Raw genomic sequence first — 115,343 nt, 5'->3', positions numbered from 1 at the left:
CCGATGATCAACCCGTACCAGAAGATTCCATTTATGCATCTAATTGGCACTTGAGTGCCGCGAGGGCATCAAGTGTTGTACAGTTCTTCACAGAGGAATTGAAAAAACGAAGGTCAATAGAGAGATTAGCCGATATCAGAGCAGGCAGATTTGATCCAGAATATTTTTATGATCAACAGAGGTTCTATCCTATAGGAATGGGAGATTGGTCGATAAGAAAAGAGATAGAAGCTTTGCAAAAGAATATAGACAATGAAAAACAACTCGCCGCAATGAAATACCAACAAAATCAAATCGACCAGAGGACATATAATCAAACCATCGCAGAATTGAACAATCAATATTCATCACAGTTAATAAAGCTCAGAAACGAATACAGAAGAATTGATATACTTATAAAGAGAGAAAGGGCAAAGTAGGTGGTTGTATGGCAGATGAAGAAAAAAAGAAAAAAGGTCTGAGCGGTCTGTTAATGATGATACTTATTCCAGCAGTTGTTGCTGTAGGCGCAACAGTAGCAACGATAATGCTTTTGGGCACGAACTTGACCCCCAGGGAACAACAAACTACCACTGTGACCACCCCAACGGAAATAAAGGCAGTTGTCATACAATCTGGAACATACACCACATTCATGCTCAAAGGTGGTAAAGAGGTAGCGGTGATAGATTCACTGAGCTTTACAGTTGCAAGTGATTCGTGTAGAGCTGCTATAGCAGGCAAAAACGATGAAATAATGGATGGGCTAATGTTGATTTTCCTCAGCAAAGAAAAATCTGAACTTAACACAGCTGCCGGGATTGAGCTTTTGAAAAAACAAATAAGGGCTATGGTAAACGAAATCACAGGTTTTACCGGAGAAAGAGAAAGACTCGGTGTTGTGGGAGTTTATCTTTATATCAAAGCCATCAGTTCTGTTGAGTGAGAGGTGATGGCGTGACTGACGTTCTCAGTCAAGAAGAAATAGACAGGCTTTTGCAGGCAGTGAGTTCTGGTGAAGTATCGATAGAAGAGATCAAAAAAGAAGAAGAAAAGAAAATAAAACCCTACGATTTTAGAAGGCCGAGCAAGTTTTCTAAGGAACATATCAGGGTCTTTGATATGATTCACGAAAATTTCGCAAGGTCTGTTTCTACATATCTTTCGGGAAGGGTTCGGACTTTCACAAATATCAACCTCGCGAGTATAGATCAAATATCGTATGAAGAATTCATAAGATCTCTTCCAACACCATCCTTCATAGTGGTATTCACAGCACCAGAATTTGTTGGCAACGCCATTATCGAGATGAACCTTGAAGTGTTCTATACCATATTGGATCTGATTCTCGGTGGTCCTGGTATTCCACATGTAAAACGTACACCATCAGATATAGAAATTTCGATAATGAGGAAAGAGATCATCAATATATTGACGAATCTCGCACAAGCCTGGAGCGAAGTTTATCATTTCGTTCCAAGTATAGAGAGTATTGAAAACAATCCACAATTTGTGCAAATAGCTCCACCAAACGAGATGGTACTCTTGGTATCTTTGTTTGTTAACATAGGTAAGACTGAAGGATTTTTGAATGTGTGTTGGCCTTCTTCATTAACGGAACCGTTCATGGATAGATTGACTTCACGAAGCTGGTTCATCACAAAACGTGAACAAGTCTCCGAAAGGATGCTTGAAGATTTGAAACAGAATATCAAAACGATGAATATTGGTTTGTCTGCGATCCTCGGTGAGACTACACTGACTGTGAAGGAAATACTGGATCTTGAAGTGGGTGATGTGATAAGGTTGAGAACTCATAAAGACGATGAGATCACAGTTGAAGTCCATGGGAAGACGAAGTTTATGGCTCAACCCGGTGTCTTCAAAGGCCATAAGGCTGTGAAGATCACCAGGATCTTGAAGCCGGAGGTGGAAGAAGATGAACAGTGATTTTCTTACACAAGATGAATTGAATGAGCTTTTAAAAGGTTTGAGTGAAGATCTAAACGACGAAGATAAGAAAATAATAACTGAAATCTCTGATATGATAATGAATTCATCTACTGTAGCACTTGGAATAGTAATCGGGAGAGAGGTGAAGATTTCTTTAAAAGAGATATCGAGTAGAGCTTTGAAAGACTTGCTCGATTCAATGGAAGAAGATATGGTTAGTGCTGAAGTAGAATTTGCAGATGGAATAAAAGGCGATATCTTGTTTTTATTTCCACAATCATTAGGAGCTCGCATTGCGGATATGATGATGGGTGGTTCGGGTGAACCTGAGAGTTTTGAGCTTGATGAAGTCAGGATTAGCGCGATAACTGAAACAATGAATCAAATGATGGGAGCTGCTACCACCTCACTCTCCGAGAAAACCAAAAAGAAGATATCAATTGCCAATATGAAAGTCAATCTTCTGAAGAAAGGTTCTCAGGCGTCTTTAGTCTTCAACCCCGTGCAGATATTGGTGTGTGTCACTTACAACCTTGATCTTGAAAATGGTAAATCTTCGACGATGGCAATTCTCTCACCAATTTTATTTTTCAAAGATATCTACAACGTTATACATCCTCAAAAAAGTGAACCAACCAAGGCAAAGAAAGAAGAGACCAAGGTTAAAGTACAACCAGTTCAGTTTCAGGAGTTCGCAAAGCAGGAGGGGACCACTGTGACACCCCCATCGGAATTTTCAGGAAAATTAGAGTTACTCTTAGACGTGCCACTAAAGGTTGTGGTTGAACTTGGACGTGCCAAGATGACACTAAAACAAATTCTCGAGATGAATATCGGATCACTCATAGAACTTGATAAACTCACCGGTGAGCCGGTTGATATACTGGTTAATGGTAGACTCATAGCGAGAGGAGAAGTAGTAGTAGTTGATGAGAATTTCGGTGTTAGAATAACAGAGATAGTCAGTCCAAAACAGAGAATATATTCCATAAGGGAGACGAATGGTGTTTGATGAGAAAAGCAATTATATTTTCGATACTGCTTTTTACGTTTTTAGCTTTAGCGAATCCAATCTTAGATCTTGTAGAAAACATAGCTGGTGCCAGGGACATTTTTATTGAATTCGAACTTGTCATGCATGTGAAAAACCAAGAACAGTTCCAAGAGTCTTCGATTTGTGGGGATCTTGCCATAAGAAATCTCGAGGATTTTTATCTATTGATAAGAGAACCATCGGTCATTTCTCAATTGTCTTTCGCGTATATCTCCAGAACTAAGCGACTTTACTCTTCATTTCCAGGCTATCTGGACATGGAGAATATTGAAATGTCTATCACCGATTTTATGGGAATTTTTCAAAGTATCCTGAGGATAATACAAACTCCCATTGTAATAACGAAATTTGAAGGCGATACTGTGACGATTAATCCATCCACCCTCATCACCGGCAAGTCTACCGATCCTGTTGTCTTCAAGATAAAAATAAAAGACGGTCTAATCCAGGAACTCATATTGACCAATAGGAATGAGAGTGAGTATATAAAGATAAAAATTAACAAAATATCTCTTAACGCTGATGTAGATAAATACTTTCATTTTGTCCGCTGAAACATCAAATTTTCAAGTCCCCAAGAAAACAGCTCCGGAAATCCCCGTGTTGAGAAGTTCTCGTCTGACAATATCTCTGCGTAAGTAATAGTGCCATCAAGAAGGCGTTGAATCTTTGTGAGATATCTCTTCATTTGATCCAAACAGCCTTTGTCCATGAATTCACCATGACCAGGTATGATCCAATCTGCTCTGTATTTTTTCAAATTCTCCAAGGCATTTAACCATTCTTCTAAATCGCTGTCTTGAACGATTTCAGCATGAAAGCCGTTGAAAACAAGATCTCCAGTTATCAGGATCTTCTCTTGCTCAAGGTATACCACCGAGGAATCTGGAGTATGACCACCAACTCGTTTGATCAGAACCTGATTTTGCCAGTATTCATTTTCAAAGGTGATCGAGGCTGGTACCAATTTACTCAGTGTTGGAAGATTTTTCAAGTATTGCTCATCCATCAACATCATCTTTTCACGTGTGAGATTTGAAGAGATTATTTGCATATCTTCAAAAATAAAGTTGCCAAAGGTGTGATCTGGATGATAATGTGTGTTCACCAAAAAGAGAATGTCTTTTTTCAGCGCTTTTTCCACAAATTCACGAATTTTTTGTGCCTTCTCTGGAAATAACGATGTATCAACTATGATTGCACCCTTGGACTGTAGTACTATAACAACATTTGCAGATCCTTCACTCCCTATGACAAAAACCCTATCATTAATCTTCTGAATCATCCAAATCCTCCCATTTGGTATAATTTCAATGTATCATTCTTTGGAGAGGGATGTTTTTCCTTGAAAAATGCCTTAGTTTTTGGATACTATGGATACGACAATCTTGGAGATGAACTGCTTTGTCAGGCAACGATTGATTTACTCAAAAGAGCTCGTTTTGACAAAGTTTATCTCCTTGTTCCTAAGCACAAGATAGAGGATTACAAGCAAAAATATGTCTGTCCTATAAACAGGTTTGATCCAATTTCTATTATAAATGCCATCTTACATTCAAATTGTGTAATATGTGGCGGAGGCGGAATATTTCAAGATCAAACGAGTTTGCGGAGTTTCATCTATTATTCTTCAATAGTGATATTATCGATATTTTTTAGAAGACCTGTGATATTACTCGCAAACAGTCTTGGTCCTGTCAAGAGAAGGTTTTCAAGAAAAGTACTCAGATATATTCTCTCGCGCAAGAAGGTTTTTCTCATAGCCAGAGATGGTATTAGCGCAAGATATGCTAAAAGATTCAGCAAAAATGTTTATGAAGGAACAGATTTGGCTATAATGACACTTGAAAAGATTTCACAAGATCGTCAAAAAAAATTACAGGCAACTTTTTGTTTAAAAGCACCAATAAAATTCCCTGAGATACTGAATTTTCTCAAATACATGGGGTTTGAAAAATTCATTCTGGCACCACTCAGCCCACAAGATCAGAAGATATCCCAGAGCTTGTTGAGAGAATATCCTGAACTTGAATTATCTACCAATCCAATCAACGACATAGCATCTTCTTCAATAGTGATCTCGCAGAGAATGCATGGCTGCCTTATTTCAGCGTACTTTGGAGTACCATTTGTCGCCGTGAACAACTCAAAAGCAACAAGATTCATGAGAAAGTATTTACCGAGTTACGCCGGATACACCAATGAAGATCCAAGTGATATAATCATGGCTATCACAAAATTGGCTGGAAAATCTTTGAACATCAAAGAAAGATTACTATCTGACTCGCGAAAGATGGAAGAGGATTTTATGAAATTGTTAAAACCTCTTTGTCGTTAATTGGGTACTTGAAAAATACAGATTGGTATGCTATCATCAAAATGCACTGTCGTCTGGACGACCCGCTAGCTCAGCCGGAAGAGCACCTGACTTTTAATCAGGGGGTCCCGGGTTCGAGTCCCGGGCGGGTCACCAGAGCGAGAGTGGCGGAACTGGCAGACGCGCTGGACTTAGAATCCAGTGAACGATGAGTTCGTGTGGGTTCAAGTCCCACCTCTCGCACCAGATTGCGGGCGTAGCTCAGCGGTAGAGCGTCTGCTTGCCAAGCAGAAGGTCGCGGGTTCGAAACCCGTCGCCCGCTCCAAAAGATATCCCCCCAAGCTTTGGGGGGTTTTTTCTCAGTGAGGTGTAATATGTTAGATTCTATAAAAGTCAAAGGGGCACGTGTACATAATCTGAAGAATATCTCCGTCGAAATCCCAAAAAACAAGATAACGGTCGTTACTGGCTTGTCTGGTTCTGGAAAATCAACTCTTGCGATGGACACAATCTATGCCGAAGGTCAAAGGAGATACCTTGAATCTTTATCGACTTATGCACGACAATTTCTCGGGGAATTGAAAAAACCAGACGTTGATTATATTGAGGGGCTCTCTCCCGCAATTGCAATCGATCAAAAAAGTGTCTCGCATAATCCACGTTCCACCGTTGGTACAACTACTGAAATCTATGATTATCTGAGAGTGCTTTTTTCAAAAATAGGAGAACCACATTGTCCATCGTGTGGCAGACACGTAGAAAAAAAGGATGTAGATCAGATTGTAAAAGATCTGTTTACAAAATTCCAACCTTCAGCGAGGTTGTATATACTCTCTCCTGTGATCACAGACAAAAAAGGTACCTTCAAAAAAGAGTTTTCTGCTTATCTCTCAAAGGGTTTTGTGAGAGCTGAGGTTGATGGCCAGATTGTGAGATTGGAAGAAATAGAAGAACTCGATAAAAATAAGAGGCATACCATAAAATTGGTTATCGATAGACTTGAATTGAATGAAAATGAAAGACACAGGATCGCTGATGATATTGAAATAGCCTTCAGAGAGAGTTCTGGTTTTGTTCAAATAAGAAATATCGACTCTAACGAAGAACTAACCTTCAGTCAGCATATGATGTGCCCAGTTTGCAACATAGGTCTTCCTGAGATAAATCCAAAGCTCTTTTCCTTCAACAATCCATACGGGGCATGTCCAAACTGTCATGGGCTTGGTTATAATCTTCAAGTCGATCCACAGTTGGTTATTGATGAAAGATTGAGTATCGATCAAGGTGCGATTGTGCCATATCACAGCGATGGATATTATCTCTCGTACATAAAACGTTTAGTACATGCCCTTGGTGGTTCTACAGATACACCTTTTGCCGAACTACCACAACATATTCAAGAAGCCATTTTATATGGTTATGGTGACTTCGAAGGGATTATAAACAACTTAGAGCGAAGATACAGAGAAACAGAATCAGAAGAGATAAAAGAATGGATCGAGCGAAAATTCATTGTACAAAGGACATGTCCAGTTTGTGGTGGAAAGAAACTCAAACCTGAAGCCTTGGCAGTCACAATAAAAGGTATGAACATAATCGATTTTACACAAATGACGATAGAAAAGGCACACGAATTCATCTTAAATCTTCAAGCATCCTTCACCGATAGAGAACAGAAGATCGTGGGAGAATTAGTGGAAGAGATTAAAAAGCGTTTTAGATTTATGCTGGATGTTGGACTTGGCTATCTGACACTTTCAAGGACTGTAAATACCCTTTCAGGTGGCGAGGCGCAGAGGATCAGGCTTGCCACACAGATAGGTTCCGGTCTCACAGGAGTAACTTATGTACTTGATGAACCAACTATTGGCTTGCATCAAAGGGATAATATCAGACTGATAAACACACTGAAAAAACTGAGAGATTTGGGTAATACCGTTATCGTGGTTGAGCATGATGAAGAAGTTATAAAGAGTGCCGATTACATAGTGGATCTTGGACCTTTGGGTGGCGAAAATGGTGGCCAAGTTGTCTATTCGGGACCAACAGGTAGGCTGATAAATAACCCTAATGGTTCTCTAACAGGGCAGTATTTGGCTGGTTTGAAAAAAATAGATTATCCAAGATCACGTCGTGTAGGAAACGGCAAGAAACTCACAATCGTTGGTGCGAAACACAACAACTTGAAGGATATAACTGTGAAGATTCCACTTGGCACGTTTGTGTGCGTAACAGGTGTTTCCGGTTCGGGAAAATCGTCACTGATAATTGACACGCTCTATCCAGTGTTAATGAATGAAATTTATAAAACGAGATTACCAGTCGGTGCACATGAAAAGATCGAGGGCATAGAAAATGTTGACAAAGTGATTGCTATAGATCAATCGCCAATAGGACGAACGCCAAGAAGTAATCCAGCAACGTATACAAAGGTTTTTGACGATATTAGAGAGCTCTTTGCCATGACTGCCGAAGCAAAAGCAAGAGGTTATGATAAAAGCAGATTCAGTTTCAATTTAAAAGGTGGAAGATGTGAAGCCTGTCAAGGTCATGGATTTGTGAAAATCGAGATGCTATTTCTACCAGATGTATATGTTGAATGCGAGGTTTGCAAAGGTAGGAGATACAACGAAGAAACACTGCAAGTGAGATATAAGGGGAAGAATATACACGAAGTCCTTGAGATGTCTGTCGATGAAGCTTTAGAATTCTTCAAGAATGTTCCACATGTTTTTCGTACCTTGAGTTTACTCTCAGAGGTGGGGCTTGGTTATATAAAACTCGGCCAACCAGCCACAACACTTTCCGGTGGAGAATCTCAAAGGGTGAAACTTGCTTCGGAATTGAAGAAAATCGCCACAGGTAAAACGTTGTATATTCTCGATGAACCCACAGTGGGATTACATTTTGAAGATGTCAGGAAATTGATTGGTGTACTTCACAGATTAGTCGATAAAGGAAACACCGTTATAGTTATCGAGCACAATTTGGACGTCATAAAAAATGCCGATTATGTTATCGATCTTGGTCCAGAAGGTGGAGATGAAGGTGGTTACATAGTCGCTTGTGGAACACCAGAAGAAGTAGCAATGGTAGAATCTTCTCATACAGGTAGGTTTCTTGCCAAAGTTTTAGAGTGACGAGGTGGAAAGATGAGAAAATCACTCACAATTCTTTTTTTGTTCAGTTGTTTAGCAGTTTTTTCGTACAACTTTTATTTTGCCAATATCCACGCACATACAAATTTTTCAGATGGTCAGGGTACACCGACTCAGGCATATGAATATGCCAAAGATTATGTCGATGTTCAAGGTGTTACAGACCATGCTTATTACTTCAGACAGACTATCAATGGGATGGACAAATTACTCTTGACTGAATCGATAGCACGACAAAGTACAAAAGACGGGGAATTCGTAGCACTGTGGGGTTTTGAGTGGACGGGTGGCGTTGGGCATATAAATGTCTATGGAACGAGAAATTGGACAGATCGAAATGAATCTGATTTGAAGAATCTTTACAAATGGATTGTTCAAAATAAAGCACTTGCACAATTCAATCATCCCGGTGTGACATATGGTAATTTTTACGATTTTGATTATGACCTTGAAGCAGATCAATACATAAATCTCATTGAAGTAGGTAATGGTAATACCACTAACAGAACAATAACCAAAGAGATGTATTTGAATTATAAACTGGCACTTGATAAAGGCTGGCATGTGGGAGCCACAGCCAATCAGGATAATCATCGACCAAACTGGGGCTCTGCGAACGATACCAGGACTGTCATCCTTGCAGATTCACTCACATATGAATCAATCATGGATGCTCTGAAGAATAGACGAGTATATGCCAGTGAAGACAAAGATGCAAAAGTGATCTTCAAATGCAATGATCAATGGATGGGATCTATTCTCAAAGATGCAACTCAATTACTTTTCGAGATTCAATTGCAAGACGATGAACCCTTTTATGAAGTAACATTGGTCTCGCAGAGCGGAGATGTAAAAACCTGGAGAATAAATTCAAATGAATTCAAAATGCAGTATACCTGTGAACCTTCAGATGGTTATGAATGGTATTTCTTGTACGTGATTCAGAGAGATTGGGATGAAATCATCACCGCTCCAATTTGGATTCAACGTGGCGATGTCTACGTAGTAAACCTCAGGGCAAATCCACAGCAAAATGGAGTTGAAGTTTATTTTGATCTGATAAACAGTTCCTACGAATCCACCCAATGTGATCTACAAGTTTATGTGGCAAATCAGTCTCAAACTTTGCAGGTTTCTACAGACCCACGGACGAAGAAGGAACTCAGGTTTTCGTTTAAAGATATACCTGTTGGAGTTCAAAACATAACAATTACACTGAATGGACACAAAGCACAGACAGCCTTGGTAGAGATCAAAGAGAATTTCATAACAATAGACCAGTCTCATGAAAACAAATATCAAGATTTCTGGAAATCTGTAGAAGAATATCTCAAAGAAAATGGTTTTCAAGTTAGATATAGTTCGACATACTTGAAGAAAGTTCCAATCACACCTTGTCTTTTCTTGGCTCTACCCAAAAAAGGTGGTTTTCCTGAATCAATGGCTTTGAATGATTTTGAGATCGATAATCTTGTTTTGTACTATCAAAGTGGTGGTAAGATAGTTTTTGTTGCTTTACCCGATTCGATAGTTGAAGAAAGTTACAACAGACTCTTAGAAAAGCTTTTGAGTGGAGCTAAGTTCGTACAAAAAGACAGGATTCTACTCCAGGTGAATGATCTACTTTTTGACAGATATATCAAAGATTCAATCTTTTTCATATCTTGTGAGAATCCAGATGAGTTGTTGAAATTTGTTGGAGGAAGGTTATGAAGATATTTGCGCTTGATAGTTCGTCAGAAAAATTGGTGATGTGCTACGCTGATGATCAAGATATTTTCACTCTTACTTACAAAGGCACAGAAAGACATGCGAGTAAACTCGCACCTGTTGTGAAAAGTTTTCTTGATTGTGTGAATAAATCTATTGAAAACATAGATTATTTCGGATGCGGCGTAGGACCAGGAAGTTTAACTGGTTTGAGGATAGGAATAGCGTTTATTCAAGGTATGGCTTGCTCTCTTTCAAAGTTTGTTATTCCAGTTGTTTCATTGGAGCTCATTGCGAGTAATTTTTGTTATCATCGTGGCGAAATAGTCATCGTCAAAAGAGCAAGAGAAGGTTATGTGTACCTTGCATGTTACAAAAAAGATGAACAAATACTAAGCCCCACGGTTATGGAAATCCAAACCGTAAAGGAATTTCTCAGAAATCTCAGAGATCCCATTATCGCTGGTGATGCAAAACACTACTTTGAAGATTTCGGGGTTGTTTGTTCTGATGAACTTGAAGATATAAAAGGAGAAATTCTTGCCGCGAAGGTTCTGACAAAGGCAAGAGAAAAAATGATTATTCAACCGCATGAACTTGAGCCGTTGTATCTGCAAAAATCCATAGCTGAGATGAATTTTGAGAAAAGACAAAGTTGAATGTTATTTCTTTTTCCTCTTTTTTCTTTGAAGATTTTTGCCTTCAGCTAATTCTTTGGCTTTTTTCAAAGCTTTGATAACTTGATCATTTACAGAACCACGTTGATAGGTACCAGAACGAGTCATCTTGCCAGCTTTCTTATCGGTTAAGATCTCAATGGCTTCGTCTATATATTCAATTGCCCAGATATGGAACAATCCCTTTTGTATATCGTTCAGAACATCTTCTTTTAGTATTAGGTTCTTTAAATTCGCCTTCGGTATAATTACTCCCTGATTTCCCGTTAAACCTCTCAATTTGCAAGCTCTATGGAAACCCTCCACTTTTTCAGTGACACCACCAACTGGCTGCACTTCTCCATGCTGGTTCATAGAGCCAGTTACAGCGATTTCCTGATTGACCGGTATCTTGGCTATGGCACTTATGAGCGCGACAACTTCGGCTACAGATGCGCTATCTCCCTCAACTACGCCGTACACTTGCTCAAAACTCAGCGAAGCACTTATAGACAGAGGAACATATTGAGCATAACGTTCACCAAAAAAGCCTTCTATTGTCAAAACAGCCTTACTGTGAACCTTACCACTCAAATCGGCCTCTCTTTGTATATCAACGATACCTGGCTTACCGAGATGAACTTTAGCTGTTATCTTCGCAGGTATTCCAAAACTATGATCTGCAAGATCGAGAACCGTTAATCCGTTGACTTGTCCAATCTTTCTCCCAGTCGTCTCGATCATGAGATCGTATGATTTTATTTGAGAATCGTACTTGATCTGCATCAGATTGACTCTTTCTTCCATTTGCTCTATAGCCTTTTTCACATCTTCTTCGCGAACGACTTTTTCATTACGCTGAGATGCTATATTGCATGATTCTCTTATTAAACCACTTATTTCTCCAAAACGTACTGAAAGCTTTCTTCTGTCTGATGCAAGCCTTGAAGAATACCAGAGAACTCTTTCAACAGCCTTCCTGTCCAGATGTGACAGCTGATATCTGCAACAAGTTGACGATATAAAACCAAGATATTTCTTTATATTCTCTTCATTGGCATCGAGTTCCCAATCGAACTCGCTTTTTACTCTGAACAATTTTCTTACGTCTTCATCGTAGGTATACATCAAATAATAAAGTCTTGGAGAAGCAATCAGAAAGATTTTAATATTCAATGGTATTGGTTGTGGTCTGAGAGAAACTATATTCGAAAATCCAAGGGCGCTTTCCAGATTCTCAATGCTGATCTCTTCTGAAAGTAACGCCCTTTTGAGGTACTCCCATGCGTACGGGCTTCTGAGCAGACTTTCTGCCTCGAGTATCAAAAAACCCCCATTTGCCTTATGTAACGCACCTGCCTTTATAAATGTGAAATCCGTGAACAACATTCCACCTCTACTGTAATATTCAACCTTTCCAGCCAAATTGGAATAGGTCGGATTTCTTTCATAAACCACCGGTGCGCCAACTGTGTGTGAATTATCTACTATCAAATTCACTGAATATCTCTTTTTATAAAGCTGCCTCAATTCACTTTCTTCACTTCTCAGATCGCTTAAGTTGCTCAGTATATCATTTTCAACATCTGTTAAGTATTGGACCACATCGTAATTCGATTCGTACTGCTTTCTCATTTCATCAAAGAGTGCTCCGATTGTAAAAAGAGCGGCATATTTGTCCAGTTCTTTGAGTTTTTCTTTATATTCTCTGTCGAGTTTTCTCGACTTGTACAGAGTACCCTCGATGATGTGCTTGATCTTCCTACTATTTTCGTTGAAGGTTTGTTTTACATCTTCTGGCAGAGACTCAAACATCTCCTGCGTGACGGGTTTGCCATCATAAATGGGGACACTCATGACACCAGTTGGGGTGAGTTGAACTGAAAATCCAAGTTCTTTGGCTTTCTGTTGCAATTCTTCCCAAAGTTGAGTTTTTCTGCTCATATATTCGTCTTCCAATTCTGATTTCTTAGCTGCATAGTCTTCACTCTCAAATATTTTTTCAATAGATTCGATCACTTCCTCAGATAATTTTTGCATGTCTGATTTGAATTGTGAACCTTTTCCAGGATCAAGCGAGATCGCCTTTGGTTCCGAGGGATTTGAAAAATTGTAAACATATACCCAATCCTTTGGCACAGGCATTTTCATGGCTTCTTTCTCAAGGAACGAAGTTACAAAACTCCTTCTACCTGTTCCAGGTATACCAACTACGAAGACATTGAATCCCTTTTCATTTATTTTCAAAGCCTCTTCGACAGCCTTTTTTGCCTTCTCTTGGCCTATGAAACCTTCTGTGGGTTCAAGTTCAGCACTTGTGGAAAAATCTGGCAGGTATGGACACTTATAAATAAGATCCTTATAACCCACCTTCATCTTTTTCACTCCTAACTATCAAATATTAAGATGAACATCCACTGCAACCCGAACAACTACCTGATGAACATGAAGAACCTGTATTGCTCTTTATCTGTATCCTTGGCAATTGTTTCACCATTTTCTTTCCACATTCGGGACATTTTGGGTCTTCATCCTTCATGCTCATGAGCATCTTGTACTCTTTTTTGCATTCTTCACAGTAATAACGATAAATCGGCATAGTTCACCTCCTCAGTCGACCGTTATTGTTTTTGACAAATTCCTTGGAAGATCTGGATTTTTCCCATTTTTGACCGAAAGATGATAAGCAAGAAGCTGTAATGGAACCACAGCCAAAAAAGGCGATAGATACCAAGGACAATCTGGGTATTCAATTACTCTTGTCGCGTTTGAAAAAATTTCCTCAGATTTGTTACTCAAAACTATTGCAGATCCTTTTCGGCAAGTCACCTCGTTTATGTGAGATATGATCATGCTTGCTTGTGAACTATGCGTGATGAAAAATACTGGATAATTTTCACAAACCGACGATAGTGAACCATGTTTGAACTCCGATGAGAAAAGTCCTTCTACGTGATTATACAAAACTTCTTTGATCTTCAAGGCGCCCTCAAGTGCGATCCCATGTGTTATGCCATATCCAAGCATATAAGAGCTCGCGAAATCTATTTCTGAATTGATCAAATCCTGTATCTGAGTCTCGCTCACTTGCAAAGTTTTTTTCACAAGATCTGGGAGTACTTTCACGTCTCTCAGATATTGATCGTCAAAGCTCATCTTAGCAGCAAGATAGTAGAAAGTCACGAGTTGGTTCATAAAGGTCTTAGTTGCAGGAACGGAAATCTCGAGTTCGCAACATAAAGGTATATTCAAAAGACTTCTCATCATGACTGTCGAACCCATAACATTTACGATCGACAAAATAGTAGTTCTTCCTTCAATATTGTTGAGCACATTGATCACATCTTTCGTCTCGCCACTTTGTGAAACGAGTATGACAACGTCTTCTTGCTTGACAGAATCTGCGTAATTCTCAATGAACCTTCCAGCTTCACACGGTATTGCGACTTTCTTTGCCAATTTATTGAATAGATAACTCCCAACAAGTGCTGCGTGATATGAACTACCGGCTCCCACTAAGAATATGTGTCTTGCCCTTACCAAAAGATTGACATATCGAGTCAGATCCATATCGAATTTTAAAAATTCAAGTAGTGCGGAAATTCTTTCTGGTTGTTCATAGATTTCTTTCAACATATAATGTTCATAACCAAGTTTTGAGGTTGCTTCAGACGATATATCCATTATCTGTGGTTCTCTTTCTATCAATTCTCCTGTTTTGATGCTTCGAATGCTGAAGTTGTTCCATGTGAATTCAACATATTCGCCATCTCTTAAAGGAACTATTCTCCTTGTTAGAGGAATAATCGAAGGTAGATCTGATGAAATACATATAAAATCCTTACCAACTCCTAAATACAATGATGACCCACGTTTGATACAGTACATCTTGTCGTCATCGGTGCGCGTAAAGACACAAGCAAAATCGCCTTTTAGTAGTTCTGATGCTTTTTGAATCGCTATGTTCATTTCTTTGTATTGATCATGGAACTTCTCTATCGCATGGACGACTATCTCACCATCGTTCTCGCTCCTTATCGTGTGTCCTTCTTCGATGAACATCTTTCTAAGCTGAACGGTGTTCACTATATTGCCATTGTGAGCTCCTACCATGTCTTTGTCACAATCATAATGAGGTTGTGCGTTTTTTTGAGAAGGTACGCCAAAGGTGGCCCATCTCAACTGAGCTATACCTTTGAATCCCTTCAACTCTTTGAAATTCAGCCTTTCACTTACCTCATCTACTATACCAACGTCTTTGCGAAGTTCTATTTCTCCTTCTTTGGTAATTGCAGAGACTCCCACAGAGTCATAACCTCTATAGATCAATCTTCGTGCGGCATCGGTGAGTATTTCACCAAGATCTTTTCTTTGCTCTTTGTAAATGATTCCAAAGACTCCACACACATTTTTCCCTCCATACACAATAGCGTTCACAAAATATAGTATACTGTTTTTTGTCAATTTTTCGGAGGTCATTATGAGCAAAAAAAGCGTCGGGTTTGGAAAAGTTTTGAGAAAGTATTTCAACAAACCAATATTTGTGAAGTTTTTATTGAAAGCAGGACTTAGTTTGGAACTCTCAAGAAGAAAGATGGTCGCCTTTGTAAGGAATGATTTCACGACCTGGATGGATTATTTTGCACTGGACGGCGTCTGTAGAGCTGTGAATGGTAATAAGACAGCCTGGGTGAACATGTTTTTCCCGGTGGAAATTGTGTTTGCTTTCGGTTTGAACTGTGTCTCGGCTGAAGGACTTTCTGGTATGTTTGCTTCCATGTTTTTGGAAGATTTAGCCATTCAAAAAGCCGAGTCATTTGGAATTTCAAGAAATTTGTGTACTTTTCATAGGACAGGTATTGGTATATCTATGCTTGAGATCTTACCTAAACCAGTCTTTGTTGGAACAACAAATGTCTTGTGTGATGGAAACATTCCGACCTTCACAACTTATTCTTCTGTGAATTCAGTTCCACTGTACGTAATTGATGTACCAAGAGAAGACAATCAAGAAAACCAATCATATTTAACTGAGCAGCTTGAAGCTCTCATCTATAAACTCGAAAATCAACTAAAAAAGAAATTTAACTACTCAGCACTCCAAGAGATTCTCAGGAAAGAAAAACAATCACTCGATATAATTAGAGAAGCCTACTTAGAGTTGTGCGAAAATCCTATCTCTATGGAACTCTATCAACATGTGAATGTTCTGTATGCTTTTCATCTAAGACCGAATCAATTGCTGAAGGCGGCAAAAACTCTGTCAAAGCAGAGAAAATCTTTCGAAGATGACAAAAAAACAAGATTGCTATGGCTTCATTTAGTCCCTTATTATGACAATGAACTGTACAATATTTTTGGAAAAAATTCCAAATTCATGATCGTCACAAGTGAATTCGAATGGGACTGGCTTTATTGGAATCCAGATCCACAAAAACCTTTGGAGTCTTTATCGCAAAAACTCCTGAAAAATCCTGAGATAGGTGATCTTTCAAAAAGAACAAATTTCGTTACAAAATTGGCAAGAGACTTCAAGGTCCAAGGTGTAATTCATTTTAACCATTGGGGATGCAAACAATCATCGGGATCAGTTATCCTACTCAAGGAAAAATTTGAACAACTCGGTATACCATTTCTATCATTGGATGGTGATTGTGTTGATCATACCAATCAGTCTGCCGCTCAGTATAAAACACGAATAGAAGCGTTTTTGGAGATGATAAAATGATCGTATACAACTGCCCGATGGTTCCTTTCGAGTTCTTCAAAGCACTTGGTGTACCGTTTAAGAGAATCAAGAATCTTGGTTGCGAATTCAACGAGCTCAATTCCAACATCTGTTCCTTTTGTAGAAAATCTGTTCTTTCAGTTGACAAAGACGACATCGTCGTTTGGATTGACTCATGCGATTCGGCGAGAAGAACCGCAGACTTCCTAAAACAGACTAACAAGGTTTTTGAATTGCATATTCCCACCGTTTCAGATCAGCAGGCAGTTTTGAGATTATCGAAAGACTTGAAGGCATTGTGGCAATCTTTAAAATCTATTTTTGGTGACGTGAGCGATGAGAGACTTTTTCGAGCACAAAAAAATTTTGAAGAACAGATGAAGCTACTTGAAAGGGCTCTATCAGGTGATTCAAAAGAGATTAAGGAACTTTACGAAAAGATGACTGGCGAGAGATGGATAGGTTCCACACAATCCAAAGGTAAGTCGATTCTGGTTTTGGGCGCACCCATAGATCAAAATCTGGTCCAGATAATCGAAGAAAATGGTGGTAATGTGATCAATGCAACCTGTTCGGGGGTTTATTCAATAATTTCAAATACCTTGAACAGTGATGATGTTTTTAGAAATATCGCATATCGAATTTTAAATAGAAAAATAATGTGCATGAGATCTGCTCCCCAAAGAGATCTTTCAGATCTAATAGATAAAATAAAACCATCTGCTATAGTCCTTCATACGATCAAATTCTGTGATTTCTACAACTTTGACGAGAGAGAGATACGAAAGACTAAGATACCTTTTGTCGTCATAGAGAATGATTTAACAGCTCTCTCAAACGCTCAAATTAAAACAAGAATCCAGGCACTGATGGAACTTTTGACACACAGGGAGAATGCTTTCAAGAGAGAATTCGATTTATTTGTTGGTATCGACAGTGGTTCAACCACTACTAAAATTTCTGTCATAAACACAGAGGAAAAGTTATTGTACAAGAATATTGTTAAAACAGGGGCTTATCCTGTTGCCACAGCAAAAAAGTTATTCGAAGAAGTTATTGAAAAATTCAAGGTACCTCGTGAGAAGATCTACCTTGTTTGTACTGGTTATGGTAGGGCAACACTTGATTTTGCACACGAACAGATAACCGAAATCACCTGTCATGCAAGAGGTGTTCATTTTCTCATACCCGAGGTTAGAACGATAATAGATATAGGAGGACAGGATAGTAAAGTTATAAAAGTCGAAAATGGTCAAGTCGTTGAGTTTGTCATGAATGACAAATGCGCTGCAGGTACTGGCAGATTTCTTGAAGTCATGGCAAATGTCCTTGATGTACCTCTGCAGAAGATAGGAAAGTTGTCACTGGAATACACTAAAGAAATCGATATCAGCAGTGTTTGTACTGTATTTGCAGAATCAGAAGTGGTCTCGCTCAGAGCATCTGGACATAAAAGAGAGGATATACTCTATGCAATTCACAAAGCAATTGCCAGGAGAATAAGCGCCATGTATGAAAGAGTGAAAGGCACTCAGCCGGTGATCTTGACTGGCGGTGTAGCACTGAACGAAGGAGTGAAAAAAGCCCTTGAGAGAATTCTTGGTATTCAAATTCAGATTCCACCAGAACCAGTCTTAACAGGTGCATTGGGAGCGGCAGTCATTGGACATCAGAAAAATTCGCAATGAATTTGTACTTTCCTTCTTTGAAGTGAACACCAAAAACACAAGAACCTGTACCCGACATCATCGCGGTTATCGGATTTTGTTTCCAAGCCAAATCGATATTTTTTTTCACTTCTGAATATTCGGCACAAACAATATCTTGAAAGACGTTGTAAGAATAAAACCGTATTGTTTCCACATCCATAGACCTGTAAGCTTCATACAATTTTTCAACTGGTTTTGGTCCCTTATCAAACATATCTTTGGTGATTTTTTGATACATCGCTTTTGTTGAAATACTAATCTCAGGACAGTAAAGGTTTACCGTGTAATTTGTTATAGGTTCAAGAGGTGTTATCTTTTCTCCCTTTCCTTCGACAATAGCTGTGCCACCTTCTAAAAAGAATGGTACATCAGATCCAACTTTCGTAGCGATTTGAAAGATCATATCTTTTGGTATATCGAGTACTTTTGAGAGAAATCTGAGAGTCGCAGCAGCGTCTGAGCTGCCACCTCCAAGGCCCGAACCGATCGGTATGTTTTTGAACAATTTTACTTCAAGACCAAAATCTATTTTGTAGTATTGACAAACTATTTTGAAAGCCTTCTCAATTAAATTTGTATCTTCGATTTTCACATTAGAATATATCCTGATTTGACTTGGTTCATCTACTATGCGAAATTCGATCAAATCAAACAAACCTATCGTTTGAAACAATCCCACTATGTCATGATAGCCATCGGCTCTTTTTGAAAGTATATCCAGGTAAAGATTCACTTTTGCATAAGCTCTTTCAGTTTCAATATAGTTAAGTATGACCATCCCTCCAAATTTTTCTCGATCCCGGTGAATTCATCGAGTGATTTCCAGGTATAGTCAAACATGTCTGGTTCATTCAATCCTTCGAAAAGTACCTGAGCAGTGTAGAGAAGACCAACATGAACACGACTGACCGATGAGGCAACATCGTTTATCAATCCGATATAATGAAGATCTATTATCCGAACCTTGACTTCTTCATTTATCTCCCTTTGCATACCGTTCATGAAGGCTTGCCAGGGTTGTAATCCATCCTCAAATCTTACATGACCTCCAACACCGACTGAGTATTTATTGTGAAGTCTTTTCTCACCTTGTCTCTCCGTTCTGCGTAAGAGTAATATTTTTTCGTCATTTTTCATGACTACGTATGGTATCACTTGTCTGAAACTTTCATCGTATTCTGCAAAATCTCTTAAGATGAACCTACCTTTGCTTTCGATTATCTCTCTAATCTTCTCTAAGCTTACTTCAATCACACCAGTCTGTTTGTCAACCAGTTTATCAATTTCGTAGGTTGGAACGACTAAAACTCTTTCATGCAAAGTAAATCCCCCTTTATACATTTTTAGAAGCATTGAGTTTGTTGTAGCAATCTCTACAGACTGCGATGTACTTTTCTTTTCCTCCAACATCGATTTCCGCATCGTCTTGAACTAATTTATAGGTCAAGGTTGCATTGTATTCACCACACACATTACAAACAGCTCTTTTTTTGATGATTTCATTTGCAAGAGCCATTAAAAGCGTGGTTGTCTCGAAAGGGTTTTGTTTAAAAGTCATATCCAAACCTGCACAGAACACGTTAATATTTTTATCGAGAAACTCTCGCACAACCTTGACAAGATCTTTGTCGAAAAATTGTACTTCATCGACGAAAACAGCATCAACGGGATATTCTACATACTTGGGCATATCCTGAGCCCTTTCAAGAGCAACAGCCTCCACCTCAAGTCCCGCATGAGTTTTCACAACACTTATTCCGTATCTGCTGTCAAGTGATGGTTTGAAAACAACTGTCTTTTTCTTGCCAAGTCTGTAGATTTCTACATAAGATAAAAGCTCTGTGGTTTTTCCCGAATACATAGGACCAACTATTAAGGTGAGTTTCCCCGCCATGATCAACCCTCCTGCAGAAGTTTGTTAACTGCGTCAATTTTCTCTTGATCAAAGACATGGAGATAAACACTCGTTGTTGACAAGTTCGAATGACCCAATAGATCTTGAACGACCCTGATATTAACCCCACGTTGAAGAAGATGTGTTGCAAAAGAATGTCTAAGGGTATGCGGGTGTATTTTCTTGTTTATACCACACTGTTTGGCATACTTTTTTATTATCCTAAAGACAGTACTTGGATGTATCTTGACCTTCTCACCAAACAGGTAATCTGTCAAAGATTTCCCGTTTTTTTGAACATAACTTTCGATCTTCAGGATCAGTTGGTTGTTCAACGGTACGATTCTATCCTTCTTCCCTTTACCCATGTTAATCCTCAAACAAGCAGGTGAAAAAGATATATCTTCTAATCTAAGGTTACACAATTCGCTGACTCTAAGCCCACAAAAATAAAGCAACGACAGAATAAGATGATCTCGTTCATTTTTTGCGGAGCTTTCGAGTAATTTTTGTACATCGTTTGACGTTAAAAAATCTGGTAACCTTCTGTGTGTTTTTGGATTTCTTATACCCTGCCATGGATTAGCACTACAGATACCTCTTATCACAAGATAATTGAAAAAACTTCTCAAAGAACAGATTTTTCTTGCCAAAGAACTCGAAGCCAATTTTTTGTTTACAGACTTTGAAAGGACTTTTATGTATTCCTCAGCGACTTCCCTTGACAGGTCTTTCAAATTTAGACCTCTTTGAGCAAGAAAATCTATGAACTGTTTTGCGTCCCCCAAATAAGCTGTGACGGTATGGTCAGATAATCTTCTTATATGTGAAAGATAATCTGAAAATTCTCTGAGAATTTGTTGCACCATTTCACCAACTTATGTAATACATCAAGATCACGTATAAGTTTACCAGAGAGAGTATTAGTAGAGTCATTGGCATTGTCTTTCTGACAAAATAACCAAAAGACACTACATTGTTACTGTATTTCTTGAGTAGTGCAATTCCCACTATGTTCACCGCAGCTCCAATTGTCGTACCATTCGCACCAAGAGAAACGCCCAGAGAAAGTGCCCACCACACAGTCGGGCTGACACCCATCTGAACCAAAGATTGAACAACAGGTATCATTACCGTAGTAGTAGGAACCGCACTGAGAAACATCGAAGCAAAACCAGAAAGCCATATCAGAACTGTGAGAAGTAGATAAGGTGAATGAACGGCAGCCACAACTTTTGTTATGTAATCTATAATTCCAGTTTCTTTCATTGCATAGGTTATCATGAACAATCCTATCAAGAAGAACAGGGTGTCCCATTCTATTTCCTTAGTAGCCTCTTCAAATGATTTTCCGAATATCAAAAGAGAAACTGTAGCACCTGCCATAGATATCAATGCCATCTCGTAATCGAGAAATTTATGGAGGGAAAAGCCAACTATTACAGCAAGAAAAACGCACAAAAGTGCCACAGCTCTTTTTTTATCGATGATAGCCGCTTTTGGATCTGTTGCCGCAAGTTGTTTCAGTTTGTCTTCCATACCTTTGTCGGCTGGGACTTTTCTGAACCATAGCATTATCAACAAAATGAGTATGAGAACACATATAGGTGCCAGATGAACAATGAAGCTGGTAAAACTCAACTTACTTGCCGAACCGATTATTATGTTTGGAGGATCACCAATCATCGTGGCAGCCCCACCAATGTTCGATGCAACAATTGCGCTGATCATCAAATAAGTCGCATCGATGCCGACGGCATCTGATATAAAAAACAATATAGGGGCAAAAATCAAGACGGTTGTTACATTATCCAGAAAAGCTGAAAGTAGTGCCACAGTGATGACAATTATTGACAGAGTCTTTCTTATATTTCCATTGCCCCACTTCACTGCCATTACAGCAACAAATTGGAAAAAACCAGCAGCCTTCAAAAGACCAACTATTATCATCATTCCTGCGAGTAATCCTATTGTATTGAAGTCGATAAACTTTGGAAGATTCTCGATAGTCATACTATCTACGATCTTTGTAAAACTCACGGATAATCCCATGAGAAAGACCATGACAGAGGTCTTGAACTTGTTACTGAGTATGAAATAATAAGTCAAGCAAAAAACCGCGAGCATGAATATTTGATTGAACACAGAGATCACCCTTTCAGAACATGTAGAATTCAGCGAATTGACCTGCGTAGATTCCTTCAACCTGTGAAGGAACTCTCACGACACCATCAGCGATAGATATGTTTGAAACGTGTCCAGTTTCGCTGAAGATTGGCTCTGCTGAAATATTGCCATTTTCAAATCTCAATTTCACTCTTACAAAATGCTCACGTCCTTGTATAGAAGGTACATTCTTGGTTAACTTTACTAACCCGACGGGTTTAGGTATGAATTCTTCTTCACCTTCAATTTTTCTCAAAACAGGTAACAGAAAAAATCTGCTACTCACAAAAAACGAAACAGGATTTCCCGGTAGCCCCAAAACAGGTTTTTGTCCAACCAATGCCAAGATAGTTGGCTTACCTGGTTGAACCATGACACCATGATAGATAACCCCGGGCTTGCCAAGTTTTTCAATTGCTTTCGCAGTGTGATCACGAGTACCTATGGAACTACCACCGGCTATTACGATAACATCATAGTCATCAAGACAATCTCTGAGCATATCGTACAAACTATCTTCATCATCTCTCACATGCCCTATCCTTTCACTGATGAATCCCAAAGTCTTTAACCATGAAACGAGCGTATATGTATTACTGTCTCTAACTTGCGCAAAAGAAGGTGTTTCCCATGGTTCTATTATTTCATCTCCTGTAGATATCACTGCGACCTTCGCACGTTCATAAACATCGATTTGTGTAATTCCAAGTTGTAGGAGTAACTGTACATCGTTTATTCGTATTCTTTTATTTTTCTTCAATATTACCTCACCGATCTTTACATCCTCATCGTGCCTTATTAAATTTTCACCGGTGGCAACTGGTTTCATGACTTCAATTAAATCATCAAAGATTTGAGTGTGTTCGACCATCACAACAGCGTCTGCACCCTTAGGCAGAGCACCTCCAGTTGGTATCCAGGCTGCTTCACCAGGTTTTAACGTATTTCTTGGTATCTCACCGATTCTGATCTCAAATGCTACTTTTAATAAAACAGGTAAGTTCATAGATGCCCCTTTTGTATCCGATGATCTTATGGCATAACCATCAACCAATGATTTGTCAAAACCTGGAAGGTTTTCCGGTGAAATGATATCTCTTGCACATACATATCCTGGGGCATTAACTGTCTTGATAACTTCAATTCTGTTTATGGGTTCGATCTTCAAAATATAATTTTCATAGACTTCTTGAATTGTGGCAAATCTGAGAAATTCAATGTTCATGATTTTTCACCATTCTCCTGTTTCGCACAATCGATTGTTGATCCTTTTATTTTTTCTATGGCATGAGGTATCGCGGGTAAAATTACATTTAGATTCTCCTGTACGGCCTTTGGGCTACCTGGGAGATTGATTATCAGTGTCCGACCTTTCACGCCAGCAACGGCTCGTGACAACATTCCAAAAGGCGTGTATTTCAAAGACTCGTTCATCATCGCCATCTCTATTCCATACAATCTTTTTTCTACAACCGATAAAGTTGCATCTGGTGTAACGTCTCTTGGTGAGACACCTGTTCCACCGGTCGTGATTATAAGATCAAAATTTCTTTCACATAGATCTATAAGCTTATTTCTTATCGTTTCAAACTCATCGGGTAAGATTTCATAGTGTTCAACAACCGCATTTATATTTTGAAGGATTTCGATGACCTTCTTGCCACTCTGATCTTCTCTTTGGCCAGCGAATCCTTTATCACTCAGAGTTATTACAGCCGCTCGGATCAAAGTCATCACCTCTGATAATTTTACCTACATTTGAAAAATCATACCCCTGCCATGTCAACGCATTGTTGCGAAAATCTTCTGAAAGTATCAAATTCATTATTAATTCAAATCGGCTATCTTGGGTAAACTGGGGTAAAATTAACAAATCATATTCTTCCCAAAACAATGGAATGAAGTCTAAATCCATGATCTGTGCAGCAGATGCTACACCAAGCCCAACATCTGCCAGACCTTTTTTTATCTTCAATGAAAGATTTATGTGTGTGAACTCTTCATCATCGTATCCGTTTATTTGTGATCCATCTATGCCAAGTTTTGAAAGATGATAATCAAGCAAGATTCTGGTGCCAGAAGCCTTTTGCCTGTTGACAAATCTCACATCTTTTCGTGTTAAATCTGTGAGATCTCTTATTCGTTTTGGGTTTGATTTTTGTACAATCAAGCCTTGATTGCGTTTTATGAATTTCACCAACACAAAATCTTTCAAATATTTTTTCAAATATGGAAGGTTGTATTCACCAGAGTCAAGATCCAAAAGATGTATTCCACCAATATGGGCATAGCTTTTGGCTATTGCCATCAAGCCACCCATGCTACCAACATTTGTTATACTCAGGTTCAATCTGAAATCTTTCTCTTTGATCAAGTCTGCCAGAATAGATATGAGTGGATCGTTACTTCCTATAAAAAGTATGTTTCTGTCGACTTCTTCAATAGATTTACAGGTTTTCACAAATATCTTTTGACCCTCGTCTAATACCTCTATTCCTTTCGGTATAACAATCGTTCCGTCCATTTTTGCGAGTGATTCCATCGTTGCAGCTCCTCTTTTGAGTGGAACAAATACATATCTGTCTTTTACTTTTGAAAGATTGACTCTTATGACTTCATCTTCGGAAATAGAGGAAAAAAGTCTACGAGTTGAGATAGCTTCTACAAAAGTTTCATTACTCGGCATAGTTCTGTATTTTTCGAGAATTATGGGCTTGACGATTTCCTCAAGAACCACGAAACAAGAACCAGGATACCCAGGAAGTCCAACAACAGGTTTTCCATCCACTATTGCCAAAATCGTTGGTTTTCCTGGTCTTATATTCAATCCATGTGCTACGACTTCACCCAAATTATTCAAAACATGATAAGAGTAATCAAAACTACCTGCCGAAGAGCCGGCATTTATCAAGACCATGTCGTAAGACAAGCACACTTGCGAAAGGATTGATAATATCGATTCATATTTGTCCTCTACTATCTTGTGTACTTCTACAGTCACATCCAATTCTTTCAAATAATTTGCTATGAGTGTTGAATTTGTCTCTGGAATGAGCCCTTCATAAATTGCATCTTCCGGTGGGACTATTTCATTTCCTGTCGGAATGATTATCAATTTCATTTTCTTTATGACTTCTACTTCAAAGACACCTGCAGCCAATAACAAGGAGAGATCATAAGCTTTAAGTCGATGATAACGTGTGAAAATCATATCTTTTTCGCACAGGTCTTCTCCCACCAAGCGTATGTTGTGAAATGGTGGTACAGGCTCAAAGATCTGGACATGGTCATCATCAATTATGTGAATATTCTCGATCATTATCACCGCATCAAAAGGTGGTTCAAGGAGATTGCCAGTGTTCACAAATTTGAATTGGCCCTTTGAAAGCGTCTTTGGATTAGTTTTAGTGGCTCCAACTGTATCTTGGCTCTGTACAAATATCCCATCCATGGCAGCACTGTTATAGATTGGCACACTTCTGTTTGCATAAACTGGTTTTGCAAGAACCCTACCAAGCGCTTCAATCGTTGGCAAAATTTCTGTTTTCGGGATGAAAAATCCCTTCTCGTAAAGTTTTTCCTTGTATTGTTTGAGTGCCTCAGTTACATCGAGTTTTTTTAGGTATATTTTTCTTTCCAAAACCATGTACCCCCATGCATCAATTCTACACTAAAACAAGATTCCTTGTGACAAGGGGGGTACAGGAAGATATTCTTAAAAAAGTAAGACATCCGTCCTACTTTAATCTTCTCTTGTTCTTGCAGATTCAAGAGCCCTCTCAACTGCCTTGGCCCATTGGTTGGAACTCACTGTTGCGCCTGTGTAAGCGTCAATTTGATAGCTTTGTTTTTCCACGATTCTCTTGGCAAATTCTTGTTTGGCTTCGTGGTATGGAAAATATGGATAGTCAGATGTTTTAAGTGTGAACATTTGCCTGTTGGCTTCATCATAAACTGGTTTTCCATCTTTTAACTGTGGAGTGACTTCTTCAAGAATCACATTGACTATTTTGTCGTTTTCTATAGTTACCCAGGCTAACCCCCAACCGTAATTTGTCGAATCTGATTTCCCCATAAAAGTACCATCGAAATATCTTGATGAGGCAGATTCATTCTTTGCCCTTTCAAGTGCGAATTTGACTGCTTCTATTATTTTTTTCGATGAACTGGTTGCACCGGTAAAAACGTCAACTTCCCAGGAATTCTTTTCCACGAAATTTTTTGCCATCTGTTTGTGCATCTCTTCAAGCATAGGAAATCTCAAACCATAAACGTTATAAAGTTTCTCTACACCAAGACCATCGAATTCTTTGATTTTAACATCAACTATCTTCCCATCTTTCAGAGTAACCAAAACCCACGCATAACCATAACGATCTGCTTGAGAAGCTGCTTGAAATGTTCCATCTCTGTAGATTTTCGGTGTGCTATTGGCAGCAATCAGAAAAAGAGCGCCAACGACAACGATACCATAAATGGTATAAATGAACAACTTCTTAAACACTGAATCCACCTCCAAAACAATGGAATTGTCTTACATAACTTCACATTACAAGTAGTCCTCTCATTTTTTATTTTCACGTGATTCAGCTTGTATGTCAAGTTAAAATTTGAATTTGCTTTTATAATTCTTTATTATGGAAAAAATATATAATAATATCTGATGAAAATCATGAAGCCGGCATATCTTCAATTGGGTTCTGAAGAGCTTAAGAAGCGCGTGGATATATTGTACAAAAAGATGAAGAGTTGTGATATATGTCCAAGAAAATGTCGCGTGAACAGACTAAGTGGTCAAATTGGTGCCTGTAGGGTTACCAATCTGCCTTCAGTTGCAAGTTATGGTCCTCATTTTGGTGAAGAAAGTTTTCTCGTTGGCCAGAATGGTTCTGGCACAATCTTTTTCAATGGATGTAACTTATCGTGTATCTACTGCCAGAATTGGACAATAAGCCAAGTTCATACTGATGAAGAAATAACAATAGAACAACTTGCTAATATCATGCTAAAGATTCAAACTATTGGTTGTCATAATTTGAATTTGGTGACTCCAACTCACCAAATTGCGATGATAATTCATGCATTATCAATTGCGATCAAAGATGGGTTAAACATACCAATTGTCTACAACTGTGGTGGATATGAATCAGTTGAAACTTTGCAGCTTTTAAATGGAGTAGTAGATATCTATATGCCTGATTTCAAATATGGAGATGATGCCTTGGCTCTGAAATACTCTGGTGTTCACGATTATGTCAAGATAGCAACAGATGCACTAAAGGAAATGTACAAACAAGTTGGCGGATTGAAAATAGAAAACACAATAACAATGCGTGGTGTTTTTGTAAGGCATCTTGTTCTACCAAACGACATATCAAGAACCGAGAAGGTATTTGAGATAATCTCATCTATAAGCACAGAAATACCAGTCAACGTGATGAATCAATATCACCCGACCTATAAAGCATATAATTGTCCCGAGTTATCAAGAAGGATTTCTCAAGCTGAATATATGAAAGCAATTGAGATGGCAAAAAGATATGGATTGACAATTATCAACTGAAAAATTAACGAAAAACGCCGGCATCAGCCGGCGTACTCGAGGGGGTGGGGGGTTACTGGAGGTATGCTCTTAACGTTTCTTCAAAATCATCGTCCAAGATTATACCGAGTCTAAAACCTGTACCTTGTGCACGATCAAAAAACCTGTTCATCTTCTCTTGCATAGGCATCTGTTGATAAAATCTTCCTGGAATCTGATCTTTCCAAGGTCTTGCAGGTATTTGTTGTAACTGTTTCTGCTGAGATTGACCTGCATAGTCCTTCATTTTGTTGAAGTAATAATTTCTCAGATTTTCGAGTTGTGATACCTTTAAAATATCTGCAATCTTTTCTTCTGCATCTTGAAGTATCTGTGCATGTTTTTGATTAAGTGCTCGTCTTTGATCGGCAAGTTCGTTGAGTGTCATGTCTTTAGATTTTTCAAGTAGAGCTTTGTATTCTTGTTCAAGGTTGCTGAGTTGTTGTTTTGTTTCTGTAATTACATCCAACAACTGTTTTGCTTGCTCTTTCGAAAGATTGAGTACTTTGATGAGCTCAGTGTAGGCAAGTTGCTTGTTGATCTGCCTCATATTTCCATAACCTTTGCCGAAAACTCCTGCAAAACTCAGTGCTGCTACCAAGACTAAACCCAGAACTAATACTGCCACTTTCTTCACTCGAATCACCTCCGTGATTTTTCCTTTCACTATAATTGTCTGATTTTGAAAAATATATGTTCTACTTTTTAAGAAAACTCTAATAAAACTCCATTTTGCAAATAAGAACTGAACAGGGATTAAAATCTTCTCAAGGAGGTATACAGATGATCAAAGAGTATGAAGTATTCGAAACCATGAGATTCATATCATCTTTTCACAGAGCAAGGGGGAGTGAAGAATACAAAAGTCTCGTGCACAAGATAGTAGAAATGTTGATCCAATGGGGTATTGATAGAAAAAACATCGATGTACTTGAATACCCCACAGGTGGTGTGAAGTATGGTAATTTTGAATCAACGATGGTTTGGGATTTAAAAGATGCTGAATTGTGGCTTGAAAATCCCAGGATTTTTATAAATTCTTTCAAGGCTTGTAAAACCTGCGTTCTCTTTGGGAGTAATTCAACAAATGGTTGGCTATCGCTGAAATTGGTCGATGAAAACTATCAAGGAGATCTATCAAATAAAGCCGTGCTCATCAGTGAAAACCCTTCAAAGGCTTTCAAAAAATATGTCAAGACACTGGGAGCAAAGTGCCTTCTTGTCTATTACATGAGATCTCAAGATGAATCGATAGGTAGAATACCTGAAAAAATGCCCAATACTGTGAATTATCTTTCTTTGCCCCATACTTTTGAAGATAGCAAATATGGAGCCTTTGGTTTTTCACTTACCTTTAATCAATTCAAACTACTCAAGGAATTTGCCAACAAAGGATATACAGTTAGAATGTTCATAGATAGCGAATTGAAAACAGGCACATTACAAGTCCTTCGTGTGAGATTTTCCAAAAACACCAAAAAGAAGATCGGTATAGTGGCACATCTATGCCATCCGAATCCTGGAGCGAATGATAATGCATCAGGGTCGGCTTTGGCGCTGCATCTTTGTAAAGAATTGAATAATTTGCAACTCGATGTTGATGTAGACGTGTTGCTTTTACCAGAATTCTATGGAAGCCTTCCATATGCAGTTCAAAATAACTACGATTGCGTTATAAATTTGGATATGGTTGGAGAAGATCAACTAAAAACCGGAGCTACTTTGTTACTTCATGAGACTCCTTTTCTATTGCCCGGCTATTATGATGAGCTTTTATACGAATCTTTAATGATGTGCGCCCCAATTAGCTCAGAATCTTACAACAAGAGATTCTTCAGAATTAAATTTAAAAGTGGATCAGACCATGTCGTCTTCGAGAATTTTGGTGCTCCATCACCATTCATTGGTCAATGGCCTGATAGATATTATCACACCAGCGAAGACACGCCAGATAAGTGTGATCCAGGTATGTTCAAATGGATCGGTGAAGCTGTGCTACGCACCTTAAAACTCTCGCACGATATACCAAAACATATAAAAGAATTGTCTGATTCCAAAGTAAGGGCCTTCCTATTGAATGTAGAAAATCGTCCCGGAGCAGGTTTGATCAAAGCAATGATCGAAAGAAAGAATCACATCTCCTTGGTTGAACCCAAAAAGAAAATACAACCCACTAAAGAGGGACCACTTGGTTATGAATGGCTGGATAAAATTGGTGATCTTTCTGACAAAAGATACATAATTGATTTAGGAGAAATATTAAATATTGGTGCAAGATATTTGAATGACTATGATGCGTGCGTAACATTCGCTTCAAATTATTTGTGCATTGATGAAAAAGAAGTAGCAGATGTACTTGATCTACTGATAAAAAATGATTTCATAGAACATGATACTTGAAGATCAGTTTTATCTTCTTGTCAGTACAATATATATTTTTAGCCTTTAGTATGAACACTTGACTATCCAAGTGAATTTATGTTAAAGTTTATTTGGTATTGTTGAAAAAACGTGAACAAATCATACTTAAGGGGGTGTGTCTATGAGAAAATTTCTGTTGATTTTCGCGTTACTCGTAACAACGGTTTTTGTTTTCGCACAGACTCCGAAAAAAGGTGGCGTGTTGTACGATTACTGGACGGCAGATCGTATGATCTTTGATCCACAGGAAGATACCTACCTGCAAACATATGCGATGGCTCGCTTACTCTTCAGTACGTTGGTCAGGTACAAGGGTGAAACACTTGAACTTGAACCAGAGTTGCTTGTAAAGATGCCAGAGGTTTCACAAGATGGTCTTGTCTACACATTTGAATTGAAAAAAGGAATCAAATTTCACGATGGAAAGACCGAACTCACAAGCGATGACGTCAAATTCACAATCGAGAGGATGCTCAGTCCAAAAGGTAGAGGCGCAAGTAAATGGCTCTTTGAACCAATACTTGGTGCTGCTGCATTTATGAAAGGTGAATCGACATCTCTTGAAGGTTTTAAGAAAATCGATAACTACAAATTTCAAATCATACTTGAAAAACCTTATGCCCCATTTTTACAGAATCTTGCCGTTCCAGCGGCGAGCATATTCTCTGAAAAACTTGTAATGGCTGCAGGGGACAGTTGGAAACTTAAACCAGTTGGAACAGGACCATTCAGATTGAAATCGCACACTCCTAATACAGAGATTGTCTTTGAAAGAAATCCATATTATTTTGAAGCAGGTTTACCTTACTTAGACGGTGTAGTTTACAGAATCATACCAGATTCAACGGTAGCACTGATGGAATTTGAAGCAGGTACCTTGGATGTTGTAACTATACCTGTACTCGAGTATGAAAGGATAAAGAAAACCGGAAAATACAACATCATCGAAAAAGAAGCCCTCAATACTTATTACTTTATTATGAATCTGAGCGATCCAAAGTGGTCAAATCCATTACTTAGAAAAGCAATGGCACTTGCAATTAACAAACAAGAAATGGCTCAATCGCTCTATGGGCCACGCGCAACCGTTGCAAAGAGTTTTGTTACACCCGGTATACCTGGAGCGTATCAACTTGGAGAAGGACCTGCGTATGATTACAATCCTGAAGAGGCCAAAAAAATCGTTGCACAGCTCGGAAATATAGGCAAGGTAACGGCGTGGCAATCTGGTGGAGATACATTGAGTGATGCCAACATAATCATTCAAGCAATGGCAAAGGAAGTTGGAATCGATCTTGAAATAATACCTGTAGAAAGAGCTGCTTATCGCCAAGCAAGGAATGAAGGAAAGATACCGGCAACATATGCCAACTGGTGGGCTGATATTCCAGATCCAGATAATTACATAGGAGTTTTCTTTGGAAAGGGTAATCAAATGTCTTCTGGTTATAACAATAAAGAAATTCAAGAGATGATAGAAAAGGCACGCATAGAAGTAGATCCTCAAAAAAGAGAACAGATGTACAAACAAATTGAATACAAAATAATCAGAGAAGATATTGCTGTGATACCTCTGTTCCATTTGAAGTACTTACTCGCCACACAGAAAAATGTACATGGGGTCATTGCTCATCCAACTGGTATAACTCTGTATTTATATGCTTATAAACAATGAAAAATAGGTGGGGACATTCCCCCACCTTTTATAACAGGAGGCTACAAGGTGATTCAGTACATAGTTAGGCGCCTTATTTTCTCGATTCCAGTAGTCATTGGAGTTACTTTGATAACCTTTATACTTTTGAATGTCGTTCCTGGTGATCCTGTACTTGAAATGGTAGGCAAATATGCAGATCCCCAGACTGTGAATCAGATAAGAGAGCAATTGGGATTGAATGACCCGTTAGTGATCCAATACTTGAGATTTGTATTCAATGCCGCTCGTGGAGATCTTGGAAAATCTTTTAAAACGGGATTACCTGTTTCAAAAATGATCGCCGATGCATTCCCCACCACCCTCAAACTTGCACTTTCTGCATACCTTGTGGCGATTATCCTTGGAGTTTCAGTTGGTATCATCTCGGCTGTTAAGCAATATTCGTTTTTCGATCACTCTATGATGATAGTTGCACTCGCTGGCATAAGTGCGCCTGTTTTCTGGGTAGCAGTTATTGCGCAGTTGATCTTTGGTCTCAAATTAGGTTGGTTCCCCATATCTGGTTATTACAGTGTGAAACACATGATATTGCCTGCTATTGTTCTTGGGACAAGGTTCGCGGCATCAATTGCACGCTATACAAGAAGTGCCCTATTAGATGTTATTCGGCAAGATTATATCAGAACTGCTCGAGCAAAGGGGTTGAGCGAAAGAGCGGTGATATTCATTCATGCTCTGAAAAACGCGATGATACCGGTTGTTACAATACTTGGTATGCAATTGAGTGGTTTATTGACAGGATCCATACTCACCGAAAGTGTCTTTGCGATACCTGGTCTTGGAAGGCTTTCTGTTTGGGCTTTGTCGGAAAGGGATTATCCACTTGTGCAAGGAGTAGTGTTGTTCACGGCAGTTATTTATATACTTGGCAATCTCATTGTCGATATCTCCTATGCATTCTTGAATCCAAGGATTCGCCTACAGTAGGGGGTAATAGGAGTGGCTGAAAAGAAATCCGTCTCGATATACAAAGATGCATATAAAAGATTGAAAAGGAACAAGCCAGCGATCTTTGGCCTTGTGTTTATAATAATAATTGTGTTTGTCGCTATCTTTGCACCACTTCTTGCTCCTGCTGACCCAAACAAAATAGATCTACAGAACCGTTTAAAACCAAGTGGTTCACCTTCGAGAATATGTAAGAATGGGGTTTACTTGCTTGGCTCAGATGAATATGGAAGAGATATTCTCTCACGATTGTTGTATGGTGCCAGAGTATCTTTAATGATAGGTGTTGTCACACAATTGATTACAACTATCATAGGTGTTATCATAGGTGCCTTGGCTGGTTATTATGGTGGGGCAATCGATATGATTATGATGAGAGTTGCTGATATGTTGTTCGCCTTCCCAGATTTGTTGTTCTACATAGGCATGATGTTCGCTCTTGGACCTGGTATCGTGAACATGTTTATTGCCCTATCGGTAATAGGCTGGGCCGGAAAGGCTCGATTGGTTAGGAGTCAAGTAATTGCTCTGAAAGAAACTGAGTTTGTCGAAGCAGCAAAGGCTCAAGGGTTATCGGATTTTAGAATTATCACCAAGCATATCCTTCCCAACTGCATGGGGCCGATTATAGTTTCTGTCTCTATAGGTATCCCTGGTTCTATCTTGGCAGAAGCAGGTCTTTCATTTTTGGGGCTTGGGATACTTCCACCAACGGCAAGTTGGGGTAACATGATAAGATCTGCGAGTTCTTATTTGAGAATCCAACCATGGTACGCTGTTTGGCCTGGTCTTGTGCTCATGCTGACAACCTTTGCTTTTAATCTTTTGGGCGATGGTCTACGCGATGCACTTGATCCCAGACTCAAACAGTAAGTTTGGGGTGGATGAAGATGATTAAAAAATCAATTCTCTTGTTTTTATTCACAGCAATATTCGTTTTTGGGAGTGATGGAACAATGGAGTTATTAGAAAGGGCAAATCAAGCAATATCAAATTTCAAAACTGTAGAAAAAATTGACACACGAGAAACAGTTTTTGCTATTCGAGTTGATATTTTAGATTCAAAAATAACCTTGATTGGTGAAATGAGCGATATCGATTTGAAAGATAAACTCATTTCAGAACTGAATGGTATTCTGAAAGTACCCATAGAAGACAGAATAACAATTCTCCCACAAAGTTCTCTTGGCGAGAAAATCTTTGCCGTGGTGAAAATTCCAGTGGCAAATCTGATGGATGGTCCAAGAAAGACATCGCAAAAGAATGCCGTAACACAAGCGAGAATGGGTGAAATAGTAAAGCTTTTAAAGCAAAATGGCGATTGGTATCTTGTTCAAATGGAAGATTCATATCTTGGTTGGATCGATGGTCAAAACTTGTGGATTATAGACAGTGCAGCTTTAAGTGAGTATCTTTCTAACAGATTTGCTCTGGTGATAAGCAAATTCGCCAACATCTACAGTGAAATGAACAAGACACAGTTACAGGGGAAGATTGTACAAGGCACGGCTCTACCATGTTTGAAAATCGATGACCAATGGGCGCTGGTGCAATTGCCTGGGAGAGAAAGGGTTTATATAGAAACTTCAGATCTTGAAGTTTTCAATTCGCGCAAAGAAGTTTTCTCATCTAAGAAAGACGCTGACTACATTATAAGTGTTGCTAAACAACATCTTGGTTTACCCTATCTGTGGGCTGGTACTACGTCTCTTGGTTTTGATTGTTCGGGCTTTACCCAGTTTTGTTTCAAGATGGCTGGATATTTTTTGAGAAGGGACGCAGACATGCAATTTGAACAAGGTGAAGTAGTTGAAAACAGAAATGACTTGCAGCCAGGAGATCTGGTGTTCTTTCAGACATATAAACCAGGCCCATCGCACGTGGGCATATACATAGGTGATATGAAATACATACATTCAGGAAGCAACGGCGTGGCGATCAACAGTTTTGATCCAGCCAGTCCTGATTACTCACAGAGCCTTGATCAAAAATACATAGGTGCTCGAAGAATACTCTCGCGGTGGTGAGTAAATGAATCAAAAGATTCTTGAGATTGAAGATCTTTCTGTAAAATTTTTTACGAGTGATGGAATAGTCAATGCAGTTGATCACGTGACTTTTTCGATAGAAAAAGAAGAAGTTCTTGGTTTGGTTGGTGAATCTGGTTGTGGTAAATCCGTAACGTCACTTGCAATTATGAGATTGTTGCCCATACCACCGGCTAAGATCACATCTGGCAAGATCATTTTCAATGGAGAGAATTTACTCGAAAAATCAGAGTCTGAGATGAGACAAATTAGGGGTAATGTGGTATCGATGATCTTTCAAGAACCAATGACATCGCTCAATCCAGTTATAACGATCGGAAAACAAATAGCCGAGGCAATTGTCGTGCATCAAAATATCAGTAGAGAAGAAGCAAAGAAAAGAGCCATTGAAATGCTTAAAGTAGTTGGTATCCCAAACCCAGAGAAGCGCTACGACGATTATCCACATCAAATGTCTGGTGGAATGCGCCAAAGAGTTATGATTGCAATGGCTCTGTCGTGCAATCCAAAGTTGTTGATAGCAGATGAACCCACAACAGCCCTTGATGTAACAGTACAAGCACAGATATTGGATCTGATGACTCAATTGAAAGAAAAGTTCGGAATGAGTCTTCTTTTGATCACTCATGATCTTGGTGTAATTGCCGAGATGTGTGACAGAGTTCTTGTGATGTATGCAGGTCAAATAGTTGAAGAAGCTTCCTGTATGGATCTCTTTGACAATCCATTGCACCCATATACAGTAGGCTTACTCAAATCTATACCGAGGCTTGAACCAGGAAAGCAACCACTTCACACCATAGAAGGTAATGTACCCAATGCAATAGAACTCCCTTCTGGATGTAGATTTCATCCAAGATGTAGTGAAGCTATAGAAATCTGTACTCAAAAAACACCAGCGTTGATAACTATTAATTCGAACAGGAAAGTCAGATGCTTTCTAAGAGGTTCCACTTTAGAGGAGTGAAAGGATGAACGTTGAGATAGTTGAAGTAAAAGATCTTATTAAGTATTTTCCAATAAAAGGTGGAATTTTTCAAAAAACTATCGCAAATGTAAAGGCGGTTGATGGAGTTAGTTTTTATATAGAAAAAGGTGAAACCTTTGGGCTTGTTGGAGAAAGTGGTTGTGGTAAAACCACTGTGGGTAGATGTATCTTGAGGTTGATAGAACCAACAAGCGGTAAGGTCATTTTCAATGGAGTAGACATCACAAATATGAGTGAAAGAGAATTGAGAAAACTTCGTCCAAAGATGCAAATTGTCTTTCAAGATCCATATAGTTCACTGAATCCAAGACTGACAATAAAAGATATCATAGGTGAAGCAATGGTTTATCATAATATCATCAATTCAAAGGGTCTTGAAAAAAGAGTGAAAGAATTGCTCGATATGGTTGGATTATCACCAGAGCACATCAATAGATATCCACATGAGTTTTCTGGGGGACAAAGGCAGAGAATCTGTATTGCGAGAGCTCTCTCGACTCAACCCGACCTGATAGTTTGTGATGAAGCAGTTTCGGCATTGGATGTTTCGATACAAAGTCAAATACTGAAGTTGCTCGAAAATCTGCAGCAAAAACTCAATGTAGCATACCTGTTTATATCTCATGCACTCAATGTTGTCAAATACATATCTCACAGAATCGGTGTCATGTATCTTGGAAAAATAGTTGAATTGGCTGAAAGTGAAGAACTCTATTCCAATCCATTGCATCCGTACACAAAAGCATTGATCTCGGCTGTACCTGTGCCCGATCCAAAGGTTAAACGACAAAAGATCGTTCTAAGAGGAGATGTGCCAAGTCCCATAAACCCACCACAAGGTTGCAGATTTGTAGCAAGATGTCCATATGCTATGGATATATGTGCTCAGGCAGAACCAAAGCTCAAAGAGGTGGCACCAAAACACTTTGTAGCTTGCCATCTTTATGAGAAACGATGAAAACATCTAAAGAAATTATTCCAAAAATCAAAATAACTGTTCAAAAGCCATTGACAGTAAACTCTCAAAAGTTAGTCTCAACAAAGTTCTGTTACAGCGATGAATAGTGAAACAAAATGAGTTTTCTATACCAAAGTATCATCAGAAAGGCAAAAACAAGAAATTGTTACAAACAAAAAATCGTATACTATATAATGGAAGGCGCCAACCAGGATCCTGGGAAAATACCCCCATCGTATATTGGGATAGGTCTAATCTCTTGGGTCTGAATTTTGCTGGTATAACATAAGGATTTCTAATTGTTTATGGTTGAAGTATTATAGAAAGGCTTTTTCAATCTAAATGTTCATCATGATCTTAAATGAGATTTTGATAAAGATAAAAACCTACCTGTTAAGTGATCTTTTGTCTTTCTTTTTGCAATATACATCTATTCACAGTCTCATCCTTATTCAAAAAGTACTTGACTTTGTTTTATCTTGGGTGTAATATAACAGGCAAAGAGGTGTAATACTTTGAGAAGATTTTCTATTAGCTCTGTAGTTAATGAAGTTGTCAATAATCAATGGTGGTGGTACTGCCCCAATTCGGTGGGGTAGTACCACTTTTGTTTTATTACACCGAATTGGGGCTCTCTTAACAAAGAGAGCCCCTTTTTTATTTGAAACCATCAGGAGGTGGATTTTATGAGAATCAGGGTGGATTTGAAAGTTGACCAGATTCCAAGGCATTGGTATAATGTGTTGGCTGATTTACCTTTTAAACTCGATCCTCCCTTGGATCCGAGAACAAAACAACCTATGTCACCAGATGCACTTTCTGCAATTTTTCCAATGCCATTGATCGAGCAAGAAGTTACTGACAAACGTGAAATTCCAATTCCAGAACCAGTTCTTGAAGAATATGCCGTCTTTAGACCAACACCTTTGTTCAGAGCGACTTACCTTGAAGAATTTCTACAGACCCCAGCGAGAATTTATTACAAGTATGAAGGTGCGAGTCCCACAGGTAGCCATAAAACAAATACAGCTCTTGCTCAGGCTTATTACAACAAAATCTCTGGGACAGAAAGGCTTGTCACCGAAACTGGAGCAGGTCAATGGGGAAGTGCATTGTGTTATTCTGGTGCCAAATTTGGTTTGACAGTAAATGTTTTCATGGTGAAGATCAGTTATGAACAAAAGCCCATGCGTAAATATTTGATGAAGCTTTTTGGTGGGGATGTCGTACCAAGCCCGAGTGATCGTACAAATTTTGGTAAGTCCTTGCTTGAAAAGAACGGTGATATGCCAGGGAGCCTTGGTATAGCAATTAGCGAAGCTATTGAAGTCGCATTATCCGATGCAAAAACAAAATATTCGCTTGGAAGTGTTCTAAACCACGTTCTTTTGCACCAAACGGTTATAGGTTTGGAAATTAAAAAGCAATTGGCGATCTTGAATGAAAAACCAGATGTGGTTATTGGTTGCCATGGTGGTGGTTCAAATTTTGGTGGCACAGTTTTGCCATTTGTGCCGGATAAACTTTCTGGAAAAGATATCAAACTCTTGGCATGTGAACCAACGGCATGTCCATCTTTGACTCAAGGTCGTTACGAATATGACTATGGAGATACTGCTGGTATGACACCACTCTTAAAGATGTACACACTTGGAAAAGATTTCATTCCACCAAAAATTCACGCAGGTGGTCTTCGATACCATGGAGCAGCACCGATAGTCTCCAGATTGGTGAAAGAAAATCTTGTTGAAGCGATTGCATTAGATCAAGAAGAAGTTTTCAAAGCGGCAAAACTTTTTGCAAAATTAGAGGGTATTGTTCCCGCGCCAGAAAGTTCTTATGCAATAGCCGGTGCGATCAGAGAAGCACAAAGAGCAAAACAAGAAAAATCACAAAAGGTTATAGTTTTTAACCTCAGTGGTCATGGATTATTCGACCTGACTGCCTACGTATAATTCCCTCCTTTCGGGGTGAGTTTTGCTCACCCCTTTTCGTTCTTTCAGCATATTTTTAGCATATTTTTAGCATATTATCAGGGGTTTATCAATATTTTTTCAACGCTCTTGATAGATTTGTACTCAGGAGGTTGTGGGGGTGGATAAATTTCTAAGTAAATTCACTGTGGAAATATTAGTAATGTTACTCCTAACTCTCATAACCACCATTGGACTTTCCTATATTCCAAAAGTTTATAAATACGATCCAGTTACAGGTCTTTGGCAAAGAGTGAATAAAGACGTATCTGAGGTGGTTATCCTGCCCGGTATACAGAATGGCTCGTCCAATACTTCTACATCGATAGGGATAAATGGGGTCATTATCGTGGAACCAGCCACTGATACCTTAAAACAAATGTCGGAATCTTCCGTATTGAAAGGTCAGTGGTACTACTACATAGAATACACAATCAAGAACAATACGCAAAATAGCTATTATGGGATCATAGCTGGTCAAAATCAAAACATAGGTATAGCGACCGTATGGAACGATGATGATTATATTTATGTCAAATTTGAACTGCTTTACGGATGGCTTGCAAGCGAATCTCATTTGAAAATAAGTTACCAAAAGCCATCTGGCAATCAAAATCCCGGTCAATTCGCTTATAAAACAACACATGATCCCATGGTGACGACATATGAGTACAAAGTCGGATATCGCGACACAAAAGATGTTAAATGCGCTCCGGGATGCGAAGTTTACATTCTCCTTCACCTCTCAGTGAAGAAGAATAATCAGCAACAAACCGCCTGGGCTGGAGGAGAACCACCGTGTGGCATGTGTATAGAAGTTTCCAACACGGAGATGCTCTGGTACATAAGAAAACCCGGTAAATACGTCACAAATGCCTTCGAAATCAAAATCACAAGCACACATCCTGTGGTTATCAGTTTCAGCAACTTTGATCATCTTCAACCACAAGGGGGGATAGGGTTTGAAAGTATAAAGACTTCTTATGCGATTAGTGACGATCTCGTTAATAACCTCAATTGGATCAGTGCGCCTTTGTTGAACAATTACTCTGTAACACTTGGTTCTGGTTCATCGTCTTTGAATTTCTATCAACTTGTAGATTTGAAAACTCAGTCGTCGGGTATCTACAAAAATATAGGTACGATAACCTTTACACTTCAAAACACAAGGGTATACGTTGACAAAAAGTGATTCTGACATTTATATGACAGGGGTTGAAAGGAGGAAATTTTACATGAAAAGACTGATTTTGTTGATTGTATTTGTAGTAGCTTCAGCTTTCACAATTTATGGTGCATCACAGTTAACTGTATGGAAGCAAGTAAACGGGACATGGGTAGCATTGAGTATGACAGATCCGCGTGCAGAAGCAAGGGCATTTAAAACTGGTGCAACAAATGGCTCATGCAACAAACAAAACTGGTCATTTGATGTTGAAACAGAAGTTCAAGTTGCACAATGGATCAATTGGCAGGTCGATGGAACAAAGTGGCTGTGGTATGTCAGAAAACCTGGTAAGTATATAACTGACTGCATCAGTTTCTTTATTCAAAGCAACGGAGAGATTGTTATAAGCTTCAGTGGTTTTGAGAATCCAACATATGCCTCCTCACCATTGACAAGTGTAAATCCTGAGATTGCAGCATGGTATGGCTATGGATTAGGTAATTTGCCAGAAGAAATTGAACAAATGGTACCGGCAACTCTATTGAATGAATCCAGAGTTTTTATACCAGACAGTGCAGAGCTGCACGAAGGTATTTCAAGAAAACTGTGGAACATGATTGAAGTTGTGAACTGCAACTCTGCTAGCAACTATGTTGGAAGAGGTACTGTAACTATTACACTCCAAAGAATTAAACCTTGGATTAACCCAGAAACTGGTGAATTTAAATAAGACTGTGGAGCACCTGAGTGATTTGAATTTGCAGCATGCAGTAGGGGGTTATCCCCCTACTGTTTTTAAAAAGACAATAAGGGGTGAGTACCTTGAAAAAGATGGTAATAACTCTTTTGATTTTATTAGCAAACTTGGCATTTTTACAGGGAAATTTTAATTTAAGGCTCGATCCTATGGTTGTGACAAAAACAGTTTCGCAGGGTGATAAGTTCAGTTACAACATCTTTCTTGAGAATGCAGATGAATTCAATGCGGTTGGTATAGAGGTTTTAGTCGCTGATGTCATACAGGATATAGATGGAAATTACAGTGTCGTTCAGGCAGGGACAACTTCTTACTCTGCTGCAAAGTGGGTAAAGGTCACTCCCACCAATTTCACACTTCAACCCGCAGGCGGTCAAATAGTGACAGTAGATGTCAGTGTCCCAAGAGGCACGGTCGGAGGTAGGTATGCTGCCGTCGTCTTCAGAATAGTGCCTCCTTCACAAAAACCCGAAGTGATGTCAGATGCGATGGGGATTGCTGCGCAGTTCCAGTTTCAAATACCGAGTTTCCTTGAACTCTCCGTAGAAGCCGGTCGTAAAAAAATGGAAGCATATGCAACAGATATTGAGGTCCAAAAAATAGGTGAGATCCCATCACTGGCTGAGGTTAAACAAACGATAGGTGATGATGCCAATGTATTCAGTGTAACTGTTTGGAATAAGAGTAATATACACGTCGAGGTCACGGGTGAACTTACAATTAAGACAAAAGAGGGAAGAACGATTTCTAAAATGCCTCTTGGTACTGGTAGAGGAATTATTTTACCAGAAACAAAGGTAAAGATCAGAAGTATAACTCTAAAACAATTTCCCACTGGCACTTATCTTGCCAAAGGTGTAATTTACTATGGTGGTCATAGACCTGCGATCATAGAAACAGAATTCACTGTCGAAGAAGGTGGAACAAAGATCTCACAAACCAAATCAAGTGAAGCTCCCATGTTTTACGTAGAGCCTGGAAATATTGAGCTCAAGATATTACCAGGAACCTTCAGAAGTACGACCGTCGAAATCACAAACAGAGGTCAGCAAGTTGCAAATATAACTACTTTTATTTATCCTCTTGAATATGATGTATACGGTGAACTTGTTCCCACAGAAGAACGAACCAAAGCACCAGATTGGATTGAGATCAATCCAGGTTCATTTCAACTCAAACCGAATCAGAGTAGAAGAATTAGAATCGCAGCCAATCCACCAAAAGAAGCACTTGGAGGTTATTATTTTGACATAGCTTTCTCCTCTGCCACTGCAGATGTAAAAACTGAATTTGGTGCGAATCTATTGGTTTATGTTGGATCGGATGAAACTATTACCAAGAAAATTTTGGCTGATTTCCAGCTTGTCAAGTTGACCGAGAATGGTTTAGATATTGATTTACTCGTCAAGAACGAAGGTACCATACATCTTTTGCCTTCACTGACAATTGGTATAGAAAAGCGAATACCTTCGAGAGAAGAACAAAGTGGAATCATACTCCCAGCCACTACTCAAAGGATCGCCAGCGCTTCGTACACAGAGGAAACTCCTATTCTACCGAAAACCGATAGACTTTTTAGCGTTACAATACCAATTAAACTTGAACCTGGTGAGTATGATATAGTTGCAAGAATTGATTTTGGTGCATCTGAGCCATTATTACTCAAGAGCACAATTAAAATAGAAGGGGGAGAGGGGCAATGAGAAAATGGCTTGTAATAGCCGCTATTTTTATGATTTTCTTGGCTTTCGGGGAACAGGAACCACTTGTCTCCAATTTCTTTCAGGAAACTTATATTTTAGATGCACTTGCTGATATTGCGGCACAGACTGGTGTACCAATCATCGCAGACACTACGGTCAGCGGCTTTGTCACCATAGAACTGAATGAAGTTCCACTTGAAAAAGCTCTGAAAATGATTTTGATGCCAGGTGGGTATAGTTTTATAAAAGTCGATGGATTTTATTTCGTTGGTGCACCTGATCCAAAAAATCCTGCATTCAGATACCTTGCACAAACCAAGGCGATAAAACCAAAATATTTAAAGGTTGATTCGATCAAAAATCTTATACCATCGTTTTATGAACCCTTTTTGAAAATCGACACTCAAAACAACTTAATAACCATCACGGCACCAGAACAGATCATAGAGAGATTTGAAGAAGATCTACAAAAAATAGACCTTCCACCAAGGCAAGTAAAGATCAGTGTGGTGGTTACGGAAGTCTCAAAGGATGCAATGTCTGATCTTGGGCTTGATCAATTCGGTTATACTTTTGGAGCAAATCAACAGATCAAAGAAGATTGGACCACGATTCTTGGATTGGTGTCTGGTGTATTGTCTGTACAGACAGATGTTTTTGGGACAATCGTTGCCAGAATACAAGCTCTCGAAGAGCAACGAAAAGCGACCATAAAGGCAGATCCCTGGATCATAGTTCAGGAAAATAAACCTGCGAGACTTTTTGTAGGACAAAGAGAGATCATCATAATACAACCCGAAGAAGGGACGGCAACTACACAAACCGTGGATGTTGGTGTAGGACTTGACATTACAGCACGAGTGGTTGGAAATAATGAACTTGAGATAGCAGTTGCACCGAGTGTGAGTCATTTTACCACAGCGCAAGTGAGTAGTTCTCTCTCCACAAAGAGAAGTGAACTTTCTACAACTCTCTCGATTCAAAGTGGTCAAACAGTTGTAATAAGTGGTCTCACTGTGGAACAATCATCTGATTCTTATACTGGCTTCCCATTCTTTGGAAATATACCTATTTTGAGATACCTTTTTGGAGTGAAATCCGATAGTGAAAGCAAAAGAGAACTTGTAATCTTCCTCAGCGCAGAAGTGCTGTGAGGAAGTGTTAGCGATGAAGAGATTGAAACTGATTCTCACTGCGCTTTTATTTTGTTCTTTTCTCTTTGCTACTCAAGCTGTTGTGATATACCAACTTGAAATAGTTCAATTGAGTGACGAGACCATAAACAAATTCGATCTTAAAGAACTTCATGTGGACAAACCAGATCTATCTGCCTATGAATTCAGAATTCTTTACGATCCATCTATCATGGAACTTTTGGTGAAAATTCCTTTTGTCACTGCAACCTTCGAAGTTGGAACAAAACAAGAAAAGACAAAGATGTATTCCCGACCGTGGGTTTCCACACTCTTGGGTAAACCGGCGGTTTTGTTTGCAGGCGTTAGTGAATTATCTCTTAAAACTGGTACAACAACTGGTGCAGGGCTCAGAATAGAGCTTACTCCAGTGAATATCACCGAAGGAAAGGTAGATACAAAAATTGTGATTTCAGATCCATACAATCCTACCTTACTGGATAACGAACTATTTATAGGTTCAGAGTTTTCACCGATTTGCTTAGCAACTGTAAAGACACCGAATGGCATGAAGTATTTTGCAGTATATGTGAAATCATCTTTTCTAAATGAACCACCAAAAGAAAATATAGTGTTTGTTGGAGGAATGGATGAATTTGCCAATCTTTTTAGTTTTTCAAGCGTTGATCACGAAAGTGAAGTTTATGGATTTATCCGAACTGATTTTTCTCAATTCAGTGGTGAAGTAGGTACTTCAATTTGGATTATTGATTCATTAGTGCTTCAGTCAAGGTTTATCATTGTACCTTTCAGTATGATGGTAGGAATCGAGAGCGCTGTGGGTAAAGAAGGTTTGAGAGCCGGGGTGAGATTTGTCTACGATAATGGTTTTTACATCGCACTTGGCATATCTGACTATTCACAAATTTCCAATGTGCTTACATTGTTCGCAGAATTCTATCCATTCAAATTGTCTTTGACAGATCTGAAGTTCGTTGAACCTCTGTGGAAAGTTGGCGCTCAAATTGACTTTGAGAGTTTTTCCATTACACTCGGTGCCTATAACAGTTCAGATATCAATATCTGGCTTGACGGAAGGATAAAAATAACCAATGGGGTTTTCGTAATAATTGGGGGTGAATATTCATTGAATGGAAAGATATATCTCATAGCCGGATTCAACATTAGATTTTAACCCCTATAGCCAAGTTTGCTATATCCCACGCAGTTTTTACAACTGCGTGGTCTTTTTACATCGGCATCTCTCAAATTCATATTAATCTGAAATGCTTTTGAACATAATAAGGTGGAGAGATCCCCACCTTTTATTTGAAAATCTCGGTTGAATCAAAGACCGAAGATTTCTGCAGGAGTTTTTGCTTGAAAAATTCTATTATCAACTTGTATCTCTTCAACCTGTGTTTATAGCTACCTTGCACACTGTGACTGTGAGCACCTTTCTTGAAAATGGCTATATAAACCTCTTTACCAAGGTCTTTCAAGACAGTATAGTACATGAACGATTGATCCAGTGGACATCTGTAATCTTCCAAGCTGTGTATGAGCAAAAGAGGTGTTTTGACATTCTTAGCATGAAAGATAGGACTGAGTTTTCGATAGTTCTCACTGATCAGAGGATCTTCGCCAATCAGCGCTTTATCGAACCAGAATCCAATGTCTGAAAAAGCATAACTTGTGAACCAATAACTTATACCGTTCTCGCTCACTGCAGCTTTGAAGAAATCTGTTTGGGTAATCGCCCAGTTTGTCATGAACCCGCCATAACTTATTCCAGTGATACCTACATCGGTAATTAGTTCTTTCTTCATCAACCACTCAACACCCGCACCCGCTATTATGTCTTTGAAATCTTCTACACCGACCTTGCCTCTGACGGTAGCTGCAAAGTCATCGCTGTAATTGTCGCTTCCACGAGGATTGGTGTAAAGAACGTAGAAACCCTCTTGAGTCAATAACTGACCAAGAAAATACAAACACTCACCGTAAGCGCCTTTTGGACCTCCATGGACAAAGACCACCATTGGTGCAGGTACCTTGTCGGGTCTTAAGTACCAACCGTCGATAGATGTTTTGTCAAAGCTCTCATAGATGAAATGTTCTAAAGGTCTGACCTTCAACTGTGAGATCACAGCGTCGTTCAAAGATGTGACTTTTTGTAGTTGCCCAGATTTCAGCACGTACACTTCAGCAGGTGTGAGTGAGTCCAGATAGACAAAGGCAAGATCGCCTTTGGTATTGACATCAAAAGTCGTCACGACACCGTTTTTTGAAAACACAGTACTGATTTGTCCTGAGAAATCTGCCTTCTGTAGCAAAATCGTTCCGTGAAAACCACTCTTGAAGTAAATACCGTCTTCTGTGATCACAGGGTTGGCTTCGCCTTCAGCTGCCCATATCTCAGTTCCAACATGTCCAGAGTTGTTCAAACCATATTTTTCTGTAATTGGGTGCAATCGACCGTCGTACAGATAAACGTAGTCATGTTGAAAATGGGTTTTGTTCTCTCTACCAAGAAAAACGATCTTTCCATTCTTTGCCGAGGTTGGTATAAGCCCCTTCTTCTCTAACAAAGTCTTCTTTTCACCGTTCTTGTAAAGGAACACATCGAATTTGGTGAATGGTTCTTTCGAATCTGCTACAGCATACAGAACAGAATCTTCAAAGAAAAGTACACTGGCAAGATTTCTTTCTTCAAATTGATCGATTACTTGATTACTTTCGACATCGATGATCTGTATCAGCTCTTTTGTATTGTCCAAGAAACCTTTACCATCGAACCAGATTGGTAGTGTATCTTCAAAGAAGAGTTCTTCGTCCTTACGTTTTTTGGGTTGTACAACGATTATCTTCCTTGAATCCTGCGACCAAGTTAAGAAAGAAACACCTTCACAGCTCAGTATTTCTTTTGTCGAAAAATGATCCAGTTCAAGAAGGCATATACTCACCATGTCATCCTGCTTCTTCAAGAAAACCATCTGCCTACCATCGAAAGAAAACCTGGGCTTCGTGGTGTTTTCTGGAAGAAAAAATTTGCTCCTTGTTTGAAGGTTTTCAACAACGATCTGCCTAATTGTTTTGTTCTGTTCTGTCACAATTCTCTTGATTGTATACGCTATCCACTCACCAGTTGCATTGATCTTGACTTCCACGGGGATAACAAATTTTGCAAAAGTTCCAAGTTCCCACTTCAACACAATCCCTCCCTGAAAAGTTGAGATGTTCAATTAATAGAAAAAATCTTTGGACTTTTCTTCCTTGTCTTATTTCCAACCAAAATAATTTGACTCTTTCATATCTTGGTTGTATTTCTACAATTGTAACACTTCTGATTGGATAGCAAAAATGTGTTATCATAAAAATGATAATGATTATCATTATCATAAAGAAGGTGGTAAGATCATGAGAACGACCAGAAATAGAGATAACATATTTCAGATCATCGAAACCTCCTCAGTGCCATTGAGTGCCTACGACATAGAAAAGTTATCTAAAACCAGTCTCCCAACGGTTTACAGAGCTCTTGATTACTTGTTAAGAACAGGTCAGATAAAGTCATTCTCGCTTCATCAATGCAGCTATTATTATTCTTCATCTGAACACAAGCATTTTTTCATATGTTCAAAGTGCAACCATTTCTTCCCAATTTACGATTGTTTCATAGAAGAATACGAAAAACATCTTCAGAGGAAAATGAAAATTCAAATACAGGAACACTTCATTCTGTTCAAAGGTCTATGCCCAAAATGTTTGCAACAACAGGAGGTTGATAAAAGATGAAAGCTGTGGTTTTAATCCTCCTACTTGGCACAGTGGCGATCTTCGCATCTTCTTTGGAGGTGATTGCCACTATAAATCCTTACTATTTGATACTCAAAGAAATTGCGAACGACAAAATCAATCTGACTTTACTGATCAAACCTGGTAGCGATCCACATTCTTTCAGCCCTACGGTGAGTGATATGAAGAAACTTGCAAAAGCTGATTTAATAATCGCAAACGGTTTGGGGCTGGACGATGCATATTTGAAGAATTACAAAAATGTTCTGTATCTTACAAAGTATATACCGCAGGATCTAATTGCTTCAGACGAGATCCACAGAGAAAAAGATAACGAAAATCACGAAGAATTCAATCCACACATTTGGCTTTCACTAGATTTTTTGAGTGATTATATAATACCTTCCATAGCAGATGAACTTGTAAGGAAAGATCCAGCAAATGCCGCAGTTTACAGATCGCGTGCGAGTGTTCTTATAGAGTCTCTGAAAACTCTTTCAATTCGTTTTGACGAACTTTTCTCAAAGTACACAAATTCCGTCGTGATTCTTGATCATCCATCTTATCTTTATCTGTTCAGAAAATACGGTATAAAGATATTGTCTGTCGAAGAAGGTCATGGAAAACAGCCGACAATTTCGCACATAAAAGAAATATTAGAACAAGCCAGAAATTCCAAATTGTTAGGCATCTTTGTTGGCCCGCAATTTAATCCATCAGCAATAGATACTATATCAAAAGAGCTCAAGGTAGAATATCGAATTCTTGATCCATTAGGACTGAATGCAAAGAGTATAGTTGATCTGTTCGAAAACGCATATAAAACCATTAAGGGGGAGATCGATGGAAAATAACATCGCAATAGCTGTAAAAGGTTTATCTGTCAAATTCAACGATGTAGAAATATTGAAAAATATCTCATTCGAGATAAAGGTAGGTTCCTTCACTGGAATCATTGGTCCAAATGGTGCTGGCAAATCGACTTTAGTAAAAGCTATTTTGGGATTTATTGATCATACAGGTACTGTGATAATCAACGGCAAAATAGGTTATGTACCACAACTCTCTTCTTTCAACCGCGATTTTCCCATGAGAGTTTGTGATTTTGTGAGACTTCCAATCAGAAAGCAACCCGATTGGAAGGAAAAGGTTGAAGAAGTTTTAGAAGAAGTCGGACTAAGTGGTTTTGGTCAAAAGCTGATTGGTACTCTATCTGGTGGAGAATTTCAACGTGTTTCACTTGCCCGTGCATTAATTTTGAATCCAGAGATACTCATACTGGATGAACCAGAATCTGGAGTAGACGAAATGGGCAAGGCAAGATTCTATAACTTGCTCAACGATTTCAATCAGAGAAAAAAGATAACGATCCTCATGGTTAGTCATGATATAGGTTTGATATTCGAAAAATGTGAAAACATAATGTGTTTGAACAAAACACTTCACTGTCATGGCTCAACACAGAGTGTGAATTTGGAAGATGTCAAAAGGATGTTTGGTCAGTTCGATATCTGGATCAGAGGACACCAGCACTACGAAGTTGAACACAAAGGACGTGAAAGAAATGAGTATACTCAGTGACATCGTCAATTTTGAATTTTTGAGATATGCGTTCATAGCCACACTGATCGTTGCCATATCAACTGGTACTGCATCACCGATTATCGTCTACAGAGGCATGGAGTTCATAGGGGATGGCTTAGCCCATGCCATATTTGCCGGTGTTGCGCTGGCTGTGATTGCAAGATTCAACATCTTCTTAGGTGCAATGCTTGCAACCGTTGCTTTTGCTTATCTCACTTACAAATTGAACAGTACTCAAATCTTTCGTGAGAGTACGGCAATTGGGATCTTGCTACCTGTCTTTATGTCCATTGGTGTCATCATTTTTTCCAAGTCACCTCGCTATACAACAGATGTGACCTCTTATCTTTTTGGAAATATACTCATGGTTACAAAAGAAGATATCTATTTTCTGTCCATAGTCGCTGCGATAACAATCGTTGCAATCTTTACAAAGATCTACGAAATATCCTATTGGATCTTCGATGAAACCATGGCAAAATTCTATGGCGTGAATACCAGTGCAATTAAACTGTTGGTACTCTTTTTGACATCTTTTGTCGTGGTATCTGCTTTGAAAATAGCCGGCGTCATAGTTATGGGAGCATTCTTGGTCTTGCCTGGAGTGTTCGCAAAGGCATTTGCTCTGTCTTTGAAACAGGCGATCATAAAAGCTATTTCTTTCAATTTAGTAGCATCTTTCATTGGTTTTCTAATCGCCTATTATTTTGATCTCCCACCAGGTCCAGTACTGGTATTGTTGGGATTTTCTCTATTACTTGTCTTTCTTTCTCTGAAAAAATCCCCATTTGCATCACCGCGGAAGAGAGACAAAGTATCTTAACACTGAAGGTCCAAGAAAAACGCAGCTTTATGTTACAAAAATCAGCCAGAAAACACATTCCGATTGTGATAAAAGAAAGTCAAACAGAATCTTTTAGAGTTTTTTGAAGATCATAACCAAGCTTATTTGAGATTTCGTTGGCACAAGCCATCACCAACAGCGCATATTTCTTGATCAAATTCATAGTGAGTTTGGTTTTCGAACCTGTTATACTCACCGCACCAACTGGCTTACCTTCGTGATTCAGAATAACACAACCTATACACCTAACTCCATACTCATTTTCCTCATTATCGATGGCATAGCCCTGTTGTCTTACCTTTTTCAGATGTTCGATTAACCTTTGTCGATCGACAATGGTTTTATTAGTTCTTTTCACAAGTTCGACTCGTGCAAGGTATTGTTGTAGTTCTTCTTCTGTCAAGTAAGCCAATATGGCTTTGCCAAAGCTTGTACTGTAAAGTGGCATCTGCATGCCAATGCGAGACATCAGAGGCATACTATCAGCGCTTTCGATCTTTTCAACATAGACTGCCATATCACCATCACGCACAACCAAGTTAACAGTTTGATGAGTCTTTGCCACCAGGTCAAAGAGATAAGGTCTTGCTATATCTCTTAATGTTACTCTGCGCAATACTATGCTTCCAAAATCGACAAACTTGAAGCCTGGAACATACTTTTTTTCCTGATTCTTAACGACAAAACCATATTCTTCTAATAATTTCAGATACTTAAAGGCGTTGGAAATACTCATCGAAAAATTCTTTGCCACATCTGTCGTACTCACACTCGTAGGATTTCGAACAACATATTCCATGATTTCGAGTAATTTCTTGGGACTTCCCAGAAATTTCTTCTCTTCATTTAGCTCCTTAATATGTAAGGACAACCTTCAACGCCTGCCTTTCTTCGATCAGTCTAAGGGCTTCATTTGCCTGTTCTAAAGGTAATCTGTGTGTGATGAGTTTTTCAAAAATCTTCTCGTGTCGAATTACCAACTCAACTGCCTGAACCAAATGTCTTGCATCGCTGACCCATATACCTTTCAGATCGATGTTTTTTAGAACCAAATCGTGGTATACATCGACTGGTATAGCTTGCTGGGGTACAGCGACACCAGTCACAAGATATGTACCTCCACGTCTGAGTAATTTGAAACCTTCAATCAATGCATTGCTACTGCCACTTGCTTCTATTACCACATCTGCTCCATGTTTATGTGTGAGATTCTGCACAATTGCAATTCTTTCCTCTAAGGAGCTTTCGTGACGGTTTAGAACCAAATCTGCCCCTGCCTCCATTGCCAGATCGAGTCTTTGTTTGGTTCCGCTTATCATCACCACTGTAGAAGCACCCAACGATTTGGCAGCGACAACACAGAAGACACCTAAAGGTCCAGCGCCTTGTACGACTACAGTTTTACCTAATAATGGTTCTGTGAGCACATCAAAGCCATGCATTGAAGTTGCACCAGAACAACCAGCCATCACCAGATTGGCTGGATCGATCGATTTGGGAATTTTAACAAACTCTGTTTCTTTGAGCAGAACCATGTATTCACTGTATGCACCAAACAGATGTGGATATTCTTTGCATGAAAGATTTATGCCGTAGATCTTCCTGTTCGGACAAAGGTATGGTTGTTTTGCCACCTTGCACCAAAAGCATTCGTTACAGACTATCCCTCGATTCCAAATTACTCTATCGCCGGGATTGAGTTTTTCACCATTGAGATCCTTTTTCTCGCCATCCATCTGTACAATCTCTCCGACACCTTCATGTCCAAGGATTATCGGTAGCGGAGTTCGTGGGTCTTCACCTTTTGCCATGTGAAGATCACTGCCACAAACACCACTTGCCAACAGCTTCACAAGTACAGCACCTTCAGGCAATCTTGACAACTCAAACTCTTTCAAAACAAGTGGTTTGTTGAATTGTTCAAGTACCATCGCTTTTGATTTCATTCAATCACCTCTTGGTCTGACAGGAATTCTTATCTCATAACGGAGTCTCTGATCTTCGTCAAGCCAAAAAACGACATACTTGTTCCAATTATCTCTTCTTGGCAGAAAATTGATAACTGGTGGATCAAAATGAGAAAATCGCAAATGAGGTCCTCTGCTTTCATCCCTTAATAAAATTGATGTGAGAATCACCTTTGCAACGATAAGCATGTTCTTTGTCTCAAGTAAATGAGCTAAGCCGTTTTCATCTTTGCAGATACCCTGTTTTTCAATGGACTCAACGATGCTTAGAGCCTTTGTAATTTGCTGTTCCTGTCTGATTAAGAACGCAGATTGCGAAATAGCATCAATGATCATTTTCCGTGCCTTCAAAGAAGGTATTGCACCTTGTGAGAACTGACTCTCATCTGTATCTACATCAATTTGGGTTAAAGGAACTTGTCTTGCCTCGAGTGCTGCATTTTGTCCAGAGATTTTTCCAAAAACTTGTGTATCAAGTAAAGAGTTTCCACCCGGCCTGTTTGCACCATGTTGACCTCCTGCACATTCTCCAGCTGCATACAAGCCCTTCACCGATGTTCTCGCGTCTTTGTCTATTTTAATACCACCTTGAAAGTGCTGTAAGGCATTTTGCACCTGAATGGGTTCTTTCGAAAGATCTATATGTCTTTTTTTCAGCCATTCAACAACTGCTGGATTGATCTTTGCCAACCTTTCGTATGGAGTAGTATTCACAAACAACTCACTCGAGACCTTTTCGCTCCATTTGAGTATCTCCTGTGGTATCTTTTCTGCTGAAAAGTAAGTGGGATTTTTCGTGAAGTCCAGATACACCTTGTGTCCTTTCAAAGTATGCGCATAGACCGCAAGGTCTATCACCTTTGTTGGCGATTCATACGAGACTGGCCAGTGAGCACCTTTTTTGAATTCAAGAACGACGAGTTCTGCTCTATCTGATTCGTTGAGATAATCTTGTAGAAACTCCCTTTGGGTTTCGTCGACAATTCTCGGCAATGCCCTGAACATGCTTCCCGAGCTCGCAAAGAGCAGATGTGGATGACAGATACCGATCTGCATGAATTCCATATTGACAAGCTCGGCCCCTGCCTTGAGTGCAGCAGCATATCCGTCTCCTGTCATTTCATTTGGAAAAACATTCTGCAAATAAAGTGCTCCCGCACCACCTGTTGCCAAGACAAAGGTTTTCCCTTGAATAAGAACAAGCTCATCTGTTAGTAAGTTGATAGCCCTTGCTGCAACCACGCGATTATCTTTGACAACAAAGTCATAGACCATCAAATTTTCAATAACTCTTAAATTCGATCGATTGACCTCTCTTTGCAAGGCTTTTGCAATTTCTACAGCCGTCTCTGGTCCCACATAGCACGCACGCGGGTATATAGATCCGTCGGTGAGAAATTGATCGATCTTGCCATCAGGTGTCTTTGCAAAAGGTACACCTATACGCAACAGATATTCAAGTGCATGAGCACTTTCCTTTGCAAGGATTTCAGCCAAATCATAATCGGAAACCTCACCACCGATCTTGTATATATCCATAGCGTGCTCTTTGAAGTTATCATGAACTGGCAAAGTGTAAGGCAGTGTTGCGTGAAAAGCCATTCTATCAGAACAAGCAAGTGCAGTTGTTCCGCCTTTTCCTAAAGGTTTTTTACTGATCAATAGAACATCTAATTCAGGCGCGGTTTCTTTGGCAGCTAAGGCTGCTCTCATACCAGCTCCGCCGCCACCGACGACAACCACATCTGCAACAATTCTTTTCATCTTTTCTCCTCCCAATGTACCATGGTGATAGCCCTCGTTGGACAGAGTTTCACGCAAAGTCCGCAACCATCACACAGATCTGTTATGAAATATGCCTTTTCACCCTTTATCGGTGCATCGTAGATACAAACCTTTTGGCAAATTCCACAAGAGGTACACAATTGTGAGTCGATCACAGCCTTGAAAAGGTGCCTTCTGTCGATTTCCTCATTGCCCAAGATCGCCTTGCCACTTACCTTGCCTCTGAACTGTGAAAAATCATTGTAAGATTTTCTTTCCATGAATTGCCTTATCTGCTCGAGTAGAAGATCTATGGTATCATAACCCAAGAGGTATATCAAACTACACACTTCGACTACATCTGCACCAGCGTAGATGTATTTGATAATGTCCTCGCCACTTCCCACACCACCAGATGCGGCTATTGATAAAGACAAATGTGGGCTACTATTAGCAATCCATCTCAAAACATAATTGAAAGCCCATGGCCCACCATGTCCCGCGTAACCACCATGCATGATCGGCCGTTCTTTCTCAAGATCTATATCAAGGCCTGTCAGTCGATTGAACATGACAACACCGTTTATACCAATCCTTTCGAGCATTTTTGCCATAGAGAGTGGTGAGGAAAGTTGCATCGGAAGTTTGACGATCAGAGGAATTTTCACGCTATCTCGAACGATCTTTGCGACATTTAAAATTTTTTCCTCAACATCTCCACCTCTAAAAGAAATCGATCCATGTGGGCATGAAACATTCAATTCAAGTGCCGGGGCACCGATTTGTTCTGCCATCTTGGAATATTTTTTCCATCCTTCATCCGTGATGCAATTTATACTCGGTATAACTGGAATAGAAAGTGTATTGATTGCTTTTCTAACTTCTTCGAAATATTCATCTGCTTCATATGGACTTGCTTGTTCAAAAGAATAAAACGTATGTGATCTGAGTTTTCCCATCTTTCTTTCTATAATCTCAAATCTTGGCGTTGGGGAGATTCGACAAACCTTTTCCTCAAAAAAAGATTTGACTACTACACATGCTGCACCATGTTCTTCCGCCTTTTTCATGTTTTTTAAATTCTCTGCAAGACCCGATGATGCAACAATGATTGGATTTTTCAGCTTCAGCCCAACATATTCACAAGACAGATCCATTTTGTAAAACCTCCATTTTCATAGGTCTATTCTCAATCCTTTTTCCGCCGAGAGATATGCTGCGTATATGACCTTAGTTGTTTCTTTTGCAAGTTCAAAATCCGATTCAGGTTCTTTATCACCCAAAATTGCCATAGCGAAATCTCTCATTTCCTGGGGATAACCTCTTACCCAGTCTTCCTCAGGAGATGGGAAGGTCCAACCAGCCTTTGTCTCGATTTTTTCTGCAATGTATTCATTCCCCCATGTTTCTGAAGAAGGTGTATAGGCAACCATCATGTTGTTGGGTGTGATATTACAATAGATCATTCCATTTGCAGTATTGATTTGCACAAAATTCTTCACTCCACCAAGGCTTATATCATTTGAAATCACGATAGCTTTTGATTCGTCTTCGAAAGTCAAGATCGCACATGACCAATCTTCAACATCAAACCAATCAGTGACCATGTATACCTTTTCAAAGTTCTTGACACTCTGGATTTTTGTCAATTTTCCAATCTCTGCAAAGACAGATTTCACATGAACTGCTTTCCCATATTTCATCTTTCCCTCAAAATGCTTTAAATGTATTACTGCACCAATTGGGTGTGAACCCATCCTCAGTAGGCTTCCCCCGCCAGCTGTTTTCCATTTTCTTGAATAAGTGGCATGGGAACCTGAATGACTCTCCTCTGCTCTCAATTCAAGTATAGGTGCCTTTGAAACAGAGAGCATTCTCTTTGCTTTACTAATAGCAGGAGAATAAACAAAATTCTCTGCATACATGAATTTTGATCTACTTGATTTTAGTGCGTTTTCAATCTTCTGTATTTTTGTAAGAACTTTCTTGTACATGTGATCTTTGTCAACATCTCCAACTTTTTCAACATCAGGCATATCCTCGCCAAAATAACCTGTGAGTGGTTTTTCACATATCACATCTTTACCATTTTCAATGGCAGCTAAAATGACCTCTTCATGTACATTTGTTGGAACACAAACATCTATCACATCAATTTGATCACTTTTGATGAGTTGCTGATAATCTTTAAAAACTTTTGGAATATCATATTGCTTGGCAACTTTTTCAGCGTTTTCGATGTGAGAAGCACAGACTCCAACTATATCAAAGAATTCTTTATTTTCTCTATAGGCATTTATGTGAATATGTGAAACAAATCCCGCGCCAACTATTCCGACTCTTATCTTATTCATTTTTTGCACCTCGCTTTCTTGGTATGTACTTTGAGATCATCACAAGAACCATGGCAATCAAAAGTACCAAAGAAACTGGACGTGTTATAAATGGAAGTAGATCACCTTTTGCGAGCATGAGGGCACGCCTCATATTGGTATCAGCCATTGGTCCTAATATGAAACCAAGCACAAAAGGAGCTGCAGGAAAATCATTCAATCGCATAAAGTATCCTAATAAGCCAAACAATAGCATTATCCATACATCAAACATGCGCCCATTTAAAACATAGGTACCCACAACGCAGAGTACGAAGATTATCGGCATGAGAATTTCCGTTGGTACAAGAAGTATTTTAAGAAATAACCTTGTTATGATTAATCCAAAGATTACCATCAATAACGTCGCTATAGTAAACATTGCTGCGACATTACCGATCATTTCTGGATGTTCAATTGGCAAAAGTGGACCAGCCCTTACACCGTGAATCCACAAAGCTGCAAGTAAAACCGCTGCAGGTGCACTGCCAGGTACTGCAAGTGTCAGAACAGGTATTATCGCGCCTGCAACGCATGCATTATTTGCAGTTTCCGCGGCTGAAAGACCTTCAATAGAGCCATTACCAAATTTTTCGGGTTCTTTACTTGAACGTTTCGCTAAATCATAAGAAACCCATGATGCCACATCCTCACCTACGCCGGGTATAACGCCAATGAAAACGCCAACCACGCCAGATCTTATTATGTTAAGCCAGTTTTTGCCAATTGTTTTCCTGTAAGATAATTCTTTCTTTCCTTTTGAAAAATCCAAAGCCACTTCTGCTTTCGTTGTTCTTTTCAAACTCATGAGTATTTCTGGTATACCATATACCCCCACAAGAACAGGTAATAAAGCAATTCCTCCATAAAGTTGAATATTTCCAAAGGTATAACGCGGGTACGAAGTGATTTCATCTAACCCTATTTGTGAAATCATCAATCCAAGGAACCCAGCTATCCAACCTTTTAATGGATCCTTTGGTGCAGTCAGACTTCCTGCGATAATCGTACCAAAAATGGCAAGAACAGCAAACTCCCATGAACCAAATTGAAGTGCAAGTTTGCCCAACAATGGAGCCAGAGTAACTATGAAAAGAGCACCAATGATCGATCCAAGACCAGACATCATAGTGGCAACATTCAAGGCGAAGCCGGCATGACCAGAACGGGCAATGGGAAATCCATCAACTGTAGTCGCCGCATTCGCTGGAGTACCTGGTATATTTAAAACGATTGCCGTCCTACTTCCTCCATAAATTGCACCGATGTAGACACCTATCAGCATGGCTATGGCGGTTTTTGCAGGAAAACCAAAAGTCAATGTAGTCAATATAGCCACACCGAGAGTCGCAGTCAGACCAGGTAACACACCAACGAGAATACCAAGTAGTGTCGCCCAAGCCATGTTGAATAAAAGCAAAGGGTCGGTGATTATGTCAACAATATATCCAAAGTAACTCGAAAGTACATTCATGATCGGACACTCCCTTAAGGTAAAGGTAAGAGAAACAGTTTCTCAAATATGTAGTAAATGCCATAGGTGACAAGTACTGAAACAACTATTATCAAAACAGGTTTTTTTCTATAGAAAATGAGCGAAAGAGTCGCTACAAAGATACTCGTCAATATTATGAAATTCAGGTGTCCTAATAGAAAAACATAACCCAGACAGATTATGACAGAAATCAAAAGCCTTTTGTTTTCAGCAGAAATTCTCTGCCTGTCCTGATCGGTCTGAGATGGTACTTTTTTTTCTCTTTTGCGCAAAAACATAACCAAGTTGAGTAGGATCACGATTGTCGAGAAAACAATAGGTACTATTCCTGGGGCACCATATTTCCCATATTCAGTTGTAAAGGGCATAAAGAAAGCACCTATTAAAAAGAATAAAGCCAACAACATAAAAACAACGGCGGTTATTTTATCTTTCATGTCAAAGCCTCCTAAAATAGCGCCCACTAAAGTGGGCGCTATCGTGATTATTTACCAATTCTTGGGATGTTGTATTTCTCGGGAGATATTTTCAGAACTCCTCTGTCATACAAAAGCCATGTAACTCGTCTTGCAACTTGTTCTACTATCTCACTTGCTTGATCACCATAAATACACACAGAAACCAATCCTTGCTTCTCTGCCCAATCTTTCATGGCTTGCGAATTAGCTGCTTTTTCGAAAACTTGGCCGACTGTTTCTAAGACTTCAGCAGGGACATCTTTTGGAATTACCAATCCAAAGTAAGCACCAACATCTGGGAAATCTGGATACCATTGGCGAATAGATGGAATCGTGCCGTAGCCAGAAATCGTTAAAGGTTCTGCACTGAGGGTACATAGAGCTCTCAATTTACCAGCTCTGAGCATATCTGCTACTTCCATTGAAAATTGCATATTTCCAACGACTTCTCCTGATACTACGGCAACGGTTGCAGGATTTCCACCAGCATAAGGGGTATGTTTGTATTTCAAGCCGAAGTATTCAGCAAAGATTTCTGCCGCTACATGTCCACCACTGCCGGTACCCGCAGAGCTTATGGGAATTTCTGGATTAGCTTTCATTGCTTGAATTAATTCATCAATAGTTTTGTACGGTGTGTTAGGATTTACAACTACAACATTTGGTGCATAAATGCATAGGAAATATTTCCAATCTCTGTGGGTAAATGGTATTGTTTCTTCAAGTAGAGCATATTTTGTTAGATCTAAAACAGCGTTCGCTGTCCAGGTATAACCATCGTGTGCTGCATTCCATGTGTTCACTGTGCCGATCGAGCCACCGCCACCAGCTGTGTTAACAATCACAAACTTGCGACCGAGAAATGGCTCCATCTGGCTTGTGATCATTCTGGTGACCTGATCAGTTGAACCACCTGCTGACCATGGAACGATTACCGTAATGGATTTAGTTGGCTTCCACTCTGCGAAGATAAAAACCAATGATAAAACCACTACCAAGAGTGTCAGTACTCTTTTCATCTCAATCCCTCCCAACCTTAGGATAATGTATTTCATTAAGTGAAATACTCTTTCACAATAGTAAGCTATCTCTTGTAAAAGATCAAGTTGAAAATACAAATTTTATGTGCTATTATCATCGGAAAAGATTCGAAATATCCCTTATACTCCGTTTTATGAAAAAATTCTCCCTGTAGCTTGTAGTTATGTGGAAAGGAGAACCATGTATGATAGGAATTGTGGGTGTTGGAAATATTGGCTCTATCATCGCAAAGAGATTGGTTGAGTCAGGTTTGTACAAAGCTGACGAGATATTTCTTGCAAACAGATCTCAGCAAAAATTAATACCTTTCGTTGAAAAGGGATATAGATTGGCAACACCTGCTGAAATCTCTCGATTCTGCGATGTGATCTTTCTTTGCGTGAAACCTCAAGATAGTGAAGAGATGTTTTCACAGTTGGGTAAACTCAACGCATTAATTGTGAGCACTATGACTGCTGTAACGATTGAAAGGATTATTCTGAAGACGAATTGCGAAAAGGTGGTAAGAATCATGCCAAACGTTCCAGCGATGATCGGCAGGGGTGTGGTGGGTGTTAGTCGTTCCTCGCATGTTGGTGAAGATGATTGGAAAAGGTGTTGTAAGCTTTTGTCAGCTTTGGGGACTATCGTTGAAGTAGACGAAAAACACCTTGCTGCTGTCACAGCACTCAGTGGTAGCGCTCCTGCTTTCATCTTTGTTATAATTGAAGCATTGATAGACGCTGGGATTCGCGTAGGATTGTCGTATGAGACATCTCGCTTAATGGTGCTTGAGACATTAAGAGGCTCTTCGGAATTATTGCTGAGATTAGGTGATCATCCGGGTGAGTTCAGACACGTGGTTACCTCACCAGCAGGGACCACGATTGAAGGCATATACAGGATGGAAAGAGAAGGTATTAGAGGTGCTTTGATGAAGACTATTCAAGAAACATACCTCAAGGCAATTCAGCTTCAAAAAGAACTTAGTCAATAGGGAGGTGTTTTTAAGTGGGGAAAATCAGTATAGGGGCTGCATTAGTCGCTATCTTTTTAATTATCATTGGTCTTGTTTTGATTTTCAATCTGAATGCAAACTACATTTGGTCTGTGATACTAATTGTACTGGGAGTTGGCTTTGAAGTTGGTGCTTTTGGTAAACATGTCGGTAGATTCATACCAGGGGGGATTCTCACCACCATAGGAGTTCTTCTACTCTTTTGTACCATTAAGGGTTTCTCACACATGGCTTATCTATGGCCTGTTTTTGTCATGGCGCCCGCAATTGGTATGATTCAGACTTATTTTGCTAACCATTCGAAGGGTATTTTGATTGCTTCAACCATTCTTTTTGGAATTTCTGTAGCCTTATTTGGTATAAGTCTGTATCAGTGGACATTTGTGAGAATTGTTTTTGGAATACTTGTAATCGCATTTGGAGTGTTGATATTTGCAACTGCTAAGAAAAAATAATCATATTTATCGCCTTTGACCATAGTTTTTCCTGAGGAACTCAGCCGCTTCTTTTGCATGCTTCTCGTCAATTGTCTGGATCGGGAAGCCTGTTGACAATGCCGTGACATAAACCTGGGCTCCTCTTTCAACAGTTTCACACATATCAAAGGCCTCTTGAAGTGTTTTTGCTGCACAAACAAGGCCATGGTTCGCTATGATAACTGCCTTGCTTTTTTTCATACATTCAACGACGTTTTTTGCCAATTCTAACGATCCAGCATTTGCATATTCACTGACTGGTATCGGATCACCAATCGTCAGAAGTGTTTCATAGATTGCCGGTAATGGTTTATGAAGCACTGACAGAACTGTTGAATATATTGAATGTGTATGAATAACAGCGTTAACATCTTGAAAAGTTTTGTATATCATGGTGTGTAATTGATATTCTATCGATGGTTTTAGATCACCTTCAATCAAAAGACCTTGCAAGTCTATGATAGGTATGTCCCTCGTAGAAAGTTCATCATAAGCGACTCCACTCGGTGTGATTGCCAATAAATCATTGGATATCCTTAAACTTATGTTACCAGATGTACCACTCACATGATTGGATCTAAGGATTTTCAAACCAAATTGTACTATTAGGTTTTTGTATTCTTCGTACACTTTATCACCTCGAACTCTTTATTCTGAAGAAAACACATAACCAATTGCCATATCTTTCGCCTTATACATAGCTTTATCTGCGTTTCTGATTAATTCCTCTATCGTTTCGCCATCTTTTGGAAAAATCGATATGCCAGCACTCATTCCAAGGCAAAATTGTACACCATCAATTACAATTGGGCAAGAAATCCTCTCAGCTATTCTTTTAGTAACTTCTTCAGCTATTTTTCTATCTGAGTCTGATAGAAAAAACACAAACTCATCACCACCGAGTCTTGCTACCAGATCGCCTTTTCTCACCATTGATTTGATTCTTCTGCCTATTGTTTCCAATACCTGATCCCCAACATGATGGCCATAGCGATCATTGACGAATTTGAATTTGTTCAAGTCAATATATATAACAGCCGCCATTTTATCTCGCTCAGCCAGGGTTTTAAGAATCCTTCGTACATGGTTTAAAAATGCATGCCTGTTCATCAGTCCAGTTAATGAGTCGGAAAAAGCCAAATTGAACAACTGATCACCTAAAATATTTTTCGATAACAAAAACAAACTTGTTGCAATCATGGTAATACCAACTATTTCAAGAATTATCTCTATTTCAGAAAATTTCAAAGTAAAAGGCACGATACTGAATATTTTTGCATAAGCGAAGAGAAATCCTCCCAATCTCAAAAGGACATAAGAGTAGCTGAAAAGAATACACATTATAATGATTCGTGCTATAAGATCTAAAATCACAAGGTTGACAACGAGTTTGTGAGTATTTTGATCTTTCGAAAGTAAGACAAGAATAAATATAGTTGCAACAAAAACAAGCAAGGATCGAATGATCCCTTTTGATTTTCCTTTCTTTTCCACCCTTATCACTCTGAGACACTCCCCCAACTTATAAATTGTACACCCATGTCAGTGTTTTATTAATCATAATTTGTGATTCAGTGAACGAAGTGATAATATTAAACATGGAAGGATTTTTTAATCGAATTTTTGAGATTCATCAACTTCGATGATAAACGAGAGGAGGTAAGTTATGGCACCTGTTAAGATCAGCATTATCGGAGCGGGCAGTGCAGTATTTTCTATGAGATTGGTGAATGATTTGTGCAAGACAAAAGGTTTGGCAGGAAGCTTAGTATCGTTAATGGATATCGACGAAACAAGATTGAATGGTGTTTATGATCTTGCAACAAGGTATGTGAAGGAGCTCGGGGGGGATCTACGCTTTGAAAAGACCACGCGACTTGAAGATTCGCTGAGAGACGCAGATTTTGTGATAAACACTGCGATGGTTGGTGGACATACTTATCTTGAAAAAGCAAGACAAATTGGAGAAAAACACGGCTATTATCGTGGAATAGATACTCAGGAATTCAACATGGTTTCAGACTATTACACGCTCAGTAACTTCAATCAATTGAAATTCTTCGTAGATGTGGCAAGAAAGATGGAAGAACTCTGTCCAAATGCTTGGCTTTTGCAAACTGCAAATCCAGTTTTCGAAGGCACAAATTTGATCAAGAGATGTTCAAAGATCAAGGTTGTTGGATTTTGCCACGGACATTATGGGGTTCATGAAATGGCTGAAGCTCTTGAATTAGACATGAAGAAAGTGGATTGGCAAGTTGCAGGGTTCAACCACGCTATATGGCTTAACAGATTCTTTTACGATGGAGAAGATGGTTACAAATTCGTCGAAAAATGGATCGATGAAGACTCAAAAACATGGAAGCCAAAGACGCCATTTGATCTTCAACTAAGTCCTGCTTCTATCGATATGTACAAATTCTATGGTCAAATGCCTATAGGTGATACACCAAGAAATGGATCATGGAAGTATAACTACAACCTTGAGATAAAAAAGAAATGGTATGGTGAACCTTGGGGAGGTGCAGATTCAGAACTCGGTTGGAAATGGTATCAAGAGAGATTGAAAATGATAACAGATGCGATAAACTATCTCTCGACAAACAAATCCATTAAACTCCTTTCTCTGGAATCATATCTCAAATTTTTACCCAAAGGTTCTGTACCAGAAGAACTAAAACAAGAAATAAAGGTCTTCACTTCACCAACGGCTCTCAGTGGAGAACAACATATACCATTTATAGATGCAATTGTCAATAACAACATTCAGCGATTTGTCATAAATGTTCCAAACCAAGGATATATACCTCAGATACCAGATGGAGTTGTAGTTGAAGTACCGGCGACAGTTGACAGAAATGGTTGGCATGTAGAAAAGATCGATCCACCGTTGAGTGAAAAGGTCATAAAGATGTATTTATTGCCAAGAATGCTTAGAATGGAATGGGCACTGCATGCTATAATAAATGGAGACAAAGAAGCCTTGATAGAATTCTTGGTGAGAGACGTCAGAACCAAATCTTACGAACAAGCTGTGAAAGTTATCGAAGAGATTCTATCTTTGCCTGAGAATGAAAAAATGAGAAACCATTACAGCAACAAACAAAAATTGTGATATACTCTTTGGCAGAATCGTCAATTCTGAAGGGAGGAATTGTGAATGAAGAAAGTGTTGGTTTTACTTGCAGTCTTGGTTTCTGCTATCGCCTTGGCACAAGTTAATATCGATGTCTTTGGTTCTTATGATTTTGTGTTGTTTGCAACACCAACCACAGCATCTCCAACAGCTTATGTATCTTTCGGTGCCTTGGTGACATATGAAGTATCCGAAGGTGTAGAAATTGGCGGGGGAGTAGGATTAGCATGGTTCCTTGGTGATGCTACAAACGTCGCAAATTTCCTTGGAGTTAGTACTCAGTACGCACTTGATTTGCTTGTTGCCGCTAAGTACAATTTGCCGATCGATGACTTCTCATCTGTCACAATCAAGGGTTACGGTGGTTTGTCAATACCCGGTTTTACCAGTTTCACCAGCTTAGGTTATGTGGTCGGAATCAATGCTCTTTATACTTTTGATGTGGGTGAATTTGCCATCGGAGTTGGTGCAGGTATAGAGATGAGAACATACGGAACCAGCAATTGCACAGCTGTACCAGTTGGAGCCAATGTGAGCATAAAATTCTAAAGTACAATGAAAAAAATAAAAAGCCCCGCAAATGCGGGGCTTTAATTATGGTCAGGTTTTCGCCACTACCCAACAACTTTCACATGGGCTGCTTGAGGACCTTTTGGACCATCTTGGATTTCGAACTCAACCTCCTGACCTTCCTTGAGGGTTTTGAAGCCGTCCATTTCTAAAGCTGACCAGTGGACAAAAACATCTCCACCCTCCTTCTTGGTGATGAAACCATACCCCTTTTTGGGGTCAAACCACTTGACAGTACCTTTCATGGTAAAACTCCTCCCTACAAAAACGAAATAACCCCTTTCGGGCTTACAAAATTATACGCCCTTGGACAAAAAAAGTCAAAATCGTCCAACAACATCTTGTTCCTTAAATCTTAAACTTTCTAACTTGTTCAACAAGAGTTTCAGCGATAGAAGACAACTCTTCAGAAGCACTTGAAACACTTTGACTTGAATCAGCTTGTTGTTTTACTGCTTGAGTCATCTCTTCTATCTGTTGTGCTATGGATGTTATTGACTTTGTTGCACTGTCCATTGCACTACTCATCTCTTGTGCTGCTGCACTCTGTTCCTGTGCACTCGCTGCTAAACTCTCTATCTGACTACTTATCGTCTCTACTTGTTTTAGAATATTCATTAACCTTTCTCTTACTACCTCAGATTGTTCTGTTGCCTTCTCTACTACCTTCACCGTCTCAGTTGTAACTATACTCGCTTGTTGTGCTCCTTGTTGTATCTGATTCAATATCTGTCCTATCTTGTCTGTCGCTTTCTTACTCTCTTCTGCAAGTTTTCTTATCTCATCTGCTACTACTGCAAATCCCCTACCTGCTTCTCCTGCCCTCGCTGCTTCTATCGCTGCATTCAATGCCAATAAGTTTGTCTGTTCTGCTATTGAGTTTATTGTTTGTACTATCTCTTGTATGTTCTTTGCCCTTTCACTCAGTTCATTCACTGCCTTCTCTGTTTGTGTTGATTTCTCTTTGGTCTGGTTTATTATCTGTACTATACTCTGTACTGCTTTCTCTCCTTCTTTGGCTGCATTGTTCACCTCTGATGCTTTTTCTGTTAATCCTTGAGCTGATTTAGATACGTTCTGTGCACTGGCTGCTACTTCTTCTATACCACTTGTCACTTCTTGTATCGATGCACTTGCATTCTGTGCTGATTTGTTTACTTCTTCCATCTGTGATGATAACTCTTCACTGGTTGCACTCACTTCTTGAGCTGTACTTGCTAAATTCTCTGAAGATGCATGTATCTGGTTTGATCCTTCTTGGATTGTTCTCATAGATTCTTTCAATGATTCTGCCATTTGTTCTAAGGCTTGTGCCATCTGTGATACTTCATCTTTGCCTTTTGTTTCAAATTTCACTGTTAGATCCCCTTTACCAAATTCAGTTGCTTTATTCGCCAATACTTTAATGGGTTTTGATATCGACGTGGAAACAAAGAATATGACCACAGATACTATGGCAGCAAGAACAATGAACATAACAAGAACTATCATGAGTAATCTGTTCGCGTCCGCCATGATTTCTTTTTCGGGTATTGCCACACCAAGTGCCCAACCTTTGACAAATTCAATCGGCGCGTAGTAATTAACGTTAAATGAACCATCCGGCATTTTCAATCTGAAATAGCCACTCTCTCCAGCAAGGATCTTTGAAGCGGCTTTTTCAAGATCTGAAAGACCTACTTTGGAAGCTTCTTTTATGTTGAGTTTCATGGCATATTCTTTAGAGGTATCTGCGATTATCATCCCAGAGGAGTCACATACCCACCCGAGTGCGTTTTTTGTCAGTTTTACCTCTTCGAGTACTTTACTTACTGTATCAAGCAAAATCGTTGCTCCAAAAAGGCCTATTGTTTTTCCAGATTCATCTTTCACTGGAACGGCAATAGTAGAAATGTTCTTTCCAGTTGCTTTGGAAGTCAATGCGTCGCTTACAACAAGGCTTGCTCCTTGTCGCATGATTTTTATGAAGTAATCTCTGTCTGCCACATTTGCAACACTACCTAACGTATTTGGGGCATTGCCATCTGGATAAGCAATAAAAAACATCTCTAAATAAGGCCTTTCTTTCAATTTTGGCGCGAGATCTTTTTCCATCAAATCTTTCCACTCGCCAGTTTTGAGCGCATTTATTATCACGTTTCTTTCGGAAAAAACTTTCACTTCTTTCGCTATGCTATCAATCCATTCACTTATCACTTCAGCAGATTTATCAACCACTTTTCCTGCAGAATTTTCGACGATTTTTTCCATAGACTGGCTCATCTGAAAGTACAGGATCACAGCTACAATTGCAAGTAATGCCGTCACTGGAACAAGGATAGTTAACAACATTTTTCCTCTAAGAGTTTTCATAATTCTGCCTCCCTTTTTGATTAATTTTTTAACTAATGATTGTTATTGAAAAAGAGTTAGGTTGAATTGATGTGATTAAATGCTTGTTATCTCATCTTTAATCAATTACCCACCATAGTGATTTCAGATAATCTGTTATAATATAGGTTTGTGCGTCGTAGGAAAAATTTATTCTTGTTTTTCCTCTATATAACAATCATTAGTTGAAGTAGATAATACAAAACAAGGCATTAAAATTTGAAGTATAATCCCGAGGAATGATGCGGTTTTTAGCACTCACATAAATTTTATCAGGTATTTTTATAATTTGGTCAATAAAATTTGAAGACTTTATTGTATACTATAGGTACATGTCCCACCAAATTTTAATCACCTCTAAGAAGGAGTGATACGAAAATGACCCATGGCAGATTCTTTGGCACTTATTTTGTTTTAATTTGCCTCACGTTGATTTTTAGTGCAGATCAAATTCTGGCTGCTACGATTGGTCAAGATCAGATTATTAGAGTTATCAAAGAATTCACATTTGGCAAAGATATTCCAGACCAAGCTTATAAGATGGCACTTGATAGCTTGAAAGATACAAAAACACTTCGAAAATTGATCGAGATGACAGTCAAAGTGGATGGATTTGAAAAGTTGTGTAACACTCCTGTACCTAATGATTTTAACAACGTGAACGAATTCAGAGCGTTCAAGAAATTGATCAAAGACAAGTTAAACCCATTGAACTGGCTCGTGGATTTGGTAACTCCGAAGTGGGTCAGCTTTATCAACGATGCAAAAGAAGTTTTTTCTGCGGCAAGAATAGATATTCTTGAAAGAGCTTTGAAGGAATCTCAGTACCAAAATTATAAGACAAACCGTGATAGAGGAGATGACATGATCACTGCCTATGATATGAGTGCAAGCACAAAAGGTTTTTACATAATCCGCTCATCTGAACAGTACAAAAATTTATCAGATTCCCAAGTTCATGAAATGCTCAGAACAGGTATGGAAGAAAGGTATCAAGCAGAAAAGTATGCGCAATTCATCATGGAATTGAAGGCAAACAGACAAAAATACATCAAAGATATTCTTAGAAATTATAATGAGTATATATCAGACCTTGTAGAGAAAGCGAAAGAATTTGCACAAAAAACTATGATAAATCTCACTGGAACATGGGTAGTTCAAGACAGCGCCGGTAGATTCAATGGTACCATGACATTGAACCATATTGATTACACAACAGCCATTGGAACCATGCAGACACCTGGAGGAATAATAAATACCGATGCATACATTCACGAGAATCAAATTGAACTCAGGTTTCATTTCTATTCTTTCAATGTCATTGACCAGTATCTACATTATCCTGAACTCTCCCAGCATTTGGTCTCTAAGGGAGGAGTTTTAGCGACTGTGATTTTGGAGATCACCGGAAACGGAGATTATTACTCAGGCACACTCTATCCTTGGTTTGTCAGGTACAATGATTCAGAAGGTCTTGTTGTTAAAGAAATAGTTTATGGGACCGTTGGAGAGAGCGGAACACCAAGGTCAATTACGATATCAAGGCAAGGGAGATGATTTCATGAAAAAGGTATCCATTCTTTGGATAGTCGTTTTCGTTTTCGGTTCACTTTTCGCAACAGAGTATTTTGTTGATCCAAATAACGAATACATCTATGCTGTTCTGGATGGTTTCGAGACCAGTTATGATGAAAGCGATGCCAGTTTATCTGTTTTCAACGAACAATTGAACATAGTCATAAATATTATGAAACTCTCAGAACCTGCAGAAGGTTTAGAACTTTCAATGATCAGTGAAGAGATTGGCAAGAATCTTGAACAATCAGGCTTTCAGATAGTAGCTGTAAATGATAGGAATTTCCGAGAATATGTTTCTAAAACCTTTGAGTGTACCACAACGAGCGATGGTATATCAGTTCGGGTTGAATTCACTATCTTTGAAGTACCCGTGAAGGGATTTTATCTTATCATAGTGGCTGCACCAGATGAAACATACGACGAATTTAGAACACTGCTCCTAAATGCAAAACAGATGATCATGTTTATTGAGTGACACTTTATCTCTTCAAAAAACCCCCAGTATGCTGACAATTACTGGGGTTTTTTTCCAAAAATTGAGAAAATGAATAAATTAGCCAAAAGTACAAGAGATTTTTGCAAGTCATGCTAAAATGATTCTTAGTACGAATTTTTTATGAGGTGATCAAATGCAAAAAACCACAAAAGGTGTTGAAATGCTACTTGGAGATCCAAAAAAGGCCATAATAAAACTTGCCATTCCTATGATGATTGCCATGTTTGTTCAGACACTTTATAATCTTGCAGATGGAATATGGGTTGCTGGTCTGGGACCAGAAGCATTGGCAGCTATAGGCATGTTTTTTCCTATTTTCATGATAATAATCTCTTTTGCTGCTGGGATAGGGATAGGTGTGAATGCTGTTATCTCACAAAAAATCGGACAAGGAAATAAAAGAGCCGCAGATGAGACAGCTAAAACGGCAATCTATTTGGTTATAATTTTGAGTATAATTTTAACTGTCATTTCAATCTTATCCATTAAACCTGCTCTGAAATTAATGGGAGCAAAAGATGAGGTATTAAAGCTTTCCTTAGATTATTCTAACAACGTTCTTTACTTTATTATAGTCTTTATGTTTAGTAATGTTGGTAACGCAATTCTTCGAGGCGAAGGCGATGCAAAAAGGGCTATGTATGCGATATCTATTGGCTCGATCCTTAATATATTCCTTGATCCTTTATTTATATATACCTTTAAATTTGGTGTTAAAGGAGCTGCATATGCCACGGTGATCTCTGCTGCAGTTGGATGCTTTTTGATATATTACTGGTTTTTCATAAAAAAGAGTACCTATCTTTCCATTAATCTACTTGATTTCAGAATAGATTTTTCTGTGCTCAGAGACATATTGAAGATAGGTGTTCCGGCATCATTCGCTCAAATTTCTATGTCTGTAGCTATTTTTGTGTTAAATAGTTTTGCAACAAGAGCTGGTGGACAGCTTGGAGTTGCCATTTTCACAAGTGCGTGGCGGGTGATTAATTTAGGAACAATTCCAATGATAGGCGCTTCAACGGCCGTTACATCCGTTGTGGGTGCCGCATTCGGCGCAAAAGATGCGAAAAAACTTGAAACAGCTCATTTGTTTGCAATAAGATTTGGTGTTTTCATAGGAATTTGTATAATGGCAATAATACTTTTGTTTTCCAAACAAATAGCATTCATTTTCACTTATTCGGAAAGAGGAAAGATAATCTTCACAGATCTTGTAAAAGCGCTGATGATTCTAAGTTTGTTCTTGCCAGGTACACCGTTTGGCATGTTCACTTCTGCAATGTTTCAAGGAATTGGTCATGGTGGAAAAAGCCTTGCGATAACCATTTTCAGAACGATAATAATGCAGGTTTTCTTCTGCTGGTTGTTGGTGAATGTCTTTCAAATAGGTCTCAGTGGTGTGTGGTGGGGGATTGTTATAGGCAATTTGACTAACGCAGTTGTGGCATTTACGTGGAGCCGAGTCGTGATTCATAAACTCAAGATTCAATTTTCGCAGAATTCACCATAATTTTCACGGTGTCGAACCATAACTAATTCTTTTTACTATTTTCACAATGAGCATCACAATTAAACTGATAAGTGCAGTGAGTATTACTCCAAAAGTTGCACCACTTATATCTATGATTACATCATTTAATGAAGCACCCCTGTGAAAGTATTGCTGACTGTATTCATCAAGAGAGGCGATCAATGCTGGAAGCGATAGACCCAGCAAAATAGCCGCGAAGATTTTCTGTGTATAAAACAAGCCAAACAAAAAACACAGTGCCCCGAGAAAGAGATATAAACCAAAATGAGCACTTTTTCTGATAAATTCAATAGTCGTTGCTCTGCGATCTCCAAACCAGAGTTTATTCAACGTCGATCGCAACAGGACAAAAAAACGTGTGTCTGAGAAATCAAAGGTCTTGTCCAGTTTTTTCAGTAAATTATATGCAAAATTCGCTTGCTTTGCTGATTCAGCTGGAAATCTTGTGGAAAAATAAAATATCAATCCAATCCATAAAGTGAACAATACAAAAAAAGTTACCGATAGCCACTTTCTCAAATTCTCACTTCCATGAATATTATTTTGTCAAAGCATTCTCTAAAGCTTTGAGCAAAGCTTTAGTATTGACAGTAGCACCAGTTACCGCATCTACCTTTAAGGATTGGTTTTTCAAAACTCTGCTGATTACTTCATCATTTACCTGTTTATACATATTCATATCTATGAATCCAGATTTTTCATTGAGAATCTCTATGCTCTTTATTTTTCCGCCAGATACAATTACTCTAACCATGTATTGCCACCGTCCATTTGCATACTGTCCAAGATATTCTCCGTCTTTGATTTGGGATAGGTCTATATCTTTGATCTCTATCTTCTTGATTTGGTTCATACCCCTGTTGAAAATCAACATGAACAAAGTAGCAAAGACCAATATACAGATCATCACCACTATAAAGATTTTGAAAAAACGTTTCATAACTAAATCACCTCACAATGTGTGGTATCTCAAAAAGTAACTGACCAAAGCCGTTAAAAGAGCCATCAATAAAACTACATAGAAGGTTTTTGGCAAAACTTTCCTTTCCTCGCCGATCTTATCAATCGATGCCGCTGCATTTTGCAATTTAGAAGGCGATATCGCCGATGCCAAACCGCTTCCAAAAGCCACTGCTGCAGTCATGAAAATTGGCGAAAAATTGAGCAATCTGGATGTTTCCATAGTGTAATTTGCAAACATGGCAGTTGCAGATGTCTGTGTGCCAGTCACAAAACCACCCAGTACACCAAGAAACGGTGTGAACAACGGATAAAGATCTTTGAAAAGCTTTGCTGATGAAGCAGCCATTGCATGAATCATGTTGTTTTGAAAATTCAGAAGCTCAAAACCACTGTATGTTTTTTGATAACCAGAATGAAGCATTATATAGGCTATTAAGAAAAAGATCGTAGCAGACCAGAATGGTTTAACCACACGCGTTTTTGTTTTATGGAAAACCGTCTTTAATTGCTGCTTATTCAGTTTGTATATAAAGATAGATATCAAGCTACTGACAAAAATCCATGTATAAGCCTGCCAAAAAACTCTCAGATAAACAGGTTTGCCCCTTAGTAAGTCAATTGGCATCGAAAGAAATTCATAAAAAGCAAATCTCACAGGAGTACAGAGATTGACAAAAAGTATGAAGCCTATCAAGATCAACCACGGTGATATCGCTTTGATGACATTGATTTTTCTATCGACGCGAAAGGCATTTTCACCATTTCTCGGTTTGTACAAAGACATAATGGCGATTACCACCAAAACACCTACGATCAGTCCAGTGATGACTGGTACTCTCAATATTATGGAGAATTCCGAGCCAAGGAAAGCAATAATTCCAATTAATATAGACAACCAAAAGCCACGCTTCAAAAAATTCATACCACCAGCCATGTACAAAACAGCTAAAGAAATACTGAAAGAAACAACTGAAACAAACGGCAAAAAATATTTGGCGGCAGAAATTAAATCGATACCGATCATGTCTGAAAACACAACAAGTGGTACACCAAGTATCGTGTACGTACAAAGTGAGTCATAACCCAACGCCGCAAGAGAAATTGATTTTATTGACGAATAACCCATGGCAACAAGTACTGGTGTGATAACTGTTACGGGTACAGCACCTATCGAGGAAAGGATTGTACCAAATCCGACAACCAGAATAAGAGTTTGCAACATCTTGTCTTTTTCACACAAACCCTTTGAGAACAAAATGACAGTGTTCATAGCACCACCTGTTTCCATTATTGTCAACTGCAAAAGGGAGGCAACAACGATCATTGAGACAGGTAAAGATGCAAGAAAACCCGCAATTAAAGATCTTAAAAGTATTTCTATAGATGTCTGAAAATAAAAAACTGATAAGAAAAACGCAGCTGACAGGCCGAACAACCCTGCTAAACCAACAGAACTTCTGGTGAAAAGCAGTGCAAGCAATATTATCAAAACAGGTGAAAATGCAACCAGACCATCCAAGTAACACCCTCCTGATTGATATTAACATTTAAATTCATCAAACAACAATTTTTTGAGAATTCTTGTGAGGGTGTTTTTGGATTTGAATAAGTTGACATACGCTTGAATGGTAGCTTGCGAAGTTTCAATAAATTAAAATACTCTTCTGGCTCATAAATAAGAGCGGCACCAGTGGTGCCGCTAACTACCTAAAATTACACGATGTTATCCATCAGGGAACTTTTCTGATGACAAGAATCTGTGCACTGATGCCTTGTTCATCAAGTATTTTATTATCAGAAGTTCCGCCAACTATTATCGTATACAAGCCCTGTTTTACAACCCAGTCATGGACAGTTTCATCAAAATATGCCAAATCTCTCTTCGATATTGTGAATGTTACTTCTTCTTCTTCACCGGGGTTCAACAATTTTGTTTTTGCAAATCCCTTGAGTTCTTTGTATGGTCTTGGTATTGAGCTATCGTTTGCTCTGATGTAGAGCTGTATAACTTCCTTACCTGCGAAATTTCCTGTGTTTTTAACTTTGACAGTGACAAAAATCTTTTCATTTTCATTTGATAAGTTGAAAACTTGTTTGTCAAGTTTCAATGATGTGTATTCGAAGTTTGTATACGACAATCCATAACCGAATGGATATTTTACATACTCTGGATGAAGGTCATAGTAACGATAACCAACATAAATATCCTCTTCGTATTTCATTTCTGATGTATTCGCTTGGGGCATATTGCCAAAAGTAGGTGCGTATTCGTATTTAATGGGCCATGTATCAACCAACTTTCCAGACGGGCTCACTTTTCCAGTTAATATATCCGTAAGAGCACTTGCACCATATGTTCCGGGGAGCCCAATGTACAGAATTGCATCTACATAATCATCCCAATCATCAACTTCAATAGGTAATGCAACGTTCAAAAGGACTATCACTTTCTTGCCAAATTTGTGGTAAGCATCGGACAAATTCTTGATCATTTCAAATTCTTCTTGGCTAATTCTCATTGTCTCTGGCGTATTGTCTGTTCCCTCTGTACCTGGTCTGCCAATTAGAATCAAACCAATATCAGAGTTTTCCGCGACATGTAATGCATCCTCTGCACTCATACCTTCGCCCAGATATTCCCCGTTTGGTGCTTTTTGCAAAACAACGAATCCGCTCTCTGTCAAAGCATCAACTATAGTTACAACTTCGTTCATATCAACAACAACTGCTGCGCTTCCTCCTCCTTCAAAATACATGCCCTTCACTGGACTTCCCCACGTTGTCGGTAACTCTGTTTTATATGCAATTTTACCCACGACTGCTATTGTTTTAACATTGCGCAGAGGCAATGTGTTATTATTTTTCAGTAGAACCATGCCCTCGGCAGCTGCTTCTTTTGACAATTTTGAATGCATTGAAGCCATGACAGCATCAAGTTTCGTCCTGGAAGCAAATTCGCTTTTATCGTAAATCTGCCTTTTGAAAGTATCCGTTTTAATAACTATCTTTAGTATGGTAGCTATTGCACGATCAATATCTTCTTCTTTTATGGTTCCATCTTTTATAGCTTGCTTAAGACTATCTGGACCAGGCAGACGTGTTTCACCACCCGGTGTGTTTAAATCAAATCCAAATTTATATGCAATTGGGTTATGGTATGCACCCCAATCTGACATGAGAAGGCCTCCAAACCCAAATACATCTTTAAGAATTTTGATCAGATACTCATTTTCTGTGCAATAAGTGCCGTTAACTTTATTATATGCTCCCATTGCAGCCCATGGATTTGATTCTTTTATTGCTATTTCATATCCCAACAGATAAATTTCTCTCAATGCTCTTTCAGAAATTATTTCGTTGATATTCATTCTGTTATTTTCAGCATTATTTGCTGCATAATGTTTCATGGTAGCACCAACGTCATTTCTTTGCAAACCTCTTATCCATGCAGCTGCCATTTTCCCAGTAACATATGGATCCTCTGAATAATACTCGAAAACACGCCCACCAAGTGGATCTCTATGTATGTTCATTCCAGGGCCAAGCATAATATCTACTCCATAATATTTACATTCTTCAGCAATTGCAGCACCTATTCTTTCGACAATTTCTGTATTCCAGGTAGACGCAAGCATCATTGGATTTGGCCAGGCAGTTGCAATACGACCACCGCTGCTAAGACTTCCTAGACGTAAACCAGCTGGACCGTCAGCTAATTCCATACTTGTTATTCCAAGTCTTGGTATTGCATACGTATTGCCAGCTGCACCAAGCTGTGATGTTGCAGCTCCCCATACCATCCTTACTTTCTCGTCTATTGACATCTCTGAAATTACTTTTTCAATCACATAATTGCTATCTACACCTGGTTTAAGTACATCAGTTAACAAAACTATGTTTGGATTTTCTTTGTATTCAAATGTTGCAACATAACTATCTGGTGAACCGTCATCTTTTATGGCTATGGCTTTTATGATATTCGGTTGACCTTCTTTTAATACAATTGGTTCAGTATATTTTTTGCTTTGTCTTGATGGTTCGCTTCCGTCTGTTGTAAAATATATCGTCGCGCCAGGAGTAGCGCAAGATAACGTGATTTTCTCCGGAAGTTTTTTCCAATCTCCAGGACCAGGTGAAGCCTTGGGAGTGCTAACTCTTATAATGTACTGATATGTTACTACATCGCTAGATTCCATTCCATCTTTAACCGCTACTAACTTCAGAGTCATGCTAGTGTTAACACTGATGAACCAACGAACAACCCGCCTTGTTTGTGAAGAAAGAGGATCTGTACCATCGATGGTGTAGTAAATCTGTGCACCGGGAGTAGATGAGCTAACTGTTACCATCTGCGGTAGATCATACGTCCCAGATGGGACAGATGCAACTGGATTCTCTACTTTGTTCACGCTGAAAGCAGTAATACTTAGAAGGACAGAAAGTGCGATCAAAATCCAGATCTTGTTCCTGATTCCCATAACACCACCTCCCCTAAAGGATAGCAAAGTGAAATTATATTTTCGATTATTGATTTACGGTTTCGAATAAGCACTTTATATCTTTCTGAGAAAGATTTTAGCTTTCATCAGTATAAATATCATATACTACTTATGTATGCAATATTGAAAATTAGCTAAAAATAATTGATAGTTTTTGTTGTTGGCGATTATCTATTACAATTAAAGTTTTTCTCACTTTATCTTCAAAAATCTTTGCGTGATAAACCTGTGAATCAGAAATTCACTCAATGTTGAGTGTAGGCTTACTAAGTATCAACTTGGATAGATAGATAATCAGAGAAAAACATAGAAAAAACGAGAAAAAGTAAGATATTATGCACCAATTACTGTTATTTTCATAACTATTATGAATAAGTGATAACAAACGTTTTCTACTGTGATTGAATATAATTATTAAATCTGATTTACTATAAAGGTGAGAATCTTTTCAAGAAAGATATTTAAGAGGAGTGACAGAGTGAAAACGGTGAAAAAGATAGATCCAAAATCCATGAAAAAGATGAACAAGCAACTTGTCTTGAGATATCTTGTTGAACACGGTCCAAGTAGTAGAACAGAACTTGTCGCAAAGATAGGACTTGCTAACAGTGCTGTGTGGAGAATAATTGAAGAGCTGGTTGATCAAGGTTTCATAGAACAAAAAGAATATTTTATGAAAACCAATACAAAAAAAGCTGCTGTCTATGGAGTTGCAAGAAATTTCATGACATGTCTTATAGTTGATGTTCAGGTTTTGCAAACAACAGTTGCACTTGGATTCTTAGATGGAAGTTGGGAAGTTCTTGAGACATTCCAAACGGATAATTTCGAAGAATTTAAACATCGAATCAACGAATTTTTGTCAGAGAAAACCTTGAATCATTTATTGGGAAAAAGAAGAAAGAACAGGATTGTCTTTTCGGTACCTGGTATCGTTGATAGCCAAAAGAACAAGTTGCTATATGCACCGAATTTAAATTGGCACAATGTAGATTTCAAAGAATATTTCGGCAAGAAAAATTTCGAAATCATCGTTGATAATGATTCAAATCTTTCATTACTTGCTGAGTCATTTTTCTCAAGTGATATCAAAGATTCCAACAACGCTTTCTTCTTGTATCTTGGAGAAGGTGTTGGAGGAGCGATATTGATAAATGGAAAGATTGTCAAAGGTACAAATTTTGCTGCAGGAGAAATTGGGCACACGATTTTGCAAATCAAGGATAATGTCGTTGAGGTGGAGACTTTGCTGTCTATTTCGAAACTGGTTGAAAAATTTGAGAAATCTAAGATGAATATATCCAAAGGTAATTTAAAGGAGAGATTTGACCTTCTTGTAAAAGCTTGGCTTTCTGGAGACAAGGTTGCTAAACATTTAATAGGTACTTTTCTAAACAATCTTGCTCTCACATTGAGAAACATAGGTTATTTGATAAACCCACAAATAATTGTTTTTGGTGGTTCGGTAAACAATCTATGGGAGAACTTTGGGTCATTTATCCACAAGGAAATTACGAAAATCGATGACTATGGATTTCTCGGTGGCATAACATTTAGAGATACGATTTTCAAAAATGTTTCGCCATCTCTTCCCGGTTGCAATGTTGCAGCAATAAATAAGATCCTTGAGGATTCAAACCTCATGGGATAGTATTACAACTTCTCAAGGGGAGGTGTTTTTATGTGGCGTAATTTGGTTTTGTTTCTTGCAATGGCTCTCACTGTAGTTTCATTCGCAGCAAAAATTGAAATCTTCAGCTGGTGGACCGCTGGTGGGGAAGCAGAAGGGTTGCAAGAACTGTTCAACATCTTTAGTAAATCCAACCCAGGTGTGGAGATCATCAATGCGACAGTTGCTGGCGGCGCTGGTGCTCAAGCAAAGGCAGTGCTCAAAACCAGAATGCTCGGTGGAGATCCACCCGACACATTCCAAGTACATGCTGGGCACGAACTCATCGATACTTGGGTAAAAACAGGATTCATGGAACCTATAACTTTCCTGTACAAACAAGAAGGTTGGGACAAAACAATGCCCAAAGGAATTCTTGACATCGTTTCGTACAATGGTGAACTTTGGTCAGTCCCGGTCAACATCCACAGAGCAAATGTACTGTGGTACAACAAAGCGATCTTTGACAAATACGGTCTGAAACCACCAACAACCTTTGATGAGTTCTTCAAAGTAGCCGATACTCTCAAATCTTATGGAATCATTCCGTTTGCTCTTGGAACAAAAGACGGTTGGGAAGCCGCCCATGCATTCGAGACAGTTCTCATTGGAAAATTGGGAGCAGAAGGATACAAAGGTTTGTGGAATGGCAAAACAAAGTGGTCTGATCCTCGTGTGACAGATGCGCTTGAAACATTTGCTAAGATGCTCACATATGTAAATCCTGATCATGCCGCACGCACATGGGATGAGGCTTGTGCTCTTATTGTTGAAGGTAAAGCCGCAATGAATATCATGGGAGATTGGGCAGTTGGATATTTCTATGCAAAGAATTTCAAAGATTTTGGCTGGACCTTGGCACCAGGAAATGCAGGAATATTTGATGCCCTATCCGATAGTTTCGGCTTACCAAAAGGTGCAAAGAATAGAGAAACTGTCATCGCTTTCTTGAAAGTGCTTGGTTCAAAAGAAGGGCAAGTAGCATTTAACATCAAGAAAGGTTCAATTCCTGCAAGAACAGATGTCGACAAAAGTCTATTCCCAGAATACCAGAGATCTGCCATGGACGATTGGCTGAAACATGAGATTGTTCCCAGTGTGATGCACGGAGCGGCAGCTTCCGAAGGTTGGGTAACCGAATTCAAAGATGTGATATCTTTGTTTGTTGCCAGACCCGATGTGAAAGTAACACAAAAAGCCTTAGTAAACATAGCAATAGGACAAGGTGTGGCGCAGTAAAACGCTTCAGAGGGAAGGTTTTGTCGACCTTCCCTCTTTCTTCAAATGGAGGGCAGTGAATGAAAAAAGACAGATTGATATCTATCTTATTCATTCTTCCATCAATTATCTTAATAGCCATATTTGTTTATTTTTTTATAGGTTGGACCTCATGGGTTTCATTGGTGAACTGGAAGGATATTTTTCCTGATTTCACTTTTGTTGGCTTACGAAACTATATACGTTTGTTCCAAAATTACAGATTCACTATCTCTTTGCAAAATACCGTGGTTTTCACTGCATTATTTTTGATAGCAAGTATAACCATAGGACTTTTATTGGCGATACTCTTGGATAGAAAAGTACGCTTTGAAAGTGTATTTAGAACGATTTATCTTTTTCCAATGGCTGTGTCTTTTGTAGTTACTGGTGTTGTCTGGCGATGGATATTAAATCCCGGACCTGGCGGGGAAAGTGTTGGCATAAACTTGTTGTTCGAGAAAATTGGTCTGTCCTTTTTGAAAAGCGGTTGGTATACAGATCCAAATATAGGTATTAAAGCAGTTGTGATAGCAGCTGTTTGGCAAATGTCTGGTTATGTGATGGCGATGTATTTAGCTGGTATAAGGGGAATACCGACTGAACTCTACGAAGCAGCTCAACTTGATGGCGCAAATACGATGCAGGTGTATAGATACATAGTGATACCATTACTCAGACCGATCACCCTTGGGGCAGTGATAATTCTTGGACATATTTCATTGAAGATTTTTGATCTGGTTTTTGCAATGACCGGTAGCGGTATAGGTTTTTCATGTGATGTACCAGCGTTATTCATGTACGACACAACTTTCAGGGGTAACTACTTTTCTCAAGGCGCTGCTGTCGCAATAATGTTGCTTTTGTTTGTAGCCGTTTTGATCGTACCGTATTTGATCCACAGTATCAGAACGGAGGTAAGACGATGAAACCCAGAAGAATTGTTCTCTATGCTGTACTTGTTATTTTTGCAATATTCTATCTGATGCCGATATATGTTCTTTTTGTCACTGGTTTGAAAAGTTTTCAACAAGTCAGTTTGAGAGAGATGTGGAATTTGCCAAAATCTATTACATTCGAAAGCTTTGTACGTGCTTGGAAAGGTGATCCATCACGCGGTTTGAGAGGTCTCTCACAGAATTTCATGAATAGTGTTTATTTAGTAATACCAGCCACTTTGATTTCTGCAATGCTTGGGTCGATGAATGGTTATGTCCTGACAAAATGGAAGTTTAAAGGAGCAAATGCAGTATTTGCAATACTTCTATTTGGTATGTTCATACCATACCAGAGTATCTTGATACCACTTGTACAACTTCTTCAAAAAATAAAACTTTATGGTTCTATTCCCGGATTGATATTTGTACATTGTGTTTATGGTATACCCATAACCACTTTGATATTTAGAAATTATTATTCAACAATACCTACAGATATCGTTGAAGCATCAAAGATAGATGGAGCAAATTTTACAAAGATATACACGAAAATAATCCTGCCTGTCTCCATGCCTGCTTTTGCAGTAGTCATGATATGGCAATTCACATCTATTTGGAATGATTTTCTCTTTGGTCTTATTGTTGCACCAAATCCATCTGTTCAACCAATAACTGTTGCACTGAACAATCTCGCTGGAAGTTATTTTGTCGAATGGAATATACAAATGGCTGGTGCTCTAATCACTGCTTTGCCAACATTACTTGTTTATATCTTTCTTGGCAGATTTTTCATGAGAGGATTGTTAGCTGGAAGCCTTGCTGGAACGTAAGCGGGCAAATCACCCGCTACGTTTCAACAATCCTTTTCGTTTTGCGTATTTTTCGAACCAACCGAAGATCACTATACCCATTGGTAATAATATGATTCCAAGTACAAGCAATGGAAATATTTCTTCATATAACTGTCCGCTCCCGTATAGTATGGCTTTTCTCATCCCTCTAAGTGCATATGTTGCAGGAGAAAATGAGGCTATTTTTTGCATCCACACTGGTAAAATATCAATTTCATAATAAACGCCTGAAAACATCAAAAGTAATGCTTGAAAGATGTGTACAACCTGAACACCTTTTTCTGGAGAGATGAGCGGTAACACAGCACTCGCAACGCCAAGACCTATAAAAGATAATGACGCAACCAATAACACAAATCCTGCTCCTGCGAAATTGGCACCAACTAATCTAAGTTTGAATAGAAATGAGACAAATATGAGAATCAAACCGCTTCTGAGAATCCCATAGAGAACACTGAATAAGCAAACACTTATCAAATGAGTCGTCCTTTTAACTGGAGCCATGAAGGTGTATTCAATTGTATCTTCCCATCTCTCCCAAGCGACCGTCTCGGCAACGATCTCAAAGAGTACAGATAAATAACCCCATAGAATTGAACCTATGAGCATATACATGACCAAATAATTTACATCAATTGTTGCTCCAAAACTCACTGCACCTTTTCCTATGAAGCCCATAGTTGCAGTATTAGCTATCGTATAAGCCAAAAAAACCACTTCCCACTTCCAATATCTTTTAACAAGATTGAAATTTCTTTCAATGAATGCCCAGGCACCCCTGATTTCGCGTATAATACCTTGCATATCAGACCGCCTCTGTTTCTAATTCTTCATATGATTTACCTGTGTACTCCAGAAAAACTGTTTCCAGTGAGGCATCTGGGTATTTTTTCTTCAAATTCTCTACAAGCTGCTTCGGAACCCCAGTTATTACTACTTTACCTTCGTGGATTATCAAAATTTCATGACATAAATGGTATGCTTCGTTCATATCATGCGTCGACAAAAGTACTGTACTCCCGTTTTTGTTCGCTTCTATTATCAATTTCTGCACCTCAAGTTTTGCCCTCGGATCAAGTCCCGTTGTCGGTTCATCGAGAAGTAATAATTTTGGTTGAGTTAAAAAAGCTCTTGCTATAGAAATTTTTTGTTGCATTCCTCGAGAAAACTCTTCAATGGGATCTTTTAGTCTTTTTTTGTCAAATCCCATAGAATTCATCAGCTGATCTATGCGATCGGTTAAAAATCTTTTTGATAATCCATAAATCCCAGCAGAAAATGATAAATTCTCGTTTGCCGATAATTTTTTGAAGAAACTTGCTTCGACAGATACTCGATGAATCAAATTACGTACCTTGATTGGTTCAGTCTGTACATCATGACCAAACACTTTTATATTTCCCTCATCTGGAATCAAAAGAGTTGCTATCATTCTTATCAATGTTGATTTGCCAGAACCGTTTGGTCCAAGTATGCCAAAAATTTGCCCCTCCTGTACCTTGAAAGAAACATTATTGACTGCATATATGGACTCTTTTTTGCCCTTCTTAAAATACTTACTGACATTATTTACTTCCACGGCAAACATGGTATCACCTCGCTTCTCAAAAAGAAAAAGGGGTTGTGCCTTGCACAACCCCTTTGATCAACATCAATTCTATCTTACTGGCGTAACCAGAGGGTAAATGCAAGGCATTTCAACAGTTTGGCCATTGAAATTTGGCTTAAATAAATTATCTCTTTCACCTTGCATACCCCCTTTCACTGTATTTTCTGTTGCCAATTGTACTCTTTTTTATAGAGATTGTCAACTTTTGTGATATATGAATTAGATAAGACAGTCATGTGTGACGATATTTGTGACTCACATTTTGAACTGAACTTTTACTTTTGTGTTCATTCACTAATGTTATCATTAAATTTGGTGATGATCTTGAGGATATATCTTGTAAGACACGCAAAAACAGCTTGGAATGATAAAGGCATCTGGCAAGGAAATGTCGATATACCATTGAACAAAGAGGGATTTGAACAAGCTGAAAGACTTGCTCAAAGATTTTCTAACATGCCTATACAAGCGATATACACAAGCCCTCTGAAGCGAAGTTACCAAACAGCAGAGGTAATTGGAAAAAAACTTTCAATTTCACCAATCAAAGATTCTATGTTGCGCGAGTGCGAGATATCACTCTGGAATGGTTTGACAATGAAGGAAACTCTTGAAAAATTTGCTGATTTTTACAATGAATGGTCTACGAATCCAAGAGCTCAAATTCAGGGAGTCGAACCACTGGAACAGGTACAACAACGAATGGTTGAGGCATTCGAAAGAATTACTCAGAATTCTTTTGAAAATGTGATAATCGTTTCACATGCAATTGCAATCAGGATGCTCATTTGCTGGGTTTTGAAGCTTCCTATACCGCTTCACAAAACTTTCAAACTTGAAAATGCTTCTATAACTGCCATTGATGTCACAAGCCAGCCAAGAATACTTTATCTGAATGATATGTGTCATCTTGAAGGATGAGTATACTGATGTTGTATCATATAATTGGAGGCGATGAATTTGAAGACCGAATGGCTTGGTAAGATGAACTTTCTCGCTTACACAGATTCGAATAGACAAATTTTGATGGACGTTAAAAAAGAAAGTGGAGGCCTTGGTGCGGGACCAACTCCGATGGAATTAATTTTGGCTGGGCTGACTGGTTGCACAGGAATGGATGTTGTATCGATACTTGGCAAAATGAAGGTTTTGGACGAAATAGAAAGCTTCGAAATGGAAGTCAACGCGGAAAGATCTGAGGAACATCCAAGAGTGTACACAAAAATCCATTTGAAATATATATTCAAATTCAAAGATCAACCTCGAAAAGAACAGGTCGAAAAAGCCGTTCAACTGTCACAAGAAAAATATTGCAGTGTTGCTGGTATGCTCAAAAAAGCCGCGCAATTGACATACGAAATTGTCTATCTGTGAGGTGATTTTTTGGTTTTGGCAAGTTTCAAATTTAAAGATGCAGTTGTGGAGATAGTTCAAGATGATATAACACTGCAAGAAACCGAAGCCATTGTGAATGCGGCAAATTCGTATCTAAATCATGGCGGTGGAGTGGCGGCAGCAATAGTGAGAGCTGGCGGAGAGGATATTCAAAAAGAAAGTGATGAATACATCAAAAAACATGGACCAATTCCTGTATCTAATGTTGCAGTGACAAAAGCAGGAAAATTGAAGGCAAGATATATACTCCATGCCGTTGGTCCAGTTTGGGGCGAAGGAAATGAGCATGAAAAACTGTATAATTGCATTACCAATGTTTTAATGAAAGCCGATGAGTTGAAAGTCGAATCAATAAGTATCCCTGCTATTAGTAGCGGTATATTTGGTTTTCCTAAGAAAGATTGTGCTTTGGTTTTTCTAAGAGCTATCAAAGATTATCTTTCCTCCAGGTCGACAGGCTTAAAAACTATAAGGTTGTGCAATATAGACAAGCAGACAAGTGATATCTTTCTTGAAACCTTCACAAGTAACTGGAGGTGATTCTTATAGATCAAGAAAAAGAAATACCAAAATTGTCGATGCAAGATTTGATATTACTTTTTTTCAATACGATTGCTGCACGTTGTTGGGCAAGACTTGGATTGACAAAAGATGAATATGGTGAAATGCGTCAAGACTTGAACGAAGCAAGGCTTGGTATTGATGTTCTTGATTCTATTTTGAAAGCTCTTACAGCAGGTATTGATCAAGAACTCTATAAGGAGTTAGAGGGAGTCGTGGCAAATCTGAAATTGAATTATGTCAATCAATATAACAAGTCAAAAGAGGCGAAATAATGAAAAAAGCAGGAATTGTAGGGTTACCAAACAGTGGTAAGTCAACATTGTTTAACGCTTTGACGAACCAGAATGTACCAGCAGAAAAGTATCCATTTTGTACCATAGATCCAAATATCGGAGTCCTCATAGTGGAAGATGAAAGGTTGACAAAACTGGCTCAGATGGAAAAATCCGAGCAATTGGTTTATCCATTCGTTAATATAGTTGATATTGCTGGACTCGTTAAGGGCGCAAGCAAGGGTGAAGGATTGGGTAACCAATTTTTGGATCATATAAGTAAGGTTGACATGATCTTTCATGTTGTGAGATGTTTTAAAATAACCGATGTATCTCATCCGATGGGAAATATAGATCCACAAAGAGATATCGAAGTAGTAGAAATAGAATTGATCCTGAAAGATTTGGAAACCGTGCAAAAGAGAATAGAAAAAATATCAAAACAAGCCAAATCTGGTGATACAGAGGCAAGAAATGAACTCAGTTTACTCGAAAGATTAAAAACTCATCTCGAATTAGGGAACCTATCTTTGACACTGAGCAGAAACGAAAATGAACAGAAGATCATCGATACTCTGTTCTTGCTCACCGAGAAACCTGTTATATACGTTGCAAACGTCGATGAATGGGGTATGGAAGATCGTGTTTACGAACAGGTTGAAAAAATCGCGCAGAAAAGAAATGCTGGTTTTATCTTGGTCAATGCCGAGGTAGAGTACGAAGTAAAAGATATGACAAAGGAAGATGCTAAAGACTTTTTGATGGCTTATGGCTTTGAGAAATCTTTAAAAAATAGATTTTTCGATGAAATCAAAAAGACACTTTCATTGATATGTTTTCTCACGGCTACCAAAAATGAAGCTCGAAGTTGGGTAATTGAAGAAGGAACAAGTGCTTATGACGCTGCAGGAATGATACACAGCGATATTCAAAAGGGTTTCATCAAAGCAGAGGTAATTCCATTTGATGAGTTGATCAAATTTCCTTCGCTAAAAGATGCGAGAGAAGCTGGAGCTGTTAAAGCTCATGGAAAAGAATACATAATCAAGGAGGGAGATGTAGTTCATTTTTTATTCCATGGTTAACCTATTCAAAAATACAGCGATTGTATCTACCGTTTTGTCGTTCCTTGTTGCTCAGTTGATTAAAGTTTTCACATCTAAAAAGTTTTCAGCATTCAAAAAGTATGGTGGAATGCCAAGTGGACATTCAGCTGCGATGTCTGGACTCGCTTTTTCCTTAGCGAGATGCACAGGATATGACTCACCAGTCACAGCCATTGCTGTTGCGTTACTCATGGTTGTCGTAGCCGATGCAGTGAATTTGAGACCATATGTTCGTGAAGATCTTGGACACACTTGGACTCAGGCTTTTGCAGGAATTGGAGTGGGATTTGTGGTTGCTCACTTATTACCAGCGAGAATACCATTGTGGTGATTTCATGCCAGCAAAACTTTCATCAGTTACTGTTGTAGGGTTGAATGTCAATTTGATTACCGTCGAAGTTGACATTGATAGAAAGAGCGTGATTCACGACGTAGACATAGTTGGACTTGGTGATACAGCGGTCAAAGAGAGTAAGAAAAGAATCAAAAGTGCCTTGAAGAATTCTGGATTCGATTTTCCCCAAGGTAGAATCATCGTGAATCTGGCGCCGGCAGATCTAAAGAAAGAAGGATCCTTGCTTGACCTACCCATAGCTATCGGAATACTCCAAGCAGCTGGCGCACTCCAAAAATCAAATGTGCTTGCCATTGGAGAACTATCTTTAGAAGGAAAAATCAGAGGGGTTAGAGGTGTTTTAACAACTCTGTTGTCACTGAGTGACCAACGGTACGATGGCATAATTATAGTTCCAAAAGAAAATATCAATGAAGCCCAAATGGTAAAAGGTTTGAAGATATACGCTTTAGAAGATTTGAAAGAAGTTGGTCGATTTCTGAATAATCTTGCACAGTTTACAACGGTTCCCTTTAAAGGTTTGCCACCATTTGAATATGAGAACGATCTTGATTTTGCAGATGTAAAAGGACAAGCCGTTGCCAAGAGAGCCCTTGAAATAGCTGCGGCTGGCTCGCACAATATTTTGATGAAAGGTAGTCCGGGTGCAGGTAAAACAATGCTTGCCAGACGACTTGTATCGATAATGCCACCACTCACAGATGATGAAGCTATAGAGGTGCTAAAAATATACAGTGCAGTTGGCTTGGTGACTGGAAAAAAGGTTTTCAGACCCTTCCGCTCACCGCACCACACTGCGTCGAGTGCTGCGATAATAGGTGGAGGTAACGATGCAAAACCAGGGGAAGTAACATTAGCGCATAATGGAATACTTTTTCTGGACGAATTTCCTGAATTCAGGAGAGATGTCATAGAAGCTCTGAGACAGCCTTTGGAAGAGGGAATTGTTACTGTTGCAAGAGCAAAAGCAACGATAACATATCCTGCCCGATTCACACTTGTTGCAGCGATGAACCCTTGTCCCTGCGGAAACTACGGTGATCCCAAAGCAGTATGTAATTGTTCTCCATATGACATCATTAAGTACAACAAGAAGATATCTGGTCCCGTCCTTGATAGGATTGATATCATAGTACAAGTGCAAAAAATGGAGTTTGAGGAATACTTTGCAAAAAATGAAGCCGAAAGTAGTAAAAGTATAAGAGAAAGAGTTATGCTGGCAAAAGAAATTCAGCGCAAACGATACCACAACCTTGGTTTTTCCGCAAATTCACAATTGCCTTCAAAATTGTTGAGCAAATTCGTTCAGCTCGATGATAAAATTGAGGACTTACTGAAAATGGCAGTTGCAAAATACAATCTTTCTGGGAGATCTATCGACAAAATCCTGAGGATTTCCAGAACAATAGCCGATTTGGAACAAAGTGAAAAGATAAAATTAAGCCATGTTGCAGAAGCAATACAATACAAAACTCAGCAAATTGATTGAATCTATAAGATCCCATAGTGTGATCACACTCAGGAGATGAAAATCAAAAAGGAGTGATCGTTCGATGACAATAATCTATACTACTTTTCCAAACAGAGAAAAAGCCTTAGAGATTTGCAAAAATCTACTTTCGGAAAAACTCATAGCTTGCTTTAATATCTTTCAAGTTGACTCTGGTTATTGGTGGGATGGAAAAATCTCACAAGACATAGAATTCGCGGCGATTTTGAAAACCAGCAAACTCAAAGAGCAAGGAGTATTTAAAAGATTAAAAGAACTCCATCCCTATTCCGTTCCAGCGATTTTCAGCGTTGAAACAGAAAATGTTGACATGGATTATAAACAATGGCTCGAAAAAAGTGTCAATAATACCAATAGTTGATCATCTTATTAGAGCATGTGAAGCCTGTTTGTGATATGATCAGCATCGTTGAGTTCTGAAACCTCACTTCTAAAAAGAATTTTCTGTCTTAGTTGAAACTAAGTTCTGTCTCAATCATCCCAAGAGATTCTAAATGCATTTTTTGACATAAAGTATCTCTCCAAGAGCTTTTTGGTTGTTTTTGGGATCTTCTGTTTTCGTATAATATATTATGGAGGGTACCCACCAGGATCCTGGTAAAGTAACCGTATTTTGGCATAGGTCTAATCCGTTGGGTTTTAGCTCTTCAAGAAAAGCAAATGCGCTTTTATCAGAAAAAGTACCTCCTTTGGCTTTTCAATTATCGCGGCGTGACCACAATTTGGAATGCAAACGTGTTTGGCGTTGGGTATTTGTTGCGCTATTTCCTGTGAAAAACATATTGGTTTTATGTTGTCAAATTGTGCGGAAACCACAAGTGTTGGTACATCTATCTCTGATAGTTGATTTAACAATGGTTTTTGTTCGAGTTCAAGAAAAGCATCCAACAAATTTACTACTCCTTCGTAATTGAACAGTTGCATTCGTTGAATGATCGTTTCAAATAAATTCGGGTACTTGTCAAGAAATTGTTCACTGTATACATCGTTGATCCAACTTCGAACAAAAATCTCTTGATTCTTGCTAATTGCCCCATCTCTCCATCTCAGAGCTTTATATTTGATAGATGGTACTATACGAGCCGTTGCAGTTATGATTGTGAGAGATCTTACTAACTCTGGATATCTGACAGAAAAAAACATTCCAACCTCTGCACCATAAGACGTCCCAACCAAATGTACCTTGTTGATATTTAAATGATCAAGAAGTTCCTTGAGATCTTCAACGTGTCTTTCAAAGCTACACATGCCATTTCCTGAAGTCCATTGGCATCTAAAGTTATGGAGAATGATCTTATATTTGTCCTTCAATTGTTCTGTAATAAAAGACCAGTTATTGTAGTGCATAAAAATGCCATTGAGAAAGACTATTACCTCTTCTGATTCGCCATAGATCTGATAATCGATCATAATACCGTCGCTTGTTTTGAACATATTCACCATCTCACCCCTTGAAAGCCACCGCGACTTGTTGGAACCCAACACCAGAAGTCAAGAAAATCACCACTTTTCCGTCTATGTTTCTCATCTTTCCACAGTCAAAGGCATCATCATAAGCCATGTAAACACACGCAGAACCTGTATAACCATATTTGTTCATTATCATATGAGTCTTGTCTTCACTTATACCAAGAATTTCCAAGACCTTCAGTATGGTTCTCTTTCTCACCTGTGTGAAAAATATCATTCCAATCTCTTCTTTTGAAAAGTTACATTTTTCCATCAGTTTGTTGATAAGCATAGGCCATCCTTCTTCATTCACGGTAGCTGGATAAGCTGCTCTCAGATCGAGTTTGTGAAGGCCTCTATCAATACCTTCGATGTTCATGGTGCCAGCCCCCATGTAAATGCCCCAGTTGTACCACCAACTACCATCGCATCTTGAAACGCTTCCAAGATAACCTGGTTTATCATCTGCCGTTAATATAAGAGCACCAGCACCATCAGAAAACAACGCCTCCCAAGAATACTTCCAGCTGAGAAACTTCGTCATCGCATAAACTCCGATGACCATGACGTTTTTGTAATCACCAAGGGCGATGTAGCGAGATGCTATGTCGAGCAACAAAGCACCATTTGCACAAGATGCATTAACATTAAAAGCCAATGGTTCTGCTTTACTTGCACCGATCAGATATTGAACTCGTGCAGCATCAGGTGGTGAAACAGCTTCTGGGGTATCCGTCCCAAGTATTATCAAATCGATCTGATCTGGTTTCATGTCGATTCTTTCAAGAGCTTTCTTTGCAGCTTCTGCTGCCATAAATGTTGGTGTTTCATGAGTTTGTGAAAGATGTCTGTGGTCTATACCTATTTGCTCAGTGAAATATGGATCGATGACCATATTGGTGATCTGTTCGAATTCTTTGTTCGTCATGACTTTTTGTGGAACATACATTCCCGATGAGATGATTTTTGCATATTTCATCTTATCCCTCCTCAAAGATAATCTTTCACCACATCTATGAAAAGATCTGGATCTTCAACAAAAGCAGAATGTCCGATATTTTTCAAAATTCTGAGCTCACCGTTTAGCGCTTGGGCGGTTCTTTCCATTTGTTTTCTGGTCAGCAGCGTATCCAATTCACCCCAGAGAACTAAGACTGGTACAGAGATGCTCTTTGCTTTTTCAACGATGTTGAATCTTCCAAGTTCATCCGCATGTGGATAGACACTATCGGGATTCATTTTCAAAGCATCATCCACAAGTTGTTCTACAAATTTTCTGTCCTTGACATTTTTAAGAAGACCAACAATCGATTTTCTGACTATCGATCTATTTGTCTTGTACAGCTCAAGATATGGCATATTTTCTGTAGGTGTAGTCAATCCATCTACTGGACAAGGATCAACCAGCACAAGAGATCTCAAGGATTCAGGATGATTAATGGCGAGAAGCATGCCAACAGCCCCACCGAGTGAGTGAGCTACCACGGCTGGCTTTATTTGCATTTTCTCTATGAACTCATTGACCGCTCTGGCATAAAATTGTAGTGAACTATCAGCTCTTGAAGAGTCTCCAAAATTTGGCAGATCGACTGCCAATATTCTTTTGTTTTTGAGTCTCGCCATTAAAGGTTTGAACCATTTACAGGAACCAAAGTTTCCGTGAATACACAACACAACCTTTTCACCATTTCCACTCTCAATATAGTGCATCTTGCCAAAGGAAAGTTGCAAATCTTTTCCTTCATTTGATTTTTTCACCCTTTTCATCAAAACAATTGGTAATTCTCCAAATTTCAGCCATAGATTGTAGAAATAATAGGCAATTCCACGAGGCATAAAGAGAACTACCAATACGAGAATCGAACCAAAGATTATCGAGGTTGAAAAACCAATTCTGCTGAAAAAGAAAGGTAAGATTGTGTACAAAGCCGAACCAAAGATGGGTCCCATGGTTATTCCCATGCCACCTATGACGACAATGGCTAAGAGTTCCAAGGATTTTCCAAGTCCAAAATTGTGCGGTGCAATGTAACCAATCGTATGAGCATAAATAGCACCAGCAAGACCAGCATAGGCAGAACCGATGACGAAAGCTAAGACTTTGAAGTATGTCAGATTCACACCAAAAGTTGTTGCAACCATTGGGTTTTCTCTGATCGCTTTCAAGGCTCTACCAGTTCTATGAGATGTTATGATTTGAAAAACGTATATGCATATTATTAAGATGACGAGTATGATGTAATAGCTCTGAAGTTCATTCCCAAGTCTTGGGATATTTCTCATCCCTATGTGTCCTCCGGTGACCTTTTCCCAGGCACCGATCAACTGCTCAACGGCTACTGCAAATCCCATTGTTGTTATTGCAAGGTAAAAACCAAAAAGCCTCAGAGCAGGAAAACCCAAGGCAAGCCCAAAAACACCGCTCAAAATTGTGGCGATTAATATACTGAATGGAAGCGGTACAGACAGTTTCAAAACCAATATTGCAGAAGTGTAAGCACCTATGCTCATGAAGGCTCCATGACCTATGGAAACCTGTCCCGTATAACCCATTATCAAATTCAATCCCATCGCAGCTAACGTGTATATCATCGTAAGGTTGATTATCGTCAATATGAAGGTACTCATCTTGAAGAAGAAGGGTAACAAGACTAAGATCAAGAACAAGAAAAACCACCGCATTTTCACACTCTCCTGATCTCACGGCTCCCAAACAATCCCTGGGGCTTGATCAACAAAATGATGACTATCAAAATCAATGAGAAGGTTGTCTTCAACTCGTTACTTATGTAACCTCCAATAAGATTTTCAACAACACCGAGTACCAAACCACCAACAACAGCTCCCACAAAACTGTCAAAACCACCCAAAACTGCAGCGGTAAAACCTTGGATTTGGTAAAACAACATCATAGTAGGTGAGATGTAAGTCTTTGGTGCACCGAGTATCGCTACAGTAGTACCCATCATGGTTCCTATCATCCAAGACCAACTGAACACCTTCCCTGGGTTTATCCCCATCAATTGTGACGTTCTCTCATCTTCTGAGACAGCTTTGATTGCGATTCCGACCTTCGTGTACTTCATGAGCAAACCTATCAATATGGAGACAGATCCCAAGATTCCAAAGACCAACAGATCCTGTTTGCGAATGACCAATGGGGTTGAAAGAATTCTCAGAATGAATGGTCTTCCCGATATGAGTTCTGGAAAAGCTTTGTACTGTGTACCCCATACTTGTGTTGAGAGACCTTCCAATATCATCAAGATACCGAGCGTAATTATGAGCATAGAGCTGTGCGATAGATGTCTCACCGGTCGTAAAGTATATCTTTCAACTACAAAGCCGAAAATTGCAGCCAATGGTAAAACTAAAAATAATGCTGCAACTGGACCTATCCCAAATGCCAAAAAGGTGTATGCTACATATGCCATGAACATTGCCATATTTCCGAAAGCGAAGTTCATGACGTTTGTGATCTTGTATATCACAACGATTCCCAAAGCCGTGAGTGAATAGAAAGCTCCAGTGGAAAGACCAAGGATCAATCTGTTCAAAAACATTTCTATCCCCCTAAGTACCCCTCAATTATTCTCCTATCAGCCAAAAGATCTGCCGATCTTCCCTGCAGAACGATCCTACCTGTTTGAATTACATAAGCAAAGTCAGAGATTTGCAAGGCAGAGTAAGCATTTTGCTCAACTAAAAGTATTGTCACGCCTGTATCTCTAATTGTTTGAATTATCTTCATGATCTCTTTTACGAGATTTGGCGCAAGCCCCATTGATGGTTCATCGAGCATCAGAAATCTTGGTTTTGACATCAATGCTCTTGCGATGGCAAGCATTTGTCTTTCACCGCCCGAAAGTGTGCCAGCCAATTGTTTCATTCTCTCTCGAAGTTTTGGAAAGAGTGTGAAGACATTTTCCAGATCCTGTTTGATCTCTCCTTTTCTTGAATAAGCACCCGCCTTTAGATTTTCTAAAACCGTCATCTTTTGAAAGATCAATTTACTATCAGGGCAAAGGACCAAACCTCTTTTGGCAATCTCATATGCAGGAAGAGTGTCTATTCTCATATCGTTAAAAACGATTTCTCCAGATAAAATTCTGTTCAAGCCCGCGATTGCCAACAGTGCAGAAGTTTTTCCTGAACCGTTCGCACCCAGCAGGACAGTTATACTTTTTTCCTCGACCTTCAAAGACAAATTCTTTATGGCAACAACAGGTCCATATGTGACGGTAATATCTTTTACTTCAAGCATATTCATTCTCTCCCAAGTATGCTTTGATAACCTCTTTATCGTTTCTTACAACCTCTGGCCTACCTTCGCTGATCTTTTTACCAAAATCCATAACACTCACCATGTCTGATAGACTCATCACTACTCTCATATCGTGTTCAACGAGCAATACCGTGATTTTCATTTTTTCTTTTATGTGCCTTATGATCTCTTTCATTTGTTCAGTTTCGGTATCGGTCAAACCTGCTGCTGGTTCGTCGAGAAGTATGATCTTTGGATCACTCATAAGTGCTCTGCCGATTTCCACAAGTTTCTGTGACATGTAGGGTATGGATCCTGCATAACTTAGAAGTCTACTCTTCAAACCAAGGAAGTCAGCAATCTGTAGTGCTTTACAATACATCTCCCACGTGGCAATTTTTCTTTTCTTTGGAAGGAATTCTTCTAAAAGATTGAGCTTCAGAACACTGTGATATCCAACATATAGATTTTCAAGAACGGTGAGATATTTGAAAACAACCACACTTTGGAAGGTTCTGCTGACACCAAATTCGATTATTCTATACGGTTTTAAGCGTGTCACATCTATCCCGTTTAGCAAGATACTTCCTGAATGAGGTTTTACAATACCGGTGATGGCATTGAAAACTGTTGTCTTTCCAGCACCATTTGGTCCAATAATAGAGTGTATAGTACCTTCAGTAACTGTCATATCAAGATCGTCAACGGCGGTAAGTCCTCCAAATTTCACCGTTAATCCTTTTATTTCGAGCAAAGCCAACTACAATTCCCCCATTCCCAGAGGGGAAGTACCCCTCTGGGATAAATTTGCAGCAAGGTTAATTTTCCAATGTTATCAAGTCAGTCACGGCGGTGAAGATGCCTTTATCGATTTTCATGAAGTACATGCTGGATTTGCCGCGTCTCAAATTAGGACCCCAGGTGATGTCTTTTGTCAGTATCCCATTCCAGTGCTTGAAGGTTTCAAGTGCTTGAACGAGTCCTTCACGTGTTAGATCTGGACCTGCCTGGAGTAATCCTTGAACGAATACTTCGGCAGCTATGAACCCAGCTACGGCATAAGAAGATGGCAGTTGTTTGGGATATGTCTCTTGGAATATCGCAACGGCTCGTTCATAGTCTCTGAGAAACTCCGGTCGGTCAGGCGTCGCAAGTGGTACCCAACCTGTTAAATAGACACCTTCGACTTGTTTACCACCCAGGGTGATAAAACTTGGGTCTGCATTAGCATAGGTGGTCACCACAGGAGCAGTTATTCCGTAGTCTCTCAGCGTTTTTATCCAGCGTATCGTATCGACTATAAAACCGTAGATCACTATAGAGTCGGGATTTGCATTCAAAACATTAATCGCAAGGGCACTGTAATCTGTTTCAGCAGGATTGTAAGCTACTTCAAGAACTGGTTTGAGATTGTACTTTTCCAATCTGCTTTTCACTGCGGCTTGTCCCTCTTTACCAACGTCATTAGCCATGTATATAACCGCAACTCTCTTCTTACCAAGATTTTCAACCAAAAATTTCGCGATCAGTTGCCCTTCGAGCGTGTAATCAGGTTGGACACCGAAGATGTACTTTTTCGGTGGTGACACGAGTAAACTTGTCCCAGCTCCTTGATAGACAAAGGGAACACCATTCTTCTCTAAGTAATCCATAACCGCAAGACAACCATAAGACCCAAGTCCACCGACGATCGCAAAAACTTTGTCTGACTCTACAAGCCTTTTGACTTCAACAACAGTCTTCGAAGGATCTAATTGATCATCTGCGATGATCAGCTCGATCTTTCTTCCATAGACTCCACCATTTTTGTTGATCCAGTTGAAATAAGCATTTAGCCCTTTAGACATTTCTTGACCTATAACTGCATAAGGTCCTGAAAGCGCTTGAAAAGTGCCAACAACTACTTTGTCTTTGTAAACGCCTACTTCTGCTACTGCTAAAACAGAAGCCAGAATCAACAGCACAATGATCAATTTTTTCACACCAACTCCCCCTTTCAGAGTTGTAAGCCCCCGTCAACACCGATTACCTGCCCCGTTACAAAGGAAGACTCATCGCTTGCGAGGAACAAATACACATTCGCAACTTCCACTGGTTCACCCATTCTTGCCAATGGAGTTCGAGTTGCAACAGCTTCGATGATCTTGTCAGGTACCTTCTCGGTCATTGGTGTCTTGATGAAACCAGGTGCAACTGCATTGACTCTTATTTGAGCTCCTTTGCGTGCAAGTTCTTTTGCCCAGGTCTTGGTCATAGCTATCACGCCACCTTTTGTGGCAGCGTAGTTGGTCTGTCCAACATTCCCGTATATGCCAACAACTGAAGATGTGTTTATGATAGAACCTTTCTGAGCTTTGATCATGTAAGGTGCAACTGCTTGAGTCATGTTGAAAACACCTTTGAGGTTTACATTGATCACTGCATCCCATTCTTCCTCGGTCATCTTCACTAACAAGGCATCTCTTGTTATACCGGCGTTGTTCACAAGCACATCGATCTTACCGTATTTCGTGGCAATCTCTTCGACAACCTTGAAGACATCTTCCCTTTTTGTAACATTCAAAAGATATGGATCGATCTTTCCGGGTAAATTATTCGCATCTTCAACCAACTTGTCCAACTGCTCTTTCACCAGATCACAAGCACAAACTATTGCACCTTCCTTTGCGAAGAGCAATGATGCCTCCCTACCTATACCACTTGCTGCACCAGTGATGATACAAACCTTTCCTTCAAGTCTCATAAACCCACTCCTTTCATACGCCAAGGTATGCTTTCTTCACATGCTCATTTTGAGCAAGATCTTTTGATTCGTCCTCGAGTACTATTCTACCGTTTTCGATTACATACCCCCTATCAATTACCTTTAAACCTTGTTTGACATTCTGTTCGGTCAAAAGTATTGCCACTCCTTCATTTTTTATCTGTCTGAGTTTTGCGAACATCTCTATTACTATTGACGGTTGAAGTCCAACAGAAGGTTCATCAAGGATCAATAACTTTGGACGAGCCATTAAGGCCCTACCTACCGCAAGCATTCTTTGTTCTCCTCCGCTCATTGTACCTGCCTTTTGAGAAAGTCTTTCCTTGAGAACTGGAAAAATTGTGAAAACAAAGTTCATACTATCAACGATGTGATTTCTCGCATGTGGAATATAGGCTGCCCCGGCTTTGAGATTTTCTTCAACGCTCATAAGTGGAAAGAGTTCTCTTTCTTGAGGTACTAAGGCAATGCCAAGGCGTGCAATTTTGTGAGTTTCCATTCCAACTATATTTTGTCCTTCAAAGTTTATGGTACCACTCACCGGTCTAATCAAGCCAAGGATGCAGTTTATTAGAGTTGTCTTACCAGCACCGTTTGGTCCAAACAATCCAACAGCCTCTGAATCTATTTTTAACGATAGGTCCCAGATAACTGGAACCTTACCATAAGCAACATTGAGATCTTTTATTTCAAGCATTAATCTTCCTCCCCCAAGTACGCTGTTATAACACGTTTGTCCTGAGAAACCTCCTGATATGGACCTTGGGCAATTATCTCACCTCTGTCAAGAACCACAACCCTGTCGGTTAATTCACTTATAACGCTCATAACGTGTTCTATGACGCAAATTGCCATGCCTTTGTCTCTCAAAGCTTTGACTATCTCTATCATCTCCATCATCTCTTCGTGATTTAAACCAGCCATCACTTCGTCCAGAAAGAGTACTTTTGGCTCTGAAACAATTGCCCTTGCTATCTCCAATTTTTTCAACTCAAAGACTGTGAGTTTGTCAGGATAGAAATCCTTACGTTCGAGTTTGAGAAATTCACACACTTTTTCTGCACTCTTGATCGCTTTGCTGAGTTTTTCACCTTTTGCAAAAAGTGCTCCGACCACAATGTTTTCAAGTGCTGTAAAGTCTCTCAGCGGTCTCACAGTTTGGAAGGTTCTTGAAATACCCAGTTGAGCTCTTATATGTGCAGGTATTCCAGTGACTTCTCTGCTGTTGAAGAAGATTCTTCCGGCAGAAGGTTGAAGTGTTCCTGCTACCAAACTGGTAAGAGTAGTTTTACCAGCGCCATTTGGTCCTATTATGCCTAAGATTTCATTTTTCTGTATTTCAAAACTCACATTGTTTACTGCCACAAGTCCTCCGAAACGTTTTGTCACATTTTCGAGTCGCAATATCTCCATAGAAAAACCTCCGATCAATTTGATCTGATTTTATCTACTATTGTTCCATAGACACCTTTACGCAAAAAGATTATGACCAAAATGATTATTATCCCGTATATTATCAAGTGCCCATAAGGCATCAGCAACTTCAGATATTCCGAAGCAAATCCCAGGATTATGGCTCCCACTATCGGCCCAAGTGTTGAATGGATACCACCGACTAATGCCATGGCGATAGGCAACAATAAGAAATTTGCTGAAAAAGTGCTTTCTGGTTCAACAAAAGCATATTGCTGAGCATAGATAGCTCCTGCCGCTCCCTGTATGGCAGAAGTAATAATAAAAACGATTAACAAATACTTGAAAATGTTTATCCCGCTGGATTTTGCGACAAGTTCATCATTTCTTATCGAACTTATAGCATATCTTATTCTGGTCCTCTGAAAGATTTCAGAGATGCCTATGACCAATAATGTAAAAACCATTATCAACCAATAAGTTTTTTTGGGATCGCCATCGAATATCGCATTGAAAAGTACCTTACCTGCCGCGCCACCAGTGAGATCTGAAAGATTTCGAGCAAGTACCAAAAAAACACTGGAAAGGGCAAGGGTCGTAATAGCAAAGTACATCTCTCGAAGTTTTAGAACAGCAATCCCAACACCCAATGCCACAATCGCGGCAAATATGGCGCCGATAAATATACTCATGATGGGAGTTATTGCAAAATCGTCAACGGCTATTACCGCAGCGTAAGCACCAAGTCCAAAAAAACCAGCCGTGCCAAATGACAGTTGGCCAGTTCTCAACATCATGTCCCAGCTAAGCGCAAGACACATGAACAACATTATCGAGCTGGCAACATGAATCAGATACATATCTGCAAACATTGGAAGAAATGTAACAAACACCAGTATACCAATAATGAGAAGAACTTTTCTCATCTTTCAGCCCTCCGATAAGCTCTAAGTGCTATCACCAAGATCAAGACACCGAAAAATACAAGGTCGGACCAGCCACTGTAACCGGGAATCGATTGTACTATTGCTTCAACTATTCCAAGAGTAATGCCAGAGATCAAGATACCTGGAAGATTTCCAAGACCAGCCATTGCAGTAAGACAGAAGGACTTCATGGTAAAGGGTCCACCTACGTTTGGAAAAATGGAAACTCTTGGCATCATCAACGCTGCAGAAATGGCTGTCATAGCAGTTGCCAGACTGAAAGTGATTGTGTAAACCAGTTTTACATTTATACCTACTATAGCTGCTCCTTTGGGGTTCTGTCCCACGGCAAAAGCCGCTTGTCCAAACCGTGTTTTTTTCAAAATGAACATTATCGCGAGTAGAATTAAGATAGCTGCGACAACATACAAAAATTCATACGCACCAACACTAATCCCTAAGATGTTGATAGATCGAGTGGCATATGGCACGTAAATATTCCTTGGCCTTGAAGTCCAGAATACGTTCACCAGCTCAACAAGGGTGATCGATATCCCAAAGGTTATGAGTAAGAGATTCAAATGGTGTGACTTCAAAACTCTTTCAATTGTCAATTTGTAAACAGCAAAACCGATTAGAAAGAGAAATGGTCCTATAAAAATCATCGAAATGATTGGATCAAAATGAAATTGGTTGAAAATCACATAACCCATGTACATTCCAAGAGTCAGGAAATCACCGTGTGCAAGATTCAACAATCCGACTATTCCAAGGATCAAAGCAAGTGGTAATGCAATCAAAGAATAAAGACTTCCTCTCTGAAGTCCATAAAAGAAAGCGTATGGACGAAAGATTGCAACTGCAATCAACATCAACGAAAAGAGTATTTTCCAATTGAAAAATTTTTTCATCTTTTCACCTCTCTATAGGCAAAAGGCTGGGCTGTCGCCCAGCCTTTCTGTTTCATTTACCTGACCAACCCGGAAATGGATAGATGAGTTCGGCTGTAGCGTATTCAAATGGCCAAATTACATGTTGCACACCATTCTGCCATTGAAGAATTTTTTGTGCTCGGAAACCTTGATTCTTAATGATTCTGCTTGGTGAGATCTTTAATACTCCACCCACTGGAGATTCATATTCTATCTCCCTTAAAGCCTGGATTATTGCTTTATCATCAAGTGTACCGGCCTTCTTGATCGCTTCGATTAAGAAATAAATGTTTGTATAACCAAGTGGTGCAAAGTATGTTGCTGGTTCTTCGTTGAACTCTTTGACATATGCATCCCAAAAATGCCTTGCGATCGCACTGACATCTTTTAATGCTGGAGCCCACATGCCATAGAGAACGACTCCATTTGATAGTGGATTCTTACCAAAATCGGCAGGCCATCCTGGAGGCGCTCCAACAAAAAGCTTTGGAACAAAGCCTATTTCCTTAGCTTGAGTTAACATTGGTACCGCATCGGCATCATAACCTGCCCAAATGAACAGGTCTGGGTCATATTGCTTTGCTTGCAAAAGCATGGCTCTGTAGTCTCCACCGCCAAGAGCTGCACTCTTGAATGGTGCACCTTTTAGATCCTTCATCAATCCTGTCCAAACACCAGTACCTTTTTTGGCAAGTTCGAATTCATCCAAGTACGATTTAAAAGATGCCGTACCAAAAGCACCTTCTTCATAAGCCAAAAATATTTTTTCGATTCTCACATGAGGATATTTCTCTGTTATGGCTTTCCAACCTATCGCATAGCTTTCACCTTGCAAATAATCCCAAGGATGTAAGTGAAAATACCAATCTGCATCAGCGCCAATGGCTTCTTCACATTTGTAAGACGCAGCGCCTATCCAAACGGTAATTTTCTTGTACTTTTTCAAAATCGGAATCTGTGCGAGATGGACTCCACTTGACATCCCACCAACAAAGAAATCCACCTTGTCGACTGTAGCGAGTTTGTCCACAGCAGCAGCACCTTTCTCGGGTTTCATTTCATCATCTACTATGACCAATTCAATGGGTCTACCAAGTACACCACCAGAGTCGTTGATCTCTTTGACGGCTAATTTCATTGCATTGGCTGCTTGCCTACCGGTGATATCGGACAATGGTAAGATTGCACCGATCTTTATCGGTTTTTCGGCCAGGACAAAGAGTGCGATCGATAAAACAAGAAACACGAAAAGCCTTCTCACAAAAACACCTCCCCTCGTTTTTATAGAATTTGCAACTTACGAGCTTCACCCTTGAGAATTTCTCGAAAATCTGGATGTGCAATTTCAATCAAAACCTTTGCTCTCTCTCTTACAGTCTTACCCCTTAACCACGCCACACCCCATTCTGTAACTACGTAGTCCACTTCCTGCCGCGGCACAGTTATCGGTGAACCAGCTGGTAAAATGGGGACTATCGTCGAAACCGTTCCACCTTTTGCTGTTGATCTCAGCGCTATTATCCCTTTGCCTCCCTTGCTCTTGACAGCACCTCTATGCGTATCGAGTTGACCACCTGTGCCACTGTAATGCTGAGTGCCCAATGCCTCTGAACAAACATTCCCAGTTAAATCGACCATCAATGCGGTATTAATACTCACCATTTTCTCGTTCTGGCATATGACATAAGGATCGTTGACATACCTTCCTCTGAGGAAAAACACTGAGGGATTATCATCAACAAACTGATACATCCTCTTTGTACCAAAGGCAAAAGCGCAGATGAATTTGTCTCTCCAAATGCTTTTCTTTTTGTTAGTAATTACACCAGCTTCAAACAAATCTATCATAGATTCAGTAAACATCTCCGTATGAACACCCAGATCTTTTTTGTTTGTCAAAAACTTAGCAACGGCATTTGGTATTCCTCCAATACCAAGTTGAATCGTCGAACCATCTTCAATCAAATTGCTTATGTGCTGTGCAATCAACGCTTCAGTTTCCGTAGGTTCAACCAACTCAACTTGTGGGAGTTCATAATCCACTTCAACTACATAGTGAACATCTTTTATGTGAATATGTGTATCACCATGAGTCCTTGGAGCGTTGGGATTGACTTCCAAAACGATATTCTTTGCCTGTTCGACGATATCTTTTTCATAAACTACCGATGCGGACAAGGTCAGAAAACCATTCTTGTCTATTGGCGATGCAACACCTACAAAAATATCTATCGGACGGCTATCAAGTAAATTTGTCCCTGATTGGTGTAAATTGTTCGGAACATAACTTACGGTACCAAAACCAGCCTTCACGGCCTCTCTATTTGATTGACCAAAATACCAAGATGCGTTCTCAAAGATATTATTGAAAGATTTATCCATGTAGAATGGATAACTTTCCATATTTAGGCATGTAAATACTGTGACATTGCTCACCCTATTGGCTGTTTTGTGTAAATTTCTAAGAAAGAGTTTTGGTTCTGCCGGCGTCATTCCAACAACTATTGTTTGATTCGACTTTACAATGCTCAGTACTTTCTCAATATCTACAACTTTGGAATTATAGACATCATTCCAATTCACAGTAACCCCTCCTACCAATTAATCGGTTCTCTCAAGCTACCCCAACGAACAACTGCGGCGTTCCAAGTCCAACCTACTCCGGCTCCTACAAGAACAACGATATCACCATCCTTTATCTTCCCAGCAAGCAACCCTTCCTTTATTGAAAAAATCTGGTCATTTTGACCCATGTGTCCATATTTTTCCAAGTAAGTTGTTTGATCTTCTTTGAGACCAAGCTCTTTGAGTACCTCAAGATGGGCAGATCTCTTAAAATGTAATATCGCTAAATATGAGATGTCTTTTCTTGTTAAGCTACTTTTTTTGAGTGCATCATCGATTACAAAATAGAAATTTTTGAGTGTGACTTCATTCAATCGATTTTTGAATCTTTCTGGATTTGGTATCTGAAAATAGTAGTTCTCAATATCTTGTAACTTCATAGGCCATTTTTTTGTTCCACCAACCGGTATTACACACTCTTCGGCAAAAGATCCATCGACAACACTTGATACACCAAGTAGTACATTTTTTCCAAGGTTTTTCTTTAGCACTACCGCAGAACCACTTGCTCCAATATCAAGCATGAAAGATGTATGTTTATATTGATGATTCACAAGATCTACATTTCTATAACCACTTACAAGCAAAACTGTATTTATGTTCTTTTCAGAAAGCATAAGCGATCGTGCCACTTGAAGTCCAACTATCATCGAACCACACATTGCCTCCATATCAAAAGCCCAAGCATTTTTTGCACCAACTTCATAAGCCACTTTTGTACTTGCAAGCCAACATGGATAATCTTTGTGTTGTGCCCCATTCCATATAACAACATCAATTTCCAAAGGATCAATCTGAGCATCTTCAATTGCCTGCTGTGCAGCTATGATCCCCATAAAGCTTGTGGTATCTCTTTCTGAAGGTATATATTTACCCACTATTCCAAACTTCTCAATAAGTACATCTGAAGGAATTTTTGTAAGTTCTTCTAAATCCTTGGCTGAGAGATATTTATCTGGTAGATAAGTTCCAATTCCGGCAATCCCAACATGATTTTCCAAGATAACGCCCCCAAGCTGATATAAATTTATAACCTGATAACTGATTCATTATGAATAATAACACCTGAGTCATTTGTTCTACAAATGCGTCAATAATTCTTTTGTCCAGATTTTCAACGAGAAATTCCTATATTTTTCTACTATGCTTCTTTTTTCTCAGGATTTCTCATTTAATCACTATCAGTTAACACAGTTGGGATGCCTTTGAAAATGAGGAGAGATAGATGGGATAAGTAATTATTCACATTTTGTATATTTCCATATTTTTGTACAACAAGATCTTCACCCATAAAATGTCCTATACCCATTAAGGCAAGGGCAAGGTTCTCAGGTGAAAAAGCGTTGAATTGCCCATCTTTCATTGCCTTTTTCAATGGTGGGAGATAGCTGTTAAATATCTTTTCATAATAAATTCTGGAAATATCAGGGTTGAAAAATTCGGCTTGTCTAACAATCAAGTACATATTAGAATGAAGCATGAAAAATTTCAAGAAAGCTAAAAAACCAGCTATTTCAGCATCTCTTCTGTCTGAAAATCTCTTTATTGCTGTTGCTATAGTGATTCTCATATTTTTGTTAGTTGACATCACAAGTTCTTCTAATGCCTTCTCTTTACTATCGAAATGAACGTAGAATGTTCCGCTTGCCACACCTGCAATGCGTGTGATATCGCTTATCATAGTATTCCTATAGCCATGTGTACCAAAGAGTTTTTCGGCTGCTTGCAGGAGTTTCATTCTCGTGGAAGTTACTTCAATCTTCAGTGGTTGTACATCTATTTCAAAAACATCTTTACTGAGTTCATGATTGTTTGGATCAAGACCTTTCATTGCAAATTCAACTAAATCATCTACTACTTTTTGATCAACACTGTAATCATTATGGAGAGATTTATATATAGATATAAAACGGACAGGACCAGTTACAAACCATCTAAGAACCATTTTTTTCTCTTCATCATATTTTGGAGCTATTTTATCAAGTATTCTGTTTAGAGTTTTTTCAACCTTTCGGAACACAAATTTGCGTAAATAAACTGCTTCATGCAGTATTTTATAACAGTGCTGGTTGTTCGAGAAAAACTCAAAATAGCTCTCCACAAATGATCGAACCACTTGATCAAGCTTAGTGCCATTGACTTTTTGCATATAAGATTGAAACTTTCCAAAAGAATGCTCCAACAATTTTTGGTATATTGATTCTTTGTCATTAAAATATTGGTAAAACGTGGCATTTTTAACACTGGCTTTGCGTGCAATCATTGGGACCGAGACACCATAATAACCATAAGCTGCGAAAAGTTCATTGGCTGATCCTATCAAATTTTTAAGTGTTTTTTTGCCATCGGATCTTTTAGGATCACGTCTCATTTTTAGTTCCTCCAAATGAATCGGCTGTCACATTTGATTATATACCTTTGTTTCTTTTAATCTCCAGCACTCTCATGCGATAATAAAGAGTCCTTACACTCATTCCAAGCGATGCTGCGGTTTTCTGAACATTCCAATCATTCTGATCGAGTGCTTTGAGTATTATTCCTTTTTCATATTCAAAGACCATCTCTCTAAGATTACCAGTTGATGGTACGTCAACAGCATGATAAGTAGTTTTAAGTGTGGGTAAGTGGTGCAATTTTATTACTTTGTCTTCACTATCCATATTTATCATTGCGCGTCCTATGACATTTTCAAGTTCCCTCACATTTCCAGGCCAGTTGTAGTTGATAAGCCTCACCAAGGCATCTGGCGAGATTCCTTCAACTGTTCTTCCATATTCTTGATTCAATTTTCTTATTATGTATTGAACCAGAATTGGTATATCTTCTTTTCTTTCTCTGAGTGGCGGAAGTAATATAGGAAAAACATTGAGCCTGAAATAAAGATCTGGTAGAAAAGAACCTTGCTGTACCATTTTTTCTAAATCCATATTTGTAGCAGCAATTATTCTTGCATCAATCTTCAATGCTTTGGTGTCTCCAACAGGTACTATTTCTCTATTCTCCAAAAACCTCAATAATTTCGATTGAACAGTTAAAGGCATTTTGCCTATTTCGTCAAAGAAAACTGTACCATGTTGAGCTTCTTCTAATAGACCTTTTTTACCTTCTCTTCTTGCTCCTGTAAAAGCTCCAGATGCATATCCGAAAAGCTCAGATTCTAAGATTGATTCTGGAATCGCCGCACAGTTAACACTTATAAAAGCCCGCTCTCTTCTGTCGCTTGCATTGTGAATGGCGTGTGCAAAGAGTTCTTTTCCTGTGCCACTCTCACCCCTGAGCAAAACGGTAGCAGGTGTGGGAGCAACTTTCATTGCCTGGGTAAGAGCAATTTTCATTTTTGGACTCTCGGCAACCACATCTTCAAAGGTATACCTTGCGCCCATTCTTCTAATTAACCTTTTTACTTCATCAAGTTCTTTGTTCAATCTAATGATTTCTGTAACATCATGAATTACTGCAACACTTCCCTTGAACTCGTTCTTCACAAATAACGGAGTCACATCAACTACAACATCGCGTTTCCCAGGACCAACGAGCAATCTCGCACCATAAATTGGCTGCTTGGTTTTCGCAACCTTTATATGCATACTTTCACCTTGGGCGATATCCACAGTTGCCAATTTACCCACAACTTCATTAGAACTATATCCAGTAATCTTTGTGTAAGCCTTGTTCACCATCACTATTTTTCCATTTTCGTCAGCAACAGATATTGCATCGCTCGTTGACTCAATAATTGCTTTTAACAATGCTTCTACTTGTTTTAGATTTGTTACTTCCTCAGCCATTTTTTGGACACTTGTAATATCTCTAAAAATAGCCACAGCACCTATTATCTGTCCAGAGCTGTCTCTGATTGGTACTCGAGTTGTTATTATTTGAGTGTGGCCAAGCTGCTGAATTTTGTCTGGCTCGGGTATTCCTGTCTTCAAAACTATATGTAAACGCGTGTTTGGAATAGCATCAACAACATATTTTCCAATCGCTTGTGATATTGGTATACCAAGGATGAGTGATGCTTGCTTGTTCATGAAGATTATCTTTGCATCTCTGTCTATCATTATTATTCCCTCGATTATCGAATTCAACACGGTTTCAAAAAGTTCTGCCTTTGTCACCTAATCACTCCTTAGATTTTTGTAAAATTCAATTATTTCATCCACTGAAAGATCTCTAACGCGTTTTTCTAAGATTTCATATTGAAAATTCAATGGAAAATTCGCCACATTTCTGGCGATTTTATTTGGCGAAGTAAAAAGTTTGCGTAGAAACAAAGTATACCTGTCCAGTTCTGGTACCTGTTTTTTTCTGTTCATAACTATTATCGCTGAATCTACTTTTGGTGGTGGAGAAAAAGAATTTTTTGATATATTACACACCTTTTTAATGTTATAAAAACTCTGAGCTAAAACTGATATAAACGTGTATTTTTTCATAGAAGGCAAGGCAATGAGTTTATCTGCAAATTCCTTTTGAACAATCAAAACAGCTTTCTGAAAAGACAGGCTTATTATTTTTCTAATCAAAAGTGATGAAATTTGATACGGTATACTACCAACACAACAATTCAGAGTTGGTAATTTCTCATAACTCACATTGAGAAAATCTCTCACACACACCTCGAGGTTATTACTTTTGATGTTCTCTCTAAGTTCATTTGCGACTTTCTCGTCTATCTCGTAAGCCAGAACTTTGAATCCATTTTGAATGAGATGTTTAGTTATAAAACCCTTTCCTGCACCTATTTCGATTACAAATTTGTTTTGCTGATCACTGAGTTGATTTACCAGACAGTGTACAACCTGCTCATCAATCAGGAAATGTTGACCAAAAGGTCTCATGACTCAAAAAGTACCTCACAAATTCCTTCTATTGCGATCGTTCCATCCTCTTTAATCACATTCGTATCAAGCACGAGCCTTTGTCTATCTGGTATCATTTGAGTTATCTTGACTTGTATTTCTATTTGTTCATCTATATAAACTGGTGATCGATACTTAAGCTGCTGTTTCACAAGTATAGTTCCAGGACCCGGAAAGTTCATTCCAAGAACTTTTGAGATAAATGACGCCACAAGCATTCCATGACAAATTCTTTTCTTAAAGCGTGTTGATTTTGCATACTCTTCATCAAGATGGACCGGATTCTTATCACCGATTAACTCTGAAAAATCTCTAACCATTTTCTCAGTTACTACGAATTTTTCACTATATGTTTGGCCAACTTGAAAATTCATGTCACTAACCTCCCCTATTATTATACTTCTGAAACAATAGCTATCACAAACATCAAAGCTTGATTTTTTATGAGAATATCTGTAGCTAAATGATTTGAAGAATAAGAACACACAGATATATATCTATTGATATTAATTAAATTTGTTTGTGCCCATTCCATAGTAGTGAACTTGAAAAAATTTTTGTTATAATCATCTACAGTGATTTATCGATAGCATGTAGTCAATCGCATGTAATATTAATTACATACCAACATGCATCACAAATGAATTTGTTCACTCTCTATATGGGACCAAATAGTTGATTAATTGATTCTATGCAATCCATGAATAGTAAAACTATATACTCATTTTGCTTTTCGTTGTCTTTTACATATCATGCAAATTGATAATAACCCTTGATCTTTCAACCAAGTGAAATCTATCTTTCCTCTATTTGACGATATTTAATTGTTTGTGATATAATAAAAGACAGTCTTCAAGCCTATAAAGGTTAAGAAGTGGGTCATTGACAAGTAAAAAAATAAAGCAAAAGGGGTACAGATCGCAAAAACAGAAATTTGTAAAAAACCCAAACAAGAATTCCTAACCTCCTTAAAAAAGTTGACTAACGAAAATAAGCCACTTTGAGAAAATAGGTCCTGAATCCGCATGGGAAGCTAAAAAGAGTGATGAAAAAGGGTTGATGTTAGACATGCACTAACATTATTAACACCAGGTTATGAATTTTAAGCACAAATAGTCCTTTACTTATGATATACTTAGAAATGTACGGTCCGAAAGAAGGCTCTCTCTGAAAGAGATGGAAACCGCTGTCTTCTTTGCTCTCTTTTTCCTCAGTCCTCTGATCCGTCCGAAAGAAGGCTCTCTCTGAAAGAGATGGAAACTTAGCATAGTAAGGAAACACGATTATATAGCCTTGTCTGTGTCCGAAAGAAGGCTCTCTCTGAAAGAGATGGAAACTTGACGTCACTATTGATCCAGAACAATCTGCTTTGATTAGTCCGAAAGAAGGCTCTCTCTGAAAGAGATGGAAACATTATCCCATCAAAATTTTCATCTTGCATAGCTATCTTCAGTCCGAAAGAAGGCTCTCTCTGAAAGAGATGGAAACCGTTTTAATCATCAGCCTCAACCTCCCATCTTAGACAGCGTCCGAAAGAAGGCTCTCTCTGAAAGAGATGGAAACATCCATACTGCTAACATAGTCAAACCAAATCCTATCCCACGTCCGAAAGAAGGCTCTCTCTGAAAGAGATGGAAACCTTTCTCATAATTCAAAGTCTTAAAAGTAAAATCATAATATAGTCCGAAAGAAGGCTCTCTCTGAAAGAGATGGAAACCTGTTGGCAGTACATCAAAAATCAAATTTTTTCCAAAAAGTCCGAAAGAAGGCTCTCTCTGAAAGAGATGGAAACCAACTACACCACCAATTGCCATTTGAACTATACCTTTCATGTCCGAAAGAAGGCTCTCTCTGAAAGAGATGGAAACCTGCTGGTTGACCAGCAGGGGGAGCTCGGAACTTCCGAGCTGGTCCGAAAGAAGGCTCTCTCTGAAAGAGATGGAAACCCTTTCGGACTCACAATCACATCTGCTATCTTCGCCACCTGTCCGAAAGAAGGCTCTCTCTGAAAGAGATGGAAACACAGATCTCTACTTTAGAACAAATGAACACAAACCTTAAGGATGTCCGAAAGAAGGCTCTCTCTGAAAGAGATGGAAACCCTATATTAGCGAAGTTCTACAGCGCCTCAATAGACGCCGGTCCGAAAGAAGGCTCTCTCTGAAAGAGATGGAAACCATCTGCAACCCGGGTGGGCGCCCACCCGGGTTACAGGGGTCCGAAAGAAGGCTCTCTCTGAAAGAGATGGAAACTTTTCTCTGAGTACGGCAATAGCTACGTTATCGGGTGTGGGTCCGAAAGAAGGTTCTCTCTGAAAGAGATGGAAACGCGACTGTCGCTTTTGCAAGGACTTCTGCTGTGGCTGGATGTCCGAAAGAAGGTTCTCTCTGAAAGAGATGGAAACGCGACTGTCGCTTTTGCAAGGACTTCTGCTGTGGCTGGATGTCCGAAAGAAGGTTCTCTCTGAAAGAGATGGAAACCACGTGCACACAATGTTGCACGAGAGGGAGTCCCTCGTGCTGTCCGAAAGAAGGTTCTCTCTGAAAGAGATGGAAACTGTTGGTATTATGACTGCGTTTGTTATGTGTATCATTTTGTCCGAAAGAAGGTTCTCTCTGAAAGAGATGGAAACATAAAAGTCTTTGCGCCGGACTTGATTTAGCCAAGGATGGTCCGAAAGAAGGTTCTCTCTGAAAGAGATGGAAACTTTTTATTAAGAATTCGACGACACCGACTTTTCTTGCTGCGTCCGAAAGAAGGTTCTCTCTGAAAGAGATGGAAACTGGGTCTTGGACACACGTCCAAGACCCAACTCGGCAACAAGTCCGAAAGAAGGTTCTCTCTGAAAGAGATGGAAACATTTGCGGTATCTGCGTGTCCGATCGCACTGACGAATCCAGTCCGAAAGAAGGTTCTCTCTGAAAGAGATGGAAACCCCCTGCTGGTCGACCAGCAGGGGGAGATCTGATCTAGTTGTCCGAAAGAAGGTTCTCTCTGAAAGAGATGGAAACCGTTGACACAGCTTCGATGTCGTTTGTGACCATGAAAAGAGTCCGAAAGAAGGTTCTCTCTGAAAGAGATGGAAACGATCCTTCCTCCTCTTTTTTCACGTATACTGCGACTCTGTGTCCGAAAGAAGGTTCTCTCTGAAAGAGATGGAAACTATGTCGGGTTCTATTGTTATAGAACCCATTTCGAATTCAAGTCCGAAAGAAGGTTCTCTCTGAAAGAGATGGAAACCTAACTTTAGAATATCCATATTGAACGAGTGTATGTAATGTCCGAAAGAAGGTTCTCTCTGAAAGAGATGGAAACTTACCAGGAAGAGAAGCTTTTGCGTTGGCGTTGCTGCGGGTCCGAAAGAAGGTTCTCTCTGAAAGAGATGGAAACAAACACCCCCTCTACTTCACAAAAATCAAATTCAGCAGTTGGTCCGAAAGAAGGTTCTCTCTGAAAGAGATGGAAACAATATCTCTTCTATACAGCCCGTTGTTTGCGGGATCATATAGTCCGAAAGAAGGCTCTCTCTGAAAGAGATGGAAACTTGAGTATTAATGTACCTTTTTCTGTTTTGGCTATTTGTGCGTCCGAAAGAAGGTTCTCTCTGAAAGAGATGGAAACTATGTCGGGTTCTATTGTTATAGAACCCATTTCGAATTCAAGTCCGAAAGAAGGTTCTCTCTGAAAGAGATGGAAACTATGTCGGGTTCTATTGTTATAGAACCCATTTCGAATTCAAGTCCGAAAGAAGGTTCTCTCTGAAAGAGATGGAAACTATGTCGGGTTCTATTGTTATAGAACCCATTTCGAATTCAAGTCCGAAAGAAGGCTCTCTCTGAAAGAGATGGAAACTACGCGGGCTTAATGCCCGCATTTTTTATTTAATGAACTGTTCGAAAGAAAACTCTCTGAAAGTTTTCCAAATTTAGCCTTGTGTGTTGACAGATATTCTCTAAATACAGAAAAGATCTCAAATGATAGTCTTAAAGATTGACTGAAATCACCAAGAAAATTCTCTAAACATCACAATTCAAATTTTGAGTGAATCTGGCATGTCAAAATAGATTTTTCGAGAATAAAATCTTGCAAAAAGTTTTGTACGGGATTTTCCCGACTGGACAAATGAAAAATTTTGTTTTTGATAATTCCTGTAATACTAACTACAACTTTGAGTAATTGAAAAACCATAAAATACAATTAGTAAACATGCAAGGGGTGAAGATATGAAAAAGAAGCAAAAGAATCCTAAAATTGTTTCGCAGTACGAGCTCCTTCGTATGCTAAAAGAAGGCGAAAAAGGTGCTGAGGAAGAAATGCGAAGGAGGATGACCCTTGTCGATGAGCAGCAACCAAGACCAGTCAAAGGTGTTAGAGAGTCGTAGTATTATTGAGTTTCTCAACTTCTCTATGTCTATAGACGGCATAAGTGTACTCAAAGATATTGACTTAACAATCCAGGCGGGCGAGCTCACAATAGTTTATGGTCCCCGAGGAGCCGGCAAATCTGTTTTGCTAAGGTCTCTTCTAAGATTGAATAAAGAGATATACGACAACGTCAATTGGTATGGAGAATTGAAAATAAATAGTAAGTCAGTAACCACTTATGACAAAAAAACTCTTAGAAGGCTTATAACATACATTGAACCGTCTTTCGTTGAGGCATTGGATCATCTGAGGTTTGGTGAGTTCATAAATCTTATTTTATCTGAAAAACAAGTGGCTTTAGATGAATTTTCATCGGAATTAGATAGGCTTGGCATTTTGAAGCTCCTTAGAAGAGAAATGCAAACTCCTTTGAGGGAATTCTACACAATGGAAAAAATAATGATTCTTCTTTTTGCTGCGATAATAAGAAAGTCTTCCATAATAGTTTTGGATTGTATTCTTGATCATGTCGACGATGAAACTCTTGTCCCTGTGGTTAAAGAACTTTCAACACTGAAAGAGGATAGAGTTGTCATATTGAGCACAAGGCACAAAAATCGTTTCTTGCCGCTTGCAGATGTCTTTGTAGTCATGAAAGATGGTAAAATTGAATATAAGGGAGCACCAAAAGAGTTGATTTTGAAGAGGTGACAACTTGAAAGTCATTACTGTAACTTTTAATCCAGCATTGGATCGGGAGTTCGTTGTTGAAGATTTTCGTGTAAATGAACTTCACAGGGTTTCACATTACAAAGATATAGTGATGTCGCCAGGGGGTAAAGGAATAAATGTTTCTATTGCACTCGCAAAATTAAGGGTACAATCTGTGGCTATAGGAATATTAGGAGGTTATATTGGTCGCGTTCTTTTGTCAGAACTGAACAGAATCAGCCCATTGATAAGCACAAGTTTTGTGCACATAGATCAAGAAACACGTGAGAATATTTCTATAATCGATCCAAGAAATCATACTTTAACTGAGATCAATTCCCCCGGACCTATTGTTGAAAAACATGCGATAGATCTATTGTTAAAACGCTATGAAATTTTCTTGTCTCGTGCAGAGGTAGTTGTTCTTTCGGGAAGTCTTCCACCGAATCTTCAAGGTGATATTTACGGAGTTTTTGCAAAAACAGCCAAGCAAAAAGGAAAACAAGTTTTCATGGAGATAGTCGATGAGTATATCAAACCTGCTCTTCAGATACAAACACCGGATGTAATTAAACCCGATGTAAGAGAAAAAAATGTCGTTCTTGGAGAAAAACTTGTTTCGCTCGATGATTATATTCAAGCTGCATCTGAACTTATCAAGATGGGATGTAAAATGTCTGTGATTTCCTATCAAATCAAAAGCGATATCGTTGCAACAAATGATGGCGTTTGGCTGATAACTACACCAAAGGATATAGAGATCTCAAATCTACTTGGAGCAGGAGATGCATATATGGCAGCTATGGTATACAAAAGGTTTTCTACATCAGACTACGATTTACTCGAAGTAGCAAAATTTGGATATGCTGCCGCACTGGCTAAAACAAAGAAATTACCAAAGCAAATGCCAGAATATGACGAGATTGTTGACTGTTTGCAGGATTGTCAAGTTGAAAAACTGCGGTAGGTGATTGAAATGAGAGTCTTTGATATAATGATCCGAGATGTCACAGCAGTAACCAAAGATGAGACTGTTGGTAATGTTTTGAAAATAATGTCAAGCCAACTCCTTTCTGGTATACCAGTTGTCTCAGAAGACATGCATGTAATAGGTTTTGCAAGTGAAAGTGATATAATCAAAGCTGTTGTTCCAAGTTATTTTTCGCTTCTACAATCTACTTCGTTTATACCGGACATGAATCAATTTTTAAGGAATGCGGTCCTGATAAAAGATAAACCCATATCTGAATATATGACTCATCCACCGGTTGTAGTTAATGAGAATGCTATGTTAGTACATGTTGCCGATATTATGATTCGACACAATACTAAGGCGATACCTGTCGTAGATGATCAGGGTAGATTGGTCGGGATTGTCAACAGAACTAATATTCTCAAAGCAGCCATGGAAGGAGCTCTTTGAGTGAAGAGGGTTTATGTAACATTTCTCGGTTGTAAAGTTAATCAGTATGAAGCCGAGTACATGATTGAAAAACTTGAACAAAATGGATTTGTTATCTCTCCACATCCTTCTAAAGCTGATCTTTGTGTTTTGAATACTTGTATGGTTACTTCAGAAGCTTCAAGAAAATCCCGACAAATGCTTCGAAGGCTAAGAAAGCTGAACCCCGAAGCCCTGATAATTGCAACGGGATGTTATGCTCATCTGCAGCAACAAGATCTTCTAAAAATAGGAGCAGATCTGGTACTTGGTAACGACGAGAAAAAAGATCTCATAGATCACATAAAAAGATATTTGCGAAAAGAAGAAATGAAATCAGTGAATGTCTCGGAATCAGTGCGTGGAGTTGAAGAAAAAGTTCAAAGTTTTTTGTCTGATAGAACCAGAGCATATATAAAAGTAGAGGATGGATGTAATGAATTTTGTAGTTATTGCATTGTACCTTTTGCTCGCGGATATCGAATACGATCCAAAGTCATCGGTACAATATTGAATGAGGCAAGGACACTTTTAGACAACGGTTATAAAGAGATTGTCTTGACAGGTATTAATCTTGGAAAGTATGGTTTTGACCAAAAGACAAGTCTTGCCATACTTTTGAAAAGCATGTTGGAGGAGCTCTCTGGTGATTTCAGAATAAGACTTAGTTCACTGAATGTTCAAGATATAGATGATGAACTGATAGAAATATTCTCACAAAGCGATAGAATCTGCCCACATTTACATATTCCAATGCAAAGTGGGTCAAACAATATTTTGTCGAGGATGAACAGAAAATATACCATTGAGGATGCTTATAAGATATTTGATAGATTAAGAGAAATTAATTCAGACTTCTCGATCACAACAGATATCATAGTTGGTTTTCCCGGAGAAACAATCGGAGATTTCAAGCAAACAATTGACATGATCAGTAAGGTAGAGTTTTCAAGGGTACACATTTTTAGATATTCATCCAGACCCGGAACACCAGCTTCAAGATTTGATCTTCAGATACCATCTGATGAAAAAGAGCGCAGGAGTAAAGAACTATCAAAAATTGTTGAAGAGGTTTCAAAAATCTATAGAGAAAAAAGTATTGGAAAATTGAGAAAGGTTTTGGTTGAACAAACCAGATCTGGGATATCTTCAGGGTATGACGAATATTATGTGAAACACGAGTTCACGGGTGGTTGTATTGGGAACTTTGAGATGGTTGTACCCAAACGTGTAAACGGCGTAGGGATGGTGTCGGCACTTGTTAATCTGGAAGGGTCAATGGCTAAAGAAGCATGATATAACTTTGTCGATTGATGAGCCAGGAGTGCTTTATGGAGGTATACCATATGAAACATTGAGAACTTACCAGAAAAGATTATTCGCAGGTAAGTTCCACTATGATCGTCTATCCATCTCAGCCAGTTATCTTGGTATGAAGATTCCTATGAATTATGAATGCTTTCGCGAGATCATACTACAGGGTATTAACAGCTTTGATAGCGATGTATCGATAAGAATCCTACTTTTACCCCGTGGAGAGATCAGTGCTTTTAGATATGAACCTTATGATAATGAATTAGTCATCTATATGGACTATCTTAGAACTTCACCAATCGAAGGGAAAGTCAAAGTAAAGCTGAGTAAAGTAAGAAAGATAGATAATTGTGCAACACCAGCTGATCTAAAAGTCGTTGGCAGAACTGACATCTTGCTTGCAAAATCAATGAAAGGCGACGCGTATGATGTCCTTATGCTCGGTAATAGAGGGCAACTTTGCGAGGGTACCTTTACAAACGTATTCATTGTGAAGGACAATCACGTTGTGACGCCAGATCTTGACAGCGGTATTCTGCCAGGCATCACAAGGAAAAATGTGATAGGTTTGTGTAAATCTTTGGGAATAATTGTTGAAGAGCGCTGGGTGGAACCATCTGAACTTTATGGAGCCGATGAAGTTTTTCTCACCCACACAAGCAGAGGCATAGTACCAGTTGACGAACTCGATGGTTGGAGAGAATATTCGAAATCCCTTGGATCTTTTTTATCAAAGAAATTTGAAGAATATATAGAGAATATAGAGGAAAACTGGATATGAAAAAGATAGGTGAAATTTTTGATTCGCTCTCTAATAGAAATGAAGTATTTAAAGAATTGAGATTCAGAATAGCTTTATCGGATCTAAGTAGTCTTTTAGGTGAATCGCTTGCGCGACATTGCAGATTTGTGGAAGTTCACGATGGCAAAGTTTACTTTGAATGCGATGATCCCATGTGGTTGACAGAGGCAAATTTCATGCGAAAAAAGCTTAAGGAAAAAATAAAACAGATTTTTCCTGACCAGCAGATCGTTGATGTGATTTTCAGGAGGTGCAAGCAATGTCAATAGAATATGGTGCAGAGAGTAT

108 protein-coding genes, 3 tRNA genes and 1 CRISPR repeat array (2 of these 112 running past the window's edge) are annotated in these 115,343 nt (G+C 39.0%); of the genes, 59 read left to right on the top strand and 52 right to left on the bottom strand.

What is annotated here, in order from left to right:
- The 5 genes in view from TSP02S_RS05830 to TSP02S_RS05810 are tightly spaced (at most 11 nt apart) and all read left to right on the top strand, a layout consistent with a single transcriptional unit that may run on beyond the window.
- Positions 1-419, top strand: partial view of a flagellar motor protein MotB gene (locus tag TSP02S_RS05830; protein WP_041082612.1) — the 3' portion only. Its footprint begins 451 nt before the window's first position; 419 of the gene's 870 nt are visible here — the last part of the coding sequence; its start codon lies beyond the left edge, outside the window; the stop codon is at positions 417-419.
- Between the two features lie 8 nt (positions 420-427).
- Complete coding sequence (locus tag TSP02S_RS05825) at positions 428-925, top strand: flagellar basal body-associated FliL family protein (RefSeq protein WP_041082610.1); 498 nt, start codon at positions 428-430, stop codon at positions 923-925.
- An 11-nt stretch (positions 926-936) separates the two neighbouring features.
- Positions 937-1,929 carry a flagellar motor switch protein FliM gene (gene fliM / locus TSP02S_RS05820; protein WP_041084149.1) on the top strand — a complete coding sequence of 331 codons (993 nt, stop codon included), beginning with the start codon at positions 937-939 and terminating at the stop codon, positions 1,927-1,929.
- Positions 1,919-2,944: a flagellar motor switch protein FliN gene (fliN, locus tag TSP02S_RS05815; RefSeq protein WP_041082608.1), complete on the top strand. Its 1,026-nt coding sequence runs from the start codon at positions 1,919-1,921 to the stop codon at positions 2,942-2,944. Before fliM ends, fliN begins: the two co-directional genes overlap by 11 nt.
- On the top strand, positions 2,944-3,540 hold the full coding sequence (locus tag TSP02S_RS05810; RefSeq protein ID WP_144380731.1) for a hypothetical protein: 597 nt from the start codon (positions 2,944-2,946) through the stop codon (positions 3,538-3,540). Before fliN ends, TSP02S_RS05810 begins: the two co-directional genes overlap by 1 nt.
- Here TSP02S_RS05810 and TSP02S_RS05805 read toward each other — a convergent pair.
- Positions 3,525-4,271: an MBL fold metallo-hydrolase gene (locus tag TSP02S_RS05805; RefSeq protein WP_041082597.1), complete on the bottom strand. Its 747-nt coding sequence runs from the start codon at positions 4,269-4,271 to the stop codon at positions 3,525-3,527. The genes TSP02S_RS05810 and TSP02S_RS05805 overlap by 16 nt on opposite strands.
- 60 nt (positions 4,272-4,331) lie before the next feature.
- Here TSP02S_RS05805 and TSP02S_RS05800 point away from each other — a divergent pair, with 60 nt between their 5' ends.
- The 7 genes from TSP02S_RS05800 to tsaB all read left to right on the top strand — a co-directional run bounded on the left by TSP02S_RS05800 (position 4,332) and on the right by tsaB (position 10,830).
- Positions 4,332-5,324 (top strand): polysaccharide pyruvyl transferase family protein, encoded by a 993-nt coding sequence (locus TSP02S_RS05800; protein ID WP_041082595.1) that lies wholly within the window; start codon positions 4,332-4,334, stop codon positions 5,322-5,324.
- 59 nt (positions 5,325-5,383) lie between these two features.
- A tRNA-Lys gene (locus tag TSP02S_RS05795) sits at positions 5,384-5,459 on the top strand.
- 2 nt (positions 5,460-5,461) lie between these two features.
- A tRNA-Leu gene (locus tag TSP02S_RS05790) sits at positions 5,462-5,549 on the top strand.
- A 4-nt stretch (positions 5,550-5,553) separates the two neighbouring features.
- Positions 5,554-5,628, top strand: a tRNA-Gly gene (locus TSP02S_RS05785).
- Positions 5,629-5,677: 49 nt separating this feature from the next.
- Positions 5,678-8,443 (top strand): excinuclease ABC subunit UvrA, encoded by a 2,766-nt coding sequence (gene uvrA, locus TSP02S_RS05780; RefSeq protein ID WP_041082593.1) that lies wholly within the window; start codon positions 5,678-5,680, stop codon positions 8,441-8,443.
- A 12-nt stretch (positions 8,444-8,455) separates the two neighbouring features.
- Positions 8,456-10,174: a CehA/McbA family metallohydrolase gene (locus TSP02S_RS05775; protein WP_052465344.1), complete on the top strand. Its 1,719-nt coding sequence runs from the start codon at positions 8,456-8,458 to the stop codon at positions 10,172-10,174.
- Positions 10,171-10,830, top strand: a complete 660-nt coding sequence (gene tsaB / locus TSP02S_RS05770) for a tRNA (adenosine(37)-N6)-threonylcarbamoyltransferase complex dimerization subunit type 1 TsaB (RefSeq protein ID WP_041082591.1) — start codon at positions 10,171-10,173, stop codon at positions 10,828-10,830. The genes TSP02S_RS05775 and tsaB overlap by 4 nt, the downstream gene beginning before the upstream one ends.
- 3 nt (positions 10,831-10,833) lie before the next feature.
- Here tsaB and TSP02S_RS05765 read toward each other — a convergent pair whose 3' ends face one another.
- From TSP02S_RS05765 to glmS, 3 genes are read right to left on the bottom strand one after another with little or no spacing between them, the layout of a single operon-like run.
- Positions 10,834-13,203 (bottom strand): Lon protease family protein, encoded by a 2,370-nt coding sequence (locus tag TSP02S_RS05765; RefSeq protein WP_041082590.1) that lies wholly within the window; start codon positions 13,201-13,203, stop codon positions 10,834-10,836.
- A gap of 25 nt (positions 13,204-13,228) precedes the next feature.
- A complete protein-coding gene (locus TSP02S_RS05760; RefSeq protein ID WP_041082588.1) occupies positions 13,229-13,426 on the bottom strand; it encodes an FmdB family zinc ribbon protein in 198 nt (65 codons plus the stop codon).
- A gap of 11 nt (positions 13,427-13,437) precedes the next feature.
- Entirely contained in the window at positions 13,438-15,234 is a 1,797-nt protein-coding gene (gene glmS / locus TSP02S_RS05755) for a glutamine--fructose-6-phosphate transaminase (isomerizing) (RefSeq protein ID WP_041082586.1), read from the bottom strand.
- Positions 15,235-15,307: 73 nt separating this feature from the next.
- Between glmS and TSP02S_RS05750 the strand changes: the two genes are divergently transcribed.
- Positions 15,308-16,555, top strand: a complete 1,248-nt coding sequence (locus TSP02S_RS05750) for a 2-hydroxyacyl-CoA dehydratase subunit D (RefSeq protein WP_041082585.1) — start codon at positions 15,308-15,310, stop codon at positions 16,553-16,555.
- The gene (locus TSP02S_RS05745) at positions 16,552-18,243 is read left to right on the top strand and encodes an acyl-CoA dehydratase activase (protein ID WP_041082583.1); all 1,692 of its coding nucleotides are present in this window, start codon (positions 16,552-16,554) and stop codon (positions 18,241-18,243) included. The genes TSP02S_RS05750 and TSP02S_RS05745 overlap by 4 nt, the downstream gene beginning before the upstream one ends.
- On the opposite strand, the gene ispE is transcribed toward TSP02S_RS05745, so the two are convergent.
- The 9 genes from ispE to TSP02S_RS10740 all read right to left on the bottom strand — a co-directional run bounded on the left by ispE (position 18,215) and on the right by TSP02S_RS10740 (position 26,828).
- Positions 18,215-19,042: a 4-(cytidine 5'-diphospho)-2-C-methyl-D-erythritol kinase gene (ispE, locus tag TSP02S_RS05740; RefSeq protein ID WP_052465343.1), complete on the bottom strand. Its 828-nt coding sequence runs from the start codon at positions 19,040-19,042 to the stop codon at positions 18,215-18,217. The two genes, TSP02S_RS05745 and ispE, sit on opposite strands and share 29 nt — an antisense overlap.
- Positions 18,994-19,584: an NUDIX domain-containing protein gene (locus TSP02S_RS05735; protein ID WP_052465483.1), complete on the bottom strand. Its 591-nt coding sequence runs from the start codon at positions 19,582-19,584 to the stop codon at positions 18,994-18,996. Before TSP02S_RS05735 ends, ispE begins: the two co-directional genes overlap by 49 nt.
- A gap of 13 nt (positions 19,585-19,597) precedes the next feature.
- Positions 19,598-20,158: a thymidine kinase gene (locus tag TSP02S_RS05730; protein ID WP_041082581.1), complete on the bottom strand. Its 561-nt coding sequence runs from the start codon at positions 20,156-20,158 to the stop codon at positions 19,598-19,600.
- A 2-nt stretch (positions 20,159-20,160) separates the two neighbouring features.
- Positions 20,161-21,027 (bottom strand): site-specific tyrosine recombinase/integron integrase, encoded by an 867-nt coding sequence (gene xerA, locus TSP02S_RS05725; protein ID WP_041082578.1) that lies wholly within the window; start codon positions 21,025-21,027, stop codon positions 20,161-20,163.
- A gap of 1 nt (position 21,028) precedes the next feature.
- Positions 21,029-22,285, bottom strand: coding sequence for an ArsB/NhaD family transporter (locus tag TSP02S_RS05720; protein WP_041084142.1), 1,257 nt, complete (start codon positions 22,283-22,285; stop codon positions 21,029-21,031).
- A gap of 31 nt (positions 22,286-22,316) precedes the next feature.
- Positions 22,317-23,549 (bottom strand): molybdopterin molybdotransferase MoeA, encoded by a 1,233-nt coding sequence (locus TSP02S_RS05715; protein ID WP_041082575.1) that lies wholly within the window; start codon positions 23,547-23,549, stop codon positions 22,317-22,319.
- The gene (locus TSP02S_RS05710) at positions 23,546-24,058 is read right to left on the bottom strand and encodes a MogA/MoaB family molybdenum cofactor biosynthesis protein (protein WP_052465341.1); all 513 of its coding nucleotides are present in this window, start codon (positions 24,056-24,058) and stop codon (positions 23,546-23,548) included. The genes TSP02S_RS05715 and TSP02S_RS05710 overlap by 4 nt, the downstream gene beginning before the upstream one ends.
- Complete coding sequence (locus TSP02S_RS05705; RefSeq protein ID WP_232503665.1) at positions 24,021-25,970, bottom strand: molybdopterin biosynthesis protein; 1,950 nt, start codon at positions 25,968-25,970, stop codon at positions 24,021-24,023. The genes TSP02S_RS05710 and TSP02S_RS05705 overlap by 38 nt, the downstream gene beginning before the upstream one ends.
- A 96-nt stretch (positions 25,971-26,066) precedes the next feature.
- A complete protein-coding gene (locus TSP02S_RS10740; protein WP_052465340.1) occupies positions 26,067-26,828 on the bottom strand; it encodes an FMN-binding protein in 762 nt (253 codons plus the stop codon).
- Between the two features lie 159 nt (positions 26,829-26,987).
- On the opposite strand from TSP02S_RS10740, the gene TSP02S_RS05695 reads away from it, so the two are divergent.
- Positions 26,988-27,887: a radical SAM protein gene (locus TSP02S_RS05695; RefSeq protein ID WP_144380730.1), complete on the top strand. Its 900-nt coding sequence runs from the start codon at positions 26,988-26,990 to the stop codon at positions 27,885-27,887.
- A 52-nt stretch (positions 27,888-27,939) separates the two neighbouring features.
- On the opposite strand, the gene TSP02S_RS05690 is transcribed toward TSP02S_RS05695, so the two are convergent.
- Positions 27,940-28,542, bottom strand: a complete 603-nt coding sequence (locus TSP02S_RS05690) for a hypothetical protein (protein WP_041082565.1) — start codon at positions 28,540-28,542, stop codon at positions 27,940-27,942.
- Between the two features lie 146 nt (positions 28,543-28,688).
- Between TSP02S_RS05690 and TSP02S_RS05685 the strand changes: the two genes are divergently transcribed.
- The 13 genes from TSP02S_RS05685 to TSP02S_RS05625 all read left to right on the top strand — a co-directional run bounded on the left by TSP02S_RS05685 (position 28,689) and on the right by TSP02S_RS05625 (position 44,914).
- A complete protein-coding gene (locus tag TSP02S_RS05685) occupies positions 28,689-30,305 on the top strand; it encodes a DUF4910 domain-containing protein (protein ID WP_052465339.1) in 1,617 nt (538 codons plus the stop codon).
- Positions 30,306-30,447: 142 nt separating this feature from the next.
- Positions 30,448-32,001, top strand: coding sequence for an ABC transporter substrate-binding protein (locus TSP02S_RS05680; protein WP_041082562.1), 1,554 nt, complete (start codon positions 30,448-30,450; stop codon positions 31,999-32,001).
- Positions 32,002-32,049: 48 nt separating this feature from the next.
- A complete protein-coding gene (locus TSP02S_RS05675; protein WP_041082559.1) occupies positions 32,050-32,970 on the top strand; it encodes an ABC transporter permease in 921 nt (306 codons plus the stop codon).
- A 12-nt stretch (positions 32,971-32,982) separates the two neighbouring features.
- Positions 32,983-33,864: an ABC transporter permease gene (locus TSP02S_RS05670; RefSeq protein ID WP_041082556.1), complete on the top strand. Its 882-nt coding sequence runs from the start codon at positions 32,983-32,985 to the stop codon at positions 33,862-33,864.
- 17 nt (positions 33,865-33,881) lie between these two features.
- Entirely contained in the window at positions 33,882-35,018 is a 1,137-nt protein-coding gene (locus tag TSP02S_RS05665; protein WP_171816325.1) for a C40 family peptidase, read from the top strand.
- A 4-nt stretch (positions 35,019-35,022) separates the two neighbouring features.
- Positions 35,023-36,006, top strand: a complete 984-nt coding sequence (locus tag TSP02S_RS05660; protein WP_041082553.1) for an ABC transporter ATP-binding protein — start codon at positions 35,023-35,025, stop codon at positions 36,004-36,006.
- 4 nt (positions 36,007-36,010) lie between these two features.
- Positions 36,011-36,985: an ABC transporter ATP-binding protein gene (locus tag TSP02S_RS05655; protein WP_041082551.1), complete on the top strand. Its 975-nt coding sequence runs from the start codon at positions 36,011-36,013 to the stop codon at positions 36,983-36,985.
- A gap of 686 nt (positions 36,986-37,671) precedes the next feature.
- The gene (locus tag TSP02S_RS05650; RefSeq protein WP_041082550.1) at positions 37,672-38,940 is read left to right on the top strand and encodes a TrpB-like pyridoxal phosphate-dependent enzyme; all 1,269 of its coding nucleotides are present in this window, start codon (positions 37,672-37,674) and stop codon (positions 38,938-38,940) included.
- Positions 38,941-39,079: 139 nt separating this feature from the next.
- Positions 39,080-40,150: a hypothetical protein gene (locus tag TSP02S_RS05645; protein WP_041082548.1), complete on the top strand. Its 1,071-nt coding sequence runs from the start codon at positions 39,080-39,082 to the stop codon at positions 40,148-40,150.
- Positions 40,151-40,193: 43 nt separating this feature from the next.
- Positions 40,194-40,856: a hypothetical protein gene (locus TSP02S_RS05640; protein ID WP_041082547.1), complete on the top strand. Its 663-nt coding sequence runs from the start codon at positions 40,194-40,196 to the stop codon at positions 40,854-40,856.
- A 101-nt stretch (positions 40,857-40,957) separates the two neighbouring features.
- Positions 40,958-42,586: a fimbrial biogenesis chaperone gene (locus TSP02S_RS05635; protein WP_041084136.1), complete on the top strand. Its 1,629-nt coding sequence runs from the start codon at positions 40,958-40,960 to the stop codon at positions 42,584-42,586.
- The gene (locus tag TSP02S_RS05630; RefSeq protein WP_041082545.1) at positions 42,583-43,740 is read left to right on the top strand and encodes a type II secretion system protein GspD; all 1,158 of its coding nucleotides are present in this window, start codon (positions 42,583-42,585) and stop codon (positions 43,738-43,740) included. The genes TSP02S_RS05635 and TSP02S_RS05630 overlap by 4 nt, the downstream gene beginning before the upstream one ends.
- Before the next feature lie 13 nt (positions 43,741-43,753).
- Positions 43,754-44,914, top strand: a complete 1,161-nt coding sequence (locus tag TSP02S_RS05625; RefSeq protein ID WP_041082543.1) for a hypothetical protein — start codon at positions 43,754-43,756, stop codon at positions 44,912-44,914.
- 130 nt (positions 44,915-45,044) lie between these two features.
- Here TSP02S_RS05625 and TSP02S_RS05620 read toward each other — a convergent pair whose 3' ends face one another.
- Positions 45,045-46,934, bottom strand: coding sequence for a S9 family peptidase (locus tag TSP02S_RS05620; RefSeq protein WP_408645527.1), 1,890 nt, complete (start codon positions 46,932-46,934; stop codon positions 45,045-45,047).
- A 205-nt stretch (positions 46,935-47,139) separates the two neighbouring features.
- Between TSP02S_RS05620 and TSP02S_RS05615 the strand changes: the two genes are divergently transcribed.
- From TSP02S_RS05615 to TSP02S_RS05600, 4 genes are read left to right on the top strand one after another with little or no spacing between them, the layout of a single operon-like run.
- Entirely contained in the window at positions 47,140-47,517 is a 378-nt protein-coding gene (locus TSP02S_RS05615) for a Fur family transcriptional regulator (protein ID WP_041082541.1), read from the top strand.
- Positions 47,514-48,371, top strand: coding sequence for a metal ABC transporter substrate-binding protein (locus tag TSP02S_RS05610; protein WP_041082539.1), 858 nt, complete (start codon positions 47,514-47,516; stop codon positions 48,369-48,371). Before TSP02S_RS05615 ends, TSP02S_RS05610 begins: the two co-directional genes overlap by 4 nt.
- Complete coding sequence (locus TSP02S_RS05605; RefSeq protein ID WP_041082537.1) at positions 48,361-49,098, top strand: metal ABC transporter ATP-binding protein; 738 nt, start codon at positions 48,361-48,363, stop codon at positions 49,096-49,098. The genes TSP02S_RS05610 and TSP02S_RS05605 overlap by 11 nt, the downstream gene beginning before the upstream one ends.
- On the top strand, positions 49,082-49,924 hold the full coding sequence (locus TSP02S_RS05600; RefSeq protein WP_052465336.1) for a metal ABC transporter permease: 843 nt from the start codon (positions 49,082-49,084) through the stop codon (positions 49,922-49,924). The genes TSP02S_RS05605 and TSP02S_RS05600 overlap by 17 nt, the downstream gene beginning before the upstream one ends.
- Positions 49,925-50,003: 79 nt before the next feature.
- On the opposite strand, the gene TSP02S_RS05595 is transcribed toward TSP02S_RS05600, so the two are convergent.
- From TSP02S_RS05595 to TSP02S_RS05560, 8 genes are read right to left on the bottom strand one after another with little or no spacing between them, the layout of a single operon-like run.
- Complete coding sequence (locus TSP02S_RS05595; RefSeq protein ID WP_232503664.1) at positions 50,004-50,816, bottom strand: IclR family transcriptional regulator; 813 nt, start codon at positions 50,814-50,816, stop codon at positions 50,004-50,006.
- Positions 50,800-51,891 carry a zinc-binding dehydrogenase gene (locus tag TSP02S_RS05590; protein ID WP_041082535.1) on the bottom strand — a complete coding sequence of 364 codons (1,092 nt, stop codon included), beginning with the start codon at positions 51,889-51,891 and terminating at the stop codon, positions 50,800-50,802. The genes TSP02S_RS05595 and TSP02S_RS05590 overlap by 17 nt, the downstream gene beginning before the upstream one ends.
- Positions 51,892-53,676 (bottom strand): FAD-binding protein, encoded by a 1,785-nt coding sequence (locus TSP02S_RS05585; RefSeq protein ID WP_041082534.1) that lies wholly within the window; start codon positions 53,674-53,676, stop codon positions 51,892-51,894.
- Entirely contained in the window at positions 53,673-54,833 is a 1,161-nt protein-coding gene (locus TSP02S_RS05580; protein ID WP_041082533.1) for a 4Fe-4S binding protein, read from the bottom strand. Before TSP02S_RS05580 ends, TSP02S_RS05585 begins: the two co-directional genes overlap by 4 nt.
- Before the next feature lie 18 nt (positions 54,834-54,851).
- Entirely contained in the window at positions 54,852-56,030 is a 1,179-nt protein-coding gene (locus tag TSP02S_RS05575; protein ID WP_041082531.1) for a Gfo/Idh/MocA family protein, read from the bottom strand.
- Entirely contained in the window at positions 56,023-57,522 is a 1,500-nt protein-coding gene (locus tag TSP02S_RS05570; RefSeq protein ID WP_041082529.1) for a tripartite tricarboxylate transporter permease, read from the bottom strand. Before TSP02S_RS05570 ends, TSP02S_RS05575 begins: the two co-directional genes overlap by 8 nt.
- A gap of 14 nt (positions 57,523-57,536) precedes the next feature.
- On the bottom strand, positions 57,537-57,980 hold the full coding sequence (locus TSP02S_RS05565; protein WP_041082528.1) for a tripartite tricarboxylate transporter TctB family protein: 444 nt from the start codon (positions 57,978-57,980) through the stop codon (positions 57,537-57,539).
- 47 nt (positions 57,981-58,027) lie between these two features.
- Positions 58,028-59,020, bottom strand: coding sequence for a tripartite tricarboxylate transporter substrate binding protein (locus TSP02S_RS05560; RefSeq protein ID WP_041082526.1), 993 nt, complete (start codon positions 59,018-59,020; stop codon positions 58,028-58,030).
- A gap of 206 nt (positions 59,021-59,226) precedes the next feature.
- Between TSP02S_RS05560 and proC the strand changes: the two genes are divergently transcribed.
- Positions 59,227-60,018 carry a pyrroline-5-carboxylate reductase gene (gene proC, locus TSP02S_RS05555; RefSeq protein WP_041082525.1) on the top strand — a complete coding sequence of 264 codons (792 nt, stop codon included), beginning with the start codon at positions 59,227-59,229 and terminating at the stop codon, positions 60,016-60,018.
- Positions 60,019-60,032: 14 nt separating this feature from the next.
- Positions 60,033-60,494 carry a hypothetical protein gene (locus TSP02S_RS05550; RefSeq protein WP_052465335.1) on the top strand — a complete coding sequence of 154 codons (462 nt, stop codon included), beginning with the start codon at positions 60,033-60,035 and terminating at the stop codon, positions 60,492-60,494.
- A gap of 6 nt (positions 60,495-60,500) precedes the next feature.
- Here TSP02S_RS05550 and TSP02S_RS05545 read toward each other — a convergent pair whose 3' ends face one another.
- Positions 60,501-61,145, bottom strand: a complete 645-nt coding sequence (locus TSP02S_RS05545; RefSeq protein ID WP_041082523.1) for a class II aldolase/adducin family protein — start codon at positions 61,143-61,145, stop codon at positions 60,501-60,503.
- An 18-nt stretch (positions 61,146-61,163) separates the two neighbouring features.
- Entirely contained in the window at positions 61,164-62,018 is an 855-nt protein-coding gene (locus tag TSP02S_RS05540; protein ID WP_052465334.1) for a GGDEF domain-containing protein, read from the bottom strand.
- Positions 62,019-62,181: 163 nt separating this feature from the next.
- On the opposite strand from TSP02S_RS05540, the gene aglA reads away from it, so the two are divergent.
- Together aglA and TSP02S_RS05530 are read left to right on the top strand one after the other, a co-directional pair.
- The gene (aglA, locus tag TSP02S_RS05535) at positions 62,182-63,630 is read left to right on the top strand and encodes an alpha-glucosidase AglA (RefSeq protein ID WP_041082522.1); all 1,449 of its coding nucleotides are present in this window, start codon (positions 62,182-62,184) and stop codon (positions 63,628-63,630) included.
- A 45-nt stretch (positions 63,631-63,675) separates the two neighbouring features.
- Positions 63,676-64,200, top strand: a complete 525-nt coding sequence (locus tag TSP02S_RS05530) for a hypothetical protein (RefSeq protein WP_041082520.1) — start codon at positions 63,676-63,678, stop codon at positions 64,198-64,200.
- Between the two features lie 65 nt (positions 64,201-64,265).
- Here the strand turns inward: TSP02S_RS05530 and TSP02S_RS05525 are convergent, their stop codons facing one another.
- Complete coding sequence (locus TSP02S_RS05525) at positions 64,266-64,466, bottom strand: cold-shock protein (protein ID WP_041082518.1); 201 nt, start codon at positions 64,464-64,466, stop codon at positions 64,266-64,268.
- Positions 64,467-64,569: 103 nt separating this feature from the next.
- Positions 64,570-66,573 carry a methyl-accepting chemotaxis protein gene (locus TSP02S_RS05520; RefSeq protein WP_041082516.1) on the bottom strand — a complete coding sequence of 668 codons (2,004 nt, stop codon included), beginning with the start codon at positions 66,571-66,573 and terminating at the stop codon, positions 64,570-64,572.
- Positions 66,574-66,969: 396 nt separating this feature from the next.
- Between TSP02S_RS05520 and TSP02S_RS05515 the strand changes: the two genes are divergently transcribed.
- The 3 genes from TSP02S_RS05515 (at position 66,970) to TSP02S_RS05505 (ending at position 70,178) form a co-directional block, all read left to right on the top strand.
- Positions 66,970-68,148 carry a hypothetical protein gene (locus TSP02S_RS05515; protein WP_041082514.1) on the top strand — a complete coding sequence of 393 codons (1,179 nt, stop codon included), beginning with the start codon at positions 66,970-66,972 and terminating at the stop codon, positions 68,146-68,148.
- 4 nt (positions 68,149-68,152) lie between these two features.
- On the top strand, positions 68,153-68,644 hold the full coding sequence (locus TSP02S_RS05510) for a hypothetical protein (protein WP_041082512.1): 492 nt from the start codon (positions 68,153-68,155) through the stop codon (positions 68,642-68,644).
- A gap of 154 nt (positions 68,645-68,798) precedes the next feature.
- Positions 68,799-70,178, top strand: coding sequence for an MATE family efflux transporter (locus tag TSP02S_RS05505; RefSeq protein ID WP_052465333.1), 1,380 nt, complete (start codon positions 68,799-68,801; stop codon positions 70,176-70,178).
- Between the two features lie 3 nt (positions 70,179-70,181).
- Here TSP02S_RS05505 and TSP02S_RS05500 read toward each other — a convergent pair whose 3' ends face one another.
- The 4 genes from TSP02S_RS05500 to TSP02S_RS05485 form a co-directional block, all read right to left on the bottom strand.
- Positions 70,182-70,718 carry a VanZ family protein gene (locus tag TSP02S_RS05500; RefSeq protein WP_041082511.1) on the bottom strand — a complete coding sequence of 179 codons (537 nt, stop codon included), beginning with the start codon at positions 70,716-70,718 and terminating at the stop codon, positions 70,182-70,184.
- 19 nt (positions 70,719-70,737) lie between these two features.
- Complete coding sequence (locus TSP02S_RS05495) at positions 70,738-71,139, bottom strand: FMN-binding protein (protein ID WP_052465332.1); 402 nt, start codon at positions 71,137-71,139, stop codon at positions 70,738-70,740.
- Positions 71,140-71,151: 12 nt separating this feature from the next.
- Complete coding sequence (locus TSP02S_RS05490; RefSeq protein ID WP_041082509.1) at positions 71,152-72,681, bottom strand: L-lactate permease; 1,530 nt, start codon at positions 72,679-72,681, stop codon at positions 71,152-71,154.
- A 211-nt stretch (positions 72,682-72,892) separates the two neighbouring features.
- Positions 72,893-75,640: a chitobiase/beta-hexosaminidase C-terminal domain-containing protein gene (locus tag TSP02S_RS05485; RefSeq protein ID WP_052465331.1), complete on the bottom strand. Its 2,748-nt coding sequence runs from the start codon at positions 75,638-75,640 to the stop codon at positions 72,893-72,895.
- A gap of 499 nt (positions 75,641-76,139) precedes the next feature.
- Here TSP02S_RS05485 and TSP02S_RS05480 point away from each other — a divergent pair, with 499 nt between their 5' ends.
- From TSP02S_RS05480 to TSP02S_RS05465, 4 genes are read left to right on the top strand one after another with little or no spacing between them, the layout of a single operon-like run.
- A complete protein-coding gene (locus tag TSP02S_RS05480) occupies positions 76,140-77,312 on the top strand; it encodes an ROK family transcriptional regulator (protein WP_144380729.1) in 1,173 nt (390 codons plus the stop codon).
- Positions 77,313-77,342: 30 nt separating this feature from the next.
- The gene (locus tag TSP02S_RS05475) at positions 77,343-78,569 is read left to right on the top strand and encodes an ABC transporter substrate-binding protein (RefSeq protein ID WP_041082507.1); all 1,227 of its coding nucleotides are present in this window, start codon (positions 77,343-77,345) and stop codon (positions 78,567-78,569) included.
- A 59-nt stretch (positions 78,570-78,628) separates the two neighbouring features.
- Positions 78,629-79,516 carry a carbohydrate ABC transporter permease gene (locus tag TSP02S_RS05470; RefSeq protein ID WP_041082506.1) on the top strand — a complete coding sequence of 296 codons (888 nt, stop codon included), beginning with the start codon at positions 78,629-78,631 and terminating at the stop codon, positions 79,514-79,516.
- Complete coding sequence (locus TSP02S_RS05465; RefSeq protein ID WP_041082504.1) at positions 79,513-80,355, top strand: carbohydrate ABC transporter permease; 843 nt, start codon at positions 79,513-79,515, stop codon at positions 80,353-80,355. Before TSP02S_RS05470 ends, TSP02S_RS05465 begins: the two co-directional genes overlap by 4 nt.
- A 9-nt stretch (positions 80,356-80,364) precedes the next feature.
- Here TSP02S_RS05465 and TSP02S_RS05460 read toward each other — a convergent pair whose 3' ends face one another.
- Both TSP02S_RS05460 and TSP02S_RS05455 read right to left on the bottom strand, forming a co-directional pair.
- Positions 80,365-81,180 (bottom strand): ABC transporter permease, encoded by an 816-nt coding sequence (locus TSP02S_RS05460; protein ID WP_041082503.1) that lies wholly within the window; start codon positions 81,178-81,180, stop codon positions 80,365-80,367.
- A gap of 1 nt (position 81,181) precedes the next feature.
- Positions 81,182-81,964, bottom strand: coding sequence for an ABC transporter ATP-binding protein (locus tag TSP02S_RS05455; protein WP_041082501.1), 783 nt, complete (start codon positions 81,962-81,964; stop codon positions 81,182-81,184).
- Positions 81,965-82,309: 345 nt separating this feature from the next.
- On the opposite strand from TSP02S_RS05455, the gene TSP02S_RS05450 reads away from it, so the two are divergent.
- The 8 genes from TSP02S_RS05450 (at position 82,310) to cutA (ending at position 87,548) form a co-directional block, all read left to right on the top strand.
- On the top strand, positions 82,310-82,906 hold the full coding sequence (locus tag TSP02S_RS05450; protein ID WP_041084117.1) for a histidine phosphatase family protein: 597 nt from the start codon (positions 82,310-82,312) through the stop codon (positions 82,904-82,906).
- 39 nt (positions 82,907-82,945) lie between these two features.
- Entirely contained in the window at positions 82,946-83,359 is a 414-nt protein-coding gene (locus TSP02S_RS05445; protein ID WP_082025917.1) for an OsmC family protein, read from the top strand.
- Positions 83,360-83,368: 9 nt separating this feature from the next.
- Entirely contained in the window at positions 83,369-83,920 is a 552-nt protein-coding gene (locus tag TSP02S_RS05440; RefSeq protein ID WP_041082497.1) for a macro domain-containing protein, read from the top strand.
- Positions 83,917-84,216: a DUF1844 domain-containing protein gene (locus tag TSP02S_RS05435; RefSeq protein WP_232503663.1), complete on the top strand. Its 300-nt coding sequence runs from the start codon at positions 83,917-83,919 to the stop codon at positions 84,214-84,216. Before TSP02S_RS05440 ends, TSP02S_RS05435 begins: the two co-directional genes overlap by 4 nt.
- On the top strand, positions 84,216-85,301 hold the full coding sequence (gene ychF / locus TSP02S_RS05430) for a redox-regulated ATPase YchF (protein ID WP_041082494.1): 1,086 nt from the start codon (positions 84,216-84,218) through the stop codon (positions 85,299-85,301). Before TSP02S_RS05435 ends, ychF begins: the two co-directional genes overlap by 1 nt.
- The gene (locus tag TSP02S_RS05425; protein ID WP_041082491.1) at positions 85,294-85,653 is read left to right on the top strand and encodes a divergent PAP2 family protein; all 360 of its coding nucleotides are present in this window, start codon (positions 85,294-85,296) and stop codon (positions 85,651-85,653) included. The genes ychF and TSP02S_RS05425 overlap by 8 nt, the downstream gene beginning before the upstream one ends.
- A gap of 4 nt (positions 85,654-85,657) precedes the next feature.
- On the top strand, positions 85,658-87,166 hold the full coding sequence (locus tag TSP02S_RS05420; RefSeq protein ID WP_041082488.1) for a YifB family Mg chelatase-like AAA ATPase: 1,509 nt from the start codon (positions 85,658-85,660) through the stop codon (positions 87,164-87,166).
- Between the two features lie 64 nt (positions 87,167-87,230).
- Positions 87,231-87,548, top strand: coding sequence for a divalent-cation tolerance protein CutA (gene cutA, locus TSP02S_RS05415; protein WP_041082485.1), 318 nt, complete (start codon positions 87,231-87,233; stop codon positions 87,546-87,548).
- Between the two features lie 278 nt (positions 87,549-87,826).
- On the opposite strand, the gene TSP02S_RS05410 is transcribed toward cutA, so the two are convergent.
- The 19 genes from TSP02S_RS05410 to TSP02S_RS05320 form a co-directional block, all read right to left on the bottom strand.
- Complete coding sequence (locus tag TSP02S_RS05410; protein WP_232503662.1) at positions 87,827-88,630, bottom strand: alpha/beta fold hydrolase; 804 nt, start codon at positions 88,628-88,630, stop codon at positions 87,827-87,829.
- A gap of 1 nt (position 88,631) precedes the next feature.
- Entirely contained in the window at positions 88,632-89,615 is a 984-nt protein-coding gene (locus TSP02S_RS05405; protein WP_041082482.1) for a 3-oxoacyl-ACP synthase III family protein, read from the bottom strand.
- A gap of 11 nt (positions 89,616-89,626) precedes the next feature.
- Positions 89,627-91,318, bottom strand: a complete 1,692-nt coding sequence (locus TSP02S_RS05400) for an alpha/beta fold hydrolase (protein WP_041082480.1) — start codon at positions 91,316-91,318, stop codon at positions 89,627-89,629.
- Between the two features lie 2 nt (positions 91,319-91,320).
- Positions 91,321-92,199, bottom strand: a complete 879-nt coding sequence (locus TSP02S_RS05395) for a branched-chain amino acid ABC transporter permease (protein WP_041082477.1) — start codon at positions 92,197-92,199, stop codon at positions 91,321-91,323.
- A 2-nt stretch (positions 92,200-92,201) separates the two neighbouring features.
- On the bottom strand, positions 92,202-92,900 hold the full coding sequence (locus TSP02S_RS05390) for an ABC transporter ATP-binding protein (protein WP_144380728.1): 699 nt from the start codon (positions 92,898-92,900) through the stop codon (positions 92,202-92,204).
- Positions 92,893-93,660: an ABC transporter ATP-binding protein gene (locus TSP02S_RS05385; protein ID WP_041082473.1), complete on the bottom strand. Its 768-nt coding sequence runs from the start codon at positions 93,658-93,660 to the stop codon at positions 92,893-92,895. The genes TSP02S_RS05390 and TSP02S_RS05385 overlap by 8 nt, the downstream gene beginning before the upstream one ends.
- A 58-nt stretch (positions 93,661-93,718) precedes the next feature.
- Positions 93,719-94,882: an ABC transporter substrate-binding protein gene (locus TSP02S_RS05380; RefSeq protein ID WP_041082471.1), complete on the bottom strand. Its 1,164-nt coding sequence runs from the start codon at positions 94,880-94,882 to the stop codon at positions 93,719-93,721.
- A 14-nt stretch (positions 94,883-94,896) separates the two neighbouring features.
- Complete coding sequence (gene fabG / locus TSP02S_RS05375) at positions 94,897-95,643, bottom strand: 3-oxoacyl-[acyl-carrier-protein] reductase (RefSeq protein ID WP_041082470.1); 747 nt, start codon at positions 95,641-95,643, stop codon at positions 94,897-94,899.
- A 13-nt stretch (positions 95,644-95,656) separates the two neighbouring features.
- Complete coding sequence (locus tag TSP02S_RS05370; RefSeq protein ID WP_041082468.1) at positions 95,657-96,361, bottom strand: ABC transporter ATP-binding protein; 705 nt, start codon at positions 96,359-96,361, stop codon at positions 95,657-95,659.
- Positions 96,361-97,077, bottom strand: a complete 717-nt coding sequence (locus tag TSP02S_RS05365; protein WP_041082466.1) for an ABC transporter ATP-binding protein — start codon at positions 97,075-97,077, stop codon at positions 96,361-96,363. Before TSP02S_RS05365 ends, TSP02S_RS05370 begins: the two co-directional genes overlap by 1 nt.
- Positions 97,078-97,091: 14 nt before the next feature.
- Entirely contained in the window at positions 97,092-98,003 is a 912-nt protein-coding gene (locus tag TSP02S_RS05360; protein ID WP_041082464.1) for a branched-chain amino acid ABC transporter permease, read from the bottom strand.
- A complete protein-coding gene (locus tag TSP02S_RS05355) occupies positions 98,000-98,914 on the bottom strand; it encodes a branched-chain amino acid ABC transporter permease (RefSeq protein ID WP_041082462.1) in 915 nt (304 codons plus the stop codon). The genes TSP02S_RS05360 and TSP02S_RS05355 overlap by 4 nt, the downstream gene beginning before the upstream one ends.
- Before the next feature lie 52 nt (positions 98,915-98,966).
- Positions 98,967-100,196, bottom strand: a complete 1,230-nt coding sequence (locus TSP02S_RS05350; RefSeq protein ID WP_041082460.1) for an ABC transporter substrate-binding protein — start codon at positions 100,194-100,196, stop codon at positions 98,967-98,969.
- 20 nt (positions 100,197-100,216) lie between these two features.
- Complete coding sequence (locus TSP02S_RS05345; protein WP_041082458.1) at positions 100,217-101,518, bottom strand: acetyl-CoA hydrolase/transferase family protein; 1,302 nt, start codon at positions 101,516-101,518, stop codon at positions 100,217-100,219.
- Between the two features lie 11 nt (positions 101,519-101,529).
- A complete protein-coding gene (locus TSP02S_RS05340) occupies positions 101,530-102,561 on the bottom strand; it encodes a 3-oxoacyl-ACP synthase (RefSeq protein WP_041082456.1) in 1,032 nt (343 codons plus the stop codon).
- Positions 102,562-102,731: 170 nt separating this feature from the next.
- Positions 102,732-103,931 (bottom strand): TetR/AcrR family transcriptional regulator, encoded by a 1,200-nt coding sequence (locus tag TSP02S_RS05335; protein ID WP_041082454.1) that lies wholly within the window; start codon positions 103,929-103,931, stop codon positions 102,732-102,734.
- Positions 103,932-103,968: 37 nt separating this feature from the next.
- Positions 103,969-105,678 (bottom strand): sigma-54 interaction domain-containing protein, encoded by a 1,710-nt coding sequence (locus TSP02S_RS05330; protein WP_052465330.1) that lies wholly within the window; start codon positions 105,676-105,678, stop codon positions 103,969-103,971.
- Positions 105,679-106,401, bottom strand: coding sequence for a 16S rRNA (adenine(1518)-N(6)/adenine(1519)-N(6))-dimethyltransferase RsmA (rsmA, locus tag TSP02S_RS05325; RefSeq protein ID WP_041082452.1), 723 nt, complete (start codon positions 106,399-106,401; stop codon positions 105,679-105,681).
- Positions 106,398-106,796, bottom strand: coding sequence for a MaoC family dehydratase (locus TSP02S_RS05320; RefSeq protein WP_041082450.1), 399 nt, complete (start codon positions 106,794-106,796; stop codon positions 106,398-106,400). The genes rsmA and TSP02S_RS05320 overlap by 4 nt, the downstream gene beginning before the upstream one ends.
- Positions 106,797-107,570: 774 nt before the next feature.
- Positions 107,571-110,274: a CRISPR direct-repeat array (repeat unit 36 nt; unit sequence GTCCGAAAGAAGGTTCTCTCTGAAAGAGATGGAAAC).
- A gap of 371 nt (positions 110,275-110,645) precedes the next feature.
- Here TSP02S_RS05320 and TSP02S_RS11045 point away from each other — a divergent pair.
- The 8 genes in view from TSP02S_RS11045 to gyrB are tightly spaced (at most 25 nt apart) and all read left to right on the top strand, a layout consistent with a single transcriptional unit that may run on beyond the window.
- Positions 110,646-110,804, top strand: coding sequence for a hypothetical protein (locus TSP02S_RS11045; RefSeq protein WP_171816324.1), 159 nt, complete (start codon positions 110,646-110,648; stop codon positions 110,802-110,804).
- Between the two features lie 25 nt (positions 110,805-110,829).
- Positions 110,830-111,498 (top strand): ATP-binding cassette domain-containing protein, encoded by a 669-nt coding sequence (locus TSP02S_RS05315; protein ID WP_232503661.1) that lies wholly within the window; start codon positions 110,830-110,832, stop codon positions 111,496-111,498.
- 4 nt (positions 111,499-111,502) lie between these two features.
- Positions 111,503-112,465, top strand: coding sequence for a 1-phosphofructokinase family hexose kinase (locus TSP02S_RS05310; protein WP_041082449.1), 963 nt, complete (start codon positions 111,503-111,505; stop codon positions 112,463-112,465).
- Between the two features lie 9 nt (positions 112,466-112,474).
- Positions 112,475-112,921, top strand: coding sequence for a CBS domain-containing protein (locus TSP02S_RS05305; RefSeq protein ID WP_041082447.1), 447 nt, complete (start codon positions 112,475-112,477; stop codon positions 112,919-112,921).
- Positions 112,922-114,235 carry a tRNA (N(6)-L-threonylcarbamoyladenosine(37)-C(2))-methylthiotransferase MtaB gene (gene mtaB / locus TSP02S_RS05300; protein ID WP_041082445.1) on the top strand — a complete coding sequence of 438 codons (1,314 nt, stop codon included), beginning with the start codon at positions 112,922-112,924 and terminating at the stop codon, positions 114,233-114,235. It begins immediately after the preceding gene.
- Positions 114,198-115,034 (top strand): aminotransferase class IV, encoded by an 837-nt coding sequence (locus tag TSP02S_RS05295; RefSeq protein WP_041082443.1) that lies wholly within the window; start codon positions 114,198-114,200, stop codon positions 115,032-115,034. Before mtaB ends, TSP02S_RS05295 begins: the two co-directional genes overlap by 38 nt.
- Positions 115,031-115,324, top strand: coding sequence for a DUF721 domain-containing protein (locus TSP02S_RS05290; RefSeq protein WP_041082441.1), 294 nt, complete (start codon positions 115,031-115,033; stop codon positions 115,322-115,324). The genes TSP02S_RS05295 and TSP02S_RS05290 overlap by 4 nt, the downstream gene beginning before the upstream one ends.
- Positions 115,315-115,343 carry the 5' end (the start) of a DNA topoisomerase (ATP-hydrolyzing) subunit B gene (gyrB, locus tag TSP02S_RS05285; protein ID WP_041082440.1) on the top strand. Its footprint extends 1,864 nt past the window's final position, so 29 of the gene's 1,893 nt are visible here — the first part of the coding sequence; the start codon lies at positions 115,315-115,317; its stop codon lies off the right edge, out of view. Before TSP02S_RS05290 ends, gyrB begins: the two co-directional genes overlap by 10 nt.

This window comes from Thermotoga profunda AZM34c06 (genome assembly GCF_000828675.1).
Lineage (GTDB): Bacteria > Thermotogota > Thermotogae > Thermotogales > DSM-5069 > Pseudothermotoga_B > Pseudothermotoga_B profunda.
The sequence above is the reverse complement of the archived record's forward strand: the minus strand, read 5'-3'. Positions and strand labels throughout refer to the sequence as shown.

Excerpts from the sequence above, each read along its gene's own strand:
- TSP02S_RS05370 (WP_041082468.1), bottom strand. The coding sequence starts at position 96,361 with ATGCTTGAAATAAAAGATCTCAATGTTGCTTATGGTAAGGTTCCAGTT.
- TSP02S_RS05460 (WP_041082503.1), bottom strand. The coding sequence starts at position 81,180 with ATGCAAGGTATTATACGCGAAATCAGGGGTGCCTGGGCATTCATTGAA.
- TSP02S_RS05465 (WP_041082504.1), top strand. The coding sequence starts at position 79,513 with ATGAAACCCAGAAGAATTGTTCTCTATGCTGTACTTGTTATTTTTGCA.
- TSP02S_RS05580 (WP_041082533.1), bottom strand. The coding sequence starts at position 54,833 with ATGGATCTGTCTTGTGAATATGTTGGGCTGAAGCTGAAAAATCCAATC.
- TSP02S_RS05305 (WP_041082447.1), top strand. The coding sequence starts at position 112,475 with ATGAGAGTCTTTGATATAATGATCCGAGATGTCACAGCAGTAACCAAA.
- TSP02S_RS05615 (WP_041082541.1), top strand. The coding sequence starts at position 47,140 with ATGAGAACGACCAGAAATAGAGATAACATATTTCAGATCATCGAAACC.
- TSP02S_RS05635 (WP_041084136.1), top strand. The coding sequence starts at position 40,958 with ATGGTAATAACTCTTTTGATTTTATTAGCAAACTTGGCATTTTTACAG.
- TSP02S_RS05640 (WP_041082547.1), top strand. The coding sequence starts at position 40,194 with ATGAAAAGACTGATTTTGTTGATTGTATTTGTAGTAGCTTCAGCTTTC.
- TSP02S_RS05320 (WP_041082450.1), bottom strand. The coding sequence starts at position 106,796 with ATGAATTTTCAAGTTGGCCAAACATATAGTGAAAAATTCGTAGTAACT.
- TSP02S_RS05315 (WP_232503661.1), top strand. The coding sequence starts at position 110,830 with ATGTCTATAGACGGCATAAGTGTACTCAAAGATATTGACTTAACAATC.
- TSP02S_RS05530 (WP_041082520.1), top strand. The coding sequence starts at position 63,676 with ATGAAGAAAGTGTTGGTTTTACTTGCAGTCTTGGTTTCTGCTATCGCC.
- fabG (WP_041082470.1), bottom strand. The coding sequence starts at position 95,643 with ATGAGACTTGAAGGAAAGGTTTGTATCATCACTGGTGCAGCAAGTGGT.
- TSP02S_RS05760 (WP_041082588.1), bottom strand. The coding sequence starts at position 13,426 with ATGCCGATTTATCGTTATTACTGTGAAGAATGCAAAAAAGAGTACAAG.
- TSP02S_RS05390 (WP_144380728.1), bottom strand. The coding sequence starts at position 92,900 with ATGCTTGAAGTAAAAGATATTACCGTCACATATGGACCTGTTGTTGCC.
- TSP02S_RS05290 (WP_041082441.1), top strand. The coding sequence starts at position 115,031 with ATGAAAAAGATAGGTGAAATTTTTGATTCGCTCTCTAATAGAAATGAA.
- TSP02S_RS05360 (WP_041082464.1), bottom strand. The coding sequence starts at position 98,003 with ATGAGAAAAGTTCTTCTCATTATTGGTATACTGGTGTTTGTTACATTT.
- TSP02S_RS05810 (WP_144380731.1), top strand. The coding sequence starts at position 2,944 with ATGAGAAAAGCAATTATATTTTCGATACTGCTTTTTACGTTTTTAGCT.
- TSP02S_RS05695 (WP_144380730.1), top strand. The coding sequence starts at position 26,988 with ATGAAAATCATGAAGCCGGCATATCTTCAATTGGGTTCTGAAGAGCTT.
- cutA (WP_041082485.1), top strand. The coding sequence starts at position 87,231 with ATGACAATAATCTATACTACTTTTCCAAACAGAGAAAAAGCCTTAGAG.
- TSP02S_RS05680 (WP_041082562.1), top strand. The coding sequence starts at position 30,448 with ATGAGAAAATTTCTGTTGATTTTCGCGTTACTCGTAACAACGGTTTTT.
- TSP02S_RS05470 (WP_041082506.1), top strand. The coding sequence starts at position 78,629 with ATGAAAAAAGACAGATTGATATCTATCTTATTCATTCTTCCATCAATT.
- TSP02S_RS05655 (WP_041082551.1), top strand. The coding sequence starts at position 36,011 with ATGAACGTTGAGATAGTTGAAGTAAAAGATCTTATTAAGTATTTTCCA.
- TSP02S_RS05420 (WP_041082488.1), top strand. The coding sequence starts at position 85,658 with ATGCCAGCAAAACTTTCATCAGTTACTGTTGTAGGGTTGAATGTCAAT.
- TSP02S_RS05410 (WP_232503662.1), bottom strand. The coding sequence starts at position 88,630 with ATGGTGAATATGTTCAAAACAAGCGACGGTATTATGATCGATTATCAG.
- TSP02S_RS05510 (WP_041082512.1), top strand. The coding sequence starts at position 68,153 with ATGAAAAAGGTATCCATTCTTTGGATAGTCGTTTTCGTTTTCGGTTCA.
- xerA (WP_041082578.1), bottom strand. The coding sequence starts at position 21,027 with ATGGTGCAACAAATTCTCAGAGAATTTTCAGATTATCTTTCACATATA.
- TSP02S_RS05590 (WP_041082535.1), bottom strand. The coding sequence starts at position 51,891 with ATGAAATCAAAAGCGATGGTACTTGAACAATTCAACAAACCACTTGTT.
- TSP02S_RS05775 (WP_052465344.1), top strand. The coding sequence starts at position 8,456 with ATGAGAAAATCACTCACAATTCTTTTTTTGTTCAGTTGTTTAGCAGTT.
- TSP02S_RS05400 (WP_041082480.1), bottom strand. The coding sequence starts at position 91,318 with ATGCGGTGGTTTTTCTTGTTCTTGATCTTAGTCTTGTTACCCTTCTTC.
- rsmA (WP_041082452.1), bottom strand. The coding sequence starts at position 106,401 with ATGAGACCTTTTGGTCAACATTTCCTGATTGATGAGCAGGTTGTACAC.
- ispE (WP_052465343.1), bottom strand. The coding sequence starts at position 19,042 with ATGGTCATACTTAACTATATTGAAACTGAAAGAGCTTATGCAAAAGTG.
- uvrA (WP_041082593.1), top strand. The coding sequence starts at position 5,678 with ATGTTAGATTCTATAAAAGTCAAAGGGGCACGTGTACATAATCTGAAG.
- TSP02S_RS05525 (WP_041082518.1), bottom strand. The coding sequence starts at position 64,466 with ATGAAAGGTACTGTCAAGTGGTTTGACCCCAAAAAGGGGTATGGTTTC.
- TSP02S_RS05475 (WP_041082507.1), top strand. The coding sequence starts at position 77,343 with ATGTGGCGTAATTTGGTTTTGTTTCTTGCAATGGCTCTCACTGTAGTT.
- TSP02S_RS05745 (WP_041082583.1), top strand. The coding sequence starts at position 16,552 with ATGATCGTATACAACTGCCCGATGGTTCCTTTCGAGTTCTTCAAAGCA.
- TSP02S_RS05505 (WP_052465333.1), top strand. The coding sequence starts at position 68,799 with ATGCAAAAAACCACAAAAGGTGTTGAAATGCTACTTGGAGATCCAAAA.
- TSP02S_RS05715 (WP_041082575.1), bottom strand. The coding sequence starts at position 23,549 with ATGAACATTGAATTTCTCAGATTTGCCACAATTCAAGAAGTCTATGAA.
- TSP02S_RS05405 (WP_041082482.1), bottom strand. The coding sequence starts at position 89,615 with ATGAAATATGCAAAAATCATCTCATCGGGAATGTATGTTCCACAAAAA.
- tsaB (WP_041082591.1), top strand. The coding sequence starts at position 10,171 with ATGAAGATATTTGCGCTTGATAGTTCGTCAGAAAAATTGGTGATGTGC.
- TSP02S_RS05720 (WP_041084142.1), bottom strand. The coding sequence starts at position 22,285 with ATGCTCGCGGTTTTTTGCTTGACTTATTATTTCATACTCAGTAACAAG.
- TSP02S_RS05630 (WP_041082545.1), top strand. The coding sequence starts at position 42,583 with ATGAGAAAATGGCTTGTAATAGCCGCTATTTTTATGATTTTCTTGGCT.
- TSP02S_RS05665 (WP_171816325.1), top strand. The coding sequence starts at position 33,882 with ATGATTAAAAAATCAATTCTCTTGTTTTTATTCACAGCAATATTCGTT.
- TSP02S_RS05565 (WP_041082528.1), bottom strand. The coding sequence starts at position 57,980 with ATGAAAGATAAAATAACCGCCGTTGTTTTTATGTTGTTGGCTTTATTC.
- fliN (WP_041082608.1), top strand. The coding sequence starts at position 1,919 with ATGAACAGTGATTTTCTTACACAAGATGAATTGAATGAGCTTTTAAAA.
- TSP02S_RS05515 (WP_041082514.1), top strand. The coding sequence starts at position 66,970 with ATGACCCATGGCAGATTCTTTGGCACTTATTTTGTTTTAATTTGCCTC.
- TSP02S_RS05825 (WP_041082610.1), top strand. The coding sequence starts at position 428 with ATGGCAGATGAAGAAAAAAAGAAAAAAGGTCTGAGCGGTCTGTTAATG.
- TSP02S_RS05355 (WP_041082462.1), bottom strand. The coding sequence starts at position 98,914 with ATGAAAAAATTTTTCAATTGGAAAATACTCTTTTCGTTGATGTTGATT.
- TSP02S_RS05520 (WP_041082516.1), bottom strand. The coding sequence starts at position 66,573 with ATGAAAACTCTTAGAGGAAAAATGTTGTTAACTATCCTTGTTCCAGTG.
- TSP02S_RS11045 (WP_171816324.1), top strand. The coding sequence starts at position 110,646 with ATGAAAAAGAAGCAAAAGAATCCTAAAATTGTTTCGCAGTACGAGCTC.
- TSP02S_RS05705 (WP_232503665.1), bottom strand. The coding sequence starts at position 25,970 with ATGGTTTTGGAAAGAAAAATATACCTAAAAAAACTCGATGTAACTGAG.
- TSP02S_RS05710 (WP_052465341.1), bottom strand. The coding sequence starts at position 24,058 with ATGACTTTGATCCGAGCGGCTGTAATAACTCTGAGTGATAAAGGATTC.
- TSP02S_RS05805 (WP_041082597.1), bottom strand. The coding sequence starts at position 4,271 with ATGATTCAGAAGATTAATGATAGGGTTTTTGTCATAGGGAGTGAAGGA.
- TSP02S_RS05625 (WP_041082543.1), top strand. The coding sequence starts at position 43,754 with ATGAAGAGATTGAAACTGATTCTCACTGCGCTTTTATTTTGTTCTTTT.
- TSP02S_RS05600 (WP_052465336.1), top strand. The coding sequence starts at position 49,082 with ATGAGTATACTCAGTGACATCGTCAATTTTGAATTTTTGAGATATGCG.
- TSP02S_RS05765 (WP_041082590.1), bottom strand. The coding sequence starts at position 13,203 with ATGAAGGTGGGTTATAAGGATCTTATTTATAAGTGTCCATACCTGCCA.
- TSP02S_RS05575 (WP_041082531.1), bottom strand. The coding sequence starts at position 56,030 with ATGAATAAGATAAGAGTCGGAATAGTTGGCGCGGGATTTGTTTCACAT.
- TSP02S_RS05560 (WP_041082526.1), bottom strand. The coding sequence starts at position 59,020 with ATGAAAAGAGTACTGACACTCTTGGTAGTGGTTTTATCATTGGTTTTT.
- TSP02S_RS05425 (WP_041082491.1), top strand. The coding sequence starts at position 85,294 with ATGGTTAACCTATTCAAAAATACAGCGATTGTATCTACCGTTTTGTCG.
- TSP02S_RS05660 (WP_041082553.1), top strand. The coding sequence starts at position 35,023 with ATGAATCAAAAGATTCTTGAGATTGAAGATCTTTCTGTAAAATTTTTT.
- ychF (WP_041082494.1), top strand. The coding sequence starts at position 84,216 with ATGAAAAAAGCAGGAATTGTAGGGTTACCAAACAGTGGTAAGTCAACA.
- TSP02S_RS05650 (WP_041082550.1), top strand. The coding sequence starts at position 37,672 with ATGAGAATCAGGGTGGATTTGAAAGTTGACCAGATTCCAAGGCATTGG.
- TSP02S_RS05730 (WP_041082581.1), bottom strand. The coding sequence starts at position 20,158 with ATGGCGGGGAAACTCACCTTAATAGTTGGTCCTATGTATTCGGGAAAA.
- TSP02S_RS05455 (WP_041082501.1), bottom strand. The coding sequence starts at position 81,964 with ATGTTTGCCGTGGAAGTAAATAATGTCAGTAAGTATTTTAAGAAGGGC.
- TSP02S_RS05365 (WP_041082466.1), bottom strand. The coding sequence starts at position 97,077 with ATGGAGATATTGCGACTCGAAAATGTGACAAAACGTTTCGGAGGACTT.
- aglA (WP_041082522.1), top strand. The coding sequence starts at position 62,182 with ATGGCACCTGTTAAGATCAGCATTATCGGAGCGGGCAGTGCAGTATTT.
- TSP02S_RS05335 (WP_041082454.1), bottom strand. The coding sequence starts at position 103,931 with ATGAGACGTGATCCTAAAAGATCCGATGGCAAAAAAACACTTAAAAAT.
- TSP02S_RS05750 (WP_041082585.1), top strand. The coding sequence starts at position 15,308 with ATGAGCAAAAAAAGCGTCGGGTTTGGAAAAGTTTTGAGAAAGTATTTC.
- TSP02S_RS05485 (WP_052465331.1), bottom strand. The coding sequence starts at position 75,640 with ATGGGAATCAGGAACAAGATCTGGATTTTGATCGCACTTTCTGTCCTT.
- TSP02S_RS05395 (WP_041082477.1), bottom strand. The coding sequence starts at position 92,199 with ATGTTTTTGAACAGATTGATCCTTGGTCTTTCCACTGGAGCTTTCTAT.
- TSP02S_RS05605 (WP_041082537.1), top strand. The coding sequence starts at position 48,361 with ATGGAAAATAACATCGCAATAGCTGTAAAAGGTTTATCTGTCAAATTC.
- TSP02S_RS05685 (WP_052465339.1), top strand. The coding sequence starts at position 28,689 with ATGATCAAAGAGTATGAAGTATTCGAAACCATGAGATTCATATCATCT.
- TSP02S_RS05570 (WP_041082529.1), bottom strand. The coding sequence starts at position 57,522 with ATGAATGTACTTTCGAGTTACTTTGGATATATTGTTGACATAATCACC.
- proC (WP_041082525.1), top strand. The coding sequence starts at position 59,227 with ATGATAGGAATTGTGGGTGTTGGAAATATTGGCTCTATCATCGCAAAG.
- TSP02S_RS05495 (WP_052465332.1), bottom strand. The coding sequence starts at position 71,139 with ATGAAACGTTTTTTCAAAATCTTTATAGTGGTGATGATCTGTATATTG.
- TSP02S_RS05610 (WP_041082539.1), top strand. The coding sequence starts at position 47,514 with ATGAAAGCTGTGGTTTTAATCCTCCTACTTGGCACAGTGGCGATCTTC.
- TSP02S_RS05585 (WP_041082534.1), bottom strand. The coding sequence starts at position 53,676 with ATGAAAAGAATTGTTGCAGATGTGGTTGTCGTCGGTGGCGGCGGAGCT.